The sequence below is a fragment of the Microcoleus sp. N9_B4 genome, from assembly GCF_036701635.1.
In the GTDB taxonomy this organism is placed as follows: domain Bacteria; phylum Cyanobacteriota; class Cyanobacteriia; order Cyanobacteriales; family Microcoleaceae; genus Microcoleus.
In genome coordinates this window covers 1-90,569 of the sequence record NZ_JAUBRC010000032.1, presented here as the reverse complement: position 1 = coordinate 90,569, position 90,569 = coordinate 1, and the positions used below count along the sequence as shown (strand labels likewise).

67 protein-coding genes and 1 pseudogene are annotated in these 90,569 nt (G+C 45.7%); 32 read left to right on the top strand and 36 right to left on the bottom strand.

What is annotated here, in order from left to right:
* From QUA43_RS20790 to QUA43_RS20780, 3 genes are all read left to right on the top strand, one after another.
* Positions 1 to 2,495, top strand: a 2,495-nt coding sequence (locus QUA43_RS20790; RefSeq protein ID WP_333376182.1) for a PAS domain S-box protein, incomplete at its 5' end; no start/stop codon positions are given.
* Complete coding sequence (locus QUA43_RS20785) at positions 2,492 to 3,877, top strand: response regulator (protein ID WP_333376181.1); 1,386 nt, start codon at positions 2,492 to 2,494, stop codon at positions 3,875 to 3,877. The genes QUA43_RS20790 and QUA43_RS20785, both read left to right, overlap by 4 nt.
* A gap of 324 nt (positions 3,878 to 4,201) precedes the next feature.
* Positions 4,202 to 5,215 carry a poly(ethylene terephthalate) hydrolase family protein gene (locus tag QUA43_RS20780; RefSeq protein WP_333376180.1) on the top strand — a complete coding sequence of 338 codons (1,014 nt, stop codon included), beginning with the start codon at positions 4,202 to 4,204 and terminating at the stop codon, positions 5,213 to 5,215.
* A 69-nt stretch (positions 5,216 to 5,284) separates the two neighbouring features.
* Here the strand turns inward: QUA43_RS20780 and QUA43_RS20775 are convergent, their stop codons facing one another.
* The 6 genes from QUA43_RS20775 to QUA43_RS20755 all read right to left on the bottom strand — a co-directional run bounded on the left by QUA43_RS20775 (position 5,285) and on the right by QUA43_RS20755 (position 10,286).
* Entirely contained in the window at positions 5,285 to 5,512 is a 228-nt protein-coding gene (locus QUA43_RS20775; RefSeq protein ID WP_333376179.1) for a helix-turn-helix domain-containing protein, read from the bottom strand.
* Between the two features lie 24 nt (positions 5,513 to 5,536).
* On the bottom strand, positions 5,537 to 7,633 hold the full coding sequence (locus QUA43_RS20770; protein ID WP_333376178.1) for a SpoIIE family protein phosphatase: 2,097 nt from the start codon (positions 7,631 to 7,633) through the stop codon (positions 5,537 to 5,539).
* Positions 7,630 to 8,619: an ABC transporter substrate-binding protein gene (locus QUA43_RS20765; protein WP_333376177.1), complete on the bottom strand. Its 990-nt coding sequence runs from the start codon at positions 8,617 to 8,619 to the stop codon at positions 7,630 to 7,632. The genes QUA43_RS20770 and QUA43_RS20765 overlap by 4 nt, the downstream gene beginning before the upstream one ends.
* A gap of 35 nt (positions 8,620 to 8,654) precedes the next feature.
* Positions 8,655 to 8,870 (bottom strand): hypothetical protein, encoded by a 216-nt coding sequence (locus QUA43_RS20760; protein WP_333376176.1) that lies wholly within the window; start codon positions 8,868 to 8,870, stop codon positions 8,655 to 8,657.
* Positions 8,871 to 8,884: 14 nt separating this feature from the next.
* The gene (locus QUA43_RS30915) at positions 8,885 to 8,935 is read right to left on the bottom strand and encodes a hypothetical protein (protein WP_445301989.1); all 51 of its coding nucleotides are present in this window, start codon (positions 8,933 to 8,935) and stop codon (positions 8,885 to 8,887) included.
* Positions 8,936 to 9,419: 484 nt separating this feature from the next.
* Positions 9,420 to 10,286, bottom strand: coding sequence for a phosphotransferase (locus tag QUA43_RS20755; protein WP_333376175.1), 867 nt, complete (start codon positions 10,284 to 10,286; stop codon positions 9,420 to 9,422).
* Positions 10,287 to 10,509: 223 nt separating this feature from the next.
* Between QUA43_RS20755 and QUA43_RS20750 the strand changes: the two genes are divergently transcribed.
* The 3 genes from QUA43_RS20750 to QUA43_RS20740 all read left to right on the top strand — a co-directional run bounded on the left by QUA43_RS20750 (position 10,510) and on the right by QUA43_RS20740 (position 13,380).
* Positions 10,510 to 12,063 (top strand): NAD(P)H-quinone oxidoreductase subunit N, encoded by a 1,554-nt coding sequence (locus QUA43_RS20750; RefSeq protein ID WP_333376174.1) that lies wholly within the window; start codon positions 10,510 to 10,512, stop codon positions 12,061 to 12,063.
* 171 nt (positions 12,064 to 12,234) lie between these two features.
* Positions 12,235 to 12,834 carry a Uma2 family endonuclease gene (locus QUA43_RS20745; RefSeq protein ID WP_333376173.1) on the top strand — a complete coding sequence of 200 codons (600 nt, stop codon included), beginning with the start codon at positions 12,235 to 12,237 and terminating at the stop codon, positions 12,832 to 12,834.
* 105 nt (positions 12,835 to 12,939) lie between these two features.
* Complete coding sequence (locus QUA43_RS20740) at positions 12,940 to 13,380, top strand: GNAT family N-acetyltransferase (protein ID WP_333376172.1); 441 nt, start codon at positions 12,940 to 12,942, stop codon at positions 13,378 to 13,380.
* A gap of 11 nt (positions 13,381 to 13,391) precedes the next feature.
* Here QUA43_RS20740 and QUA43_RS20735 read toward each other — a convergent pair whose 3' ends face one another.
* Together QUA43_RS20735 and QUA43_RS20730 are read right to left on the bottom strand one after the other, a co-directional pair.
* Positions 13,392 to 13,742, bottom strand: a complete 351-nt coding sequence (locus QUA43_RS20735; protein ID WP_333376171.1) for a Spx/MgsR family RNA polymerase-binding regulatory protein — start codon at positions 13,740 to 13,742, stop codon at positions 13,392 to 13,394.
* Between the two features lie 176 nt (positions 13,743 to 13,918).
* Positions 13,919 to 14,362 (bottom strand): DUF4332 domain-containing protein, encoded by a 444-nt coding sequence (locus QUA43_RS20730; RefSeq protein WP_333376170.1) that lies wholly within the window; start codon positions 14,360 to 14,362, stop codon positions 13,919 to 13,921.
* 395 nt (positions 14,363 to 14,757) lie between these two features.
* Between QUA43_RS20730 and QUA43_RS20725 the strand changes: the two genes are divergently transcribed.
* The 5 genes from QUA43_RS20725 (at position 14,758) to QUA43_RS20700 (ending at position 21,959) form a co-directional block, all read left to right on the top strand.
* Positions 14,758 to 16,146 carry an aminopeptidase P family protein gene (locus tag QUA43_RS20725; RefSeq protein ID WP_333376169.1) on the top strand — a complete coding sequence of 463 codons (1,389 nt, stop codon included), beginning with the start codon at positions 14,758 to 14,760 and terminating at the stop codon, positions 16,144 to 16,146.
* A gap of 61 nt (positions 16,147 to 16,207) precedes the next feature.
* Entirely contained in the window at positions 16,208 to 17,893 is a 1,686-nt protein-coding gene (locus QUA43_RS20720; protein ID WP_333376168.1) for an adenylate/guanylate cyclase domain-containing protein, read from the top strand.
* A gap of 209 nt (positions 17,894 to 18,102) precedes the next feature.
* Entirely contained in the window at positions 18,103 to 19,086 is a 984-nt protein-coding gene (locus QUA43_RS20715; RefSeq protein WP_333250258.1) for a GntR family transcriptional regulator, read from the top strand.
* A 149-nt stretch (positions 19,087 to 19,235) separates the two neighbouring features.
* The gene (locus QUA43_RS20705) at positions 19,236 to 19,910 is read left to right on the top strand and encodes a nitroreductase family protein (RefSeq protein WP_333376167.1); all 675 of its coding nucleotides are present in this window, start codon (positions 19,236 to 19,238) and stop codon (positions 19,908 to 19,910) included.
* Between the two features lie 159 nt (positions 19,911 to 20,069).
* A complete protein-coding gene (locus QUA43_RS20700) occupies positions 20,070 to 21,959 on the top strand; it encodes a hypothetical protein (RefSeq protein ID WP_333376166.1) in 1,890 nt (629 codons plus the stop codon).
* A gap of 59 nt (positions 21,960 to 22,018) precedes the next feature.
* Here QUA43_RS20700 and QUA43_RS20695 read toward each other — a convergent pair whose 3' ends face one another.
* Positions 22,019 to 22,657 carry a Uma2 family endonuclease gene (locus tag QUA43_RS20695; protein WP_333376165.1) on the bottom strand — a complete coding sequence of 213 codons (639 nt, stop codon included), beginning with the start codon at positions 22,655 to 22,657 and terminating at the stop codon, positions 22,019 to 22,021.
* A 362-nt stretch (positions 22,658 to 23,019) separates the two neighbouring features.
* Positions 23,020 to 23,799 carry an ABC transporter permease gene (locus tag QUA43_RS20690; RefSeq protein ID WP_333376164.1) on the bottom strand — a complete coding sequence of 260 codons (780 nt, stop codon included), beginning with the start codon at positions 23,797 to 23,799 and terminating at the stop codon, positions 23,020 to 23,022.
* A 127-nt stretch (positions 23,800 to 23,926) separates the two neighbouring features.
* Between QUA43_RS20690 and QUA43_RS20685 the strand changes: the two genes are divergently transcribed.
* From QUA43_RS20685 to QUA43_RS20665, 5 genes are all read left to right on the top strand, one after another.
* The gene (locus QUA43_RS20685) at positions 23,927 to 25,084 is read left to right on the top strand and encodes a DegT/DnrJ/EryC1/StrS family aminotransferase (protein WP_333376163.1); all 1,158 of its coding nucleotides are present in this window, start codon (positions 23,927 to 23,929) and stop codon (positions 25,082 to 25,084) included.
* A gap of 211 nt (positions 25,085 to 25,295) precedes the next feature.
* Complete coding sequence (locus QUA43_RS20680; RefSeq protein WP_333376162.1) at positions 25,296 to 25,559, top strand: hypothetical protein; 264 nt, start codon at positions 25,296 to 25,298, stop codon at positions 25,557 to 25,559.
* Positions 25,560 to 25,588: 29 nt separating this feature from the next.
* On the top strand, positions 25,589 to 27,265 hold the full coding sequence (locus tag QUA43_RS20675; RefSeq protein WP_333376161.1) for an AarF/ABC1/UbiB kinase family protein: 1,677 nt from the start codon (positions 25,589 to 25,591) through the stop codon (positions 27,263 to 27,265).
* Between the two features lie 100 nt (positions 27,266 to 27,365).
* Positions 27,366 to 27,806, top strand: a complete 441-nt coding sequence (locus QUA43_RS20670; RefSeq protein ID WP_445301988.1) for a hypothetical protein — start codon at positions 27,366 to 27,368, stop codon at positions 27,804 to 27,806.
* A 185-nt stretch (positions 27,807 to 27,991) separates the two neighbouring features.
* Positions 27,992 to 28,942, top strand: coding sequence for an NAD-dependent epimerase/dehydratase family protein (locus tag QUA43_RS20665; protein WP_333376160.1), 951 nt, complete (start codon positions 27,992 to 27,994; stop codon positions 28,940 to 28,942).
* A 124-nt stretch (positions 28,943 to 29,066) separates the two neighbouring features.
* Here the strand turns inward: QUA43_RS20665 and QUA43_RS20660 are convergent, their stop codons facing one another.
* The 15 genes and pseudogenes from QUA43_RS20660 to QUA43_RS20590 form a co-directional block, all read right to left on the bottom strand.
* Complete coding sequence (locus QUA43_RS20660) at positions 29,067 to 30,965, bottom strand: Npun_R2821/Npun_R2822 family protein (protein WP_333376159.1); 1,899 nt, start codon at positions 30,963 to 30,965, stop codon at positions 29,067 to 29,069.
* A 230-nt stretch (positions 30,966 to 31,195) separates the two neighbouring features.
* Positions 31,196 to 32,068 carry an Npun_R2821/Npun_R2822 family protein gene (locus tag QUA43_RS20655; RefSeq protein WP_333376158.1) on the bottom strand — a complete coding sequence of 291 codons (873 nt, stop codon included), beginning with the start codon at positions 32,066 to 32,068 and terminating at the stop codon, positions 31,196 to 31,198.
* Entirely contained in the window at positions 32,065 to 33,039 is a 975-nt protein-coding gene (locus QUA43_RS20650; protein ID WP_333376183.1) for an Npun_R2821/Npun_R2822 family protein, read from the bottom strand. The genes QUA43_RS20655 and QUA43_RS20650 overlap by 4 nt, the downstream gene beginning before the upstream one ends.
* Before the next feature lie 208 nt (positions 33,040 to 33,247).
* Positions 33,248 to 34,282 carry a DUF2278 family protein gene (locus QUA43_RS20645; RefSeq protein WP_333376157.1) on the bottom strand — a complete coding sequence of 345 codons (1,035 nt, stop codon included), beginning with the start codon at positions 34,280 to 34,282 and terminating at the stop codon, positions 33,248 to 33,250.
* Positions 34,283 to 34,412: 130 nt separating this feature from the next.
* Complete coding sequence (locus QUA43_RS20640; RefSeq protein WP_333376156.1) at positions 34,413 to 35,387, bottom strand: glycosyltransferase family 10 domain-containing protein; 975 nt, start codon at positions 35,385 to 35,387, stop codon at positions 34,413 to 34,415.
* Between the two features lie 143 nt (positions 35,388 to 35,530).
* The gene (locus tag QUA43_RS20635) at positions 35,531 to 36,772 is read right to left on the bottom strand and encodes a glycosyltransferase family 4 protein (protein WP_333376155.1); all 1,242 of its coding nucleotides are present in this window, start codon (positions 36,770 to 36,772) and stop codon (positions 35,531 to 35,533) included.
* Positions 36,773 to 36,882: 110 nt separating this feature from the next.
* Positions 36,883 to 38,886: an ABC transporter ATP-binding protein gene (locus QUA43_RS20630; RefSeq protein WP_333376154.1), complete on the bottom strand. Its 2,004-nt coding sequence runs from the start codon at positions 38,884 to 38,886 to the stop codon at positions 36,883 to 36,885.
* Positions 38,887 to 38,978: 92 nt separating this feature from the next.
* On the bottom strand, positions 38,979 to 40,130 hold the full coding sequence (locus QUA43_RS20625; RefSeq protein WP_333376153.1) for a glycosyltransferase family 4 protein: 1,152 nt from the start codon (positions 40,128 to 40,130) through the stop codon (positions 38,979 to 38,981).
* A 280-nt stretch (positions 40,131 to 40,410) separates the two neighbouring features.
* Positions 40,411 to 41,247, bottom strand: coding sequence for a hypothetical protein (locus QUA43_RS20620; protein WP_333376152.1), 837 nt, complete (start codon positions 41,245 to 41,247; stop codon positions 40,411 to 40,413).
* A gap of 150 nt (positions 41,248 to 41,397) precedes the next feature.
* Positions 41,398 to 42,321 (bottom strand): alpha-1,2-fucosyltransferase, encoded by a 924-nt coding sequence (locus tag QUA43_RS20615; RefSeq protein ID WP_333376151.1) that lies wholly within the window; start codon positions 42,319 to 42,321, stop codon positions 41,398 to 41,400.
* Between the two features lie 56 nt (positions 42,322 to 42,377).
* Positions 42,378 to 42,527: pseudogene (locus QUA43_RS20610) on the bottom strand (GDP-mannose 4,6-dehydratase); the annotation flags it as partial.
* A 351-nt stretch (positions 42,528 to 42,878) separates the two neighbouring features.
* On the bottom strand, positions 42,879 to 43,136 hold the full coding sequence (locus QUA43_RS20605) for a hypothetical protein (RefSeq protein ID WP_333376150.1): 258 nt from the start codon (positions 43,134 to 43,136) through the stop codon (positions 42,879 to 42,881).
* Between the two features lie 306 nt (positions 43,137 to 43,442).
* A complete protein-coding gene (locus QUA43_RS20600) occupies positions 43,443 to 44,318 on the bottom strand; it encodes a hypothetical protein (protein WP_333376149.1) in 876 nt (291 codons plus the stop codon).
* Positions 44,284 to 45,282: a UDP-glucose 4-epimerase GalE gene (gene galE / locus QUA43_RS20595; protein ID WP_333376148.1), complete on the bottom strand. Its 999-nt coding sequence runs from the start codon at positions 45,280 to 45,282 to the stop codon at positions 44,284 to 44,286. Before galE ends, QUA43_RS20600 begins: the two co-directional genes overlap by 35 nt.
* Before the next feature lie 200 nt (positions 45,283 to 45,482).
* Complete coding sequence (locus QUA43_RS20590) at positions 45,483 to 45,686, bottom strand: hypothetical protein (protein ID WP_333376147.1); 204 nt, start codon at positions 45,684 to 45,686, stop codon at positions 45,483 to 45,485.
* Positions 45,687 to 45,910: 224 nt separating this feature from the next.
* Here QUA43_RS20590 and gloB point away from each other — a divergent pair, with 224 nt between their 5' ends.
* On the top strand, positions 45,911 to 46,684 hold the full coding sequence (gene gloB, locus QUA43_RS20585; protein ID WP_333376146.1) for a hydroxyacylglutathione hydrolase: 774 nt from the start codon (positions 45,911 to 45,913) through the stop codon (positions 46,682 to 46,684).
* A 93-nt stretch (positions 46,685 to 46,777) separates the two neighbouring features.
* On the opposite strand, the gene QUA43_RS20580 is transcribed toward gloB, so the two are convergent.
* The gene (locus QUA43_RS20580; protein ID WP_333376145.1) at positions 46,778 to 47,617 is read right to left on the bottom strand and encodes a glycosyltransferase; all 840 of its coding nucleotides are present in this window, start codon (positions 47,615 to 47,617) and stop codon (positions 46,778 to 46,780) included.
* A gap of 759 nt (positions 47,618 to 48,376) precedes the next feature.
* Between QUA43_RS20580 and QUA43_RS20575 the strand changes: the two genes are divergently transcribed.
* From QUA43_RS20575 to QUA43_RS20565, 3 genes are all read left to right on the top strand, one after another.
* Entirely contained in the window at positions 48,377 to 53,479 is a 5,103-nt protein-coding gene (locus QUA43_RS20575) for a PAS domain-containing protein (protein WP_333376144.1), read from the top strand.
* A gap of 236 nt (positions 53,480 to 53,715) precedes the next feature.
* Entirely contained in the window at positions 53,716 to 54,174 is a 459-nt protein-coding gene (rplI, locus tag QUA43_RS20570) for a 50S ribosomal protein L9 (RefSeq protein ID WP_333376143.1), read from the top strand.
* 234 nt (positions 54,175 to 54,408) lie between these two features.
* A complete protein-coding gene (locus QUA43_RS20565; RefSeq protein ID WP_333376142.1) occupies positions 54,409 to 57,024 on the top strand; it encodes a replicative DNA helicase in 2,616 nt (871 codons plus the stop codon).
* A gap of 91 nt (positions 57,025 to 57,115) precedes the next feature.
* Here QUA43_RS20565 and QUA43_RS20560 read toward each other — a convergent pair whose 3' ends face one another.
* Both QUA43_RS20560 and QUA43_RS20555 read right to left on the bottom strand, forming a co-directional pair.
* Positions 57,116 to 57,703: an FKBP-type peptidyl-prolyl cis-trans isomerase gene (locus tag QUA43_RS20560; RefSeq protein ID WP_333376141.1), complete on the bottom strand. Its 588-nt coding sequence runs from the start codon at positions 57,701 to 57,703 to the stop codon at positions 57,116 to 57,118.
* A gap of 279 nt (positions 57,704 to 57,982) precedes the next feature.
* The gene (locus tag QUA43_RS20555; RefSeq protein ID WP_015177222.1) at positions 57,983 to 58,309 is read right to left on the bottom strand and encodes a phasin family protein; all 327 of its coding nucleotides are present in this window, start codon (positions 58,307 to 58,309) and stop codon (positions 57,983 to 57,985) included.
* A gap of 215 nt (positions 58,310 to 58,524) precedes the next feature.
* On the opposite strand from QUA43_RS20555, the gene QUA43_RS20550 reads away from it, so the two are divergent.
* The 4 genes from QUA43_RS20550 to QUA43_RS20535 all read left to right on the top strand — a co-directional run bounded on the left by QUA43_RS20550 (position 58,525) and on the right by QUA43_RS20535 (position 61,553).
* On the top strand, positions 58,525 to 58,881 hold the full coding sequence (locus QUA43_RS20550) for a zinc ribbon domain-containing protein (RefSeq protein ID WP_333376140.1): 357 nt from the start codon (positions 58,525 to 58,527) through the stop codon (positions 58,879 to 58,881).
* A gap of 201 nt (positions 58,882 to 59,082) precedes the next feature.
* Complete coding sequence (locus tag QUA43_RS20545) at positions 59,083 to 60,048, top strand: BadF/BadG/BcrA/BcrD ATPase family protein (protein WP_333376139.1); 966 nt, start codon at positions 59,083 to 59,085, stop codon at positions 60,046 to 60,048.
* A gap of 343 nt (positions 60,049 to 60,391) precedes the next feature.
* A complete protein-coding gene (locus QUA43_RS20540; protein ID WP_333376138.1) occupies positions 60,392 to 61,048 on the top strand; it encodes a hypothetical protein in 657 nt (218 codons plus the stop codon).
* Positions 61,049 to 61,151: 103 nt separating this feature from the next.
* On the top strand, positions 61,152 to 61,553 hold the full coding sequence (locus tag QUA43_RS20535; protein WP_333376137.1) for an MgtC/SapB family protein: 402 nt from the start codon (positions 61,152 to 61,154) through the stop codon (positions 61,551 to 61,553).
* A gap of 1,060 nt (positions 61,554 to 62,613) precedes the next feature.
* On the opposite strand, the gene QUA43_RS20530 is transcribed toward QUA43_RS20535, so the two are convergent.
* Both QUA43_RS20530 and QUA43_RS20525 read right to left on the bottom strand, forming a co-directional pair.
* On the bottom strand, positions 62,614 to 62,826 hold the full coding sequence (locus QUA43_RS20530) for a hypothetical protein (protein WP_333376136.1): 213 nt from the start codon (positions 62,824 to 62,826) through the stop codon (positions 62,614 to 62,616).
* A 50-nt stretch (positions 62,827 to 62,876) separates the two neighbouring features.
* The gene (locus QUA43_RS20525) at positions 62,877 to 63,104 is read right to left on the bottom strand and encodes a hypothetical protein (protein ID WP_333376135.1); all 228 of its coding nucleotides are present in this window, start codon (positions 63,102 to 63,104) and stop codon (positions 62,877 to 62,879) included.
* Between the two features lie 374 nt (positions 63,105 to 63,478).
* Here QUA43_RS20525 and QUA43_RS20520 point away from each other — a divergent pair, with 374 nt between their 5' ends.
* Positions 63,479 to 65,230 (top strand): hypothetical protein, encoded by a 1,752-nt coding sequence (locus tag QUA43_RS20520; protein WP_333376134.1) that lies wholly within the window; start codon positions 63,479 to 63,481, stop codon positions 65,228 to 65,230.
* A 381-nt stretch (positions 65,231 to 65,611) separates the two neighbouring features.
* Here the strand turns inward: QUA43_RS20520 and QUA43_RS20515 are convergent, their stop codons facing one another.
* Complete coding sequence (locus QUA43_RS20515; RefSeq protein ID WP_333376133.1) at positions 65,612 to 65,779, bottom strand: hypothetical protein; 168 nt, start codon at positions 65,777 to 65,779, stop codon at positions 65,612 to 65,614.
* Positions 65,780 to 66,239: 460 nt separating this feature from the next.
* Between QUA43_RS20515 and QUA43_RS20510 the strand changes: the two genes are divergently transcribed.
* The 3 genes from QUA43_RS20510 (at position 66,240) to QUA43_RS20500 (ending at position 82,536) form a co-directional block, all read left to right on the top strand.
* Entirely contained in the window at positions 66,240 to 69,614 is a 3,375-nt protein-coding gene (locus QUA43_RS20510) for an amino acid adenylation domain-containing protein (protein WP_333376132.1), read from the top strand.
* Between the two features lie 143 nt (positions 69,615 to 69,757).
* Positions 69,758 to 74,854, top strand: a complete 5,097-nt coding sequence (locus tag QUA43_RS20505; protein WP_333376131.1) for an aminotransferase class III-fold pyridoxal phosphate-dependent enzyme — start codon at positions 69,758 to 69,760, stop codon at positions 74,852 to 74,854.
* A 401-nt stretch (positions 74,855 to 75,255) separates the two neighbouring features.
* The gene (locus QUA43_RS20500) at positions 75,256 to 82,536 is read left to right on the top strand and encodes an amino acid adenylation domain-containing protein (RefSeq protein WP_333376130.1); all 7,281 of its coding nucleotides are present in this window, start codon (positions 75,256 to 75,258) and stop codon (positions 82,534 to 82,536) included.
* A gap of 245 nt (positions 82,537 to 82,781) precedes the next feature.
* On the opposite strand, the gene QUA43_RS20495 is transcribed toward QUA43_RS20500, so the two are convergent.
* Positions 82,782 to 83,081: a hypothetical protein gene (locus QUA43_RS20495; protein ID WP_333376129.1), complete on the bottom strand. Its 300-nt coding sequence runs from the start codon at positions 83,079 to 83,081 to the stop codon at positions 82,782 to 82,784.
* A 170-nt stretch (positions 83,082 to 83,251) separates the two neighbouring features.
* Positions 83,252 to 84,049, bottom strand: a complete 798-nt coding sequence (gene cobS / locus QUA43_RS20490) for an adenosylcobinamide-GDP ribazoletransferase (protein ID WP_333376128.1) — start codon at positions 84,047 to 84,049, stop codon at positions 83,252 to 83,254.
* Positions 84,050 to 84,308: 259 nt separating this feature from the next.
* Here cobS and QUA43_RS20485 point away from each other — a divergent pair, with 259 nt between their 5' ends.
* The 3 genes from QUA43_RS20485 to QUA43_RS20475 all read left to right on the top strand — a co-directional run bounded on the left by QUA43_RS20485 (position 84,309) and on the right by QUA43_RS20475 (position 86,311).
* Positions 84,309 to 84,758 (top strand): hypothetical protein, encoded by a 450-nt coding sequence (locus QUA43_RS20485; RefSeq protein ID WP_333376127.1) that lies wholly within the window; start codon positions 84,309 to 84,311, stop codon positions 84,756 to 84,758.
* A 224-nt stretch (positions 84,759 to 84,982) separates the two neighbouring features.
* On the top strand, positions 84,983 to 86,113 hold the full coding sequence (tgt, locus tag QUA43_RS20480) for a tRNA guanosine(34) transglycosylase Tgt (protein ID WP_333376126.1): 1,131 nt from the start codon (positions 84,983 to 84,985) through the stop codon (positions 86,111 to 86,113).
* A gap of 60 nt (positions 86,114 to 86,173) precedes the next feature.
* Positions 86,174 to 86,311, top strand: a complete 138-nt coding sequence (locus QUA43_RS20475) for a photosystem II reaction center protein K (RefSeq protein WP_006634808.1) — start codon at positions 86,174 to 86,176, stop codon at positions 86,309 to 86,311.
* 206 nt (positions 86,312 to 86,517) lie between these two features.
* Here QUA43_RS20475 and QUA43_RS20470 read toward each other — a convergent pair whose 3' ends face one another.
* A complete protein-coding gene (locus QUA43_RS20470) occupies positions 86,518 to 87,072 on the bottom strand; it encodes a glutathione S-transferase family protein (RefSeq protein WP_333376125.1) in 555 nt (184 codons plus the stop codon).
* Positions 87,073 to 87,215: 143 nt separating this feature from the next.
* Positions 87,216 to 87,797 carry a manganese efflux pump MntP family protein gene (locus QUA43_RS20465; protein ID WP_333376124.1) on the bottom strand — a complete coding sequence of 194 codons (582 nt, stop codon included), beginning with the start codon at positions 87,795 to 87,797 and terminating at the stop codon, positions 87,216 to 87,218.
* 197 nt (positions 87,798 to 87,994) lie between these two features.
* On the opposite strand from QUA43_RS20465, the gene QUA43_RS20460 reads away from it, so the two are divergent.
* Entirely contained in the window at positions 87,995 to 88,594 is a 600-nt protein-coding gene (locus QUA43_RS20460) for a cytochrome b/b6 domain-containing protein (protein WP_333376123.1), read from the top strand.
* A 380-nt stretch (positions 88,595 to 88,974) separates the two neighbouring features.
* Here QUA43_RS20460 and QUA43_RS20455 read toward each other — a convergent pair whose 3' ends face one another.
* Positions 88,975 to 89,910 carry an ATP-binding protein gene (locus QUA43_RS20455; protein ID WP_333376122.1) on the bottom strand — a complete coding sequence of 312 codons (936 nt, stop codon included), beginning with the start codon at positions 89,908 to 89,910 and terminating at the stop codon, positions 88,975 to 88,977.
* Between the last annotated feature and the right edge of the window lie 659 nt (positions 89,911 to 90,569).

Here is a 90,569-nt window from a genome sequence, read left to right as displayed (position 1 = left end):
CTCAACCGAAGTCTATTCTTTGCACTCCTCTGCTGCACCAAGGTAAGCTGACTGGCCTTCTTTATTTGGAAAATAACCTGACTGAAGGGGCTTTTACTACTGATCGGCTAGAATTGTTAAAACTTTTATCTTCCCAAATTGCTATTTCTATTGAGAATGCTCAACTTTACGATCAATTAGGGGAATACTCGCGAACGCTGGAACGTAAGGTTATAGAAAGAACGCAAGAATTGCAACAGGAAATCGCTGTTAGAATGCAAACAGAAAGAGCTTTGGGCCAGTCAGAGGAAAAGTTTTCTACAGCCTTTCGTTCCAGTCCTAACCCGATCGCGCTCGCCCGTTTCGCAGATGGACGCTACATCGAAGTCAACGACAGTTTCCTCAGCACTTTTAGTTACTCTCGCGAACAGGTAATCGGTTTTACACCAATTGAGTTGAATCTTTGGGTTAAATTAGAAGAATGTGGCAGATACAGACAGCTATTGCAAGAATCAGGAGTGCTTCGGAATCAGGAATTTGATTTTTGTACTTCATCAGGCGAGGTGAGGAAGATGCTGGTATCAGCAGATATTATTGATCTGGGTGGAGAAGCGTGTATTCTCTTAGTCATTAACGACATTACCGATCGTCAAAGGGTAGAAGAAGCGCTCAAAGAAAGTGAGGCTAAATACCGTGACTTAGTTGAAACATCGCAGGATATGATCTGGTCACTTGATGCTGAAGGGCGTTATACCTTCGTCAACGCTGCCGTCCAACAGATTTTTGGCTACAGCCCTGAAGAAATGATAGGGCGAAAATTCAGTGAGTTTCAGATACCTGAACAACTTCCCAAAGATAGCGAGATATTCCAACGTATGCTGAATGGAGAGTCCGTATTTCAGTATGAAACCATACAATTAGCTAGAGATAGTAGACCTATCAATCTCCGGTTTAATTCACTTGTAGTGCGGGATTCCGAGGGAAATATTCTAGGAATAACTGGCACAGCAAGCGATATTACGGAAAGTAAAAAAGCAGAGGCGGCCTTACAAAAAGCCAAAGAAGTTGCAGATGCGGCTAACAAGGCTAAAAGCGAATTTTTATCAAAAATGAGTCACGAATTACGAACTCCCCTAAATGCAATTCTCGGCTTTACCCAAGTGCTGGCGCGCGACTCATCCCTTTCTCACATACAGCAGGGACAGATAGGCATCATTAGCCGTTCTGGCGAGCATTTGCTGACGCTGATTAATGACGTGCTGGAAATGTCTAAAATCGAGGCAGGTCGGATTACCTTAAATCCTACTAGCTTTGACCTGTATCATTTGCTCCATTCTCTCGAAGAAATGCTCAAACTCAAAGCTGATTCTAAAGGTTTACAGCTCAGTTGGCACATCAACTCTAACATTCCTCAGTATGTAAAAACTGACGAAAATAAATTGCGTCAAGTCTTGATTAATCTGTTAGGAAATGCGATTAAGTTTACTGCGAAGGGCAGTGTAACGCTTCGGGTTGCAGCAATTAGTGCGAAACAAAAGTCCCCCATAGACAACGAACCACGGACTATTACGTTTGAAGTGGAAGATACTGGTTACGGCATTGCTCCTACTGAGCTAGATTCTCTATTTAAGGCTTTTGTGCAGACTGACGCAGGTCGGAAATCTCAAGAAGGAACAGGCTTGGGTTTACCCATCAGCCGACAATTCGTACAACTGATGGGAGGAGACATTACCGTCAACAGTACCTTGAATCGAGGAACAATTTTTAGTTTTGATATCCAAATTAGCTCCCCTGAGATGGCTGAAGTTCAACCTCGACAATCAAGAAAGCGGGTAATTGGTTTACAACCCAACCAACCCTCATATCGCATCTTGGTGGTTGATGATAAATGGGAGAGCCGTTTGCTATTGATTCATCTTCTCGAACCGCTTGGCTTGGAGGTGCGCGAAGCAGTAAATGGTCAAGAAGCTATTAGAATCTGGGAAACTTGGAAACCTCACCTAATTTGGATGGATATGCAAATGCCTGTGATAGACGGGTATGAGGCTACCAGACAGATTAAAGCCAAGATTCAAGATGAGGCTACCGCGATTGTTGCGTTGAGCGCTAGCGCTTTTGAGGAAGAGCGAGCCATTGTTTTATCATCAGGCTGTGACGATTTTGTGAGCAAGCCTTTCCAAGAAGAAGTTATTTTTGCCAAAATGGCTGAACATTTAGGGGTACAGTATATTTATGAAGATTTACCGAACTTTACATTATCTCAGCTTGAGGGTCAAGACTTGAGTGTAAAAGAAGGGGAAAAAACTGAAATTTTAAGGACAACTTTGGCGACAATGCCTACGGAGTGGGTGATACAGTTACATCATGGAGCTATCGATGCAGATGCTGACCTGATTTTAAGTTTAGTCGCCACAATCCCTGAATCCAATACTTCTTCTGCGGAGATTATTACCGATTGGATTCATAATTTTAGATATGATAAAATTACTGACTTAACAGAAAAATTTATCCCATGAACACCCAGAAATTAGAATCTTATGTTGACAATATTTTAGTGGTTGACGATACCCCAGACAACCTGCGTCTTTTATCCATTATGCTAAGGGACAAAGGATATAAAGTTCGGGGGGTAATAAACGGGGAAATGGCATTAAAAGCAGCGCGTTCAACCCCGCCAGATTTGATTTTGCTGGACATCACGATGCCCCAGATGAACGGCTACGAAGTGTGCCAACATTTAAAAGCGGATGGCAGAACTTCGGGTATTCCAGTGATTTTCTTGAGCGCCTTAAATCAAGTATTGGATAAAGTCACAGCATTTGCTGTTGGAGGAGTAGACTACATCACCAAGCCATTTGATTTAGAAGAAGTTTTAGCTCGTGTCGAAAATCAACTAACTATTCAGCGGTTGCAAAAAAAAATGCACGAGCAAAATGCGCGATTGCAGGAGTCCGAAGCTAAAGAGCGGGAGAAATCTCAGCAGCTAGAGCTGGCTTTACAACAGTTACAAAATGCACAAGCTCAACTAATTCAAAGCGAGAAAATGTCAAGTTTAGGGAATGTCGTAGCAGGGGTAGCTCACGAAATTAACAACCCGATTAGCTTCATTAAAGGGAACCTCTCGCCCGTAAGGGAGTACACTGAAGATTTGCTGAGGCTGGTGCAACTCTACGCAGAAGATTTCCCCAATCCCACAGCAGCTATCCAGGAACAACTAGAGGCGATGGATCTCACTTTTCTCAGGAAGGACTTGCCGAAGTTAATTGCTTCTATGAGCATAGGAGCTAACCGAATCGAAGAAATAGTGCAATCGCTGCGGAATTTTTCCCGACTCGATGAAGCTGAGTTAAAAGCGGTGGATATCCATGAAGGACTTGAGAGTACGCTGATGATTTTGCAGCATCGGCTGAAAGATGAAGCAGATCAAACGATAATTAAAGTGGTAAAAGAGTATGAGGCTCTGCCAAAGATAGAATGTTATGCGGGGCAAATGAATCAGGTTTTTATGAACGTCCTGAGCAATGCGATTGATGCGTTGCAGTCACAAAAAAGTTGGGAAAAAGAGGCCGATGATAACAGCCACATCCCTACTATTACTATTTGCACGAAGTTACTCTCCGATTGTCAAGTGGGTATTTATATTACTGATAATGGGCCGGGCATAAAAGAAGAGATTCAACAACGCATTTTTGAACCCTTTTTTACAACGAAGCAAGTGGGCCAAGGAAAGGGTTTGGGGTTATCGATCAGCTATACTATTGTAGTGGACAACCACGGGGGGCAACTCCGTTGTTTTTCGATACCGGATCAAGGGGCGACATTAGCCATCGAAATTCCGATTTGCCACTCTAAAAAACGTTTTTCTAAAGAAGATTTTGTTGGTGATAAGCCACACTAAACTCCAAGTATTCAAAAAGGGTGTAAAATCGTGGATCGTGTTTATTTAGGAGGGTTATAAGACACACTAAACTCCAAGTATTCAAAAAGGGTTTAAAATCGTGAATCGTGTTTATTTAGGAGTCATATCATGTCCGATCGATTAACCATAATATCCCGATCGGGGCGGGTTTTTGAGATTGTCAATTATTGGCAGGTATTGTTGGTGAACCCGCCCCTACTATTTGTCACAGAGTCGGAAACATTTTCCGGTAACGCTCGTTAAATTACCAAGGGTCGCCGACTTGCTTTTTTTAGTAGCTTATGCACTCTCAAACCCAAAATAATGATGAATTTAACCCCTCATTTATTTACAGCAAAAACCCTAGCAATTGTTTGTGTAATTGCTGCGTTTGTTGTCCTTGGTGGCAAAGTCTTTGCCACAACAATCGATTATGCACCGCCATTTAAAGAAACTAGCTTTTACAGTACGACTATATCTGCTAATAACGATTTAGCTGATATTTATTATCCTAAACCATCCGATCTTAATTCCGGTAATTACTCTTTCCCCATTGTACTTTTATTGCAAGGTGCGCTTGTAGATAAATCATTTTATTCAGATTACGCTAGCCATGTGGCGCGGTACGGCTTTGTGGTAGTCGTTCCGAACCATTTGCGCCCTTCGCCCTTCAATCCCACTTCACCGCCTAATTTGGCGTCGGAAACTTCGCAAATTGCGGCGGTTTTGTCTCAAATGGCGATCGAAAACACAAAGCCCACATCTCCGATCGCGTCTGTTATCGATACGCAGCGCCTGGGTTTATTGGGTCATTCTTTTGGTGGTGCAGTGGGGTTATCAGTGATTGCTAACAAATGTCTCCCAGAATTGTATTTGTGTCAAGAGCCATTTACCCGCCCGAAAGAACTATTAGCGGGTGCATTTTTTGGAGCTAACTTGCGGAATCCTATTGCTGATGAATTTGTACCCATCGCTAATGATGGCATTGCAGTGGCGTTGATTCAAGGGGATATCGATGGTGTCGCCCTGCCCGATCGATCTCAAAGCACCTTTGACCAAATTCAAACACCACCCAAAGCTTTGATTACTGTTATGGGTGCAAATCATTTCGGCATTACCGATGTTAATAACCCCGCTGGTGCGAACCCCGATCGCAATACTGCTACCTTAGAGCGAGCCGTGGGTATTGAAACGATCGCCCGTTGGAGCGCCCTGTTTTTGCGGGCACATATGCTTAAAGATCGATCGGCATTTGATTATATTTACTCTCAAGGTGACGCCCTCGATCCGAATGTCCGTGTTACCACCGTTGCAGTTCCCAAACCATCTTCTAAGTAGCTCCACCTCAAAAAACGTAAGATAGATTAAGGCTAATAGATAGTGTGCCTACATTTTTATTATTGGGCATCACTTATCTGACAGACCGCGAGGACTATATTGTTTTAAGTATCTATGTACAGTAATTTTATTTACACCTAAACGTTCAGCTACATCTGTAAGGCTTTGACTCGCTCCAGTTTTTAACCAATAAAGTGCCTGATTTTCTTGTTTATTAGGTAGAGTTCGCTGCTCGGACAAAATTATTTTTAACTCGTCTGCTGTTAAATCAATTCTTTCTTGGTAGTTTACTTTCATAAAGTATTACTCAAACTTTGTTCTTCATTGTAGACTTTCTTTGGCGGACATAATTTTATCAACTAAATTTCCGTTTTCAGTAACCTCAGCCTGCAGCTTAAAGACTAGCAACGTAATATCATCAAACACTTTCTGCTTACCGATATATTGCCGTACATCTACAATCACCGCATCCTTAACTTCTGCTGCAGACTTGTGCCAATTTTGACTAATCACTTCACACAGTTGCTTAAGTCCATACTGCTTTTTGCCGATGTTATAGGCTTCTGGAATGCCATCAGTATATAGCACCACGCCATCTCCAGGTTCTAGCTCAATCAGGATGTGACTGATGAAGCCTGCGATATCATCATCTAAAGCGATCGGGAAACCTAAATCGATCGTGTCGATGCGCTCAACTTCTCCATTTTTTCGCACCACTAGCGTTTCTTCATGCTGACCGCTGATGCTGATCCGTCCTTCGGAGTAGTTCAAAATCGCCAGTGTCAGACTTTTCTCAGAATTCATGCGCTGTACGTTTTTGTAGAGGGTACGGTTGAGTACATCCAGGAATCGAACTGGATCTAGTCCACGAATCTCTTGCAGGGTGCGAACTGAGGTTTGCGCCATCAGCATCAGAATGCCGCTTTCCAGGCCATGTCCGGTGACATCACCGATCGCCAGCGTGACAACACCATCGATCTGTAGCACGTCGTAGTAGTCCCCTCCTACTTCATCGGCGGGTTCCATGTATCCGGCGATATCTAGTCCCTCAATTTCCAGTTCATGAGGGTTAGGCAAAATCATTTGCTGGATCTGACGCGCCACATTCACTTCTGCACCTAAACGGAGGTTGTCTACTTTGAGTTTTTCGTTGAGGGTAATGATTTCCTGATTAGCATTAGCGAGTTCTGATGTTCGTTCTTTAACTTTGTCTTCGAGGGTTTCAAATGATTCTTGAATTTGCCTCGCCATGCTGTTGAAGGATCGTGCTAGCAGACCAATTTCGTCTCGCGATCCCATCTTCACACGCATATCTAAGTGACCCGCCGTAAACTGGGCAACCGCTTGGGTGAGGTAAATCAGAGGCTTGGTTAATAGTTGTGCGATCGCCAAAGCGATGATAGTTACAATTGTGGCGATGATTGCTAATAAAAGAAGTGCATCCTGTATTTGTTTTTCTACAGGTGCTAGGGCAACGGCAATGGGTTGTGCGAAAAGAACTGACCAAGGTTGATATTGCAGGCGGGCGATCGCTAAGAGGCTTAACTCATTATTACCCGTAGCTGTCAATCGTGTGATTAGATAAGGCTGTTTAGTGTCTAAAGCCTGCTTGAGGTCGGGCAAATTGATTGCAAGTTCTTCCGTTATATTTTTAGGCAAACGCCCTTCGCGTTGCAGTTTCACTACAACATTGGGTGACAAAGGTACAATTGATTTGAAAAGGAGTTCCGGTGTAGTGCTATGTGCCAGATGGATATAGTTCTCATCTAAAAGAACGGCTAACGATTTCGCACCTGCACGTTCAGTTTTCCGACTCACCAACTGCTGGACAGATGTGGCATTGTATGTCACCCGCAATACACCCAATATATTTCCCTTCGCATCGCGAACAGGACTGCTAAAGAAGAGCGTAACGAGGTTGGGAATTGTCGGCGATTGCCTAATGCTAGAAACAAAAGATAGTTGAGTTTTGAGCGGTTCTTGGAAGTAATCTTGACCGGATTCATCTCGTCCCACATCCAGTGTATTCGTATCGAGTACATTCCGTCCCTTTAAGTTGAGCAAGGCATAGGAGATAATATTAAGCGTATCTTTGCGACTGAGCCTGGTTAAGGTTTCAGTCGCTAACATCTCTTGGGGACTACCATTTCGCCGTTCTGGAGGTATGCCCAGATAGGCAGCCAAACCTGGTAAAATCGCTTCTACGCGCACGGCATTGAGATTCCCATCGATAAACCCATCTATTCTGTAAGCGGTTTCGTTAGCCGCCGCAGATAGCGCTTGTCGTGCGTTGTCGGTCAATGCCTTTTCTGTTGTCTGCTTGTTGACAAATGCTAGCAACAGCAACGGAATCAGAGCAACGACGAGAAACGACACGATTAACTTTGTACGAATGCTGTTGAAAAACAATCGCTTCATGGTTTGAGACTAGGAGGGGGGGTTAAGAAAGAAGAATTGAACAAGGTTTCTAGATTGGGAAGGCGCGTCACATTGCCAGCGCGAATAAAAAAGTCCGTATATTTTTTGGCAGTTTTGTAGATATAATTATGACTGTTTGATTGAAAGAAATTTTGATTGTCTGCAAAGTCAGTAAAGTCTATTCCGTCGAAAGAAATGGTATTGATGGGAATATTCAATGCTTTGCTGACGATCTCCTTTCCTTCGGGAATATTTGCTTCCCAATATGACAAGCCTTGAAGCCAGCCTCGCACAAAGGCGCGAATATCTTCGGGGCGATGGCGTATCACCTCACCCCGAAACGCGATTAAATCCAAAATTAAGCCTGGGGTTTGTTTGCTTGTAAACAGGATATGCGCCCCTAATTTTAATGCTTCAGAAAGATAGGGTTCCCAAGTGTGTCCTGCTTGGATAGCATTGTTTTGTAAGCGATTGGGAACTTCAAAAGTCTCGACTTTAACCAGTCTAACATCATCGCTTGTCAGCTTAGAGGTTTTCAACATCTCAGTAACGAAAACCTCGCTAAAGTCGCCTAGAGTTGCACCAAGCTTTTTTCCTTTCAAGTTAGGGATTGTTTTAATATCCGATTGCGCGACTACCACATCTGCCCCTGTCGATTCATCCACAACCATCACAGCTTGCATATCAGGATATGTGGCACTCAAAATCACAAAATCGCCCAAGGTCAATGCGATCGCATCATACTTCCCTGCACTGAAATCCGCGAAAAGCAATTGTGAGTGCTTTATATAGCTGAGTTCCACGTCTACCCCTTGCGCTTTGAAGAATCCTTTCTCTTGAGCAATGATCAGAGGTGTATAGCCAACAAAAGGAACACAAGATACTTTTAGGGCAGGAGGTTTTACTTTTAGAGGTGCCGAAGACTGACAAGCAAACAGCAGCCAGCAGGTAATAAATATACAGATGTAATTGAGTAATTTAGACATACTAGCTAGAGGATTCTTGGTGTAGAAAAGCCGACTCATATTTTCTTGATCCCGATCGACCTAAGTGCATCTTCCGCAATAGCCACTAAACTTGTTCCGGCGGCGATATCTAGAACAAGCTTGCCCGATCGCACTTTGACCAATTCTACTAACCGACTTGGAGCCTGTTTGTGAAATTCATTCTCGTAGTCGGGGCGGTTGTTGAAGTCATTGAGAATCTGCCGTTTGTAGGCACTTAGCGAGTCAGTCATGCCACTTTACTGGTTTAACTTTCTACTTTAGCAAGGTCTTTGACCTCAATTAAGAAATCAATAATCGGTTTTGCATCAATGCTCGGAATTGCTGTGCTACCGATATAGCAATCCTAAATCATGTGTGAATTTCTTACTCCCTCCCCTTACTAAGGGGAGGGTTGGGGTGGGGTAAAAAATTTACGACTCCTGCAAGGATTGCTATATGGTGAACGGTGACAGCCTTTTATCCCATTGCTAATGCAATCAGTTGTGACTCTTTAAGGAAGGTAATTCGCCATGCTGGATTGTGGGGAATTACTTCTACTTTTCGGAAGTTTTTCAACTGAGACCAAGACATAATTTTAACCTGTTAGCTAAATATTATTTGGCACGACCGTTACTATTTTATCAGCTCGATCGGCTCACCCGAAAATCTCAAGTATAAAAGATAAAATCTAAAAGCGAAATAGTTTTTACCAAAACTCAATTTGAATCGGGGTTTTTAAAGTGGCAGCATATTCAGGAACAGGCTTCCCTAGCCTGTTCCACAATCAAGATGATTAGGACTTAAGTTATGTGCAAGTTATCGAGCATGGTTTTAGCAGATGCGATCCAGTCGGGTAACTCGGGTGAGATCGCGTATACCCAAACGATCGCGTGTAGGTGTCGCATTTTACGGTACGGTTCCAGGGTGGCAAAGTCGGGCGCATTCGGATAAGCGGCTATCCCCTCATCGTCGAGGTTAATCAAGTCCCAGGCGATCGAACCGGTGCAAGTGTCCTCAAAATCGTTCCACAGCAATCCTTTCGCAGTTGGAATTAAATTTAAGGCATGGGCATCCCCGTGCAGCGGCTGCAACACGCTGACTGAATTGCTTAACTGCCTCAGCAGGCGATCGTAATTTGTTTGCAGCAGCGTCAGGTCACTTTCTGGCAGAATATTGCCAAGCTGTTCGAGCCTTTCGATCCCGCGCGGAATATCGTTGAGGGGCGGCGCCAGCAGCGGCAAATCGCCCGGGTAATCGCGCAGAATCGCGTGCAGTTCAGCTTGCATTCGTCCGACTGTCGCCCCATCGGGCAAAGCATCAGAGATTGGTTCAAAGTAGCGCCAGAAGCTGATCGCCAAACCGTCGCAATGGTGGGGTACCGGGGGTAAAAAATCGCTAGGAGGGACTACAGGAGCGCCTTTGGCAGCCAGAAAGGCGGCGACAGAGAGTTCGCGGGCCAACCAAGACTCGACGGGCGATCGCAGTACGGGGGTTAGGGTAGCGATCCGAGCCACAATGGGTGCAGGTTTCAGGTGAACTCGCACGGAATAGGTGTCAGCAAGCACGTGGGGGTCGTTTACCCGAATGCCGGCTGCTGAGGCAACAGACACCGATGCTGCGACGGCGCGGGCTGTAAGTGCGGGGCGATCGAATTCTGTGGATGGCATAAGCGGCACATTAAAACTGGTTCGCAGTTGGCCCCAGCCGACGAGTCAACGCGCAACTGCGAACCTACTTATTTGTATTATAGCGTAATACAAAAGCTCACACTCGCAACGCAGAGAGCATGAGGGAGCTTCCGCGATACAATCTTTGTTTGGTAAAGAATTTTTACAAGTTCTGTGTCCATCACAGGCTTTTCGGTCTGTATTACCCAACCTGCCTGAAAATATGGATTTTGCTACTCTTGCTGCCCAGCTAAATGCTGGAACTATCTTGCCAGAGGGAATTGTCATCATCACCCTCTTGGTGGTTCTCGTCGGCGATTTAATCGTAGGCCGCAGTTCCTCGGGTTGGACTCCCTACGTTGCCGTTGCGGGTTTGCTAGCCGCCGTCGCTGCCTTGTGTTTGCAGTGGGATAACGTTGATACCATCTCGTTTCTAGGCGGTTTTAACAGCGATGCCTTGAGTTTAGTGTTTCGCGGCATTATCGCTTTGACCGCGGCTGTCACTATTTTGATATCCGTCCGCTATGTACTGCAAACTGGTACTGCTTTAGCGGAATTCATCGGCATTTTACTCACCGCTACTTTGGGGGGAATGTTCCTCAGTGGCGCTGATGAATTGGTGATGATTTTTATTTCGTTGGAAACTCTGAGTATCTCGTCTTATTTGCTGACGGGTTACACAAAACGCGACCCGCGTTCCAATGAAGCTGCTTTGAAATATTTGTTAATTGGGGCTTCTTCTTCGGCAGTGTTTCTCTACGGGCTTTCGCTGCTGTACGGGTTGTCTGGCGGCGAAACTAAGTTAAGTGCGATCGCGGCTAACCTTTCTACTGTGAATGAAGGTCAATCTCTCGGTTTGGTGATTGCTTTGGTTTTTGCGATCGCCGGAATCGCTTTCAAAATCTCCGCAGTTCCCTTTCACCAGTGGACACCTGACGTTTACGAAGGTTCTCCTACACCCGTTGTTGCCTTTCTTTCTGTCGGTTCCAAAGCAGCAGGTTTTGCCCTAGCAATCCGCTTGTTAACAACTGCTTTCCCCGCACTTATCGAACAGTGGCACTTCGTGTTCACGGCCTTAGCCATTCTCAGCATGGTGTTGGGAAATGTGGTTGCCCTCGCCCAGACTAGCATGAAGCGTCTTTTGGCTTATTCGTCGATCGCCCAAGCCGGTTTTGTGATGCTGGGTTTGATTGCAGGAACAGAAGCCGGTTACTCCAGCATGATATTTTATATGTTGGTTTACCTGTTTATGAACTTGGGTGCTTTCGCCTGCATCATCCTGTTCTCCCTGCGGACTGGAACCGACCAAATTAGCGAATACTCCGGTTTGTACCAAAAAGACCCGCTGTTAACTTTAGCCTTAAGTATTTGCCTGCTTTCTCTCGGTGGAATTCCGCCCCTGGCTGGATTTTTCGGCAAAATATATCTGTTCTGGGCCGGCTGGCAAGCAGGACTTTACGGCTTAGTTATTCTGGGATTAATTACCAGCGTAGTTTCGATTTACTACTACATCCGCGTTGTCAAAATGATGGTAGTAAAAGAACCTCAAGAAATGTCAGACTCGGTAAAAAATTATCCCGAAGTTCGCTGGAACCTTCAGGGAATGCGGCCTTTGCAAGTCAGCGTTGTACTCACTTTGGTGGCGACAACATTGGCGGGAATTTTGTCTAACCCTTTGTTTAATTTGGCTAATGATGCTGTTACCAAAACTCCCATGTTGCAGTCGGCATTGAGTCATGTGCAACCTGTTGTGGCTGCTAAAATTGACTCGAATTAGGTGTCTCGCCGGGATTAATTTTTCCTGGTTTTGAAATAGTGGAAAACGCCTGACTCTTTGCAGTTGGGCGTTTCTTTTTTGTTGTGATATACTGTTAATTATGATTTTTGACCGCAGATGTAGGCAGATTAACGCAGATTAACGCAGATAAAAGTTAGTACAGAGGCAACAATGTTAGTACAAAGTAAGGAAAAGTTTTATACTCCAGATGAGTACCGGGAGTTAGAGGAAACTGCTGAGTTTAGAAATGAATACCGCGATGGAGAAATTGTAAAAATGACGGGTGGTAGTATTAATCACAGCCGGATTATCCGAAATTTGAGTAGAGTCTTGGGAAATTTGCTTGAGGGGCAGCCCTATGAGCTTTTTCACAACGATTTGCGGTTGTGGATTCCTCGGTACCGACGGGGAACTTACCCGGATGTGATGGTGATTGAAGGGGAGCCAGTTTTCAACGAGGGACGCAGTGATGAGATCCTCAATCCGATGCTGATTGTGGAAGTGCTTTCTAAGTCTACCAAAAATTTTGATCGAGAGGATAAGTTTCGGTTTTATCGATCTATCCCTGAATTCTGTGAATATGTGTTAGTCAATCAATCTGAGTTTTTAGTCGCACAATATATTAAAACAGAATCGAATGAATGGTTATTTCGGGAATATGAGGGAGAGACAGCAACAGTTTCTTTTGCTTCCTTGGGAGTGCAAATGTCGATGAGCGAGATTTATGCAAAAGTGGTATTTGAAAGTCAGGAAACGGAAGTGCAGCAGTAAAATTAATGCTATGGGGTGATGCAAGGTCTAGCTTGGTAACAGTAAAACAATAATAATTTGGTTGGTGGTGAGGACTTTAGTCTTCTAATTTTTATGAGGGAAGATATGGATAACTACCGAATTGTCGAAACTTTGACCGAAAGCCAGGTTTCCGACTTGATGGATTTGTACAAAAACGAGTTTTGGAGCGACAAGCGGACGCGGGAAGATGTTGTGAAAATGCTGGCTTCTACTGATGTTATCATTGGTTTGGTCGATGAGAGCGATTCCCTGCGGGATAGCTACGCTTCACGACTAATTGGCATTACCCGCGTCATTACCGATTTTGTCTACAGAGCCATGATTTTTGATGTCATCATCAAGCCGACACACAGAAAGATGGGACTGGGTGCGAAGTTGATGGATGCAGTTTTAACTCATCCCGAACTGCAAGCTGTCGAGCATTTTTATCTTAATTGTTTGCCGAACATGATGCCGTTTTACGAGCGTTGGGGTTTTTCGGATGAGGTGGGAGAACTAAAGTTTTTGCGGCGAACAACACGCTAAACTCAGCCATTTTAAAGCCCCAATTTTTCTCTAATTACGTCTTCTTTGAAACCTACTAAAACAGCCGTTTCATCTTTAACGAAAAGAGGACGTTTCAGCAGCATCGCATCTTTAGCAAAAGCCTCCACCCACTGTTCGCTAGTCCAATTTTTCTTGTCATCGCCCAAAGCGCGGTAAGATTGACCGGAAGTATTTCGCATGGGTTGAAAACCCAAAGCAGCTACCCAGCTTTGAATTGTTTCGCGAGTCGGTGGCTGTTCTTTTGTGTTAATGAACTCGTAATTAACATCGCTATCTTTGAGCCACTGGAAAGCTTTTTTGCAGGTTCCGCAGTTCGGGATTCCGTAAACTTGAATTGACATAATGATTGTTGATAGTTGACTGTTGACTGTTGACTGTTGACTGTTGGCTAATAACAACTAACAACTGACTGTTGACTGTTGGCTAATAACAACTAACAACAACTGACTGTTGACTGTTGACTGTTGACTGTTGGCTAATAACAATTAACAACTGACAACTGACAACTGACTAATGACTAATGACTACTGACTAATCTAGCTTGTTGAACCCATTTTTGCACACGATCGACTGAAGGAGTCAAGTCATTGCGCTGCATTGTCGCTACGTGCAGCCTTAAAACTTGTTGGTGCAATCTCTCCACGGGCATTTGAGCCAATTGAGCCGGAGAAGCAACGCCGGCGTGAAGTAACAGCCCGCAATACTGACACCCTACACTTGGAATTCGAGCCAAATTTGCCATCGCTACCCATTTATTAACATATTGAATGTTAATCTGTAATTGATGGGCTAGCAACACTTTCGCCGCCTGCGTTTTCGTCATGCGAATTAGTTGTCCGGTTGTGGTGATGCTGCACTCTTCCAGTTGAGATTGGTTTTCCTTGCTCAATCCCGGTAAGTGTGCGATCGGCCAATCGCGTACTTGCACAGAAGTTTGAGGAGCTTTATGAGAAATTTTCATGTTTTTTCAGTTAATTTTACTTATACTTTAAAGTCTTATATATCAAACAGTCAATAGAGGCGATCGCTCACGTGACCTAATCAACAAAAACCAGACCGAGGAGTTTGACTAATTGCGGGTGTTGTGACATTTCGGCTAATTGCCTCCAAAGTAGCACTCTCAGCCTATTTTCCTGTCTGTGACTCAGGCTTACTGCTTAACCAAATCATCCAGGCGATGACGACAAAGACTATAAAAAAGACAGCCTATAAATGCTAGCAAAAAAGAAGTTACCGATGAAAAATATCGCAACAATGGCTGCCAAGTTGGCCGTCAGAATTTTAGTGCTTTAATGCTGAGAATGCAAAAACTTGTGGCTGACTGCAAACCCAACTCAAAATTATAGGTTTTTACCCATGACAATTACACAAGGTGATGATTCGTTAACTAATACTTTACAGCAACGGCGGCAAAAACTGGCTAGTTTAATTAATTTTCCGGTAATTTTATGGTCGGGGCGCAGCATTCCTCGCAATTATCCGGCACTTACTTATCCCTTTCGTGCCAGCAGTCACTTTCTATATTTTGCTGGTTTGCCCTTAGAAAATGCTGCCATTCGCTTAGAATCGGGCAAATTAGAATTGTTCTTAGATGACGCACCTGCTAGCAGCACGCTTTGGCACGGAGAAATGCCGAAAAGAGCAGAAATTGCCGAACTAATTGGGGCTGATGCTGCTTTTCCAATGGCTGAATTGAAAGCGCGATCGACAAATGCAGCAACGATCGCAATTCAGGATTCTTGGACTCAGTTGCAACAGTCTCAAATTCTCGCTCGCCCTCTGGCACCGCCCAACTCGCCAACCGGAATCGACCTAGAATTAACTCAGGCAATTATATCTCTGCGCCTGAGCCACGATGCAGGCAGTTTGGCCGAATTGCGTCAAGCTGCGGCTGTCACTGTAGAAGCTCACAAAGCGGGGATGGCGGCAACTCGAAATGCTCAAATTGAAGCAGGGGTGCGCGCTGCAATGGAAAGTGTCATCATCTCCAAAAATATGACCTATGCCTATCCTAGTATCGTGACTGTGCATGGAGAAGTGCTGCACAGCGAACATTATCACAATCCCCTACAAACCGGAGATTTGTTGTTAGCAGATGTCGGTGCGGAAACATCAACGGGATGGGCGGCTGATGTGACTCGCACTTGGCCGGTTTCTGGGAAGTTTTCTTCGACTCAAAGAGCGATTTATGATGTAGTTTTGGCAGCACACGATGCTTGTATTGATAAAATTAGTCCGGGGGTGGAATATCAAGACATTCATCTATTAGCTGCTCGGATTATGGCGGAAGGATTGGTTGATTTGGGCATTTTGCGGGGGAATGTTGAAGATTTGGTAGAAATGGATGCTCACGCGCTGTTTTTTGTGCACGGAATCGGACATTTAATCGGTTTGGATGTTCACGATATGGAAGATTTAGGAGATTTGGCTGGCTATGAAGAAGGAAGAACGAGAAGCAGTCGGTTTGGGTTGGGATTTTTGCGATTGAATCGAGTTTTGCGTCCGGGAATGCTAGTATCTATCGAACCGGGATTTTATCAAGTTCCGGCAATCTTAAACAACCCAGAAAACCGTGCGAAATATAAAGATTTTGTTAAGTGGGAGCAGTTGGACAAATTTGCCGATGTGCGGGGGATACGCATAGAAGATGATATACTTGTCATCAATGAGGGTAGAGAAGTATTGACAGGGAAATTGCCCACAAAAGCTCTGCAGATTGAGGAGTTAGTTGCGGTAAATACGTAAGTAGAGCAGAGTTCGATCGCACATACGCAGTTCCATCAGGGGTGAAAAAAAATAAATAAAGATGAATAAAGGTTTGCCAACAAGTCTTTTGATATTAGTTAAAAAAGTGCTCTCGCAAGTCAGAAAAATCGCAGCACTAATACTTCCACGCATTGTTCGTAAACCTATATCCTCGCGGCATCCGATGCAAGCTGCACCTTTGCCGGGCAACGAAGAAGAGAGGCTAGAAGCACTTCACCGCTACAACATTCTCGACACAGAAGCCGAAGCAGCTTTTGATGATCTAACAGCTTTAGCATCTTATATTTGCGGCACTCCGATTGCTTTAGTCAGCTTAATAGATTCTAACCGACAGTGGTTTAAATCCAAAGTCGGTCTGGAAGCGCCAGAAACTCCGAGAGAGTTAGCTTTTTGCGCCCACGCTATTTTAAATCCCAACGAATTGCTAGTTGTACCTAATGCTCTAGATGACGATCGCTTTGTCGGGAATCCGCTAGTAACTTCCGATCCCAATATTCGGTTTTATGCTGGAGCCCCCCTAGTAACTCCTGACGGTTATCCGATCGGCACTTTGTGCGCGATAGATACAGTTCCTCGTAATCTCACCCCACAACAGCTAGAAGCGCTGCGGACTTTAGGAAGGCAAATTATCAACCACATGGAGTTGCGAATCAATCTGACTAAATTAAAGCGCACACTGATCAAGAACAAACAAGTAGAAGAAAAACTCCGTTCTACCGACGAGCAAATTGTCAATTTTTTAGAAGGAATGAGCGATGCTTTTTTTGCTTTCGACACCCAGTGGCGATTTACTTACGTCAATTACAAAGGCTCGCAATTTTTGAAGCGCTCGCAGGAAGAACTTTATGGTAAAAATTTTTGGGAAGAGTTTCCAGAATTCGTAAATTCTGATTTTTATAAAGAGTATCATGGAGCTGTAGCCAAACAAATTGGAGTGGCTTTTGAAAAATATTATCGTCCCTTAAAAGTGTGGTTGGAAGTCAGGGTTTTTCCTTCTCACGACGGTATCTCTGTGTTTTTTCATGATATAACTAAGCGCAGGCAGATGGAATCTGCACTCAGGAAAGAACAGAAAAAAACTGAAAGTTTACTGCTAAATATTTTGCCCGAACCGATCGTCGAGCGGTTGAAGCACGAACCGGGGGTAATTGCAGACAAGTTTGAAAAAGCAACAATTCTTTTTGCTGACTTGGTGAATTTTACCCAAATTTCTACTACCATGTCCGCAACTAAATTAGTGTACTTGCTGAATGAAATTTTTTCAGCTTTTGACGGACTGAGTGAGAAGCACGGCTTAGAAAAAATCAAGACGATCGGCGACGCTTACATGGTAGCAGCCGGTATTCCCATTGAACGTCCAGACCACGCAGAGGCGATCGCCGAAATGGGGCTGGATATGCTAGCAGCAATTAAAGAATTAAATGTGAAGCTAGACGCGAAATTTGACCTCCGCATCGGGATTAATAGTGGCCCGGTGGTAGCGGGGGTAATCGGCACTAAAAAATTCATTTACGATTTGTGGGGAAATGCCGTGAATACAGCCAGCCGCATGGAATCTCACGGCATAACAGGTCGCATTCAAGTCAGCCACTATACTTATGAGTTGCTGCAGGATAAATATGAATTTGAAGATCGTGGCGAGATCGAGATTAAAGGTAAAGGGGAAATGCGGACTTATTTGCTGACGGGTAGAAAAACAGTAAGCGATCTCAAAATCTTAGAGTAAATAAAACTAAGACTTGAAAGTACCTGATTGTTGAGGGAAACTTTGCAGGCTGCGATTAATCGCTTCTTCGGCGCGATCGTCCTGTGCTAGAACGGCTGCTGCAGATCAACCAAATAAGATTATGCTATAGACAGAGATATCGGAGCAATCCTATGTCCGGTACTCGACGTTATAAAAATACTAAGTTGAAGTCGTCGGAGCCTTTAATAATGGTTCAATTTCATATTCAAACCGATAGCGATATTCCAGCATCCACCCAACTATTCAATCAAATCAGGTTTGCGATCGCCTCGCGACAATTTCCGCCCGGACACCGCTTGCCCAGCACCAGACAGCTAGCCATGCAGACGGGTTTGCACCGCAACACCATCAGCAAAGTATACCGACAGCTTGAAAATACCGGACTCGTAGAAGCCCAAGCAGGATCGGGCATTTACGTCCGTGCTCAAGGCAACGAACACGGCAACAAACTCAAATCTCCGATCCTCGAAGAATATCCCCTTGCCAACAAAATAGTGCAAGGAAGTATCGATCAACTGCTGGGACAGGGCTGTACGCTCAACCAAGCGAGGGAATTATTTTTGGCCGAAATTGACTGGCGGCTCAGGTGCAGCGCCCGCGTGGTCGTCACAGCCCCCACAGAAGACATCGGCGTGGGTGAACTGATGGCGAAAGAACTCGAACAAGCTCTTCGCATTCCCATACAGTTAGTGCCAATGGAACAGCTAGGTACTTTTTTGGATCAAATCTCTTCGGGAACTGTGATCACGAGTCGATATTTTATCGGAGAAGCAGAATCGATTTCGGCACCGCGTTCTGTGCGAGTTATTCCCGTAGACATCTACGACTACAGCCAGGAAATCCAGCTAGTCGGGGGTTTGCCGAAAGACAGTTATTTGGGTCTCGTCAGCCTGAGTCCGGGAATGCTACGATCGACCGAAGTCATCATCCACAGCATCCGGGGAGAGGATTTGCTGGTAATGACGGCCTTGGTGTCAGACGAGTACAAGATTAACTCGATCGTGCGATCGGCCAGAACAATTTTTTGCGACCAACCGAGTTTTGCTACAGTAAAAGCTGCTATCAATGCGGCTAGAGAAGATATTATTCGTCCCCCGCAACTGATATGCTCCGAAAATTACATCGGATCTAAGTCGATTAATTTGCTCAAGCGCGAGTTGGGCTTGGGGTAAGTCAGTTGACAGTTGACAGTTGACAGTTGACAGTTGACAGTTGATAGTTAGCACTTGACAGTTGGCAGTTGTTATTTGTTGTTCTAATTTCCAATAACCAATAACCAATAACCAATAACCAATAACCAATAACTAATAACCAATAACCCATGACCATTGAAATCCAACCTTCAATTAATGTTAAAACCGCGATCGAAAGCCGCCGGGCCGCGCGCAGCTTCAAACCCGATCCGATTCCCCCAGCAATCTTGGCAGAGATTTTGCGGTTGGGAGTGCGATCGCCCTCTGGTTACAACTTGCAGCCTTGGCGGTTTATCGTACTTCAAAACGCAGCCAGCAAGGAAAAATTAAAAGCTTGCGCCTTCGATCAGCGCCAAGTCGTAGAAGCCCCAACAGTATTAATCTGTTGTGGCGATCGACGCGCCGGTGAACCCGAAAACACCGAAGCCGTCATCGAATTGGGCAAAACCACAGGCGCAATGAATGACAATTTAGCCGGTTATATGCGACAAGCAATCCCGCAATTGTTCGAGAACCGTCCCTGCTTCGACTCCCTAGAAACTTGGACAAACAGACATACAATGCTCGCAGTAGCTCACTTAATGATTGCAGCTAAAAGTTTTGGGGTAGACAGTTGTCCGATGGAAGGTTTTGTCAGCGCTAAGGTGAAAGAAGCCTTTAAAATTCCCGAAGAAGTAGATGTTTGCTGTTTGCTACCGCTTGGTTATGCAGCAGAACCTTTCAAACAATATGGCGGACGTTTTGACCTGACTCAAGTTTATTACAGCGAAAGTTATGGACAGGCTTTGCAAGCTGAAATTTGAGAGTTAAGATTTTGTTGCAACTTTAATTTTTAGAGTTAAGATTTGGAACGAATCGGTGATCAAGTTCAAACAAATCAAAAAAGCCGACTGTTCTCCAATCTAAAATCTAAAATTCCCAATCTAAAATCGCAAGTGGTGAGATCTGACAGAGGAAAAAATATGACAATAGCAACGCGACAAAGCAACGCCCAACTTCTAGAAGTAAAATTGCAGCAGCACTTGCAAGCAGCCGGATTTAAAAAATTACCGCTTTATATTAGTTGCGATTTTCGAGATGAATCTTTAACGGTTGTGGGAGAACACCCGCGCAGTTTAGTTCTCAAAGCCAAACCGACTTTTGCGGTGCTAGAAGCAGCAATTCTCGAAATAGAACCAGAATCTATTCAACAGATTGGACTTTGCCTAAAAATTACCGGGCAAAAACAGCCTTATGCTTTCCATTCTTTTACCATGCACAACCCTGTTTTGTCAAGACCAAAAACAGTGCCGTTGTTCAAAAAAACCGAGAATATTCCCGCAGAAGAAACCGGGATAGTCTTAACAGAAAATGTTGCCGAGACGGCGGATGTAGAGGAGGAGATACCGTTAGAAACAGATGGAAAAGATGCGTGGGATGAAGAATATTTCCCCAATTTGTCTGAGAGTTCCAGCAATTCCGAGCCGATCGCCTTTAGGGTAGCTGCAATCCCGGCAGATATTGGAGACAATCCCTTCAATCCGCTGGATATGGAAGCGGTAACAGTTGCCCAAAAACCCAAGCATTCACCGTTGGCGATGCTGGCTGCTGCAGGAATCATCAGTGTCGCCGCGCTAGTTTTGGCAGGCGGTTATTATATGCTGAGCCGCCCCTGCGTCATCGGAGGATGTAGTGCTTTAGCTAATGCCAAACAGTTGAGCGAGAATTCGACTAAGACTCTAAAAACGTCAAAAGTTGCTAACAGCCCCCAAGAAGCGCAGAAACAGTTAAAACAGGCGATCGCCCTTTTAGAACCGATTCCCTCCTGGTCAATTCATCGCGGTGAAGCTCAAAGCGCTCTAGAAAGCTACCGGAAGCAAAATCAGAATTTAAACTCTGCGATCGATGCAGCGCGCCTCGCACAGTCAGCAGCCCAAAAAACCCAAAATCCGCCTTATTCTGCCGAGAACGGGCAGGAAGCGCAAGCTCTGTGGCAAAGTGCGATCGGCGAACTCGGAGAAATCCCCACAGACAGTCCAGTTTATCCGTTTGCTCAGAAAAAAAAGCAGGAATACCGGAAGAATGTAGCAACAGGAAATCGGCAGTTAAGCACAGAGAAAAAAGCCGAAAAAACGCTGCTCGCCGCCAAAAATACAGCCCAAATAGCAGAAGCTCGCGAAGCAGTAGCTCAGACAGCCGAGACTTGGGATCAAGTGCAAGCAGGTTGGGAAGAATCCCTCGCAATCCTATCAGAAATTCCCACGGGCACGACATCTTACCAACAAGCTAAACTGTTAGTTCCCAAATACGAAACCAAACTTTCAGAAGCTCGCGAGCGCAAAAATGTCGAAGGAATTTCGGAAAATGCGTATACTCAAGCTGTTACTTTAGCAGCGGAAGCTCAAATTTTTGAGGGCAAAAACGCCTGGTTTAAAGCATCAGAATCCTGGCGAAGAGCTTTGAGTTACGCGGAGCAAGTGCCGGCGGCAACTGCCTATTCTCAGAAAGCCCAACCGCTGATCGCTTCCTACAAAACTTCATTGCAGCAAGCAGAAGTAAAGTTGCAGGAAGAAAGAAACCTGCAAAAAGCCCGCACCGATTTAGATAGAACTTGCAAAGGCAACCCCAAGATTTGCGACTATACTGTTAGCAAAGATTTGATTGCGGTGCAGATGACTCCAGGTTACGTGCAGAAATTGCAACAAACTTTCATTCAAGCAAACAACAACAATGCTGTGAAGTCTCGCCAAGCTGTAGAAAAGCACGTTCAAACGTTGCAAAAAGCTTTGGAGGCGATCGCCGAAAACGCCAAAATCCCGATGCAGGTGTACGATGGCGAAGGCCAGCGGATTGGGAGTCACGAACCGAAGTAGCTGTAGTTGTAGGGTGCGTGAGGGCAAAAAATCTGTCAGAGCGATCGCAATATTTACACTCACGCATCCCCAGCAATTTCATCCGCCGTCAATCCCGCTTGAAAAACTTGTTGCGCCGTCAAATCTAACTCAGGAAAAGTTGGCGACTCAATCCTATCATCTCCCCGAAATAGACTAACTTCATACTCACCATCAACCAACCGATAAATCGAAATAGTCGGTTGTTTTGGGTTGCCAATAAACCGACGGCCGCCCAAACCGAGATAATCCACAATCCAGTATTCAGGAATCCCGATTAGTTCGTATTCGCCCACTTTTTTGATGTAGTCATCTTGCCAGTTAGTGCTAACTACTTCAACAACAAGCGGAATTGATGCCCCTTGAGTCACAGTGGAGAATTTTTTCCACATAGGTTCTGACGCTAAGTTGGGGCGATTTAATATCGGAATATCGGGCGAATAAGCTGATTCGTTTTCCAGTGGCTTAACTAATGCTTGTTTGGGGATGAAGTACGGAAGTTTTACCTTTCTAAACTCAGCAGTTAACTCTGAGGCTAAAAAACCGATAACTTCTTCATGGTCTCCTAATGGCTGTGACATTTCAACAATCTCTCCATTGTGCAGTTCATAACGTCCGTTTTCTGGCTTCCATTCTGCAAATTCTTCAAAAGTTAGCGTTTTAGTTGCTATTTGAATCATGGTTATTCTCCTGAATTATGGGCGGGCGGGCTAGAAGCCCACCCCACAAGATAAACTCACTCTTTGTGGAACAGGCATCTTGCCTGTTGGGCCCACCTCACAAGAAAGCTTAAGTCTTGTGGAATAGGCATCTTGCCTGTTCTTAAAAATACTGCGGGTTTAATAGATAAGCTGTCTGGCACCTAAATTGTATTTTTCGGGCGGGCTAGAAGCCCACCCCACAAGAAGAAAATTTAAGTCTTGTGGAACAGGCATCTTGCCTGTTCTTAAAAATAGTGCCAAATGCAAGTTCCTACCTACATTATATTACCAATTATCAATGCCCAATGCCCAATTCCCAATGCCCAATCACCAATTCCCAATTACCATTTGATCAATTGTGAATCTTGATTGAAAAACTTCCTGGACAATCCCTCAGTCAACAGCAGAGTTGCGATTACAGTTGCCAGCGCTAACACAAACATAATCAAAATCTGGTAAGATGCTGCATCGAGAGGACTGACACCGCTCAGCATTTGACCTGTCATCATTCCGGGTAAAGTTACGATTCCTACCACTGTCATGGTATTTAAAAGCGGGATTAATCCAGCTTTGATCGCATCTTTGCGGTACTGTTTTACTGCTTGCTGCGGCGTGGAACCTAAACTTAAATGGGTTTCTATTTCTAACTGGCTGCTATTAACTGTACTGACAAGTCTTTCGCCGGCGATCGCCCCGGAGTTCATGGCATTGCCCAAAATCATACCCGCTAAAGGAATCAGGTATTGCGGTTCGTACCAAGGGTCAGGTTGCAAAATTAGCAAGTTTGTATAGGCGAGAGTCAAGGCCGTACTTATCAAAATTGAACCCCACACTAAGGGCAGTAAGTTCTTGATTTTTTTGCTGATGCGGTTACTGGCAACCATGCTAGCTGTTGTCAGCATAATTGCTAAAACTGCTAAAACCAGCCAAGGATTTTTTCCCTCGGGGTCAAATACGACTGCGAGCACGTACCCGACTAAGATTAGCTGGATCAGGGTGCGCCCCGCCGCGATCGCGATCGCCCCCTCCAGCCCCAATCCCTGCCACGCCGAAAGCCCGATCGCGATCGCCACCATCCCCAAAGCCCAACCCAAATCTGTCAAATCTAGCAGAATTAACACCGGCCCACCCTTTAGATAACGTGATTGTTTGCCTGTCCAAATATAAGATATTGCAATAAAGGTTTCTGGAAAACAGTTTTGCTGCAAGAATTTGCTTTGATAATGCTTGAAATTTATGGTGTGAAGAGTGAATAATGTTCCCCCCCTCGACTTAACCCGCCAATACGCGCAGATTGGCGACGAGATAACCGCTGCAGTGCAAAAAGTGCTTGCCTCTGGCGGCTACGTAGGCGGCCCAGCCGTAAAGAGTTTTGAACGAGAGTTCGCAGACTACACGGGAGTTTCCGAGTGCGTTGGCTGCAACTCCGGCACGGATGCCTTGATTTTGGCCTTGCGAGCTCTCAAAATTGGCCCCGGCGATGAAGTGATTACCACTCCTTTTACCTTTTTTGCTTCGGCTGAGACAATTAGCGCCGTCGGTGCGACTCCAGTATTTGTCGATATTGACAGCGAGACTTTTAATCTGGATGTCGAACTCCTCGAAGCGGCAATTACCGACAAAACCAAGGCAATTATGCCCGTCCACATCTTCGGCCAACCGGTAGACATGACTCGGTTGATGGAAATTGCGACTCAGCACAATTTAGCCGTAATTGAAGATTGCGCCCAATCTGTCGGGGCCGAGTGGCAGTCTCGAAAAGTCGGCAGCATCGGTCATGTCGGCTGCTTCAGTTTTTATCCGACCAAAAACTTAGGCGCTTGCGGTGACGGTGGGGCGGTGACGACAAATGATCCAGCCCTCGCAGCTTCGATGCGAGTGCTCAAAGAACACGGACAGTCTTCTAGGTATTTCTACGAAGAAATCGGGTACAACAGCCGTTTAGATGCCCTGCAAGCGGTGATTCTCAGCATTAAATTGCGGTATCTCGACAGTTGGAACGCCCAGCGGCGGGAGAAAGCGGCACTTTACAGCGAATTTCTCTGCCGCGTGCCCGGAGTTGCCGTCCCCAAAGAATTGCCGGAAGCAAAAGGAGTTTGGAATCAATACACGATCCGGCTGACAAGTCCAGAAAAGGCGCAAAATCCCTCTGGCGATTTTCGAGATTGGATGCGGGCTCAGTTGCAGGAAGCTGGCATCGGTTCGATGGTTTACTATCCGTTACCTTTGCACCTGCAACCTGTTTACAAATCTTTAGCTTATCAAGCAGGTCAGTTGCCAAATGCTGAGCAAGTTTGTCGCGAAGTCTTGTCTTTGCCGATGTTCCCGGAACTGTCGAGGGATCAACAAGAGCGGACGATTTATGGGCTGAAAGATTGCTTGGCAAAGGCCGATCGCATCCGGTAGCTTTGGCGCGATGGCATCAGCGATGGAAATGCAGGAGGAGAAAAGAATTGCAGGGTTGCAGTGCTGTGAGAATGTGCAGGGTTCAGGGAGAGCTGTTAAGTATTTTGACTGATCACTTGTACTTTTATGTACTATATTTAATGAAAAGAAACAAATTTAGGCTAGCAATCCGCCTCGCACGGGTGCATTTTCCGCTCGCCTAAAACTTGCAGTGCGATCGGTCAATGATGAAGGAAGTTCGGCAACGGATTCTGTAACGGATGTAACGGATGTAACGGATTTCAGGAAGAGGGAAGAGGGAAGAAGGAAGAAGGAAGAAGGAAGAAGGAAGAATAAAGAATGTTGGAACTTTCGACTTCTAATCCCCGAGGCCCGATGCCCGATGCCCGATGCCCTGGGAAGGCCGATGCCCGATGCCCGATGCCCGATGCCCGATGCCCGATGCCCGATGCCCAATTCTCAATTTAACCTGTAATTTTCAGAAGATAAGAGGAAAATAAACGAGTGCCTCAGTATCAATTCACTCAGGCTAGACGCTACGATCCACAAGCGATCGCTCAGTATTACCGCAAACGTCCTTGGAAAGCCATTTGGCGCGCAATTACCGTTATTTGGTCTTTTGCGGGCTTTGTGATCGGGATGCTGTGGGACAGTTGGCAGCACGAAGTCGCAGCACACCAGCCGGAACGGGCCACCCACCTACGACAAATACTTACTCGCTTGGGCCCCACTTTCATTAAAGTCGGCCAAGCCCTTTCTACCAGACCGGATTTGATCCGCAAAGACTTTCTCGAAGAATTGATCAAACTTCAGGATCAATTGCCGCCGTTTGACTCGGTGCGCGCTTTCGAGATTATTGAAGCGGAACTCGATCGCAAAATTAGCGAAACCTACAGCGAAATTTCCCCCGAACCTGTCGCAGCGGCAAGTCTTGGTCAAGTCTACCGAGCTCGCCTCTTCACCGGGGAAGCAGTAGCAGTCAAGGTTCAGCGACCGAATTTGCTGCCCGTCTTGAGCCTTGACCTTTACTTAATGCGCTGGGCGGCTGGATGGTTGGGCCCGTTGCTGCCGCTGAATCTCGGTCACGACCTTTGTTTAATAGTCGATGAATTCGGTATCAAATTGTTCGAGGAAATTGATTATATCAATGAAGGACGCAACGCCGAGAAATTTGCTACAAATTTTGCCGACGACCCGACAGTAAAAGTTCCGAGTATTTACTGGCGTTATACTTCAAATTGCGTTCTGACTCTCGAATGGATTGACGGCATCAAGCTGACAGATATGGAAAGTGTTAAAGCCGCAGGTTTGGATACCGATAGTTTAATTGAAGTCGGAGTCCGCAGCGGTTTGCGGCAGTTGCTGGAACACGGATTTTTTCATGCTGACCCCCATCCGGGAAATCTGTTTGCCTTAGCGGACGGCCGCATGGCTTACATTGATTTTGGGATGATGGATCAGATGGAAGAAACAACTAAAGAAACTTTGGTTGATTCTGTCGTTCATTTGATCAACAAAGATTACTTACAGTTAGCCAAGGATTTTGTCAAACTTGGCTTTTTGACTCCCGATACAGATATTATGCCGATCGTCCCGGCGTTGGAATCTGTACTGGGTGATATCGTCGGCGAAAAGGTGTCAGATTTTAACTTCAAGACGATTACAGACCAGTTTTCGGAGTTGATGTACGATTATCCTTTCCGGGTGCCGGCGAAATTTGCCTTAATTATTCGCTCTCTGGTGACAGAAGAAGGTTTGGCCCTGACGCTGAATCCGAATTTCAAGATAGTCGAGGTGGCGTATCCTTATGTAGCGCGACGTTTGTTGAACGGAGAATCTCCGGCTCTGCGGCGGCGACTGATTGAGGTATTATTCAAAGATGGCAAATTCCAGTGGAACAGGTTAGAGGACATGATCGCGATCGCCCGATCGGATCGCAGTTTCGACTTGCTCCCCACCGCCCAACTAGGCTTGCAATTTTTGCTGTCAGAGGAAGGGTCGTTTTTGAGACGCCAGCTAATGTTAGCTTTGATTGAGGACGATCGAATCCACACCGAAGAAGTTCGCAGCCTGTGGAACTTAGTCAAGGAAGATTTGCAGCCCGGTCGCCTGTTCAACGTTGCTTTAGGCGCTTTGACGGAGTTTTCCACAGCAGGAGCAGCCGCGCTAACTCGATTTTAGTCATTAGTCATTAGTCATCAGTCATTAGTCATTGGTTATTTGTTGGTTGTTAGTTGTTGGTTCTAATAACTAATTCCCCATACCCAATGCCCAATGCCCAATGCCCAATGCCCAATTCCCAATTCCCAATTCCCCATTTCCAATTACCCAAATTAAGGAATTATTCGTGTATTATTTTCCAGAACCTCCCTATTTTTTAATGTCGGCTGGACTGCTAGCAGGGATGGCCTCCGGTGTAGCATTTGAAGCAACTCTCAAACAATCCGTACAACAGTGGTCTAAAAATCGTTCTACTCGCACCTTGGCTAACCTGCCAAGGCTGCAATTGGTCATACCTTTTCTGGGAATGGCTGGCGGTATTTGCGTATTTTTAGCTTCGGGGATGGAGATTTTTGGCTTCCCCAAACTACTTTGTTATGCCCTAGCTTTGCCACTGACGCTACTCACAGGCTGGCTAGTTTGGACTCAGTTAGGTAAGCTTTTGATCGAGTTAGAACGCGGAGGTTCCCAAGCGCTGGATTTAGATTCTTTTGAACAATGAAAGTTAACTATCAACCTCTTTTGTGAGAAGGAAGGGGTTGATAGTTATCTAAGATTAATCCTATTTGATGCTTTTTGAACCGCAGAGAACGCAGAGAACGCAGAGGAAGAGAAAGAAGAAAATGACAGCTTAGACAAGAATTTGTGTAAAAGTTTTAAAATCTAAAATCTAAAATCTAAAATCGAATGAGTATTTTAATTGTTACGGGTGCGGCGGGATTTATTGGTTCTAACTTAGTAGAAACTCTTTTAAATCGAGGCGAGACGGTGATCGGTGTTGATGAGTTCAATGATTATTACGATCCGGATCTCAAGCGCAAGAATATTGCACGATTTGAAAAGTATCCGGGTTTTGAATTGGTGGAAGGCGATATTTTATCTCTAAATTGGCGATCGCTTTTATCCGATACTAAGGTAATATTTCATCAGGCGGCGCAAGCAGGAGTTCGTGCTAGCTGGGGCGACGGTTTTCGCAGCTATACCGAACGCAATATTAACAGCACTCAAGTATTGTTAGAAGCGGCCAAAGATGCGCCAAGATTGAAAAAGTTTGTCTATGCCTCATCGTCTTCCATTTACGGCAATGCTGAATCTTTTCCCACGAATGAAAACGCTTGTCCGCAGCCGGTTTCTCCCTACGGAATTACGAAATTAGCCGGTGAACGTTTGTGCGGGCTTTATTACCAGAATTTCGGCCTTCCGACTACTTCCCTGCGCTATTTTACCGTTTACGGGCCCAGACAGCGCCCCGATATGGCTTTTCACAAGTTTTTTAAGTCGATTTTGTTTGATGAGGCGATTTCTATTTTCGGCGACGGATTGCAAACGCGGGATTTTACGTTTATCAGCGATTGCGTTGCGGCGAATTTAGCGGCGGCTGAGGTTCCCGAAGCTGCGGGGGAAGTTTTTAATATTGGTGGGGGAAGTCGCGTGGTTTTGAAAGAAGTTATTGATACAATAGAGAGAATTGTCGATCGACCTATTCGGATAGATTTTACTGAAGCTGCGAGGGGAGACGCGCGGCACACTAGCGCGGATGTGTCTAAAGCCCAGAAAATCTTAGGTTATCAGCCGCAGGTTGCTTTAGAAGAAGGTTTAAGGCGCGAATGGGAGTGGATTCAGTCTGTGTACAGTTAGAGTACACTTAGATGCTATCTATCCCAGAAATTCCGCAACTTAAATTGAACATTGTGAAATTTTTGAATTCCCCAACTTTTGAGATTTCTCTGCAAGCGAAATGCTGCGATTTTACCATTGTTTTTTAGAAAAAATCGCACTCTTTGTGATTAGTAATGGCTTCGATAATTTTATTCAAAACTTTTTTAGAATCAGTCATTGTACTTAGCCAATAACTGCCTGAATGTTGCCGATGATAATAACTTAAATTACTCACAGCATACAAGCTGCCGCCACTTTTTAACCACAAATAATTGAAAGCGGCGACATCGGAAGCTTGCACGCAAATATCTTGATTATCCTCGGCACAATCCAGGTATTTCTGTACATTGACGAAGTAGTTGCCATCATTAATAAAATTGCGAAATAATTTAGGGTTGGGATTATTTAGAATTAATTCTCGTGCTTTTTCAAGATTGATTTCTGTCTCAGAATATAATTTAAAATTAAAGTAGGGATTGGCGGATATCGGACAGTAAATTAGCTTAGGATTCCATGCAGTTATGTGGTAGAGTCTATCGACATAAGTTTCGCTCAAGGCATTGTCAGAGTCAAGAATAATTGCCCACTCATTTTTGCAGTGGGAAATAGCAATAATTTTGCTTTTATACGCACCAAAATTTTGCTCACCTCTGCGGATAGAAATCTTAGGTGACAAGTTTGCTATATTTGCTTGCATCCTAGAAAACTCTTCGGGAGAGGAAGCATCATCGTAAATAATAATATCATCAATCCGATCGTCATACAAAGCATTGCACAATGCACCGACAACCAAACTAGAACGGTTAAAATGGGTAATAGCTAGAGATATTTTACTTCTGTTACCCACAGACGGACGCCGAATGGAAATTAAGCGAACGCCTAGAAGGCTTGTCCGCAAGTCCATCATAATTTTGTAATACTGTTGGTAAACTTTATTTTCCAGTTGTAAACTGCGAATTTTTCGGCCAGCTTTTCGCAAAATATTCATTTCTGTATTTGCCAATCTATACCTAAAGTTGATATTTTTTTGCCTGACAAAGGTTTTGGCATTTCTGTATCCGCGCACTAGCAAACTTGGGGATTTGAGTTTGGGGCATTTTTCCGGCGACTTCAAATAACGGTAGTGCAGAAATACCTGTCGGTAGGGAATTTCCACATCTTCACCAGCACACAATAGATTAATTTTGGTAGCCGAAATACTCATGTAATGCAAATAAGTAAGCCGCCGTCCTTTGTCATATAGAACATAATCTATCACATCAAATTGAGAAGACCAATGATTTCCCGTTACCTGTTCGGGTTGAGCATATGCAAAGTTGTAAAAAGAGATTTTGCTGCGGGCGACTAAATAGTTAAGTAAAGATTGGTCAGCGCCCCGTAAAGACATAATTTCTGCTTCTCCTGATGTTAAATTTTCTAAAAATTGAGAGCAATTATTTCGATTAAAAACCCCGGCTTTTGACGCAAACCAACCCGCACAAAAAGTATGAGATTGCAGTTCATCCACATTTAAAAGTTGAGGTAATTTTGGGGAGGAAAAATCAAATATATAATTGAGGTCGGATTTGTATTGAAAATCGTTTGCTACCCAATCAAAATTATCAAGCTTTTGATAAATGTAATCGAGAGAACCCATTAACAGAGTGTCTGCGTCAAAATAGATAAATTTATCAAAAGGGCCGTCGAAACAACATAATTTTCGGTGCATCTCTAAACATTGAACAGGTTTCAGACCTTTAGATTTCCATACTTTTTGAGCTTTGGCATGAGTTTTCCAAACTTGAGTGGCAAAGTCTTCCCAGAAATGGATGGAATCGGTATTTTCAAACAGGGTGACATGAGGACGAGTTGCAATTTCTAATTGCACTTTTTTCATTCTCTCATCGTAGGGAATAATGCAAACAGGAATATCTTTTGCCCCATTGACTTCTAGACTGTTCAATAAAGCGACTAAGTGGTCGAAAACAACATCGTTTGCCAGAATATAAATGCCGTCAGCCATAGTTTTTTAGTTAATAAGTAACCCAGCGCATATATATTTCTTTTTAGGTGCGGGCAAGATGCCCACACCACAAGAAATAAAATTTATTGATTGTGGAACAGGCATCTTGCCTGTTCTCCAAAGCTTGTTTGGTGTCAAAAACACCCCCAAATTTATGAATTGAGGAACAGGCATCTTGCCTGTTCTTCAAAGCGTGTTGATAATGATACAACATATGATTTTATCCTCACCTACTGAATGAAAGCCCGAAATATTTTTTGCACTAAATTTGGTTGTTCCTCATTGAGATAACGATAATGTTTCCAAATTTGCCAATAAGGACTACCCGATTTAATTGGTATTCCCGCCCAGTGAATATATTTTAACCTTTTGCCTTTGTCATAAAGAACATAATCTATTTCTTGAAAATGCTTGGAACCAGCCCAGCTTCCAGGTTCGCTTGGTGAAGCTTGAACAAGGTTGCAGCGCTTGGGAATCAGCTTAAGAATAATATAATTTAGTATAGGTTGGTCTGTGACATTTTGAGTAAAGTCAAAATATTCTCGATGCTGCGAACATTCTCGCAAAATCTCATACATTTGCGCTTCTGTAATAGTTCCTTTTCTGGAAGCCCAAAAACCGCTGTTGAATACATCTTGAAGCTGTGAGTCGGTAAAGATATTTTGTTTTTTTACAGCGGGTGAAAATACATTTCGCAGTTTTTCGCTGAGGTGGTGGTAGTCGCAGCAAAAAAAGTCTACTTCTGATAGTTTGTTTAGGTTGGCTGCGATGTCTTCAAAGACGATGATATCGGTATCGATGTACAGAAATTCATCAAGCGGGCCAAACCAAACGGCGAGTTTTCGCATTTTGTTGGGGAGGGCTAAAAAGTTGCGATCGAACATTTGGCCAATTTCCCTGGTAAACTGTTCCACAAACTCCAGATTTGGGAACAGTTGAACCCCGTGGAGACTGCTGAGTGCGACTGCGACTTGCTGATAATTGTCGTCGAAGGGGATCAGAAAAACTGGTACTTGACAATTGTACAGACGTATGCTGTTTAAAAGGGCGATCGCACTTTCGATCACCTTATCATTCGCAACAATATAAATACCGCGACTCATACATTTATCCTCAACCTTCTCAATACCCTTTTTAACAAATTCGGCGCAGAAACCTCAGTATAAGACTTTGGCGCTTGGGCAAAAATCGGACGCTTGGAGGGTTCGCGGAGATAGCGGTAATGCAGGAACAAATCGCGATAGGGAAACTCAATATTTTCGCCCGCACAAATTCTCCGAATTAAATCGGGCGGCACGCCAATATAATGAATGTAAGTAAGTCGGTTTCCCTTGTCGTACAAAATGTTATCTTGCTCTTGGAAATGTGGGGAAGTGACGCTGCACCCAGTTTTTTCGCCATCCGGGAGGCTATAAGCAAAATTATAGCTATTCATCCCCGTTTTCATCACCATATAATTGAGCAACGGCTGTTCTCCCGCACCTTCATAGAGAATTTCCGCCTCGCCCGATTGCAGTTGAGCTAACAGCCATTCTCTAGTATCTTGCTCAAACAATCCTTGCTTGCTGGCGTAAAATCCAGAACAAAATATTTCCGAGTCTATCCGATTTTGCTCAAAAACTTCGAGGAGTTTTGGTGACTGAATATTGTATACTTTAGTTGGGTCGCGAAATTGAAAATCATAAACCACAAAATCCGATTCCTCTAACTTCTGAAAAACCGCATCAAGGGAATTCATCACCAAAGTATCGGCATCCATGTAGATAAACTTTTCAAACGGGCCGTCGAAAGCGCAAAACCGCCGGTGTGCGCCGTAAAGCCGAAATTTTTTGCGGTTCAAACGCTCTGGTGCGGCTGCTTGCATGAATTCGTCCCATCGCTGAATAGATGCGCTATCTTCATAAATAAAGACGTTGGGACGGTTGACAATTTCAGCTTGGATTTGCTGTATCTGCTCGTCGAAAGGATAAATGCAGACGGGAGTATTTGAGCCTAAGATAACTTCAATACTGTTGAGCAAGGCAATTAGTTGATCGTAAACTGTATCGTTGGCTAGCGTGCAAATTCCATTCATATTTAGTGAATAAATTGTGGTAGGGTGCGTCGCTTGTCGAATATTTGTAAGTAGCGAGAATTGTTTGTAGCGACGCACCCTACAAGGGCTGACAGCCTGTGCGTCCAGAACTATCAAAGAAACCGGGTTTTTTGCTGTTTCTGTCGGCTGTAACGCGTATTCTCGCAAAAAAACCCGGTTTCTGACCACCCGTGTGATCGCGAACTAATTAAAACACGATCGTCCAACCTTCGCGCTGTGCTTGTTGCTCAGTGTACGACACGCCGTCAACTTTCAGACCTTCTTGATTCAGCAGCGTGATCAAGCCACCTTTTTTACTCAGTTGCACGTTTGGTGGCAAGGTAACGACCAGAGAAGCACCAGCAGCAACCGTACCAGAAAGGGTATGCTTGTTTTTTAACTTATCTGCGATCGACCATCCAGTCAAATCGATTGCATCCGGTGAAGCATTCAGCAGCGTTACGGTTTCCTTTCCAGCATCTTCACCCACAGGACTTACTAACGCCGCCACAATTCTGACAATATAGTCAGGTTCAACTGTAGCTGCTTCGACAGGTTTGACAGCAGGTTTGCCGATAATGGGTGAGGGTATAGTGTCGATGCGCTGTCCCAAATCGTCATCAGTGTGCCAAGTTTGCGATTGAAACTTGAGGAAAATGCCTACCCAGCGGTTTTCTGACGGGAAGTGTAACAGCATTCCGCCGTCTTGCCAAACGCCGTTATCCTTCGCAAACTTGCCGGCATTCCCCTGATTCATGTGGATGTCGTGAATGCCGTTACCGGGCAAAAAGCCGAAGATTTTGTCTTTGATTCTTTCGGGCCCCCATTTCTCGCCGAAAGCATAGATATGAGCTGATTCATCCGACATTGCCCGCTGCACGTATTTGTCAATTTTCTCGTTTAAGTCATTATCCGCACCAGGTACATCGAAGGGTAGAGGTATCATTTTAGTGCGATCGAACAAATTACCGCGAATAAAATCAAGTGCCAAACCACCGGGCTTTCTCTCCAGTTCCTTGAAGCCCAAAGGCAAATCTGCCAAATCTGCCAAAATGGGATAAGAGAAATTTTCATCAACCAAATACTCTAATTCCGACGGTTCTACCTGCGATTTTACGTTGATAGCAATTCGGTAGTCTGTATCTTCCGAAACTAAGTGAACTTGGTAATGAGCATTAGACGTAATCGCCAAACGCCGTCCCACAGGACGACCTTTTAAAACACCGTAATTCTTTAAAGCCATCAGCTTATCCTCGGTACTTCAAAATATACAACATACTCTACAAGAGCGATCGTACTGGCCAGTCAAACCGCCCCTTCATCCTGTCACCCCTCCCCCCAATAACTTATGATAGAAATCGGGTTTCTGGCTTTTACGAATCATTAAAATTTATTTCCTGAGATACAAACTTAGACAGCCAATTGAGCAAGTTTAATTCGTGGAGAATGATTTGTCGGGCTTCGGCAATTTTATCCCTGGCTTCATGCCAATAATCCGCAGTAGCTACAACCTCTTTAATAAATTCTACTCCTTTCTCATCCAGACTGGGCAGCCGCAGAAAACTCCCTGCCGGCAACAACTTATCGGCCGCCGAACCGCCGTAATAAATTGGCAAACACCAAGCTAACAAAGCATCCCAAAGCTTCTCACTGACATACCAATCGTTTTCGGCATAATTTTCAATAGCTAAGTTGTAATAGTATGGTGCGACAGCGTGCCATTTATTGTTAACCGTCCCATTCCCGCGCGCCCAAGTTGGCAAGTTTCGCCCGTAAAGGTCAAAGTCTAATTCTTGTGATTGCAGCAATTTGATAAAATCTAATCTGTGGCGGTGACTGGCGCTGCGGCTAACACCTGAAGTAATCCAAGAACAGGATTTAGTTTTCGGCGGCGCAGGCATTTCATCGAGTTCTCGAAACGAGTTAGAGTGATACCAAATCGCGGGCATATAATCTGGTTTTGGTGCGAAGTCGTCGGGCCCGGAAACGTAACCGCAATAAAGTTTGGCTTGTTCGTAATTGGCTTTAGTAATCTCAATAACTTCTGGTAAGGGTGGCTCGCGGATCAGGTAAATTATGCGTTCCTTGGGGACACCGCGCAATTTGTCTCGAATGTCATTTTCTGGGTTTTGAGGGCTTGGACGGCGGATTTTGTCGAGCCAGGATTGCTGTTTTGGCGATCGGGGAAAGTCGAATTGATACATGAGTAAAAAGTCTGGTTCTGGGTGGTTGGCGAGCATTTGAATGTTTCCCCATTTGCCGAAGTTTTGGGGGGTTTGTTGCCACAGCCAGTCGCTTTGGTTCATGCCTGGATAGGTGGTGATTGTGCCGATGATTTTTTGGTTCATTATTAGTAATAACTCTGGTTTTTGCGTGTGGGCGGGGCGGGTTTATGAGATTATCAATTTTAGGCGATGATTGTTGGTTAAACCCGCCCCTACTGATAATAAATGTGGTTTTTGCATTTGGCAGGGCGGGTTTATGAGATTGTTTATTTTAGGCGATGATTGTTGGTAAAACCCGCCCCTACGGAATTTTGAATGATGGGATATCGCACTTGGTCATCCACATAACTTAAAATTCTCTCTATCCTATTTTCCCACGAAAATTGCTTGACAAAATTCATTGTTTCTGCATAACCTTCGATTTTCCTCGGATATTTAGTTAAACAATCTCGAATGCTTTGCGCGAAGTGGTGCGGGTTATCTGGTTCGCACCAAGTTGCTGCTATATTTCCCGATTTAAATTCCATTAAAGATGCAATCTCCGTCGCCACAATTGGAGTTCCTGATGCCATGTAATCAAAAAATTTTAAAGGAGATGTGAACGTCGCGGCCTCTGTCAAACAGTGCGGGTGAGTCAAAACATCGGCTGCTTGCAGCAAGCTAGCCAGTTGATTTTGTGGCAAGTAGCCGAGAAATTTAATGTTGTTAACTTGCTTGGATTTGGCTAACTGCTGGTAGGCTGTTACTTGGGATGAATCACCGCCGGCGATCGCAAATTGAACCAGCGGCAATTCCTTAGCCACATCCACCAACATATCAACACCTTTAAACGGGTAAAGTCCCCCTGCATAAACTGCTAAATGCTGTCTGTCATCTTCTAATAATTGCTGTCGCCAATTCTGAGCAGCTTCTGTTTGTCTCGCGAGAAACAAATGGTTAAAACCGTTGTGCAGCGTAATTACTTTTTCCGGAGGCATCCCATTCAAAATCATGCTGTTTCGCACGGTATCTGCAACAGTTACAGCAATTTGAAATAGAGGATGGCGGGTAATTTCTGATTCAAATTGCTTTTCTTCGTGGTGGTGCTGTTCGTAGATAGCGGGAATACCGTTTTTAATGGCAGCTTTGACAAAGTTCCAGTCGCGGGTGTGGACAATTTTAGTGGATTTAAGCAGGTGAATCGGTAAGTAGTATTTTGAGATTATTGTACTCGCACTCGTCCACTTGCTGTCCCAAAGGTCGATCGGCCACGGCATCGGTAAATCTGCTACTTTTAATTTATCTTGAATATTGTAAATTTTGGCAAGTTTGTTATCGGGTTTCCTGGGTTGAAAAGGAAAAAGCAAATCAACCGGATTCAAAGCACTCCAGCCTTTGCGGAGGTATACCAAAACTGCTGGATAACCGAGGTTTGCTGCGGCATTTGCAGAGTGTGCAACTTGAACTAAGCTGGCTACATTGGGTTGCGGCAAGATATTTCTGGTAAAAAATACATAATATTTAGACATGGGCATTGGGCATTGGGCATTGGGCATTGGTAATTGTTGACTGTTGACTGTTGACTGTTGACTGTTGACTGTTGACTGTTGACTAATGACTAATGACTAATGACTAATGACTACTTTTTAACAGCCTGACGCTTAATAGTATTTTCTATAAATTCTAAAGTCGTGAAAATATTAGCAGCAGAGTGAAATGATTCTCTGATTAACTCGTCTCTTTCTTCGGGAGAGTCTACCATTTCATCTACTAGCATTTTGAGGTAAGCTATCATGGGAGTCAGGCGAGTGCGAATTTCGTAAGAACCTCTAATTAGAGCTTCATCGCGAGCGGTTTCTTCGGCAAATTGCACTGAATACAAGCGAGTGTAGTAACCTCCTTTTGCTAGCAATTCTTCGTGGGAACCCATTTCTACTACTTGTCCGCGATCGATCACGGCGATTTTATTGGCTTTTTGGACTGTGGAGAGGCGGTGGGCGATGACTAAGGTTGTGCGATCGCAACTCAATTTCTCGATCGCCGCTTGCACGTACCTTTCCGAAACCGTATCCAGCGAACTCGTTGCCTCATCTAAAATTAAGATTTCCGGGTTTTGCAGTAGGGCTCTAGCAATTGAAATTCTCTGACGCTGCCCTCCCGATAAAATCACGCCCCGATCGCCAATTTGAGTATCCAACCCCTCCGGCAACAATTGGATAAACTCATAAGCATTCGCCCCCTTCGCCGCTTCCACAATTTCTTCCTCAGTCGCTTGGGGTCTAGCATAAGCAATATTTTCGCGCACTGAAGCATTAAACAAAAACGTATCTTGGCTAACAATACCCATCGCTTTTCTCAGACTTTTCAGGTCAAATTCGCGCAAATCCCTGCCATCTAGCGAGATATGACCTTCAGTAGGATCGTAAAATCTCGGCAGTAAATCTGCCAAAGTTGACTTGCCAGAACCCGAAGTTCCTACCAAAGCCAAAGTAGTGCCGTGAGGTAGAAATAAATCAATTCCTTGCAAAACTAAATTTTTGTGGTTAGGATAACTAAAAGATATTTTATTAAAATGAATTCCCGATCGCAAATGAGTGTAAGGCACAGAACCGTTCAGCATAAATGGCTTGTCCTCGCAGCTCAAAAAATCATTAACCACCTCTACACTAGCCGAGGTATTTGCAAATTGACTGCGCCCGCTATTCAACTGTGAAATTAAAGGGATTAATCGAAACAGTACCAATAAATAGGTTAATAAAATTGTAGCAATAGACTCTATCTCATTCGCAAATATTGTGCGACCTATAAATACAATCAAAATTATAACGATCAAATTAACAACTTCGTTAATTGGGGCGATCGCCGCATAATTTACCTGAGCCTGAAAATCCGCTTTTTCTCGCCTTTGAATTAAATGCTTGATCCGCTGATACTCCCTTTCCTCGTTCCCCGTTGACTTGACCAGCCGAATCCCCGTAATGGTTTCCAGCACCCTAACCGAATAATCTTTCGACATTTCAGAAAGCAGGTGGCCAAAATGCTTGGAACGGTTAATAATATATTGATTTGCCCAAGCAACTAACGCCAGCAAAACTGTAGCTGTCACCGTCAGTTTCCACGAGATCGAAAGTAGCAGACCCACAAACACCAAAACCGTGATTGAGGTAGTAAACATTCCGATGGCCGTACCAACTGCACTAGCCGTCCGACCAATCTCTCCGCCCAATCTATTAATTAAATCCCCGACTTTAGTTTTAGAGTAAAAATCTAAATCTACTTCTAACAACAACCGCAAGCCTGCTTCTCGCAAATCAAAAGTCAGAGATCGAGTCAGAGAAGTAGCTACTAAAGTATTGATATAACTCGCTACATTTTTTAAAAAAATTGCCAGCACAATTGCCCCGGTCATCAACATTAAACGCTGATTTCCGGGCATTCCCTCAAAGGGATACATCAAAGTTTTAATTAGAGGTGGAGCGCCACGCAGCTCGATAGCTTCATCTAAAAAACTTAAAAGCACTGGTACAATCAGAGTAGTGCTGATACCGTTAAATAAAGCGCCAGAAAAGCCCAGCATCACAGTTAAGAAAATCCTGCCGGGATATCGTCTGGCAAATTTTAGGAGTAGCTTATTGGCAGACATGAAGCATTCCCAGCTAAACAGTACGGCATCTCAAAATATTCTTTAATAACAGCCAGCTTTTCTTCCTCCCGTGAGTTGTTTTAAAATAACATTTACATACCTGCGATTATATCTGAAAGTATCGGTTTCATTGCTTGAATACTATATTTTTTCACACATCTTTCCCGAGCTTTCATTCCTTGTAAATTAGCCGCTGTCCAATTTTGAAATATCCATTGAATTTTTTGTGAAATTTGAGCGGGAGAACTCGGATCGACTAAATAACCCGTTCCTCCTAAAATTGCTGGAATATCCCCCACTCGCGTAGACAAAACAGGCTTAGCCATTGCCATGCCATCTGTCAGCTTGAGCGGAAACTGAGCCACGGCTGTGAGAGTTTCTCGCTGAGGAACAACGACAACATGAGCCGCCGCTACAACGGACGGCATTGTCTCCACTGGAAACCTTGGCAGTTTAATAATCCAACGCCCCCATTGTTTCACAAGTTTATCATCATAATCATCATAAGGACTCCCACCGACGATCGCTAATTTTAAATCAGGCTCATTTAACTCTTCGAGGGCCATCAAAACATCCTCCACGCCTTTATGAGGTCGCGGTGCCCCCGGAAACATCAGAACTCTATACCCGGACAAGCCGTAACACTGTCTGCTCAATTCAGGATTGTATTTAGCAGGGTCGAACATTTCAGTATCCTTACCATTAGGCAAATATACACCACCAAAACGCTGTTTTAAAAACTCAGTATCAACGGTGACTGCATCAGCACGGTGAATGAGACTTTCCATCCACTTGAGATAGAGCGGATTATCTGGTTCTCTCAATTGACCGTTGTGTTTAAAAATATCTCGATAAAGTTGTTTGAAAGATGGACGGTATTTCCATTCATCTCCGCCGTACCAGCTCAGTTCCCAGTCGTCTATATCTAAAATTATAAAGTGGCGAGTCGCCAGTTTTTTTAGCAGTGATAGCCCAAAGCTTGTAGGTTTAGGTTTGACTGCATAAATAATATCCCCATCTATTTTTTTCCAAAGTTTTTGAGCATCCATTAAAAACCCCGGATAATTTTTACCCGGTATCGCACATACCGGGATCTCTCTGGGAGGAGTAGCGTACAATTCCTTGCCAAACTGAAATCCAACAACTTCTACATCACATTTAAGCTCTATCAAGACTTGAGCTAATAAAAAAGCACGAATTGCACCTCCTCCTGACAAATCGCTCACTACTAATGAAACTTTCACTGAGTATTTTGTTTAAAACATTTGTTTAATTTTCCTGCTTAACCGAGCTTTTGTCAAGGCGATGCGGACTCACGCACTCCCGACCAAAGCAACCGGGTTTTTAACCAGGGCAAAGGGCAGCAACGCGTCTTTTGGTAAAAAAAACACAATAATGAACCCAAGACTGTTATTCCAGCCAGCAATAATTCTTCTAGGTAAATTTTCGGATATGTTGAGGCTAATTTTTTTTAATTTTGGGCTGAATTTTGTTGTTTTTGATGCAGTTTGCAACAAACTTTAATTATTTTAAACGCCAGGGATTGTTAAGTTGATTTGGTAAAAATATTGTAGCCGTGCGATCGACTATTCTAGTAAAGAGCGATCGCGTCACGTTCTTGGCGTACTGAGGGCGGTAAGGATAAGTGCAGTGCATTACTTTAATCGGTTTGTCGATCGTATAAACATCTTTCCACTTATCCAAGTAGTTGTAAACGGGGGACAAAGTTGTCATTTTCGGTTTCACCGATTCAACAGCCGCCGCAAAAGCGCCCTGGTCTTTCAAGAGTAGCACATTTTGATGTGCTACTACCATCTCGAAATATTTCTTAAAGTTTGTGAACAACTCCTGAGTTTTACTGCTTTTCGTAAAAGCGATAAATCCGCCATTGTATTGAATGCTATTTTCCTTTAGTGGCAACCCGACAGACTGCAAAGTTGACAGAATATCCTGCTTGACTCTTAATAAATTTGCCGCTTTAGCAATCGCAGGCTGCACATCTTCCGTCACCAACAAATCCACCCCGTCAAGAAAATCAAAAACCTCATCTATTGGCGACAGCAAACAAATATCACAATCCATATAAATAGTTTTCTCAAACATAGATTCCCCGTACAAAGCCAGCTTAGCTTGCCGCGACGCTAAAACAGGATTTTCGTGAGACGGTGCAGGTTTCAATATGACATTTCCAAACACCTGAAGTAAAGGATATAAAATTAGAGGGACTCTATCTATTAAAACAATAATTGGTTCGCGGTGAAACTTCCTAACAGACGCCAGAAAATGAACGCAATCCTGGAAAGAGTAAAGACCGGTTAAAATAGTGATAAATCCCTTAACTGCTAATTTATTTGAATTCATAGATTTACTTCTTATTGATTTACTTATAGCGGTTCTCAAAAAAGTGAGGTATGCCCTATGCCCTATGCCCTATGCCCTATGCCCTATGCCCTATGCCCTATGCCCTATGCCCATGAGTACCTCATCTTTCTGAGAAAGGCTATATTTACCTCAGTGTGTCCACTCCCAAAAGCTCTCACTCCAGTCATCTCGTTTGTGAAAAATTCCTTGCCATTCATAAAAATGTACAAAATCTTTCAGGTTAATTGTTTTATTGACATCGCGGATCATATAAAGAGGTTTATCTCCATAAAAAGAAGCCCACATAGTATAACTGCTAGGCGGCCCGACAACATAGTCGCACTCAGCCAAAGCATACATATCTTCAATTAAATTACCACTGCCAAATCCACAGTTAAAATTATCAAATAAACTCGAATCTTGGGGAATATTAGAACAAATCAAAAACTTGATTTTTTTTCCTTCAAATAGCCTTGCCACAGAATTCATGACTTCTAAATATTGCTCAGTGGTGTAAAAGTATCTCCCCTTTTGATGCTGAGCATAATCCCCTTGACGGATGTGAATTCCGACGAGCATATCAGAGTTATTTTTTAAATTCAACATCAAACGATCTACATTGATTCTATATCGATATAATGGTGCAAAGTAGGCTCTAATCGGGTCGGCGTACTTGTGTAACTTGGGGACATCTTCTACAAACCAGCCATCTCGAAATAGCCAGCCTTGAAAACAAACAATTGAACCGTGATTGATTTGTTCAATTTCCTGATATTTGAGCCAACTAAAAGGTTTTTCTCGGGTTACTTCTTGCGTTTTTAATATTTTTTTATTGCTTAAATACTTAATAAGATTATAATATTTACTTCTGACAAACTTGTTACCTGCTGCGGTAAAATAGGGAGGAGGATAACAACACAAAAAATCCCCAGCGGTTCCCACAAAGAATTCTGCATATTCGTCAAAAGCAGGATTGAGAACAGTCAAATTATGCTCGATCGCCCAAGCAATGAAATTAGCAAAAAGCAGCAGTCGGTTGCCGAGTTGTCCCGATTTAGCAGATATTATTAGCATATTGTATTTTTGGGGCGGGCGGGACGCCCAACCCCTACTCCCCACAAGAATTAATCAAACTTTGCTGTAACAGACTTGAAATCGTACGCAGCGTCAAAATCCGACAAAATCCGTTCTACCATTAACTTAGTAGCACCGTAGGGATTGATCGGGTTTTGCGGGTGGTCTTCTGTGAGCGGAATTTTCTCCGGTACACCGTAAGTCGCGCCAAGGGATTGTTAAGTTGATTTGGTAAAAATATTGTAGCCGTGCGATCGACTATTCTAGTAAAGAGCGATCGCGTCACGTTCTTCGCGTACTGAGGGCGGTAAGGATAAGTGCAGTGCATTACTTTAATCGGTTTGTCGATCGTATAAACATCTTTCCACTTATCCAAGTAGTTGTAAACCGGGGACAAAGTTGTCATTTTCGGTTTCACCGATTCAACAGCAGCCGCAAAAGCGCCCTGGTCTTCCAAGAGTATAGTAATCCTAAATGAGTCGTAAATTTTTTACCCCACCCCAGCCCTCCCCTTATCAAGGGGAGGGAGTAAGAAATTCACAAATGATTTAGGATTGCTATAGCACATTTTGATGCGCCACTACCATATCGAAATATTTCTTAAAGATTGTGAACAATTCCTGAGTTTTACTGCTTTTCGTAAAAGCGATAAATCCGCCATTGTATTGAATGCTATTTTCATTTAGTGGCAACCCGACAGACTGCAAAGTTGACAGAATATCCTGCTTGACTCTTAATAAATTTGCCGCTTTAGCAATCGCAGGCTGCACGTCTTCTGTTATCAGCAAATCTACTTCATCAAGATAGTCAAACACTTCCTAATATTGGCGATAGCAAACAAATATCGCAGTCCAGATAAATAGTTTTCTCAAAAGGAGATTGTTGATACAAAGCCAGCTTAGCTTGTCGCGATGCTAAAACAGGATTTTCGTGTTTCGGTGCGGCCTGCAATCTCACATTTCCGAACACCAAAAGTAAGGGATATAAAAATCGCGGGACTCTATCTATTAAAATAATAATTGGTTCACAGTGAAACTTCCTGACTGAAGCTAGAAAATGTATGCAGTCTTGAAATGAGTACAATCCAATTAAAAGGGTGAGAAATCCTCTATCTTTTTTTTCTAACGATAGTAAAAATTGAAATTTAATAAGGCAATTAACTGTGTTTTTAATAACCGATAGAGATATTGCCAATGCTCAAACTGCAATTTATCCCAAATTTTATCCCAAAAGGTTCTTACTTGATTTTTTTCCCAGTCCCAATGAGCCAAAGAATGCTCCATAATTTGAGCGAGTTCCTGCCACCCGTCATTACGAATATTCCACCCAACTTTAGCAGTTGCTAACCCAATGGGATTACCGTCTTTTGTTTTGACTTTTTGCACTTCAAAAAATCTTCCAATCTTTCCCCATTCTTGAATAAACTGAATTTCTTTCCCATTGTCTCTCGCAATTACGAACAAGTTTTCTGGAACAAAACTTACATTATTCAATGGTATTTCTAGCTTTTTGGCTAATTTATGAATTGCCTCTTTTCTCCCCGGCAATGATTGATTTGGTGGATGTTCTAGAATGGGAATAAACCCTTTACAAGTAATTCCTGACATCCATTCTCTCTCCGGCACTTTTCCTATGATTCTTGTATCTGCATCCACAAAGATTGTCACTCGGCATAATTCTAAGGCTTTTTTTAATGCAAATCGTTTATCATTATAACAATAATCTACACCTTCGCGACTTTTTTTAAAGGCGAAAACATTCGTCAAATTCTGAAAGTCATTTGGGTAGTCAGTACAAACAACTAGCATCGTCCCTAGAGAATGAGTTTCTAAGTCTGATGCTAGTTGTTTGGCTAATTCGCGATACTTTTTCCGAAAAGCTAAGGTGCAAAAACAAAAATCTTTGTGACTGTTTAACATTATTTTTGACTCAATTTTTGCACTTTTTTTATTTGAGTTTATGCTAACTGTGACGCTTTTGATGCCACTGCCAAGCATGAGAGATAATATCCTTGATGTCTGGATATTCAGGAGACCAACCCAAGGTTTCGATCGCCTTTTTGCTGCTACCAACTAAAGCAGGAGGGTCGCCCGGACGCCGATCGCACTCAACAGCCTTAATCTCTTTTCCCGTCACTTGGCGAGCCGTTTCTATCACCTCTTTCACCGAAAACCCGCCGCCGTTGCCCAAATTAAAGAAATCAGATTTGCCACCATTTAGCAAATATTCTAATCCCAAAATGTGAGCAGATGCCAAATCGTTAACGTGAATGTAATCCCGAATGCAAGTACCGTCAGGAGTATCGTAATCCGTGCCAAAAATCGCGATCGAATCTCGTTTACCCAAAGCAGCGAACAACACCAGCGGGATTAGGTGAGTTTCTGGATTGTGATCCTCTCCTAACAACCCGTTAGGGTCAGCCCCAGCCGCATTAAAATAGCGGAAACAAACAGACTTGAAATCATACGCAGCGTCAAAATCAGACAAAATCCTTTCTACCATTAACTTAGTAGCACCGTAGGGATTGATCGGATTTTGTGGGTGGTCTTCTGTGAGCGGAATTTTGTGCGGTACACCGTAAGTCGCGCAAGTAGAAGAAAACACAAATTTCTTCACCCCAGCAGCGATCATTGCTTCCAAAAGCGTAATAGTGCCGATGACATTGTTGCGGTAATATTTAGCGGGGTCGGTAACAGATTCGCCCACGTAAGCGTATGCAGAAAAGTGCATTACAGCATCAATCTTGTGCGTAGCAAACAAGTTGTCTAGAAGAGTGCGATCGTTCGTGTCGCCAACTACTAACTCCACCTGCAAAGCCTGATCTACTAAATCTCTGTGACCGTAAACTAAATTATCCAAAATCACCACACCGTAACCGGCGTTTTTCAGCGCTAATACCGCGTGAGAGCCAATATATCCAGCTCCGCCCGTCACCAAAATAGTTTGTTTTTCTGCACTCATTTTATTCTGCCTGTTTTTGTAGCTGGGATTGCCAAGAGCCTTGTTAATTTGAGACTTCCACATCTGACGCTTTCACACTCCGGGTGAGCCGGAGAATTAAAGCGAAATATATAGTCTTTGCTGTGCGGGACGGGACGATCGCACTCGTAAAAAACGCTTTTTACAGTCCAGATAGATGCTGACTGTGTAAGTTTTTCTGTTCAATCGATAAACTTGAGGCGACCAATTTGGATATAATCAAATATCCGATTAATCTGATGTCGATCCTCTTCTGAAATTTTATCATCTGACAGGATAGCCGAAGTCAAAACTAAGTGTTCCCTGCGAGTGATATTGCCAGACGCTACAATCCGATCGACTTTTTGAGCAATTGTTAAGTTCGATTTGTTGTGAGATGTTCGCATTTATTCGATCGCTTTTATGCCAAAATAGTTAAAGAGGATTGCAGTTATTGATCCAAAAATGGTGCGTACCCGATCGCAAATCAATTTGCTCAACAGCAGAAATAACGTATCAGAGTTTTACTTCCCAAGATAGATACGCGGACTTAATAAATCTGCAATCAGCCTTCGGATAGCGTTCAGACTAACTTAATTATATAATATTTTTCCGAGAGAGGCACTTTTCTATGCAGGTTTATCGGCTTCCGGTACTGTCCGACAATTACATTTTCTTGCTGCACGACCCCGATCGCCACACCGCAGCCGTCGTCGATCCAGCGCGATCGCAGCCAGTATTAGAGCAACTGCAAGCACTCGGAGCCGAATTAACCGCAATTTTCATTACCCACCACCACCGCGACCACATAGGCGGCAATCAGGAACTGATCGATCGCTTTCCCCAAATTAAAGTTTACGGTGGCGCAGAAGACCGAGGCAGAATACCCGGACAGCAAGTGTTTTTACAAGCGGGCGATCGAGTTGAATTTGCGGGCAGAACCGCCGAAGTCTTCTTCCTACCCGGCCACACAAAAGCTCACATCGCCTACTATTTCCCCCCCAGCAACCCCAGCGAAATCGGCGAATTGTTCTGCGGCGACACCTTATTTGCCGGAGGCTGCGGCAGACTCAAAGAAGGCACTCCCGCCCAAATGTTAGCCTCTCTGGGGCAACTGCGAAAGTTGCCCGATAGTACGAGAGTCTGGTGCGCCCACGAATACACGCTGAACAACCTGCAATTTGCCTTGAGTGTGGATGGCGACAATCCCGATTTACAGCGCCGCTTCGCCGAAGTCAAGGAAGCGCGCAGTCGATCGCAACCTACAATACCATCATCGATCGGTCTCGAAAAAAGCACAAACCCATTTTTGCGCTGGGATTTTCCAAACATCCAATCAGCCGCCAACACATCCGATCCCGTGCAAACCTTCGCTCGATTGCGCGGCATGAAAGACCAATTTTGACCGAAAGCATCCAGGATACAAGCCCCCGGATTCATCCGTGGGGTCAATGCTTCAATCTAAAATCTAAAATCTAAAATCTAAAATCGATTGACTTTAACGTTTTTGTTGTTTCAGGTAACTCTTAAACTTGAGTATCGGTTCGCTCAACCACCTGTCAAGTCTTTTGTATTTTATGTGAAAGCTCGACAGCCCCTTAAACTTATTTGGAATTTTTTCCAGTTCGTCCTTAAACGGTGTCTGAGACAACATATCAAGCCATAATTGATTGGGGGCGGAGCTTTCCCACGGTTTCGGTCTTGACATAAAGTGCATCACTTTACTTGACATATCATCAGTCTTGTGGTTGTTCCATATTTGGTCTAATTGCTTCCACCTTCCCACTAAAACTGAATTTAATGCACCTTGATCGCGATCGCCCCAAACGTGGGTTCTAGCATTTTGGAGCAACTTTTCCGACAGTTGCTCTTCCTCCCAAAGCTTCATGTTGTAAACTAAAACACCACTATTGAAATAAGGGTTTCGATCTTGATAATTGTTGGGATTTCCCCAGGTGTTGGCTGCGGCTGCTATCGGCAGAGTTTGAAAATCTAGGTTCCACAGCGGCTTTAAGCTGCCCAGAACGATCGTATCGCTGTCGAGCCAAATCAGCCTTTCTGTTTCTTTAGTATATTTTCGCGGCTCCAATTTAACGTAAGGAAGTTTAGAACCTGATACCGAAAGAAGTTGGTCGTAATTAGATTGCAATTCTTGCCATTCAATCTGGTATTTGCAGCAATTCTGTAACTGTTCCTTTTGCCGTGAATATATCCTGGTAGATACAATACTAATTTTTACAGGCTGCTCCCCAGATTGGCTAACATTGAGATCTACAGACTTGAGAAGTGCTGCTAACCCCAGAATATAGGTGCGATCGGCTGCTGTGAATATGTGCATAGGATTAAGTTTGTGAGATGAACGGCAAACGTGACACAAACGTTGGGACTGGAGGAAGTAGGCGACCCTGTATTGAGGTAAATGCGATCGCCCATTTACCGTTGAGACGAATAAAATATTGCCTAAATTTCCGGTTAGATTTACACACAGAAACGGGGTTTCTAAGTAGGTAGGTGCGAATAAAGTTTATAATGTAACAGAATATAAGGCGGGCGTAACAATATCGATTACTTCGTTTCACTCGCTGCGAGAGAGGGGTTATGTATTTTCAAGCTTCATCTACTTAGGATCGCGAATTAAATAATTTACACAAGGAAAGTGGGGAGTAGGGGTTGGGCCAGAAAGCCCGCCCAGAAAGGGCGGGCTTTCTGGCCCATCCCACAATGAACCATCACGCATTGTAAGTTATTTAATTCTCATTCCTTATTTACCTGTGTGCAAGTGCCATCTGTTCGCGCCCGAAAACGAGCAACAGCCATTGGTAATATGCAGCAACGCGAAAAATAATGAGACGGACTAACCTGGTATTTAAAACAGCCAGAAAATTCCCCGTCGCCTGTGCTGAATCCCGCAAATGGTTAAGACGTGGGACTCTACGATAAAATAAATTGTCTAGATATCGATATTACCGCACAACGATCGACATCCATCTTAGGTTTGAAGTGTCACCCTGCTCAAGTCAAAAGTTCCTCTGGTTATTTCCCTATTATTGAGCGCGATTTGCTTTGCTAAAATTAAAATGAGCGTTGTTAGAAACCGATGCAAAACCCAGGCAATACTGAACCCGAACCAAATATCGACCCCTCTGTTTCAACGGATTCTAACAAAGCGTTCTACCCAGTCGCGCCTTTACCAACTGATGTAGGGATGGTTCTGCAATTGGCAGATGGCAGGATTCAGGGGTGCAATTCTCACGCCCAGGATCTGTTGGGGATGACAGCAGAACAGATGCTCTTATCCACTTCAATCAACAGTCGGTGGAAGACTCTGCGTGAAGATGGCTCGGATTTTCCTGGCGAGAAGCATCCGGCGATGGTGGCGCTGCAAACCGGGCAACCATGCTCAAATGTCATCATGGGCTTTGATCTGCCACAGGGAGAATTGATTTGGTTGACGCTTAATTCTCAACCTTTATTTCAGGGAGATCGATCGACTCCCTATGCGGTAGTAACAACCTTCACCCACGGTAAGCCTCAGCCCGAACCAGTCTGTAACGCGCCCGCGCCCCAACTGTCAGACACCCTCGAAAGTATTTCGGACGGGTTCTTTGCTTTGGATCGAGACTGGCGATTTACCTACGTCAATTTGCAAGCGGCGCGGTGGCTAAATCGACTCCCCGAAGAGGTAATTGGCAACAGCATTTGGGAAGAGTTTCCCGAATCAGTGGGCAGTTTGTTTGAGCAGGAATATCGCCACGCTGCCACCTTCCAAGTTACAGTTAGTTTTGAATCTTTTTATCCGCCGCTCAATGCTTGGTATGCGGTACGAGCTTATCCCATCCCATCGGGACTTGCCGTTTATTTTCAAGATGTCACCGAGCAGAAGGCGGCTCGGGCTGCTTTTATTAAACAAGCGCAAACTGTGCAGCAACAACTAGCAGAAATCGAGGCGATTTACGCTAGCGCGCCGATCGGACTTTGCTTCCTTGATACAGAGTTGCGGTTTGTCCGCCTCAACGATTGGCTAGCAGAAATTAACGGAGTTCCAGCCGCTGCCCATATCGGCAAAACATTGCGCGAAATCTTGCCAGAAATGGCAGATGATTTAGAGCCGCTTTACAGACAAGTTATTGAAACTAAAGTTCCACTTCAACAGCTCGAAGTTTGCAGAACGAACTCAGCACAGCCGGGAGTCGAACAGGATTGGCTGTTGAGTGTCTATCCACTGAGCGCCGAGGACGATCGCGTGTTGGGCGTGAATGTGACGGTGCATGAAATTACAGAGCGCAAAGCTACCAAAAAAGAAATTGAACGGCTCAACCAAGAACTAGAGCGACGAGTGAATGAACTGGAATCGATACTTGATGCTGTACCCGTCGGTATTACGATCGCAGACGACCCACAGTGTAAAGTAATTCGCGCTAACCGATTTGCCCAGTCGATGTTGATAGTGCCGCCCGATACCAATGTTTCTGGAACCGGAGAGCAAGCCGCAGCCCTTCCGTTTAGACGATTCCGCAACGGAGAAGAAATTCCGGGAGAACAACTGCCCATGCAACTGGCCGTGGCGAACGGCGTCGAAGTGCGAGATGTAGAAATTCAAATGGTGCGATCGGACGGGGCGGCCTTTGATTGGTTGGTGAATGCGGTGCCTTTATTTGACGAACAGGGCGCAGTTCGTGGCTGTGTGGCGGCCTTTATGGATATTAGCGAGCGCAAACAAGCTCTTGCTGCTTTGCGCCACTCTGAGGAACGCTATCGCACTTTGTTTGAGTGCCTAGACGAAGGCTTTTGCGTCATCGAAATGCTGTTTGACGCCAACGAAAAGCCGATCGATTACCGCTTTTTGGAAGTCAATCCGGCCTTCGAGAAACAAACCGGACTCGTACAAGCTGTGGGTAAAACAGCGCGACAGATGCTTCCTGAACTCGAAGATTATTGGTTTGAGATGTACGGCAAAGTCGCGCTGACGGGGGAACCCTTGCGCTTCGAGCATGGCTCGGAAGTCATGAACCGCTGGTTTGAGGTTTCGGCGTTCCGCACTCCTGAGCCGCAGAGCCGAAAAGTCGCCTTACTTTTCAAAGAAATCAGCGATCGCAAACAATCGGAAAATCTGCTGCGACAACAGGAAGAGCAACTGCGGCTGTTCGTCAAACATTCGCCTGCGGGGGTGGCGATGTTTGACCGCCAGATGCGGTATATGCTGGTGAGTGACCGCTGGCTGGCAAGTTACGGGCTCGGCACTCAAAACATTGTGGGCCGATCGCACTACGACATCTTTCCCAATTTGCCCGATCGTTGGAAACAAGTCCACCAGCGCTGTCTGGCGGGAGCAGTCGAAATCGGCCAAGAAGATCAGTTTCCCCGCCCTGATGGCTCGATCGACTGGGTGCGCTGGGAAATTCACCCTTGGCGAACCAACACCAATGAGATTGGCGGGATCATAATTTTTTCCGAAGTAATCACCGAGCGCAAAAACGCTGAAATCGCGCTGCAAGCGGCCTCCCAGCAAGTTAGCAATATTTTAGAAAGTATTACCGATGCCTTTATGGCGCTCGATTCACAATGGCGCTATACCTACGTTAATGCCACCGCAGAAAAACTGCTTTCTCGATCGAGAAACGACTTGTTAGGTCGATCGATCTGGGAGCTATTCCCCGCCGAGGGAGAATCGAATTCGAGAGTATATCAAGAATTTCATCGAGTTGTTTCCGAACAAGTTTCTGTCAAGTTTGAAGAGTTCTCGCCGTCGCTCCAAATGTATATAGAAGTGAGCGCCTATCCTGCAGCAGAAGGACTTACGGCTTATTGGAGCGATATTAGCGATCGCCAACGCACGGAAGAAGAACTGCGGCAAAAAAATGCGATTTTGAACGTAATTAACGAGTCAGCACCCACGCCAATTTTTGTCAAAGATCGAGAAGGACGGATTATTTATGCCAATCCAGCCACGCTGGAAATAATGGGCAAATCTGCTTCTGAAGTAATTGGTGGTCGCGATATCGATTTATACCCAGTAACAGAACTTGCAGTCACAGTCACGGAAAACGATCGGCGCATTATGGAGTCTGGACAAACAGAAGTCCTCGAAGAATCTCACGATGGCATTCGGACATTTTTGGTAATGAAAGCTCCATATCGCAATCAGGCGGGAGAAGTCATCGGCTTGATTGGCATCTCCAGCGACATCACAAATCGCAAACGCTCGGAAGTCGCCCTGCAAGAACAAACTAAGTTACTACAAGTCATCATTGACAGCATTGGCGATGGTTTAATTTTGGCTAACCAACAAGGGGAGTTAGTGTTGTTTAACCAAGCCGCCGTAGGAATATTCGGTCAGCTATCGAATGAAAAATCTTGTGAGGAATGGTCGAGCACCTACGGACTATTTTTGGCAGATAAAAAAACCCTTTTCCCCGCCGCTGAACTACCTCTAGCCAGAGCCATCAAAGGTGAATATGTCAATGATGTAGAGGTATTTGTCCGCCGCGAAGATTCCGAAGGTCGCTGGATCAGTATCAGCGGTTATCCAGTAGTTGATACTAGCAGCGAAATCAAAGGCGGAGTGATTGTCTGTCGCGATATCACAGATCGCAAACAAGCAGAAGCAGCGCTGCAAGAAAGCGAAGAACGATTTCGCAATATGGCTAATAACGCTCCATTTATGGTGTGGGTAACAAACTCCACAGGCTATTGCACTTTCTTGAGCGAAACCTGGTATGAATTCACAGGTCAAACTGAGGAAACAGGTTTGGGATTCGGTTGGGTAAACGCGGCACATCCAGAAGACCGAGAACAGGTCAAAAAAGCATTTTTGACCGCCAACGAACGCCAGGAACCTTACCGCGTAGAATTTCGCGTGGGGCGCAAGGATGGCGGATATTCTTGGGCGATCGATGCGGCTGCTCCCAGATTTTCCGAAAGGGGACAATTTGAGGGTTATATCGGCTCTGTTATCGACATTACAGAGCGCAAACAAGTCGAAACCGAGCGCGATATGGTTCTGCAATTAGAACAAACTGCCCGCGCGGAAGCCGAGCGAGCTAACCGCATTAAAGACGAGTTTCTGGCGGTGCTTTCTCATGAGTTGCGATCGCCCCTGAATCCGATTTTAGGCTGGTCGCAACTGCTCGTCGCTGGCAAGCTGAGCGCGACTCAAAGTGGCAAGGCTTTTGAGACGATCGAGCGCAATGCCAGACTGCAATCTCAATTAATCGAAGACTTGCTTGACGTGTCTCGGATTCTGCAAGGAAAACTCAGATTGAATGTTGCTCCGGTGAATCTGGCAACCATTATTCCATCTGCTGTGGAAACCGTACACTTAGCAGCCGAAGCTAAAAAAATTCAAATTCAAACAATTTTAAATCCCGATGTCGGGCAAGTTGTCGGCGATACAAGTCGCTTGCAACAAATTGTGTGGAATTTGTTATCAAACGCGGTGAAATTCACGCCCGAAGGCGGTAGGGTTGAAGTTCGATTAGCGCAAATCGAACGCCAAGCTCAAATTCAAGTCACGGACACTGGTAAAGGTATTCTTCCCGATTTCTTGCCTTATGTTTTTGACCATTTCCGGCAAGAAGATGGCGCTACAACGCGCAAATTTGGCGGCTTGGGACTGGGATTGGCGATCGTCCGCCAACTGATCGAACTTCACGGCGGAACGGTGTTTGCAGAAAGCGCCGGAGAAGGTCAAGGAGCGACGTTTACGGTGAGATTACCGCTATTAAATGATGATTCTAGAAGGCAGGAGGAGGAAGCCCTCAATTGGTCTGCTTGTCCCGATTTCTCATCCTTGCCGCTAGCTGGATTGAGAATTTTGGTGGTAGATGATGAACTAGACTCGCGAGATTTTGTCGCTTTCGTGCTTGAGGAAGCGGGTGCAGAGGTGATTTCCCTGTCGTCTGCTGCTGAGGCGCTACAGTCGATCGAACAAACTGCACCGGATTTGCTCGTCAGCGACATTGGAATGCCGCATATGGATGGGTATATGTTGATCGAGCGCATCCGCACTCAGCTTGCGCCTGAGTATCGGCAGTTGTTGGCGATCGCCTTAACGGCCTATGCTGGAGAAGCGAACCAGCGTCAAGTTTTACAAGCCGGATTTGACCAACACTTAGCCAAGCCGATCAATTCGACCCAGTTAGTTGCTACTGTAGCGCGAGCGATCCTTGAGAGCGATCGCTCGCGACGCTTTGGTAGATAAGCTTCAAGAGCAGTACCTCCCCGTTTGGCGAATTTCCAACTGAATTTGCCCGTTAAAAATATTATCCATATTTCTTCCCTCGAACCTCGAATCTCGAACCTCGAATCTCAACATCCATCCGTTACATCCGTTACATCCGTTACAAAATCCGTTGCCGAACTTCCTTCTCCCTTGCGATCGCCCCTCAAAATTCGCTATTATAGAAAGTTGCAGTTAAAACCCCACAATCAACGATCATGGCCAAGCGCGTCCAATTAGTTTTAAACAAAGATGTCAGCAAACTCGGCAAAGTTGGCGACGTAGTAGAAGTAGCCCCCGGTTACGCCCGCAACTATCTAGTACCTCAAGGCCTGGGATTTCGAGCCACTCCGGGCATTCTCAAGCAAGCAGAGCGCCGCCGTGAAGAAGAAAGACTGCGCCAGCTAGAGCTCAAACAGCAAGCTGAAGTCCGCAAAACCGCCCTCGAATCGGCTGGGCCTTTCATCATCTCCAAGCAAGTTGGTGAAGCAGACTCGATTTTTGGTACTGTCACCAACCAAGAAGTAGCAGAACTGATTTTCAACTCTACCAGTCAAGAAGTCGATCGGCGTGGCATCACTCTGCCCGAAATTCGCCAAACTGGTACATACAAAGCTGAAATCAAACTACACGCAGAAGTTACCGCTGAAGTTGATATTCAAGTTGTTCCGATGTAATTAACAGTCATCAGTCATTAGTCATTAGTCATTAGTCATTAGTCATTAGTCATTAGTCATTAGTCATTAGTCATTAGTCATTAGTCATTAGCTAAGAACTGAGTACCGTTAACTAAGGACTGCGTACCGCTAACTAAGGACTGAGGACTGTTAATTAAGGATTCAAAACTGACGACTAATCACTGGCAACTAATAACTAATGACTACGGACTAATGACTGAGGACTATTGACTAATGAGCGATTTGATGCCGACAAATATAGAGGCAGAAGAAGCAATTTTGGGCGGGATTTTAATTGACCCCGAAGCTATTTCCCGAATTGCCGAACTGCTGCGACCGGAGTTTTTTGCCATCACCGCTCATCAAGTCATTTATCGATCGGCATTAGGGCTATTTTTACAGGGTCAACCTACCGATTTAATGACGGTAACAACTTCGCTAACCGACCGCAACCAGTTAGAGCAAGTAGGAGGACTAACTAAATTAGCACAATTAGTCGATCGCACAGTTTCCGCAGTCAACATCGACCAATATGCAGTTTTAGTTGAAGACAAATATCAGCGCCGGAAATTAATCGAAGCTGGCAACAACATAGTACAATTAGGTTACGAGACGGCAACACCGCTAGAAACAGTCTTAGACCGCGCCGAACAAGAAATTTTTAGCATAACTCAAGAACGTCCGCAACAGGATTTAGTATCGATCGGCGAAACACTAAACCAAACATTTCAAGACCTAGAAAATCGCAATGAAGGCCTGACACTTCCCGGTATTCCCTGCGGTTTCTATGACTTAGATGCTATGACAGGAGGCTTTCAGCGATCGGATTTAATCATCGTTGCGGCTAGGCCGGCTATGGGCAAAACGGCCTTTTGTACCAATATCGCCCACCACATCGCCGCCGGACAGCAGAAATTGCCGGTTGCCGTTTTCAGCTTAGAAATGTCGAAAGAACAGCTAGTGCAGCGTATCCTGTCCAGCGAAGCCAAAATAGAAAGTAACCGATTGCGATCGGGTAGAATCAGTCAAAACGAATGGGAACCAATCAGTACAGCCATTGGCAATTTATCAGAACTACCACTATTTATTGATGATACTCCCAATATTACCGTCACAGAAATACGATCGAAAGTCCGCCGCCTCCAAGCAGAACAAGGCGGAACCCTAGGATTAGTCTTGCTAGATTACCTGCAATTAATGGAAGGTACCAGCGACAACCGCGTGCAAGAACTATCTAGAATTACCAGAAGTCTTAAAGGTTTAGCCCGCGAACTCAACGTGCCGATTATTGCCTTATCTCAGTTGAGTCGGGGTGTGGAAGCGAGGACAAACAAGCGGCCGATGATGTCTGATTTACGCGAAAGTGGCTGTCTCGGTGGCGATAGTTTAGTTACCCTGGCGGATAGTGGATTAGAAGTCCCGATTCGTGATTTAGTAGGCAAATCTGGCTTTGCTGTTTGGGGATTAAATTCAGATACCCTGAAACAGGAAAAAGCGATGGTGACTAATGCTTTTTGTACTGGAGTCAAGCCAGTCTGGGAGATGACGACTTGCTTGGGAAATTCGATTACAGCAACAGGCAATCATAAGTTCTTTACATCAGATGGTTGGAAGCGGTTAGATGAATTAAAAATAGGCGATCGAATTGCTACACCTCGCTCAATTCCTTGTACTGAAGTGCAGACGATGGGTAATGCTGAATTAGCTTTACTAGGACATTTAATTGGTGATGGTTGTACTTTACCCAGACATACCATTCAGTACACGACGCGAGAATTAGATTTAGCTGAATTAGTTGCACATTTGGCTAGAGAAGTATTTGGTGATAAAATTAATCCCCGCATTAAACGCGAACGCGATTGGTATCAAGTTTATCTCTCCGCTAGTTATCGTCTCGCTCCCAATATTAAAAATCCGATTACTAAATGGCTCGAACAATTAGAAATATTTGGTTTACGTTCTCATGAAAAATTTATTCCCAGTTTAGTATTTACCCAACCGCAAGAATCGATCGCTCTTTTCCTTCGACACCTATGGGCAACTGATGGTTGTATCCGCACGAGTAAAGACAATTCCCACTATCCCAGTGTTTATTATGGATCTAGTAGCGAAAAACTAGCGCGGGGAGTTCGATCGTTATTATTAAAATTGAATATTAATGCCTCTTTTAAATCCATTTCTCAAGGAAATAAAGGGCGAACTCAACATCAAGTATGGGTAGGTGGGAAGCAAGAGCTAGAAAAATTTGTATATCGGATTGGTGCTGTTGGCAATTATAAACAAGAAAGTTTAGCCGCCGTCAAAATATATCTAGAAAAATCTGTAGGGGCTAGTACCAACCGAGATTTAATTCCCAACCAAGTTTGGCGAACCCAAGTTAATATGGCCAGAGAACGTTTGGGTTTAACAACTAAACAAATTCAAGCAAGTTTGGGCGTGCGCTCTTGTGGCGACAGCTCCTATCAATGTGATATCAGTAGAGAACGAGCTATGCAGTTAGCTACTCTTCTAGAATCTGAAGAAATGCTGAAAATTGCTGCTAGCGATATCTATTGGGATAAAATAAAAAAAATAGATTTCATCGGCGAAGAAATGGTTTACGATTTAACTGTAGAGAAAGTTGAAAACTTCGCTACACAAGGATTGTACGCTCATAATAGTATCGAGCAAGACGCGGATTTAGTAATTATGCTCTACCGCGATGAATACTATAACCCTGATTCCCCCGATCGCGGAATTGCCGAAGTAATTATTACCAAACACAGAAACGGCCCCACAGGAATCATCAAACTATTATTTGACGCCCAATTTACCTCCTTCCGCAATCTGGCATCTCCAAAGCGATCGTAAATCAACCAGAACATACACAAAAACCCGGTTTCTTAAAAAAACCGGGTTTCTAAACACCCTAAAAGTTTTACGTTGAATTAGATTGACCTAACTAACCAGCGATTTTCAACAATTCCACATCAAAAATCAGCGTAGCATTAGGAGGAATCACCCCGCCCGCACCGCGAGCACCGTAACCGAGGTCAGGGGGAATAATCAACTTGCGGCGGTCTCCAACTTTCATCGTACCGACACCTTCATCCCAACCCTTAATTACTTGACCCACGCCAATTTTGAACTCAAAAGGAGAATTGCGATCGCGCGAACTGTCAAACTTCGTGCCATCCTCCAAAGTTCCAGTGTAGTGCACCACAACCTTCTGCCCGGTTTTGGGAGTCGCCCCATTACCCTCTTTCAATTCAACATATTTTAGACCGGAATCGGTGGTGACAGTTTTCTCAGTATTATCAGTCATGTTATTGCCAGCGATAGTAGCTGGTACCTCTGGTAAAGTAGCATCAGCTACTAGCAAGCTATTTTCATTCAAAGACTGCCCTGACAACTTCTCAATAGCAGTCTCTGGTAAAAGATTGTTCAATTCGGCTGCAACTGCTTGGGACCCAGAACCGCCCATTTGAGCGACTATCAAAAACACAAAGCAAACCAGCATTACTCCCAAGCTGACTAGAACTCCTCGCAAAATTAATCCTCCTAATACTTTTAACCGCGATATCTCAGATATCTAAGACATCTAGTACAACAAGAACTACCAAATGTTATCTGAACTTTTCCACCAAAAAAGGGCAGGTATCAGATAATTTTAAAGGCAAAAGTATGAAGTCAAAATGTTTGTAATTCTACATAAATGGCTTCTACATAAGTGCCTTTTTTAGCCTTCTGCCTTCGGGTGACAATCTTATCACAAGATAGCAGCGAACTCCTCGCGGGCGTTAGCGAAGCTTGCAGAAGAGGATCGAACTCAGCGCCAGTTACGGTTTTCTAAATCCCGCATCTGACGTTCCAAACGATCGAGCCTTCCGCGCAACTCATCCATTTCGGACTGTCGGGGGACTCCCATATCTTGCAGCATATTCCGTAGTTGCCGCTGCAACTGCGTCTCCCAATTGCCCTGTTCAGACTTGAGGTGCTCCGTCATGTCATCGACAAAGGTTTTGGCTTGATCAGGATTGATTTTGCCATCTTTGACCCATTGCTCGCTCACTTCCTGCAATTTCTCTGCCACCAGAGAGGTAGTACCAATGCCCAGCATTACCAGTTGTTTGAGTAAGTTGCTATTGTTATCCATAGATTTTTCCTAATGTTTGCCCTTTCATACCCGATCGGCTCAGGTCGCCTGCTGTCGCTGCGAAACCATCTGTAAACTTAAAGTTACATCAGCGCACACCTACCTTTCTATTTTGGAGCATCCAGCCGCCTGATGGCGAGCCGATCGCGCTAATCGGCGTTCGGAAAACCCGCTAATGAGCCTACCGACCACATTACCCCATAACCCCGCTGTCTATGCCTGATTGCCCCCGCTGTCACCAACCTGTAGACGCCCAAGCGCTCGCCTGTGCACACTGCAAAATCCCCCTCAAAGCTTTCGGTCATCCGGGTATCCCTCTTTATAGATCAAAACCCGAAGAATTTCTGTGCACTACCTGTATTTATCACGCAGACGACACTTGCAACTACCCGCAGCGTCCCTTTGCCAAAGAATGCACACTTTATCACAATCAAACTGAGCCGCTTGTACCACAGATGAGCCGTTACATCAGCGGCGGCTGGCTGCAATCAATCAAAAATTGGTGTCAGCGCCATCTGGTTTGGTTAGCATTATTAGGTTTAATTATTATTAGCATTGCTCTGTCGATTTAATCTCACATCTTGCACCATTCTGAAGAACAGGCAAGATGCCTGTTCCACAGGAGATTAATTTTCTTGTGGAACAGGCATCTTGCCTGTTCATAAAAGCCTTATTGACAATGGTGCAACATCTCAGTTTAATCTGATTGTACAAAGCGTAGAATAGAGATATCTCTGTTAATCTGGGTTGCTCTATTATTCTCTAAATTATTCATGAGCTACGTATTGGGCATCGACGGCGGCGGCACTAAAACTATCTGCCTTTTAATGGACGACAACCACCTGGTTTTAGGACGGGGTGAAGCAGGGCCGTCAAATTATCAAACCCTGGGAATTGAGACAGCCAAACAATCCATTCAATTGGCGATCGAACGAGCAGTTCTGTCCGCTAAAATCGAGACGAATAGCAATCTCAACATAGAAGCAATTGGTCTGGGACTAGCAGGAGTCGGGCGTCCCAAAGATCGTGAAATAGTGCAATTTGTAGTGCAGAACTTGCAGTTGACGAATACTTTACCAGTAACCCGATCGTTCCTGCCCAGGAATATAGTAATTTGCAGCGACTGCGCGATCGCACTTGCTGGCGGTACAGGGCATCCAGTGGGTATCGCCGTTATTTCAGGAACCGGTTCGATTGTTTTCGGGCAAAACCGTCAAGGGAAAACTAAACGAGTCGGCGGTTGGGGATATATTTTAGGCGATGAAGGCAGCGGATATAACATCGCCCTTCAGGGTTTGCAAGCTGCTTTGAAGTTCTATGACGGACGCGAAGATTTTACCGTCCTTGCGGAAAAATTTCAAACGCATTTAGGCCTCAATAACCTAGAAGAATTGGTAGAAGTCGTTTACGGGCGCGGTTGGGGAGTCAAAGAAATTGCTGCTTTAGCGCCGATTGTCGATCGAGCCGCAGCAGAGGGCGATCGCGTCGCTGACTGCATTATCAATAATGCTGTGGCAGAATTAACCTATTCAACAAAAATAGCCATTTCAGCGCTATTTAACCACACAGAAGAATTTGAAATTGTGATCGTAGGAGGTGTGTGGGGTGGAGAGGCAAATTGCCGAGGTCGGTTTGAAGCGGCCATAAGTGCGATCGCCCCAAAAGCTAAGGTAATTTCGCCCCGATACGAACCAGCTTTCGGTGCTGGATTGCTAGCCTTAAACGCTCTCAACAATTAATTGTTGACTGTTGACGGTTGACCAGCGAAATATTTTACACCTACTTTCCAGCTTCCCGATTCATCTGTCGAGTCAATTCTAAAATCTAAAATCTAAAATCTAAAATCTAAAATCGACTGGCTGCTGACTGTTGACTATCTTCCTTATCTTCCCGATCGCCCCTGTATTGGGGATTTTCTCGATTTTTCCAAATTTTCAACTTCTGGATTATCAACCTTATCTTCCCAACTGGTAGAATTCCAGCCTGCCATAATCAAAACATCAGATGAATGCGAAACAAGAAACAAATTTAGCAGTAGTGCGTTCCTAAGTAAACAAAAACCGAAGCAAGGAGACAATTTATATGATTACTTCTCAAAAATGGCGTTCAGCAACAGCAGCAATCCTCGCACTGGGCATTACAGTTGGAACCAGCGCGCCGCTGGTGGTAGCTACTCCCGCAGAAGCCCAACAACGAATTTCCCAATTTGATAGCATCCGAATTCCATCGGGCAGTGTAATTCCAGTTAGCTATGAAAAAGACAAAATAGTTGTCACCCGCGAAGAAACTGCACCTTTAACTTTAACAGTAGCGCAAGACATCCGCACACCTCAAGGCAGAGTGTTAATCCCCGGAGGCAGCCAGATAGTCGGGGCACTGCAACCTGTCAGAAGAGGCAATCAAATCGGTACTCAATTTGTTGCCAGAGAGTTAATTATCAGCCGCCGCCAACGCTATCGGATTGATGGCTATTCGGGAATTATTACCCGAACCGAAAGAGTCCAAAAAGGTGCTGGCACAGGTTCAGTAGCGCAAGGTGCCGCCTTGGGTGCAGCAGCAGCAGCAGCACTCGCAGGCATTACCGGCGACAAAGCGATCGCGACTGAAGAAGTATTGGGAGGCGTTGGGATCGGCGCTTTAGCTGGAGTATTGTTGGGGCGGCGCAGCGTTGACGTGCTCGTGATTCGCCCGGAACAAGATTTGGCAGTGAGATTGCGATCGGACATCGTACTCCGCTAATATTGGAATCTTCCGATTAATTATTGGCAGTAAAACATTGTCGATCGCTAACTTGTGGTCTCCCGATAATTGGCTAGGCATACTATTAAGGTTGAGCCTAGCCATGTTTGTTGGCGGAATTATTGGATGGGAGCGCCAACTCCGGCACAAACCAGCGGGATTGAGAACTCATATGCTAGTTAGTATGGGTTCTGCACTGTTTGTTTTAATACCGCTGGCAATGGGTAAAAATGAAAACGGACGAGATGCTGTAGAGCGTGTAATTCAAGGCATTGCTGCCGGGATTGGGTTTTTGGGAGCCGGAGAAATCCTGCGGGAATCTCAACAGGAAAGAGGCAAACCTGAAGTTCACGGGCTTACCTCTGCCGCCGCTATTTGGGTATCAGCAGCTTTAGGAACTGCGGCAGGATGCGGGTTGTGGCAACTGGCCTTAATTGGCGCTTTCATGTCGCTGTTTATTCTGAGAGTAATTAAAGAGTTAGAGCGTCGGAGTCGTAGGAAATAGTCTCAGTTATGATATAAACTCTGGTATTATAACCGTTATAACGTTTGTAGTGACGACGGAAGCACGAGCGAGTTTTATGAGGGTTAAAGTTCTCACTACCAACTAAGTTTATGGCGGTCGATCGAGGATAAATAATATTAGCTGTTTCATAAGCTGTTGTGCATTTAATTTGTATGTTGAGGGCGGGCAGGACGCCCAACCCCTACTCCCCACAAGAGGAAAAATTTATTTTACTATGCAATTTAAATGCGGATTAGCTTACCAAGTCCAGTTAATCATTGATCATCAATTGTTTGCCCTCATCCCAGCCATACCTGTCCAGATGGTGAAAAAGGGTCGTTACACAATTTGAGGATGATTATTGTAGGCATTGGTGTCAACTTAACGTTAAACCTTATTCCGGCAGGGATTGAAACAAGAGCCTCCCTCAAAGCGAAAGTCCTCGCTATGAGGACTAATGAGTTCTTCAGTCCTCTTTGAGAGGACTTTAGCTATAAGCCCCGTGGAATTCATTCCCTGGCAAAGAGTGCCGGGTGAGCGGGAGGACTGGCGGACTAAAAGCTTAAGTTGACACTAATATATTGTGGGGTGTTCCGCCTTGTGTGAAAATACACGCCTTCGGGCTACGAGATCCCATCCCACAAAAAAACAATCAAAATCACCCCGCAATTATGCAACGCCTACAAAGTGGCTAAAACGCTTGAAATCTCTGCTTGGGGCGAGCGATAAATCTTCTCCATTTGATAGAGTATTAACAATACATAAATACATAACATTTCAAGCATAATGCTCAACTGTTACGAAGCAAACACTTTGACTACACCTTGACAGGTCTGGTCATCCAAGCCTGACCTTTGACGAGTGGAGTCATCACTATCCACTTACATATTAATTTTAATATTTATTTCAATTTTAGTTGATTTGCTCAACACCCAGTGAACCACAATACCAATATTTTTTAAATTAATTAGTATATAAATCAGCAAAAAAATTATATTTTACCAGTCTTGAGTAAGTAGAAAACTTAATATTTATCTCGTCCGAGTGCTGAATAAAAAAATTAATTTCTATCCGCAAAACTTGGCATTTTTATCAATTCCAAAGACTCTTGCCTCACGCGGCCAGCCATCGCAGCTAACTGCAAGCTCATAAAAGCATTCAAATCTTCCAAATCACACTTGGCTGACGAAAAAATCTTCTGCATTTCATTTTCCGCTTCCAAACTCAGATATCCAGCGGCAATAGCTTGTTTTACAACTTCACGAATCTGCACAGTAGAAATGTCCCTTACTAAATTTTAACTAATCAAACGCCAACTAATTACTAACAGGAAGTTTCGGAAGCCGTCTCGCCAAAGATTTCAAATTTTTTCAGCTCGCGAGACTCTTGTTTCACTTTTCCGGACATAGCTGCTAGTTGCAAAGCCATAAAAGCATTTAAGTCTTCCAAGTCATACTTGGTAGTTAACATCCGCCGCAGTTGATTTTCGGCTTCAATGGTTAGATAGCCTAGAGCTAGAGCTTGCTGGGCGAGATCGCGAATTAGTACCATAACACTTCGGGATTTTATTGGTTCAAGCCTCAGTATCAACTGTATTCACAGAATCAGCAGTGACGGCTATTGCTCGATAGGTGTGACATTGTTACGGGCCACTCGTGATAGCCGGAGTCGCAGAGTGTGACTAAGTATTTGCACTGTTGTGACGGCGATCACGCGGGGGATACCAGAGGAGGAGTCGGAGAGTGGGGAGTCGGAGAGTGTCCGGGTGTCTGGGTGGGGGAGTCGGAGAGTGTCCGAGTGGAGGAGTCGGAGAGGGGGAGCATTTTTCTTTTTCCCTGGGACTAATGACTAATGACTACTGCCTTCTACCTTCAGAAGACGCTCAACGTCTATAATCAGCAAGTTAAATATTTACGGCAAGACATATGGAACTAGCTCATAAAGATTTGCTACAACAAATAGCCCGACTATCGGAAACTTATGCTAATTTGGCCGATCGCCTATCCCAAGCAGCAAAACAACTGCAAGAGTCCGGCCTTCCTCCCTCCGACAGCTTGCTGCAGGAAGTAGCCACCTACAGTCGCAACTTTGCTGCAGTCCAAAAACAAGCTCTCGAACTCAACAAATCCGCGATCGCACCGGGGGAAATTGCTTCCCTCAAAGACATTAAAAACTTAGTCGAGACTGCCGCAGCTTCTGAAGGTAAAGCAGAAATTCGCGATGCAGCATTGAAAGTGATCGATCGAGTATTGGCGATCGCCCACCGCGAACAAAGCGACTTCGCGCCCTTACAATCAGTTCATGCCAAAGCCCGCGAACTGCAGCGCGCGATTTCCGAATCAACCCCAACTCAACTGCATTCCGACGCAGAATCCTTAGTCAGCGGCAAACACCCAGTTTCAGCAGTGCTCGCCCTGGTGGAACAGCAAGACAAATTAGATGATGAACAGTGGGTAATTCTCGAAGAAACAGTCAGCGCCGCTTTTGGCAAACAAATAGCCGTAGCCATTTCCAGAGGCAAATTAACCATTGCTGAGATGGTAAAAGCAGCACCTGCCAAAGTCGAACCCGCATTTAAAGCAGCGCCAGAACAAAAAATCAGCGCCGAACCTTTGCCAGAAGTGATTGTCATCCCGTCAGGAAATGTGGCACCGAAACAAGTTACAGTTGCGCCACAGATCCAGATTTTGGAATCCCCCGCACCTTCTGCCCCCATGCACGAGGTAATTATTGTTCCCAGCGTGGAAGTACCTCAGTCTCTTCAGACAGCAGGTTCCGGGAACATTGTTTTTGGGGCACCCCGGAACCTTCAACCAGCGGTGGCAGTAGAGGGCGGTTTGGGAATCAAAGTTTTGGTGCACATTCAGGGAATTGGCGATCGAACTTTCGGTTCTCAAGAATACGCGGGTTCTAAGGGTCAAGGGCGGCGCGTCGAAGGATTTCAAATTAATATCGATCCGCCAATTCCCGGCTTAAATGTCGAGTACATGGCTCACGTCGAAGGTGTTGGCGATACTCCTTGGCTTAGCGAAGGAGAATTGGCAGGTTTTCGGGGTCAAGCGAAACGAATTGAAGGATTTGCGGTGCGGTTGAGCGGGCCGCAAGCTGATAAGTACGACGTATTTTATAGCGCTCACATTCAAAATATCGGCGACACCGACGTGTCCTCCAACGGCGAATATTGTGGCACTCGTGGCAAAGCTTTGAGAATAGAGGGCATCAAAGTTTGGATCGCGCAGTCTGCTAGTTCCCAAGTTGTGGCGCCTGTGGGTTTAAAAGTGTTGGCGCATATTCAAGGAATTGGCGATCGAACTTTTAGCGATCGAGAATACGCGGGTACTAAAGCTCAAGGCCGCCGCGTCGAAGGATTTCAAATTAAAATAGAGCCTCCCGTTGCCGGTTTAAATTTGCAGTACATGGCTCACGTTGAAGGAGTTGGCGATACTGCTTGGATCTCGGAAGGGGAGCTAGCCGGTTTCCGGGGCAAAGCCAAGCGCATTGAGGGATTTGCCGCGCGACTGACTGGGCCGGTAGCTGATAAATACGACGTATTTTATACGGCTCACATCCAGAATGTAGGTGATACTCCTGTTACTACTAACGGTCAATATTGCGGCACTCGCGGCAAAGGTTTGAGGGTTGAGGGGATGACGGTTTGGGTTGAGGCTAAGGCGTAAAAATAAGAAATGAATGGAAAATTTTAAATTGCATTTTCCATTCATTAAATACTCGAATAAGTAGGGTGCGTCAATTCACATTATTTGCGCCAAAAACTAACAATCTCCAAGCTCATGCACCGCTCGATAATATCATGTTCGGCTAATCAATTGTCATTGTTCGTGCTCGTGTCGCAATCTCAGATGGTGGCGATTGCTTCGCTTCACGGAGTGCGTTCCGCTCGTAATGACAAATTGTAACTAATTTACCGGACATGATATAAATGGTGAGTCAGAATTCGACTTTTCATACTTCTTGAAAATCTCTATTCTGACACACCATAACGCTGACGCACCAGCCAATAAACGGTGCGTCAGAACGATATTTTATACTTTCTGTGCTTATTCAAAATCACCAAATTGACAGCAATATGTCTCTTTGACCATTTCAGCTTGAATTTTTTGGTTGATTTCGGAGCGATTCAGTTCCCAGTTGCGGATGGTATGCACGATATCGAATCCAGCCCAAATAAACATTCCGAGGACGATCGCACCAATCAAATATCCCATAGCTTTCTTTAAAGGTGGAGGTTGGCTGTAGCTAATTTAGCGCAGCGATTGCCAGCATACAGGATGCAAATCATTGCTGTTGAGTGCGGATGTCAGCCTGTTATAGCAGATGTTGAAGGCTTTAGTTATTCTTGAGAGAAGAAAGTCGATCGCCAACAGAATATTAAGCAATTTTCATATTTACAGGCTGTGGAATTACACGGTTGCTAAACGGGAAATGCTCTTTGGCGGCGCCACCCGTAAAATGTATCATAAATACTTTACAGGGCAGTAGAGTTTGAGTTAACATCGGCTGAGCCGATAAAATATTACACCTCCAAAAACCAAACATTCAGATGCACGCTAGCGATAATTTTACCGTAATTTTACGGTGATTGGGAATAAATAGTTACTTAAAAAAGCCTTAAAAATCCGGCTACAGTTGCTCACAAGTCTTTTCCATCAATACTTACATATAAATATGTCATTGCCAACAGACGATCGCCCGCAATCCGCAACCACTGATAGTGAATCTTCCTATCAACTTTCACCGATACAGCAGGGGATGTTGTTCGACAGCCTTTCGGGTCAACAATCAGGGATAGACATCGAACAAGCGATCTGTAGCATCCGCGAAAATTTGAATGTTTCAGCTTTCCTCAAAGCTTGGCAGCAAATAGTGCAGCGGCATCCCATCTTGAGAACGAGTTTTTGTTGGTTAGGTAAAGAAGTTCCCCTGCAAACATTACACCAACAAGTTGAACTGCCAAGCGTTGAACAAGACTGGCGCAATTTGTCGGAGGGCGATCGCGCCAACCAACTCGAAACCTATTTGGAAGCCGATCGCCTGCAAGGCTTTGACCTCACTCAACCCCCGCTGATGCGTTTGGCTTGGTTGCGCCTTGCGGAAAGCGAGTACAAACTCATCTGGACTTATCACCACATTTTGCTTGACAGTTCCTCTGCAATAATTGTTTTGCAAGAAGTTTTTAGCTTGTACGAATCCCTGTGTGCCGATCGACCTTTAGAATTACAACCGCCCCGTTGCGATCGAGATTGCATCGAGTGGAGGCAGCAGCCTGACATCTCGAAAGCAGAAACATTCTGGAAACAATACTTAAGCGGTTTCAGCGCTCCTACCCCTCTGGTTGGGGATTTTTCAAGGGCGGGCAAGATGCCCGTCCCACCACAAAATTCATCAGTTGTGGAACAGGCATCTGGTCTGTTCCTGACACCAACAGAAAATTTATCAGCAGAACCAGAAATCCGGCTTTCTAGCACCGTAACCGCAGCCTTAAACTCCCTAATTCAAGAACAGCAACTAACCCTAAATACCCTGCTGCAAGGAGCGTGGGCTTTACTTTTGAGCCGCTGTTCCGGTTCTGAAGATGTAGTATTTGGAACTATTTGCAACAGCCGATCGCAGAATCTAGAAAACGCAGAATCAGCGGTAGGATTATTTATAAATACTTTGCCATTTCGGGTAATGGTATCTCCCAATTTACCAGCGATCGACTGGCTCAAACAACTGCAAACTCAGTGGACGGCATTTCAAGAATACGGGAACGTGCCGCTGGCAAAAACTCAAGAATGGAGCGAGATTCCCCGCGGCACAGCTTTATTTGAAAGCCTGCTAGTAGTTGAAAAATATCACATTAACTCTGCTTTGCAAGCTCTGGGCGGCAACTGGCAAAACCGAGAATTTCAGCTTTTAGAACAGACAAGTTTTCCCCTCACAGTTTACGGATACGGGGGAACAGAACTGCTGTTGAAAATTGCGGGCGATCGCCAGCGGTTCGATCCGATCGCCATTACCCTAATGTTGGGACACCTGCAAACTTTGCTAGAAAGTATAGCCGCGAATCCCCAGCAGAAAATCAGCAAATTGTCAATGCTGACAGCAGCCGAACTTGCTCAGTTGCAGGAGTGGAATCAAACTCAAGCAAATTATCCGCAAGACAAATGCGTTCACCAATTATTTGAAGCACAAGTCGATCGATCGCCCGATGCCATTGCCGCCGTTTTTTCCCAAAATCTCCAACAGCAACTAACCTACCTGGAACTCAATTCCAAAGCCAATCAACTAGCCCATTACTTGCAGCAATTAGGCGTCGGGCCCGATGTTTTAGTAGCTATTTGCATGGAACGTTCCTTAGAAATTGCGATCGCCGTTTTAGGCGTTCTCAAAGCAGGCGCAGCTTACGTTCCCCTCGATCCAGCCTATCCCAAAGAACGGCTGACCTTCATGTTAGCCGACACCCAAACTCCCGTTATCCTCACTCAATCTCACTTAGTATCGGGGCTGCCCGCACATCAAGCCCGCGCCGTTTGTTTGGACGCAGACTGGGAAACAATCAGCAGTCACAGCAGGGAAAACCCAGCTAGCCGCGTCTCTCCCCAAAATCTGACTTATACAATATATACATCAGGTTCCACCGGTAAACCCAAAGGAGTTCCCCTCCCGCACCGCGCCCTAGTCAACCTAATTGCGTGGCAACTGCAAAACTCGACCCTTGAGGGCCCAGCCAAAACCCTGCAATTTGCATCTCTCAGCTTCGATGTCTCGTTTCAAGAAATGTTCTGTACTTGGTGTGCCGGTGGCACCCTCGTTTTCATCACAGAAGAAATCCGGCGAGATGCCCAAAGTTTGTTGCAGCTAATCGACAAACAAAAGATTCAAAGACTATTTCTCCCTTTTATCGCCCTGCAACACTTAGCCGAAGCAGCCGATACCTATCAGCTAGTACCGAAATCGCTGCGCGAAGTAGTCACCGCCGGCGAACAGTTGCAAGTCAACCGTTACATAGCCAATTTCTTTCAGCAGCTAGAAAATTGTACCCTGCACAATCAATACGGGCCCTCCGAGAGCCACGTTGTAACAGCTTATACCCTGGCAGGCCCGCCCGGAGATTGGCCCGCACTGCCTCCGATCGGCCGCCCTATTGCCAACACGGAGATATATTTGTTACAAAGAGATGGTGAGCCTATACCTTTAGGAGTAGCGGGTGAACTGTACATCGGGGGCATTTGCTTAGCGCGGGGTTATCTCAACCGCCCTGACTTGACTGCTGAAAAATTTATTCCTAATCCTTTTAGACAAAATGAAATACGCACGATCGAGGATGAAGAAGAGCGCCTTTACAAAACAGGAGATTTAGCCCGCTACCTGCCCGACGGTAACATCGAGTACATCGGGCGGATTGACGGCCAAGTCAAAATTCGCGGCTTCCGCATAGAGTTGGGAGAAATCGAAACCGCACTAGCAAAGCATCGCGCCGTCAAACAAGCTGTGGTGCTGGCGCGGGAAGACGAACCGGGGGATAAACGACTGGTTGCATACATAGTTGCCAATCCAGAGGAGCAACTGGCAATAGCCGAGCTCCGCCGTTACCTGCAAGGGCAACTCCCAGATTACATGGTGCCTGCGGTGTTTGTGAATGTTGAGGCGATGCCGAAGACGCCCAGCGGGAAAATTGACCGCCGCGCCCTGCCGGCACCTGACTCGCAGCGACAAGAACTGTCCCAGAGTTATGCCGCACCGCAAAGCGAGTTGGAGCTTTTGCTAGCGGGTGTTTGGTCTAAGCTGCTGAAGCTCGATCGCGTCGGCATTCACGACAATTTCTTCGAGATTGGAGGCAATTCTTTGATGACGCTGCAAGTTGCAGTTCAAGTTCGGACTCTGTTAGCTAAAGATGTGCCTGTGGTGAAATTGTTCCAGCACCCGACGATCGCCCAATTGGCAAATTATTTAAATCAGGGACAGACTGCAAGCCCATCTAACAACAAATTTCAAGACAGGGCCGATCGGCAAAAAGCTGCCTTTAACAGGCAGAAGCAATCTACCAAAAAACGCTAGTCATTAGTCATTAGTCATTAGTCATTAGTCATTAGTCAGGAGGAAGGCTTTAGTTATTTAGGAGAGGAGGAGAGAAGGAAGAAAACCTATGCAGCGAGCTGTTGAATCATGCGTATTTTACGTTTAATTAGGTGGATTTATTGATGACTAATTCCCAGGAAAACCCAGAACTTGACGGCATTGCGATTATTGGCATGGCGGGCCGATTTCCCGGTGCTGCCAGTGTCGGTGAATTGTGGCAGAATTTGTGCGGCGGGGTGGAGTCCACAACGTTGTTCGGCGACGCGGAACTAGACCCCAGTATTGACCCCAATCTCAGACAAAATCCGAATTACGTCAAAGCTAGAGGAATTCTTGACGGTGCCGATCGCTTTGATGCAGCATTTTTCGGCGTCAGTCCCCGCGAAGCCGAAATTACCGACCCCCAGCAGCGCATTTTTTTAGAAATAGCTTGGGCAGCCCTAGAAAATGCAGGCTGCGATCCGAATACCTTCAACGGCTCGATCGGAGTTTACGCCGGCACGGGCAACAATACTTATTTTCCCAACAACATCGCCGGACGATCGGATGTAATTTCCCGCGCGGGCGAGTTTCAGGTGATGGTAGGGAATGAAAAAGACTACATTGCTACCCGCACCTCTTACAAGCTGAATCTCAAAGGGCCGAGCGTCAGCGTGCATACCGCTTGCTCTACTTCATTGGTTGCAGTTTGTCAAGCTTTTTATGCTTTGATGAGCTACCAGTGCGACCTAGCCCTGGCCGGCGGGATATCAATTACGGTGCCCCAAAATAGCGGTTATTTGTATCAAGAAGGGGGGATGTTCTCCAGCGACGGACACTGCAAACCTTTCGACGCCAAGGCTGAAGGAACCGTGTTCGGCAACGCTGCCGGGGCTGTTGTACTCAAGCGTTTGGAAGAAGCGATCGCCGACAGAGATACAATCTATGCCGTAATTCGCGGAGTCGGCTTGAATAACGACGGGGCAGCCAAAGTCAGCTTTGCCGCACCCAGCGTAGACGGGCAAGCAGACGCGATCGCGATGGCGCACGCGATGGCAGACGTGCATCCCGAAACGATATCCTACGTCGAAACCCACGGCACGGCAACCCCCCTGGGCGATCCGATCGAAATAGAAGCGCTAACTCAGGCTTTTTCCTTAAAAACCGCAGCCAAACAATTTTGCGCGATCGGCTCCGTCAAAAGCAACTTCGGACACACGATCGCCGCGGCGGGAGTCACAGGGCTGATCAAAACAGCTTTAGCCCTCAAACACCAGCAAATACCCGCCACTCTCCACTTCGAGCAACCGAATCCAGCCATTGATTTTGCCAACAGCCCCTTCTACGTCAACGCCGAACTCTCGGAATGGAAAGCCGGCCAAACGCCCAGAAGAGCGGGTGTCAGTTCGTTTGGTGTCGGCGGCACCAACGCTCACGTTGTCCTCGAAGAAGCGCCCGCGCTGGAACCGTCAAGTCCTTCTCGCCCGCGGCAGTTACTGCTGCTGTCGGCGAAAACTCCATCTGCTTTGGACGCAGCTACCGCAAATTTGCGATCGCACCTCGCCCAAAACCCGGCGATCGATCTTGCCGATGCTGCTTACACCCTGCAAACCGGGCGGCAAGCCTTCAATTACCGCCGTTTCGCCGTTTGCAGCGATCGCACCGATGCCGTGCAGGTACTCGAATCCCTGCCGCCGCTGCGTACAGCAACCCGCTGCACGGAATCGAGAAATCCGGCAGTAATCTTCATGTTTCCGGGACAAGGGTCGCAATACGTCAATATGGGCTTGAATTTGTACGAATCCGAGCCTTTATTCCGCGAAACAGTCGATCGCTGCGCCGAAATTTTGCAGCCACACCTCGGCCGAGATTTGCGGAAAGTGCTGTATCCCGGCAGCGATGAAGCGACAGCCGCCGAATCGCTGCGCCAAACTTTCTTGACTCAGCCTGCGATATTTACCGTAGAATACGCGCTTTCTAAGCTGTGGCAGAGTTGGGGCGTGACTCCCCAAGGTGCGATCGGACACAGCATCGGCGAATTTGTGGCGGCAACTATCGCAGGCGTGTTTTCCCTTGAGGATGCCTTGATGCTGGTAGCAGCTAGGGGGCGCTTGATGCAAGATTTGCCGGGGGGTTCGATGCTGTCGGTGCGGTTGCCCGCGGCGCAAGTAGAAGGGCGCTTGAGCGGGGATTTGGCAGTGGCTGCGGTGAATGCGCCGGATTTATGCGTTGTTTCCGGGCCGACGGAGGCGATCGCACTTTTTCAGCAGCAACTAGAAAGCGAAAGCGTTGTCTGCAAACAACTGCACACTTCCCACGCTTTTCATTCGCCGATGGTAGATTCGATCGTCGAACCTTTCGCCGAATATGTCAAAAAAGTGCAGTTGTCAGCGCCAACTATCCCCTTTGTTTCTACTGTAACTGCTAGTTGGATCACAGCGGAACAAGCAACAGATCCGATGTATTGGGCGCGGCATTTGCGGGCAACAGTGCGTTTTGCCGACGGGATAAAAGAGCTTTGGCAAGATCCGAACCGGATACTTTTGGAAGTCGGGCCGAGAACAACTGCTGCTACTTTAGCTCGCAAACAAGCCAAAGATTTGAAAAAACAAGTTGCCATTTCTTCCCTCAGCGACACCCATGAAAATCAAACTGAATGGGCAGCTTTGTTGAGTGCGGCCGGACAGCTTTGGCTTTGCGGAGTATCGCTCGACTGGCAGAGCTTTTATCAAGAGGAAACGCGCGATCGCCTGCCCTTGCCAACTTATCCCTTCGAGAGCAAACGCTTCTGGATAGAACCGAAAGTGTCAGAGGGGGAGAGTGGGAAAGGGGGAGATGGGGAGAGTGGGAGAGTGGGAGAGTGGGAGAATTCCCAATTCCCGATGCCCGATGCCCAATTCCCAACTCCCAATTCCCAACAATCAACAGTCAACAGTCAACAGTCAACTGTCAACAACCAATTACCGATGCCAAATCCACAGGTTGAAACCAAACAAGCAGCGCGCAAATACAGACTTATCCCTGTAATTAAAAACATCCTAGAAGAAACTTCTGGCGAGGATTTAGGCAGTGTTGATGAGGACTTAACTTTCCTAGAAATGGGTTTAGATTCTCTATCTTTAACTCAAGTAGCGCTGAATTTGCAAAAAGAATTTAGCATCAAAATTACCTTTCGCCAGCTATTAGAAACTGTGCCCACTCTCGGCACTTTATCTGAATTTATCGATGGTGCTCTGCCGCCGGAGGTTTTGCCTGCAACTCCTGCCGTCCAACAAGCCGCGCCCGTACCAGCACCCGCACCGGCGATCGCACCGACAGCAGCACCTCCTGCGCCCATTGCCACTCCCGTTGCAGTCAGCGCCCCTGTAAATCTGCCCTTACCCAGCCCTCAGCCTCAAATTTTGAGTCCCGTACAGTCTGGCAATCTGGAATACCTGATCGGGCAGCAGTTGCAAATTATGTCGCGACAGCTAGAACTGTTGGGCGGCAATGGTTCTGTTCCCGCACAGCCGGCACCGACAACTAACGGTCAAGTTATGTCGCAGCCGCCGGCACCAACTCAAAATACCCCGCAATCCCAGACTAACGGCAGTGCGATCGCACCAACAGCAGCACCAACAGCAGAACCAACAGCAGAACCAAAAAAGGTGTTCGGTGCCGCCGCCCGCATCGACACATCCGATCGCGACGGATTAACTCCGTCGCAATCAGCATATTTAGAAACATTTGTCAAGCGATATACGGCGCGAACTCAGAAATCCAAACAGTACACTCAGACTCACCGCCACCACCTCGCCGATCCGCGGGTAGTTTCGGGGTTTAACCGGACGATGAAAGAGTTGGTTTATCCGATCGTGGTCGGGCGATCGTCCGGTTCTAAACTTTGGGATGAAGACGGTAACGAGTATGTAGATTTAACCAACGGTTTCGGGTCGAACTTTTTCGGATATTCGCCTGCATTTATTACAGAAGCGATCGCAGCTCAAATGCAGCGCGGGTATGAAATCGGCCCGCAAACACCGCTAGCCGGAGAAGTTGCCGAACTCGTGTGCGAGATGACAAAACACGATCGCGCCGCCTTCTGCAACACGGGTTCAGAGGCAGTTTTGGGCGCAATGCGACTGGCCCGCACCGTCACGGGCAACAGTACGATCGTCATGTTTACCGGAGACTATCACGGGATTTTCGACGAAGTGATCGTGCGCGGCACCAAAAAACTGCGATCGCTCCCCGCAGCACCGGGAATTCCCCAATCCGCCGTTGACAATACCCTGATCCTCGACTACGGCGAACCCGAAACCCTCGAAATCCTCAGAGCGCGGGCGGGCGAGTTTGCAGCCATCATGGTAGAACCGGTGCAAAGCCGCCGCCCCGACTTGCAGCCGCGAGAATTCCTCCACGAAGTGCGCCGGATTTGCGATCAAGCCGGTTGCGCCTTCATTATGGACGAAGTGATTACCGGATTCCGAGTTGCACCGGGCGGGGCCCAAGAATATTTCGGCGTACAAGCGGATATCGGAACCTACGGCAAAGTTGTCGGCGGCGGGATGTCGATCGGGGTAATTGCAGGCAAATCAGCCTGGATGGACGCTTTAGACGGCGGATTTTGGCAATTCGGAGATGACTCGTTCCCGGAAGTTGGCGTTACCTATTTTGCAGGGACTTTTGTGCGTCATCCCCTGACTTTAGCAGCCGCCAAAGCATCCCTCGAATATTTGAAGCGTGGCGGGCCTTCATTGCAGCGCGATCTCAATGCCAAAACTGACAAATTCGTTGCAGAATTGAACGCCATGTTCGATCGAGAGCAAACACCTTTCACAGTTAAAAACTTTGGTTCCCTGTTCAAAATCACCTACCCGCAAGATTTTACTCATGGAGAATTGCTGTTTTACTCGCTGCGGGAAAAAGGAATTCACATTTGGGATCACCGCCCGTGTTTTCTGACGCTAGCGCATTCCGACGCAGATCTTGCTTTTGCCAAGGAAGCATTCAAGAACAGTATTGCCGAATTGCAGTCAGCCGGATTTTTGCCCGATCCGTCTGGTGGGACTGTTGGGGCGATCGATTTCCACAAAAATGGCAATACAAATGGATCGAAATCGTCAGCGACTTTCTCAAACAATTCTCCCGTACCCGGTGCCAAATTAGGGCGAGATCCTAATGGCAATCCAGGTTGGTACATCGCAGATCCAGAGCGTCCAGGAAAACATTTACAAGTAGGAGATGGTTTATCAAATTGACGGTTAGAGTTGGATATTATCTGACTCATATCCGGTTAAATGACCAGAATTCAATCGGGGCGGGTTCGCCAAGAACTCCCATAAAATCGAGAGTGACTATCAACCCGCCCCAACCCCGATATCATGGTTAATCAACCGGACTTGATCTAATCGGCGATTGGTCATTGGATATCAAAAAATATTGCGATCGCTGATGACAAATTATTACTAACCATCATTGCTGAAAGGAAGATTAGGTAGACTATAATGTAAGAATTAACCACAAAATACAGCAATAATTCACATGACTCAAATAAGTTCAATCGCTCAATTTGAGCCAAATTATACTGCGACGCTCTGAATTATTCAGATTATCGAGTCAGAGAAAATCGATCGAATTTTATCTAAATTATCTAAAATCAATGAGTAAACAACTACTATCTGAATCACCAAAAAAAATCACGCCTGTGGACTTCGATCCGTTTGCAGGTGGAGAGTTGGCTGGGTGTATATCATCGACCGAAGCGCAAAAGGAAATCTGGATTGCTGCACAAATGGAGGATGATGCTAATTGTGCTTACAACGAGTCAATGTCCCTGCGATTGCTGGGCAATCTTGATGTAGAAGCGTTGCGTTATTCGATTCAAGAACTTGTAGTTCAGCATGAAGCATTGCGTCTTACATTTAGTCCAGATGGCACGATACTCTGTATAGCAGCTTCTTGTAAAATTGATATTCCTTTGATAGATTTGTCAATGCTGAGTGATAGCAAAACTCAATTCGCTCAGTTGCAACAGCAAGAAGTTGGGCAATCTTTCGACCTCGTGCGCGGCCCACTATTTCGCGCTAAAATTGTCAAGCTGCAAGGGCAAGAACACATAGCGATGCTCACCGCGCATCACATTATTTGCGATGGCTGGTCTTGGGGCGTTCTTTTGCCAGATTTAGGAGTTCTTTATTCAGCCCGCAAACAAGGTGTTGTTGCCAATCTTTCAGAACCAATAGGTTTCAGCGAATACGCACTTTTACTGGAACAACAGGCCGAGAGTTCAGAAGTGAAGGCCGATGAAGCATATTGGCTAAAACAATTTAGCTCGCCCCCTCCCATGCTAGATTTGCCCACGGATCGTCCGCGCCCCCCCATGCGGACTTACAAAGGAGCGCGAGAAGATTGGCCTCTCGATGCGGCTTTAGTCAAAAATATCAAACGTCTAGGGACCAAATCTGGGTGCAGTTTTTTAACTACCATACTGGCCGCATTTGAAGTGTTTTTGTCCGACTTGTGCGGACAAGACGATTTAGTTGTCGGGATACCGGCCGCAGGACAATCAGTGTCGGGATGTACGCAGCTTGTGGGACATTGTGTGAGCTTGTTGCCGTTACGCACTCACATTGATAGAGAAAAATCTTTTATTGATTATCTGCGAAATCGTCGATCGGTGCTGTTGGATGCTTACGACCACCAAAAAATCTCCTTCGGTAGTCTGCTCAAAAATTTGACACTGCCGCGAGACTCCAGTCGCATTCCGCTAGTTTCTGTAGTTTTTAATCTCGATATGGGATTTAAAAGCGAACAGCTAACATTTGACGGCCTGCAAGTGGAATACTTCTCGAACCCCAGAAGTAGCGAAAATTTCGAGTTATTTATCAATGCCTTGGAATCCGGCGGCAAACTCGTCTTAGAGTGTCAGTACAATACAACCTTGTTTGATGCCGACACTGTGCGCCGTCACTTAGCAGAGTTCGAGCAATTATTACTCAGTATAGTCGCCGATCCTACGCAACCTTTATGGCAATTACCCCTGTTGCCAGCAGCAGAACAGCAATTGCTAGCTACCTGGAACAATACACAGAAACCATATCCCGAAAACCAATGCCTTCACCAGTTATTTGAAGCGCAAGTGGAACGCACCCCAGAAGCAGTGGCGCTGGTGTTTGGCACCGGGCGGCTGACTTATCGGGAGTTAAATACCAAGGCTAATCAATTAGCACACTATTTACAAGAATTGGGAGTTGGGCCAGAAGTTTTAGTGGGTATCTGTCTGGAACGTTCTCTGGATCTGATTGTCGGACTGTTGGGAATTCTTAAAGCCGGCGGTGCTTATGTACCTTTAGACCCAGCATATCCTCAAGAGCGAATCGAGTTTATGCTCTCTGATGCCCAAGTGGCAGTGCTGCTGACTCAGGAGAAATTGTTGGCAGAACTTCCTAAATCGGAGGCCCATCAAGTCTGTATGGACAAGGATTGGAATGCGATCGCCGATCGAAAACCAGAAAACCCGATCAATCACTGTTCGCCCGCCAATTTAGTTTACATCCTTTATACCAGCGGCTCAACTGGCAGACCGAAAGGAGTAGCGATCGAACATCACAGCCCTGTTGCTCTCGTAGATTGGGCGCAAACAGTCTTTACACCAGAACAATTGACCGGCGTTTTAGCTTCTACCTCGATCTGCTTTGACCTCTCAGTCTTCGAGATCTTTTTGCCACTGAGTTGTGGTTGCAAAGTCATCATCGCTGAAAATGCTTTGCAACTACCCACTTTACCTGCGGCTGGGGAAGTCACGCTGATTAATACAGTGCCGACGGCGATCGCAGAATTGCTGAAAATGGGTATCCCAAAACAAGTCAAAACCGTCAATCTCGCCGGCGAACCCCTAAGCAATCAACTGGCCCAGCAGCTTTACCAGCAAAACATCGAGTATGTTTTTAATCTCTACGGGCCCTCGGAAGACACCACTTACTCGACTTGCGCCTTAGTCGAAAAAGGCACCAGCAAATCTCCTGCCATCGGCAAACCTATTGCTAATACCCAAATTTACATCCTCGATAGTCACTTGCAACAGGTTCCTATTGGTAGCAGTGGCGAAATCTACATCAGTGGCGCTGGGTTAGCCAGAGGCTACCTCAATCGCCCTGATTTGACTGCCGAAAAATTCATTCCTAATCCTGTTGCTGAAAACGTTCGCGCTGCCGACAATCGAGTTTACAAAACAGGCGATTTAGGTCGCTATTTGCCTGACGGGAATATAGATTACATTGGACGCATTGACAATCAAGTAAAAATTCGTGGCTTCCGGATAGAATTGGGTGAAATTGAAGCAGTGCTGTCAGATCGACCGCTAGTCAAAACTGTGGCAGTGATTGCTAGAGAAGACCGCCCTGGCGATCGGCGACTTGTTGCTTATTTGGTGCTGAATCAAACTAATGTTAATAATGACGAAAAACAGGCTTTTGTGCAGTCGTGGCGCAATGCGGTTCAGCAGAAATTGCCAGAATATATGATGCCTGCGGCTTTTGTGATTCTGGAGTCGATGCCCCTGACTCCGAATGGCAAAGTAGACCGCCGCGCTTTGCCCGCAGCACCTTCTACTTTAGAAACAGAAACAGAAAGCAGTTTTGTGGCACCGAGCAATTCTGTAGAAGAGGCGATCGCTAGCATTTGGTGCGAAGTTATGGGGATTGAGCGCATTGGCATTCACCAAAATTTCTTTGAATTAGGCGGACACTCGCTAATGGCAGGACAGATCGTCTTCCGCCTCGGCAATCAGTTGTCAGTAGATTTGTCACTCCGCACTTTATTTAGAGCCCCAACCATAGCAGGTTTAGCAGCAGAAGTTAGCAAACAGCTAACGGGGTCACATTCCCCAGAAACTTCATCGTCTTTACCATCGGTTGTCCGACGCCAGGAATTTCCTCTGTCTTTTGCTCAACAGAGAATGTGGTTCCTACACCAACTGGATAGGGAAAGTGGTTCCTATAATATACCCATAGCTCTGCACCTCGTCGGGCCGCTCCAGATAGCTACCCTAGAGCAAAGTTTAATGGAAATAGTGCGCCGTCATGAGAGTCTCCGCACGACTTTTCCTTCTGTGGATGGTTCTCCCGTGCAACTGATCGCTCCCACTCTGACAGTAACTTTGTCTGTAATAGATTTGCAGGCACTACCAATAGTTAAGCAGGATACTGAAGTGCAGCGGTTAGCGGTAGCAGAAGCTAATTATGCTTTTGACCTGACACAGTTACCTTTGCTGCGATCGACTCTACTGCGGCTGGGCCCAGAATCTCATGTCTTGTTGGTGACATTCCACCACATTGTGTTTGACGGTTGGTCAATTGGGGTGTTTATGCAAGAGTTAAGCACGCTCTACATCGCTTGGGGTGCAGGTCAACCTTCTCCCCTGCCGGAACTCCCCCTCCAATATGCCGACTTCGCTTGCTGGCAGCGTCAGTGGGCGACTGAAAGTGTAATGGAAACTCAACTTCGCTACTGGAAGCAACAGTTGTCAGGATGTCCGGCGCTGTTGCAGCTTCCCACTGACCGACCGCGCCCTTCTCTGCAAAGGTTCCGAGGTCGCACTGAACTGTTTCAGGTCAATCCCGAACTGGCTGGGCGATTGAAAATTTTGAGTCAGCAATCTGGGGCGACTCTGTTTATGACGCTGTTAGCAGTTTTCGCAATTTTATTGTCACGCTACAGCGGTGAGGAGGATATTGTGATTGGTTCCCCGATTGCGAACCGCAATCGCGGTGATATTGAATCGTTGATTGGGTTTTTTGTGAATACTTTGGCATTGCGGATTGATTTGTCTGGGAATCCTACCTTTGAAGAATTGATTGAGCGAGTGCGGGACGTGGCTTTAGATGCTTATACTTATCAAGATTTGCCTTTCTATCAACTTGTGGCAGAATTGCAACCGGACAGGAATCCAAGTTATCATCCTCTGTTCCAGGTAATGTTTGTTTTGCAAAATGCTCCGACGGAACAATTGCTGTTGCCCGGTGTGGTTGTGACTCCTTTGGATATTGAGAGTGTGACGGCGAAGTTTGATTTGCTTCTGTCGTTGGAAGAGGGCGCGGCTGGTCTCAAGGGGTTGCTGGAATATAATACGGATTTGTTTGATACCCCAACCATGACTCGGATGGTTGGACATTTCCAAATTTTACTGGAGGGTGTTGCTACAAATCCACGGCGGCGAATTTCGGAGTTGCCTTTGCTGAAAGCAGCGGAGCAACAGCAGTTGCTAGTGGATTGGAATCGCACTGACACAAATTATCCTCAAGATGCTTGTATACATGAGTTATTTGAGGCTCAAGCAGCGCTGACGCCCGATGCTGTGGCGATCGTGTTTGGAGAGCAACAGCTAACCTACCAACAGCTAAATTGTCGCGCCAATCAACTCGCACATTACTTGCAAACTTTGGGGGCTGGGCCGGAAGTTTTAGTGGGCATTTGTTTCGATCGCTCTATGGATGCGATCGTCTCGCTTTTGGCTGTTCTCAAAGCCGGATCGGCTTACTTGCCCTTAGACCCCGCTTATCCCAAAGAGCGGCTGGATTTCATGCTGTCAGACGCCAAAATATCGGTGCTTTTGACTCAACAGAAGCTAGTAGAAAGACTTCCCGACTGCGGAGCGAAAGTAGTTTGTTTGGAGGCGGCGCGGGAGGAAATAGACGCACAAAGTGAGAATAATCCTGCCAATCTCGCGAATGCCGACAATCTAGCTTATGTCATGTATACTTCAGGTTCGACAGGCAAGCCCAAAGGCGTTTGCGTCGTCCACCGGGGCGTAGTACGGTTAGTCAAAGACACTAATTTCGCCAGCCTCACCTCAGCAGAAGTCTTTCTACAACTGGCTCCGATTTCCTTCGATGCCTCGACTTTGGAAATTTGGGGAGCGCTGCTGAACGGGGCGCAACTGGCGGTATTCCCTCCCGGCAGCCCTTCTTTGGCAGAGTTGGGAGAGGCGATTCGCTTATACAAGGTGACAATTTTGTGGCTGACCGCCGGACTGTTTCACTTGATGGTGGACGATCGCATTGAGGATTTAAAGGGTGTGCGCCAACTGTTGGCAGGCGGTGACGTTTTATCTGTTCCCCACGTCCAGAAGTTGCTGCGAGAAGTTCCAAACTGCAAATTAATTAACGGTTACGGGCCGACGGAAAATACGACTTTTACTTGCTGCGCGACGATCGACTCTGACAGTCAAATTAGCAATTCCGTTCCGATCGGGCGGGCGATCGCCAATACTCAAGTCTACATACTCGATCGGTATTTGCAGCCAGTGCCGATCGGGGTTCCGGGGGAATTGTATGCTGGTGGTGCAGGCTTGGCCAGAGGCTACCTCAACCGCCCGGATTTGACAGCCGAAAGGTTCATTCCGAATCCTTTTACAAACAAAGAAGATCGATTGCAAAATGCAAAAAATCGATCGGTTTCCAGCCTTCTTCCTGCCTCAAATCTTTATAAAACAGGGGATTTAGCCCGCTACCTGCCCGACGGTAACATCGAATACCTCGGACGCACCGACAATCAGGTAAAGATTCGCGGCTTCCGCATTGAAGTAGGAGAAATTGAGGCAGTGCTCGCCGGACATCCAGATGTCAGCCAAGTGGCGATCGCAGTTCAGTTAGATGCTTCCGGCAACAAATGTCTCGCAGCTTATGCAGTTCCCAGGCCGGGCAAAATTCTGGCAGCCGGTATCCTGCGTAGCTTCCTGCAAGAGAGACTGCCAGACTACATGATACCCGCTGGGTTTGTGTTCCTCGACGCTTTGCCCTTGAACCCCAACGGCAAAGTAGACCGCCGCGCTTTGGCAAGTCAAAAGTGGCAATCTAGCAGCGTTGCGCCAAATGAAATCATTGCTGTTGCTCCCCGCGACGAGTTTGAATTCCAGGTGACAAAAATTTGGGAAAAAGTTTTAGGCATCAATTCAATTGGCATCAGGGACAATTTCTTCGAGGTCGGAGGACATTCGCTGCTAGGGGCGCGCCTGTTAGCTGAAATTGAAAAAGTATTCGACAAAAAGCTACCATTGTCTGCTATTTTCCAATCGCCAACTGTTGAGCAATTGGCTGACATTCTCCGCGAACCGGAATGGTCGTCACCGTCTCCGTCAATGGTGGTGATTCAACCGGGAACCGGAAGTTACAAACCGCCTCTGTTCTGCATCCACGTACTCGGTAGAGGATTGGAATTTTACCGTCCTTTAATGAATTATATCGATCGATCGCAGCCTGTTTTGGGACTGTCAACCCAGATTATGGATGAAAAACTAGCTCCCCCCAATCGAGTTGAGGAATTGGCAGCTTATTACATAAAAGAAATGCAAACTTTTCAGCCACATGGCCCTTATTTTCTGTTAGGAGTATCTTTTGGGGGGACGGTAGCTTTTGAGATGGCTCGGCAACTTCACGATCTAGGTGAGAAGGTAGCTTTGCTGGGATTGTTGGACACTTACGGGCCGGATGCTTTCAACAATTCGTTTGAGATGAAGCGCAATGAAGGCATAATGAGAATTTTACGTCTCACCCCCGGTGCATTTATGAATAAAGCGAAGATCAATCTGAGCGGAAAAATCGAGGATCTCACTGAGATTCAGTGGAGAATTTTGTGCAATTTGTACCGGGCGGTGGGGCGTCCCCTGCCAATTTATTTGGAAAACTTCACTCATCGGGAATTAAATCATCAGGCATTGAAACATTATGTGGGGGGAGTTTATGCGGGTCGGGCCTCTCTTTTCAAGGCAGTTGAGAGTGCGGAGGCGTTTGGGGCTGACCTCGAATTAGGTTGGGGTAGGGTAATTACGGGAGGAATAGAGGTTTACGACATTCCCAGCGACCACCTTGGGATGTTAAAAGAACCTCACGTTCGGATACTGGGGGAAAAATTGCAGGCTGCGGTCGATCGGGCTCAAGGTTAACATTGGACAATTGACAGTTGATAGTTCACAGCAAAAACCCCGATCTAATTTTCGCTGTGAACTATCAACTGTCAGCTATCAAATCGTTTCCGGTTGCATCGGAATGATTTAACCACAGAGGGCGCAGAGAACACAGAGGAAGATTAGAGAGAGATGAATACAGGACTATGAAGCGCGGATTTGATATGACTCGATTTTACAATTCCGATGCTAACAGATTTGATATTACGCTAGCAGACACGATATTAATGGTGTAGCACGTGCAACAAGCCTTCTACCACATGACCGATCGCACTTGGAGCAGATTCGCAAGCTGCAGCTTCGGCGGCGCAGTGGCCGGCGTGGAGTGCGTTTCCGACAGCCTGACTCCCTCCCTCCAGCGCATCAGCACCAAATTGACCGCGATATGTTTCTTGGACCATTTCAGCTTGAATTTTGCTGGTAGTTTCTTCGGGATTCGTTTCCCAATTGCGGATTGTTTGGATGATCTCGAACCCAGCCCAAATTAACATTCCGAGGACGATCGCAGCAATAAAGTATCCCATAGCTTTCTTTAAAGTTTGAGGTTTGCTGTATCTAATATAGCGTCGCATTTGAAGGCAGACAGGATCAAAATCATTGCCCGATGAGTGCGGATTTCCACCTGCTAGAACCGTCGTTATTTGGTAAATTGAGGACTAAAGTCTTCACTAAAACTATGGCAACATGGCATAACTTACCCTTCCAATGCTGCCAAAAGACACAGCAACAAAGCCTCTGTCCACTCAACTACGGCACCGTAAGTATCGCCCGTGTGGCCGCCCAAACGGTGGTTAAACCAGGCTCCGGCAAAAATTCCGATCGCACTTCCCCCCAAAGCCATCCCCACCGCCAACAGCCACCGATCGCCCTCCAAGACAACTTGCACCACGCTCAAACTCAGCAGCAACAGCACTCCTGGGATAAAATCAAAAGGAGAATAAATTGATTCTTTGTGAAATGCTCCCTTACCCTCTGCCCGCAGATAGGGATAGCGGGCGATCGCCACCAGTTGGCCCCACCTTCCCCAACCGGCGACACCCATCAAAGCCAGCCACCGATAGTTATTCAAGTCAGAGAGAGCGGCAGTTTTCAGCAGCACGATCGCGATCGCAGCCATCGCCCCAAAAGCCCCTGTAACGCTGTCCCGCATGACTTCCAGCCGACGCACGGGGTCGGGTACAGCCAGCCCGTCCGCCGCGTCCATTGCGCCGTCTAGGTGCAGCCCGCCAGTCACGGCGATGCCCAAGACTACCACCAATGCCGATCGAGTCAGAGCAGGCATTCCCAACAACTGCAACCCAACATCCGCCAGTCCCAGCATCCCCCCAATCAAAAGCCCGATCGCCGGTGCCAAGCGAGCAATGCCCCGAAACTCCAAAGTCCAAGACATCGGTACCGGCAAACAAGTATAAAAAGCGACTGCGGCTGCGATGGCAGCGCCTTGATTCCGGAAAAAGTCGATCGTAGAGCGAACCCATTTATCATCAACCATAAGATAGAAAATTTTTCATCTGGTATGCAGTTGTCAATCGATTAGCGTGTGCCAGAATTGGACTGTAACACCCTAGTCTTTTCGATCGGGCATTCCTCCTGTCCGAGTTCTTTTCCCCCGGAAAACCTCTGTCGGCAGCGATCCCGAAGCTCCCTATCTAAAATGACTAAACTCAAGATCCGCGTTTCCATTCCCAAGAATTCTAGCTAACTCCCTGATTTTCAAGACGGGAAAATACTACAACAGAGGCTTTTGCTCCATGAATCACGATCAATTGAATAACAGGGTAGTTGCTCCTTGCATCATCGATACAGGGATTGTCGTCAACAAACGCGATATCAAAAGATTGCTGTTTGATTTAGGACGTGTCCGCTACCTTCACATACAAGATGGCCAGATTTATAGCGAAGGGGAAGGTTATGTACTCGAAGTCTTCGCCAACCCCCACCGTTCTACCCTGATTGCCAACCATGCGCTTTATTTGAACGTGTATAGTTTTGATTACCTGGAACTGAAACAGTCCCCGGTCGATGGTGCTTATTTTGACCTGATTCAAGAGGGACGGCAGTTGCGGTTAATTCCCCTCTCCAATCCTTTGCAAGAGCAATTCGCCCGGAATTTAAATGCTGCGGCTTTGGATGCGGTTGTCGATCAGGTACTCTCAGGCAACTGGGATCTGCAATTGGACGAAGATGATTCCCCCTTTTAATCGTCAGTCGATTTTAGATTTTAGATTTTAGATTTTAGATTTACTCGCAGCGCCGTGAATCTGGGAGGTAGAACTAAGGTCTAAAATTTTTTGCCCTCCACGACGATTGTCGGAAACTTATCTCCGTTTTTGGGCGGGGTCATGGTTTTTTTTGTCGCGATGTCATCAACAATAGATTAAATAACACGGACGGCCGAGTAGCGGTTAACGAGCATCGGGGACTAATGACTGAGGACAAGGCGAAATTTTCTTTTAAATGTCAGGCTAATTGCAGCCATACCCAAGCGCGTGCAGGGGTTTTTGCCACTCCCCACGGTGTTGTGGAAACGCCTAAATTTATGCCAGTGGGGACGCTAGCTAATGTCAAAACTTTGACACCGGCACATCTTGAGGCGGCGGGTTCTCAAATGGTTTTGGCAAATACTTATCACTTGCACTTGCAGCCGGGGGAAGCAATTGTCGCAGGCGCGGGCGGATTGCATAAATTTATGGCTTGGCCGGGCCCGATGCTGACGGATTCGGGTGGCTTTCAGGTGTTTAGCTTGAGCCAAATGCGGACTATTTCTGAGAATGGGGTGACTTTTCGCTCTCCCCGCGATGGCCGCATGATTAATTTGACGCCGGAACGATCGATCGAAATTCAGAATGAGTTGGGCGCTGATGTGATTATGGCCTTTGATGAGTGTCCCCCTTACCCGGCTACACGGGATGAGGTGGAGGCTGCCACAAATCGCACTTACCGCTGGCTGCAACGCTGCATTCAAGCTCACTCACGCCCGGATCAAGCTTTGTTCGGAATCGTCCAGGGGGGCGTTTTCCCCGATTTGCGATCGCGCGCGGCGAACCAGTTGGTAGATTTGGATTTACCAGGCTACGCCATCGGCGGCGTTAGTGTGGGGGAATCGGGGGATTTGATCGCAGAGATTGTGAAGGTGACTGCGCCTCTGTTGCCGGCAAATAAACCGCGTTATTTGATGGGGATTGGGACTTATCGGGAAATGGCGCTGGCGGTGGCGAGTGGCGTAGATATGTTTGACTGTGTGATTCCGACTCGGCTGGCCCGCCACGGGACGGCTTTTGTTGGTGGCGAACGCTGGAATTTGAAAAATGCTCGGTTCCGGGAGGATTTTGCTCCGCTGGATGAGTCTTGTCCTTGTTATACCTGCCAAAAATTCTGTCGGGCTTATTTGGCCCATTTGGCGCGGGCTAACGAAGTGCTGGGGTATACTTTGCTGGCGCTTCACAATGTGACGGAGTTGATTCGCTTTACGGGGAGGATGCGGGAGGCGATTTTGGCCGATCGATTTACTGAAGAGTTTGCCCACTGGCTTGCACCGAGAGTCGATCAATCATGATTGCCGTGGGTAAAGATATGCGACAATTATGAAAATTCTGTTGGATAGGTAGGTTGATTCATGGAAGCTGCATTACTCTTAGCAAAACTGCCCGAAGCTTATTCGATTTTTGAGCCTTTGGTTAATGTTTTGCCGGTCATTCCCGTATTTTTCTTGCTGCTGGCTTTTGTTTGGCAGGCGGCTGTCGGATTTAGATAAGTTTGATTTCATCAAAAGCAGGGGCAATTCACAAATTGCCCCTGCTTTTAGCTATTAAGTTTTATGACTTTGCCCTCTGACTGCTGACTGCTGACTGCTGACTGCTGCCCTCTGACTTTTGCCCTCTGACTCCTGACTCCTGACTCCTGACTCACCCTCAATAATTCATCCGTGTATCCGTGTCAAAATCCGTGTAGTGCCATCCTTCAGCTACCGCCGATCGCACTTTTGAATGCCGGCCTTTCTGAGATCCGCTTGATGTAATCTACAACAGCCGGATAAGCACTGAGGTCTAGTTTTAGCATCATCGGAATGTAGGCTAAAATTGACCCGACTGCTGCGTCGGCTACGCCAAATTCATCACCCATTAAAAACGGCTGTTTCTCGAAGATTTCATTTAACGGTTGTAACAACTTGGGTGTTTCGCGATCGCGAGTTGCTTCTGTAAATATTCCCGGCCCCAGGGTGGCGTTAGCAAACATCACCCACTGCACGATTTGAGCTTGCTGCTCCAAAGTCGCGGGCATTTTACCATGTTTTTGAGCTAAATACAGCAGAATTGCGCCGGATTCCCAAAGTTTAAAATCTCCGTCGGCGATCGCGGGTACTTTGCCGATCGGGTTAATTTCGAGATACTCTGGCTGCAAGTGTGCCCCTGCTTGCATATCCAGCATCACGAATTCGTAGGGAACCGCTATTTCTTCTAGATACCACTTGACTATTGACGCCCGGCTGCGGGCTCCGCCGTAAAGTTTCAGCACGGAATTTTGTCCTTTAACGCAATATTATTATTGTACCGGGCATTGGGCATGAGGAATTGGGCATTCTAGCCACAGCCTCCGGGTATGTATTCCCAGGCATAGCCTGGAAAAAGTATAAATTACCAATTACCCATTACTGATGACTAATGACTGATGACTGCCGACGCTTCTGTTAAATGCGAAAATAATATATTGCTGCCGATCGCGATTAAAATTACGCCTCCTAGGAACTCTATTTTATTTCCAAATAAGTTGCCGCACTTGTGGCCGATGAACACGCCAGCAAATACGACAAAGAAAGTAATAAATCCGATCGCACTAACGACAGGGCCGATCGAAGTTTTTAGCACTGCAAATCCGATGCCAACTGCGAGAGCATCGATACTCGTCGCCACCGACAGCGTTATCAAAGTCCCCGTATCTAAGGGATTGAACTTTTTCTCGCATTCTTCGGTTTGCAGCGATTCGTAAATCATTTTACCGCCAATGAAACTCAATAGACCAAAAGCTATCCAATGGTCGATAGGTGTTATAAAAAAACTAAAACTAAGACCGAAAAACCACCCTATTACGGGCATTAAAGCTTGAAAACCTCCGAAATACAAGGCTATTTTTAAAGCTTTATTGACCTTCATGTGTTTGATTGCTAAACCGCTAGAAACAGCAACAGCAAAAGCATCTGCTGCTAGTCCCAAGGAAAGTAATATGGTAGTGGCTGCATCCATTTTTGTAAGGTGTTAGGTGTTATAAATAAAGTGTTCCTGTTGACTGTTTTAGTTTACACTAAATTTTAATATACTTGCGTTTTTATCATAATCTATTCATTTTTGACTCACATTTATTTCACAATTGGCGAGGGTTGAAAAAATCAGCGCTTAGCTGTATTCTCTAAAAGATTATTTATCAAGTAGCAGAATTGATTATGCCGCCATCTAGACCCTACCAGCCATTGCTGCTCAGATTACTGCATGGGGTTAACGCTGCGATCGCCCTTTTAGCAATTTTGAGCGCATTTCTGGTTTACAACACCTACGATGGACGGTTTGGCAAAGTCCCCGTGCCTCAGATTGCAGATATTATCGGGATTCACGGCACTTTTGGCAAGATGTTGCTGTTAGGAATAATGCCGGCTTTTGCATTGTACAGTTTCCACGCAGGTCAAAAACGCTTGGTGCAGCCGGATTCTTTTGGGAAACTCACGCAGTTGGGAAAACCGATTTGGTGGTACAGTTTGCACCGGATTGTGAATACGTTGATGTTGCTGGCACTGACTTGGGCGATCGCTTCTGGCAGTATGGTGAAAGAAGAATGGCTGCCGGCTGGGGAATTGACGCAGGTTTGGTATTATTTACACGCTTCTGGTTGGGTGGTATTGGTATTTTGTCTGGCAATGCACTTGTTGATGAGTGCGAAGGTGGGGGGTTTGCCGCTAATTTTGTCGATGTTTGATGCCGCCTATCGCCCGGAGGATTCGCCGGCGGCTTGGTGGAAAAAAATTCGCTCTTTGGTCGATCGCTCTTAATGTGAAAATGCTTAATTTGAAAATGAACAGAAATATTTTATTAATTGTTGCGGAAGTCTTGGTAATGGGAGGTTGGTTGTTTGCTGTGGTTGCACCTTTATTATTTCCCTAATCCTATCATATAGCAATCCTCGCATCATTTTTGAATTTCTTACTCCCTCCCCTTTGCAAGGGGAGGGTTGGGGTGGGGTAAAAAAATTATGACTCCTGCAAGGATTGCTATAGCAATTTGGGTTAACAAATGATCGTTAGCTCTATACTGAGGACTTCAGCCCTCTGTTTTATCACGACTAAAGTCCTCACTACAAAACGAAATTAAGCTTTTCACGCCGCTTGCTAGCAAGATTTGCGGCGGGTTTCCCTGGCGGCAAAATGCGATATCAAACGATCGGCAATTTTACCCTAAACTCAGCACCGCCCCCAGTTTGAGATTTAATTTGAGGTTGAACCGGAGATTCAACTGTCAGTCTGCCGCTGTGCAATTCTACAATAATTTTATAGCAAACCGACAACTCCAATCCTGTAAAATTTTTAAAGGATTTAGTAGGGCAAGAATTGTCAAATATTCTCTGTTGAATTTCCGGCGGAATTATTGAGCCATTGTGGGCTATCGATACAACAATAAACCTGCCCGTATCATCCTCGAAAATATCGGTTTTGATTGTAATAATTTGAGCCGAGTTGTCAATACTTTTAACTGCATCTATAGCCTGGCAGATCAGACTCGCGAATACCTGGCTCAGTTGACCGGGATAACACAAAATTGGCGGCAGGTTGTGGTACTCCCTGACTACTAATATTGTTGACTCCAGTCTGTGAGCCAGCAACAGCAAAATATTGTCGATGCTCTCATTAACGTTGGCGTGTTCTTTGTTGGTTTCGTCAGGAAGTGAAAATTTCCTCAAAGCCAGGACTATCTGGCGAATGCCATCGGCTCCTATTTTCAAAAAATTGAGGATTTGCGGCAACTCTTGGCTGATAAAATCTAGGTCGCAAGTCTCTATTTTTTTGGCAATTCGCGGCACAGGTTCGGGATATTGTTCTCGATAGAGGCGAATTATATGAAGCAAATCTTTGATATAATCGTTGAGGTGAATTAGGCGACCGTAAATAAAGTTAATCGGGTTATTAATTTCCTGGGCAACTTCGGCGGCTAGTTGACCCACCATTGTAATTTTTTCGCTTTGTACTAAATGCTCTTCCGTGATTCTGAGTTTGGCTAATACTTCTTCCAAAAGTTTGAGTTCTTCTTGAATTTGCCCGTGGAGTTGGGATTGGGAAATTGCGATCGCCAGCGAGTCTGCAATTGCTTCCAAAACTTCCACCTCGTCGGGAGTCGCAAACCGGCGGTTTGCACAGGCGAACAGATATCCCAGCCGATGATTCTGAGTTAGTACGGGTAGTGCGATTCGTTTAGCCTATAGTAAGCTGAAAAGCTTTACAGGACGGTTAACCCAGTTGATAAAACTGGTGATAACTGATTACATTTGAAGGTGAACCGCTTTGCGGTAAGTCCTTCTCCTCAAGTGCAGAGGTGAAAGCATAACCCCTAGTTTGATGGATAGCAACCAACAGGCTAAAGCGGGGTTAAAAGGCAGAACTACTAAGAGCCAAACCCGGTAACTGTCGAGCAAGAGTCCATGCGTAGCGAAAGCAAAGATGTGTTTAAACCATCGTTATTAACAATGGTGTAATGGCTGAATCAAGGTTAAATCCGTTGTGAAATACGGTAAAACCTGATTAACACCAAGCCAAAAGGCAAGGATAGGGCATAAGCGGTTTTCCCGCCGACTTATAAGCACTGCCCATAAACCCGGTGGAGAGCATCGCGCTAAAGACTTAACCAATATGTAATCGGAACGAAGTAACTCTCTTAAATCTCTGGATAGGTCGATATTCAGTAAGTAGCTAACGAATGGTTTAAGGGAGAGGGATTGTATCAAAAGCGAATGCCTCACTGTAATGGTGTGGATAT

What these genes read in the sequence shown, in the direction of transcription:
- QUA43_RS20785 (WP_333376181.1), top strand. Translation starts at nt 2,492, where the DNA reads ATGAACACCCAGAAATTAGAATCTTATGTTGACAATATTTTAGTGGTT.
- QUA43_RS20780 (WP_333376180.1), top strand. Translation starts at nt 4,202, where the DNA reads ATGATGAATTTAACCCCTCATTTATTTACAGCAAAAACCCTAGCAATT.
- QUA43_RS20775 (WP_333376179.1), bottom strand. Translation starts at nt 5,512, where the DNA reads ATGAAAGTAAACTACCAAGAAAGAATTGATTTAACAGCAGACGAGTTA.
- QUA43_RS20770 (WP_333376178.1), bottom strand. Translation starts at nt 7,633, where the DNA reads ATGAAGCGATTGTTTTTCAACAGCATTCGTACAAAGTTAATCGTGTCG.
- QUA43_RS20765 (WP_333376177.1), bottom strand. Translation starts at nt 8,619, where the DNA reads ATGTCTAAATTACTCAATTACATCTGTATATTTATTACCTGCTGGCTG.
- QUA43_RS20760 (WP_333376176.1), bottom strand. Translation starts at nt 8,870, where the DNA reads ATGACTGACTCGCTAAGTGCCTACAAACGGCAGATTCTCAATGACTTC.
- QUA43_RS20755 (WP_333376175.1), bottom strand. Translation starts at nt 10,286, where the DNA reads ATGCCATCCACAGAATTCGATCGCCCCGCACTTACAGCCCGCGCCGTC.
- QUA43_RS20750 (WP_333376174.1), top strand. Translation starts at nt 10,510, where the DNA reads ATGGATTTTGCTACTCTTGCTGCCCAGCTAAATGCTGGAACTATCTTG.
- QUA43_RS20745 (WP_333376173.1), top strand. Translation starts at nt 12,235, where the DNA reads ATGTTAGTACAAAGTAAGGAAAAGTTTTATACTCCAGATGAGTACCGG.
- QUA43_RS20740 (WP_333376172.1), top strand. Translation starts at nt 12,940, where the DNA reads ATGGATAACTACCGAATTGTCGAAACTTTGACCGAAAGCCAGGTTTCC.
- QUA43_RS20735 (WP_333376171.1), bottom strand. Translation starts at nt 13,742, where the DNA reads ATGTCAATTCAAGTTTACGGAATCCCGAACTGCGGAACCTGCAAAAAA.
- QUA43_RS20730 (WP_333376170.1), bottom strand. Translation starts at nt 14,362, where the DNA reads ATGAAAATTTCTCATAAAGCTCCTCAAACTTCTGTGCAAGTACGCGAT.
- QUA43_RS20725 (WP_333376169.1), top strand. Translation starts at nt 14,758, where the DNA reads ATGACAATTACACAAGGTGATGATTCGTTAACTAATACTTTACAGCAA.
- QUA43_RS20720 (WP_333376168.1), top strand. Translation starts at nt 16,208, where the DNA reads ATGAATAAAGGTTTGCCAACAAGTCTTTTGATATTAGTTAAAAAAGTG.
- QUA43_RS20715 (WP_333250258.1), top strand. Translation starts at nt 18,103, where the DNA reads ATGGTTCAATTTCATATTCAAACCGATAGCGATATTCCAGCATCCACC.
- QUA43_RS20705 (WP_333376167.1), top strand. Translation starts at nt 19,236, where the DNA reads ATGACCATTGAAATCCAACCTTCAATTAATGTTAAAACCGCGATCGAA.
- QUA43_RS20700 (WP_333376166.1), top strand. Translation starts at nt 20,070, where the DNA reads ATGACAATAGCAACGCGACAAAGCAACGCCCAACTTCTAGAAGTAAAA.
- QUA43_RS20695 (WP_333376165.1), bottom strand. Translation starts at nt 22,657, where the DNA reads ATGATTCAAATAGCAACTAAAACGCTAACTTTTGAAGAATTTGCAGAA.
- QUA43_RS20670 (WP_445301988.1), top strand. Translation starts at nt 27,366, where the DNA reads ATGCCCAATGCCCAATTCCCAATTCCCAATTCCCCATTTCCAATTACC.
- QUA43_RS20665 (WP_333376160.1), top strand. Translation starts at nt 27,992, where the DNA reads ATGAGTATTTTAATTGTTACGGGTGCGGCGGGATTTATTGGTTCTAAC.
- QUA43_RS20660 (WP_333376159.1), bottom strand. Translation starts at nt 30,965, where the DNA reads ATGGCTGACGGCATTTATATTCTGGCAAACGATGTTGTTTTCGACCAC.
- QUA43_RS20655 (WP_333376158.1), bottom strand. Translation starts at nt 32,068, where the DNA reads ATGAGTCGCGGTATTTATATTGTTGCGAATGATAAGGTGATCGAAAGT.
- QUA43_RS20650 (WP_333376183.1), bottom strand. Translation starts at nt 33,039, where the DNA reads ATGAATGGAATTTGCACGCTAGCCAACGATACAGTTTACGATCAACTA.
- QUA43_RS20645 (WP_333376157.1), bottom strand. Translation starts at nt 34,282, where the DNA reads ATGGCTTTAAAGAATTACGGTGTTTTAAAAGGTCGTCCTGTGGGACGG.
- QUA43_RS20640 (WP_333376156.1), bottom strand. Translation starts at nt 35,387, where the DNA reads ATGAACCAAAAAATCATCGGCACAATCACCACCTATCCAGGCATGAAC.
- QUA43_RS20635 (WP_333376155.1), bottom strand. Translation starts at nt 36,772, where the DNA reads ATGTCTAAATATTATGTATTTTTTACCAGAAATATCTTGCCGCAACCC.
- QUA43_RS20630 (WP_333376154.1), bottom strand. Translation starts at nt 38,886, where the DNA reads ATGTCTGCCAATAAGCTACTCCTAAAATTTGCCAGACGATATCCCGGC.
- QUA43_RS20620 (WP_333376152.1), bottom strand. Translation starts at nt 41,247, where the DNA reads ATGAATTCAAATAAATTAGCAGTTAAGGGATTTATCACTATTTTAACC.
- QUA43_RS20615 (WP_333376151.1), bottom strand. Translation starts at nt 42,321, where the DNA reads ATGCTAATAATATCTGCTAAATCGGGACAACTCGGCAACCGACTGCTG.
- QUA43_RS20600 (WP_333376149.1), bottom strand. Translation starts at nt 44,318, where the DNA reads ATGCTTGGCAGTGGCATCAAAAGCGTCACAGTTAGCATAAACTCAAAT.
- galE (WP_333376148.1), bottom strand. Translation starts at nt 45,282, where the DNA reads ATGAGTGCAGAAAAACAAACTATTTTGGTGACGGGCGGAGCTGGATAT.
- QUA43_RS20590 (WP_333376147.1), bottom strand. Translation starts at nt 45,686, where the DNA reads ATGCGAACATCTCACAACAAATCGAACTTAACAATTGCTCAAAAAGTC.
- gloB (WP_333376146.1), top strand. Translation starts at nt 45,911, where the DNA reads ATGCAGGTTTATCGGCTTCCGGTACTGTCCGACAATTACATTTTCTTG.
- QUA43_RS20580 (WP_333376145.1), bottom strand. Translation starts at nt 47,617, where the DNA reads ATGCACATATTCACAGCAGCCGATCGCACCTATATTCTGGGGTTAGCA.
- QUA43_RS20575 (WP_333376144.1), top strand. Translation starts at nt 48,377, where the DNA reads ATGCAAAACCCAGGCAATACTGAACCCGAACCAAATATCGACCCCTCT.
- rplI (WP_333376143.1), top strand. Translation starts at nt 53,716, where the DNA reads ATGGCCAAGCGCGTCCAATTAGTTTTAAACAAAGATGTCAGCAAACTC.
- QUA43_RS20565 (WP_333376142.1), top strand. Translation starts at nt 54,409, where the DNA reads ATGAGCGATTTGATGCCGACAAATATAGAGGCAGAAGAAGCAATTTTG.
- QUA43_RS20555 (WP_015177222.1), bottom strand. Translation starts at nt 58,309, where the DNA reads ATGGATAACAATAGCAACTTACTCAAACAACTGGTAATGCTGGGCATT.
- QUA43_RS20550 (WP_333376140.1), top strand. Translation starts at nt 58,525, where the DNA reads ATGCCTGATTGCCCCCGCTGTCACCAACCTGTAGACGCCCAAGCGCTC.
- QUA43_RS20545 (WP_333376139.1), top strand. Translation starts at nt 59,083, where the DNA reads ATGAGCTACGTATTGGGCATCGACGGCGGCGGCACTAAAACTATCTGC.
- QUA43_RS20540 (WP_333376138.1), top strand. Translation starts at nt 60,392, where the DNA reads ATGATTACTTCTCAAAAATGGCGTTCAGCAACAGCAGCAATCCTCGCA.
- QUA43_RS20535 (WP_333376137.1), top strand. Translation starts at nt 61,152, where the DNA reads ATGTTTGTTGGCGGAATTATTGGATGGGAGCGCCAACTCCGGCACAAA.
- QUA43_RS20525 (WP_333376135.1), bottom strand. Translation starts at nt 63,104, where the DNA reads ATGGTACTAATTCGCGATCTCGCCCAGCAAGCTCTAGCTCTAGGCTAT.
- QUA43_RS20520 (WP_333376134.1), top strand. Translation starts at nt 63,479, where the DNA reads ATGGAACTAGCTCATAAAGATTTGCTACAACAAATAGCCCGACTATCG.
- QUA43_RS20515 (WP_333376133.1), bottom strand. Translation starts at nt 65,779, where the DNA reads ATGGGATATTTGATTGGTGCGATCGTCCTCGGAATGTTTATTTGGGCT.
- QUA43_RS20510 (WP_333376132.1), top strand. Translation starts at nt 66,240, where the DNA reads ATGTCATTGCCAACAGACGATCGCCCGCAATCCGCAACCACTGATAGT.
- QUA43_RS20505 (WP_333376131.1), top strand. Translation starts at nt 69,758, where the DNA reads ATGACTAATTCCCAGGAAAACCCAGAACTTGACGGCATTGCGATTATT.
- QUA43_RS20500 (WP_333376130.1), top strand. Translation starts at nt 75,256, where the DNA reads ATGAGTAAACAACTACTATCTGAATCACCAAAAAAAATCACGCCTGTG.
- QUA43_RS20495 (WP_333376129.1), bottom strand. Translation starts at nt 83,081, where the DNA reads ATGGGATACTTTATTGCTGCGATCGTCCTCGGAATGTTAATTTGGGCT.
- cobS (WP_333376128.1), bottom strand. Translation starts at nt 84,049, where the DNA reads ATGGTTGATGATAAATGGGTTCGCTCTACGATCGACTTTTTCCGGAAT.
- QUA43_RS20485 (WP_333376127.1), top strand. Translation starts at nt 84,309, where the DNA reads ATGAATCACGATCAATTGAATAACAGGGTAGTTGCTCCTTGCATCATC.
- tgt (WP_333376126.1), top strand. Translation starts at nt 84,983, where the DNA reads ATGACTGAGGACAAGGCGAAATTTTCTTTTAAATGTCAGGCTAATTGC.
- QUA43_RS20475 (WP_006634808.1), top strand. Translation starts at nt 86,174, where the DNA reads ATGGAAGCTGCATTACTCTTAGCAAAACTGCCCGAAGCTTATTCGATT.
- QUA43_RS20465 (WP_333376124.1), bottom strand. Translation starts at nt 87,797, where the DNA reads ATGGATGCAGCCACTACCATATTACTTTCCTTGGGACTAGCAGCAGAT.
- QUA43_RS20460 (WP_333376123.1), top strand. Translation starts at nt 87,995, where the DNA reads ATGCCGCCATCTAGACCCTACCAGCCATTGCTGCTCAGATTACTGCAT.